We start from the raw sequence: 113688 nt of genomic DNA, 5'->3' as shown, positions 1-113688 counted from the left end.
GGCCGGCTCAACCCCATGACCAGCGCCCCACCTGCGCCGAGCATAGCCGTGATGAAACCACGGCGAGAAAGCTTAAAACGTTCGGTCATCTCGCCCTCTTCACGCTTTCATCAACTCGGCCGCCTTGTGAATGGCGGCGCGAACGCGGGGATAGGTCCCGCAGCGGCAGATGTTATCGACATAAAGATCGATGTCGGCGTCGGTCGGCTCTGGAATGTCGTTCAGAAGCGACGCTACCGCCATCAGCATGCCGGACTGGCAGTAGCCGCATTGCGGCACATTCATTTCAGTCCAGACCTTCTGCAGCACATGCTGCCCGTCCTGGTCGAGCCCCTCGACCGTCGTGATCTGGCTGCCGACGGCTGCTTCAACCGGAAACTGGCACGAGCGCATCGCCACTCCGTCGACATGGACGGTACAGGCCCCGCACTGCGCTATGCCGCAGCCGAACTTGGTGCCAGTCAGCCCGAGATGATCACGGAGGGCCCAGAGCAGCGGCGTCTCTGGTGCCGCCTCCACCTCCATATCCGTGCCGTTGATATTCAAGGTGAATGCCATAGCAACCTCTCAGGAAATCCGCGCCCCCGCGCGTCAGCGATCGCGCAGAGCCTCCCTCCGCGATCGGCACGCATATTGATCTTTTGGCAATTGGCTGGCAAGTAGAAACGGACGTGGTGGTCCACTTATGTGGATATGGAAGCCACGCGTTTGGTCCAGCGGCCTGATCAGTTTGGTCGGAGGGAGTGCCTTAAGTGCAGCCCAAATCTCTGCATTTCCAGTTCCTGACGATGCTTGCATTTGCCTTCTTCGGCCAGGCGGGCCAAGTGCAGGCGCAAGATGCTGGTGCACAGTTGGCCATGGCCTGTGGCTCATGCCATGGGCTGAACGGGGGCGGTGGCGAAACCATTCCCCCGCTTGCAGGTCGCGACAAGAGTGAATTGCTGGAGCAGATGCGAGCGTTGAAGGAGCCCCATGAAGGGGTCACGATCATGCCCAGAATCCTGCGTGCTTACGACGACGACGAATTGAAAGCTCTTGCCGGTCATTTCGCGAGGATGGAGCCTTGACGATCGCCCGGCGAAGCTTCGTCAGCGGCCTGCTGGCCGCGCCGTTTGCGCCCTCGCTGCTGCATGCCCGCACTGCTCCGCGCGTCGTCATTCTTGGTGGCGGTTTTGGCGGCGGAACGCTGGCGCGAGCCTTGAAGCGTGCGGCGCCGACTTTGTCGGTGACGCTGATCGAGCGGGAGTCCGTTGTCTACACCTGTCCGTTCTCCAACGGCGTGCTGGGCGGCATGTGGGCGCTCGACCGGGTGGGTTTCTCCACCGATGGCTTGCGCGCCGACGGGATCGAATTGATACGGTCCGATGCCGCGGCGATAGAGCCGGAGCGCAAGACCGTCGTGCTTGCCGACGGGTCGCGGATATCCGGCGATGTGTTGGTGCTCGCTCCCGGCATCGACTTCAAATGGTCGGCGATCGAGGGAATGTCGCCCGAAGCGGCCGAACTTTTGCCCCACGCTTGGAAAGCCGGTCGGCAAACGCAAATTCTTCGGGACCAGCTGACCGCCATGGACGATGGCGGGTTGGTGGTGGTGAGCATCCCGGCGCCGCCGTTCCGCTGTCCACCCGGTCCCTACGAGCGCATCAGCCTGATCGCGCACTATCTGATGCATCACAAGCCGGCCTCGAAAATCCTTGTCCTTGACGCGCAGGACAGTTTTTCGAAACAGCCGCTGTTCGAGGAAGCCTGGGAGGCGCTCTATCCCGGCATGATCGAGCGGGTTCCAGGCAGTGCCTCGGGCGCGGTTGTTGCGGTCGATGCCGCGACGCGCCGAATCTCGACCGGATTTGACGATGTCACCGCCGACGTTGCCAACGTGATCCCGCCGCAGACCGCTGCCCGTATCCTGATCGACGCTGGTCTGGATGAAGGTCTTGGCTGGTGCCCGGTGGAGCCGCTCGGCTTCGAGTCCAGATTGGTCAAGGACGTCTACATACTCGGCGATGCTGCCCTTCAGGGCGACATGCCCAAGTCCGGTTTCTCCGCCAATGTGCAGGCCAAGGCGTGTGCCGCTTCGATCCTTGCTCGACTGGAGGGGAGGGCGGTCAACCCCACCAAGCTGATCAACGTCTGCTATAGCCTTGCCGCGCCGGATTATGGTTTCTCGGTCGCCGATGTCTTTATCCAGGGACCGGAGAAGGTGACGTTGTTGCAGGCCGAAGGACGGATTACAGCTCTCGCGGCAGGCGCTCAAGCTCATGCTGCGGAAGCCGCCCACGCAAAGTCATGGTACGATACCATCACCTCGGAAATCTTTGGCTGACCCTGGCGACGATTGGCAGCCTTGGCTTTGCCGATCCGGCGGCAGCGCAAGACGCCGGACGCGGACTGGAACTGATGCGCGCGTCGGAGAAGGGAAACTGTTCGATATGCCATCTCGTCCCCGGAATAGGACTGCCGGATGAGGCGCAGGGCAATATCGGACCTTCGCTGGAAGGGGTCGGGGCAAGGCTCACTCCAGCCGAATTGCGGGCGCAGATCGTGGATGCACGGGCCATGAATCCCGAGACGATCATGCCGCCCTATGGATCGATCAAGGGCTTGGCCGATGTGGACAAGCGCTACCGAGGACGCCCGATCCTGACTGCCGGTGAAGTCGCCGACATCGTCGCCTATCTGTCGAGCCTGAGGTGAGAAGGAAGAGCACTGCATGATTGCGTTATCGCGCAGGGAGACATTGCTCGGTCTCGCAGCAACGTTCCTGCCGCTTCCGGTTTCCGCCACGCCGTCCGAGGTTGCCGAGAGCATCGTCTCGGTGTTCGGCGATCGCCCCATCGCCGAAGGACCGATCAAGCTGGAGTTGCCGGCGCTTGCCGAAACGGGAAACTCGGTGCCGTTGACGGTCTCCTGCGAGACCCAGGCATTTGGCCGCGTCAGGCGACTGGCGGTCTTCGCCGAAATGAACCCCCGACCCATGGTCTGCGTCGCCAGCTTCGGTCCGATGGCGGCGGATGCGAGGATTACCACCAACATCCGGCTGGCCTCGACGCAGGACGTCGTTTGCGTGGCCGAACTGGAGGACGGCAAACTGATCACCTCCAGGCAGAGCGTCCGCGTGGTCGTGGGCGCCTGCACGACCTTGCCCGGAAGATACTGAGCGATGCGAAACACGCGAATCCGGGTGCCCGAGACGGCAGCGGCGGGAGACATCGTCGAAATCCGTGCGATGATCATGCATCCGATGGACAATGGCTTCACCTATACGACGCAAGGGACGCTCATCCCGGTCGATATCGTGACCGACTTCACGTGCACGTATCTCGACGAAGAGGTCGTGCATGTGCGCCTCGAGCCCGGCATCTCCGCCAACCCGTACTTTTCCTTCCGCCTCCGCGCTCTCAGGACCGGAAAGGTGGAGTTTGCCTGGGTCGATCAGCATGGCGAGAAAACCGTTGCCGAAGCGCTGTTGACGGTGAAATGAAACGCCTCGCGCTGGCCGTCGCTGCCTCGCTCGCCGCCATCGCCGGTAGCGCACCTGCCCAGGAGACCCCGCCGGTCTCGGGCTACCAGTTCCTGCTTCCCGAGACGCAGGCCTTGCAGGATGACGACTTCGCAAACCCCGGCATGCTTTGGGTCGAACTTGGGGGAAAGCTCTGGGACGAGCCTGCTGGCAACGGGACGAGTTGCCAGAACTGTCACGGAGCTCCCGAGGCCATGCGCGGAGTAGGCACCCGCTACCCGCAATGGTCGCAGACGGAAGGCCGTGTCATCAGCCTTGAGCAACAGGTCAACCAGTGTCGCGCTGAACGGCAACAAGCCGATCCGTTCGGGTACAGTTCTCAGGAGCTCGTTTCCTTGTCGGCATTGGTCATGCACCAATCCCGCGGCCTCCCGATGTCGGTCGCGACTGACGGTCCCGCAGCAAGCGCGTATCGACGCGGAAAGGCGTACTACGAAACGCGGCGTGGTCAGTTGAACCTCGCCTGTTCGAACTGCCACGTCGACCAGGTCGGAAGCCGCCTGCGGGGCGAGCCCATCAGCCAGGGCCAGGTGAACGGCTTCCCGATATACCGTCAGTTGTGGCAGGATATGGGGTCTGTCGGCCGAATGATCGCCTGGTGCAATGACGCTGTCCGGGCAGAGCCGCTCGCGGAGGGGTCGCAGATGGCCGTGGAATTGGAACTCTATCTGAGGTCCCTCGGCAATGGACTGGCGATTGAGACGCCAGCGGTGAGGCGCTGAGGCGCAGCGACAATTTTCCCGCAACTTGTCGATTGGCAACTGGATACAATAGCTATGAACGGGGCGGCATCAACGATCGAGTGAGGCGATAAGTTTGAGCGATCTTGAACAGATGACCGAGCGCACCCTGCGCGCCGATGCGGCCAGAAACCGGTCACAGGTTCTCGATGCGGCCTCGCGCCTGTTCGCCGAACGTGGCTTTGATGTCTCCATGGCAGAGATTGCTGCTGCGGCAGGGGTAGGGCGAACGACTGTCCTCCGCAATTTCTCCACCCGGATGGATCTGGCTGCTGCGCTCTTCGAGCAGAATCTACAGCATTTCCGTACCGTCGCCGCCAACCAGACGGGCCAACCCGGTGACTTCGTAGAACTCTTTGATCTGAAACTCGAATTGTATGTCCGCAATGGGGGACTAGCCGAGGCGGTACAGAAGGAGCGCCAAAGCAGCGACAATTTCCAGACCGATCGACGGGAAGTCGCGGAAATACTTTTCAGAGCTGCGCAAAGTGCCATCCGGGCGGGGGTAATGCGACCTGACGTACGGGTAGAGACGTTTGTGGTCATGCAGCAGGCGATGGGCGGCGCCATGCTGTCGGGCGGCACCACGCAGGAGCGCAGGGAAAGGGCAGGGATGCTACGCAGCCTATTGCTTGAGGGTCTGTTGATTCATCCGTCGGGCGTCAGGACCTATTGATCCAATCCACGACGGCCCAATCGCTCCTGCTGAGCGCTCAAGCCGCAGGTGTAGCATTGAACCGAGGAATCGGCGCTCCGAACTGACCAGGACAGCGGCAATTGCCTAAGCATCGGCGGCGTCTCGTGCGCCGGCGCTGGGCTTTGGTCACCGCGCGAGTGTTCAAGAAGGTGCTGCTATCGAAGCGGTGTCATCGTCCATCGGGCTCTGAACGTCTCAATTGCCTCGTCGCGCTTACCACCCCCAAGGGATCCTGCTGAGGCCATTCCCGGTCCTCTTGCGATTTTCTCATGCCAATGCTAAATAGCGCTCATATTCATAGCTACCTATCAATATGGCGACTACGCAAAATACATTGGCTGCGCTGCGGGCGGAACTCCTGGAAGAGTTGTCGGTCACTGGCCGCAAGTTGAGGACCCTCTTCGATGCCCGCGTTAGGGCGAAGGGACTGACGCTTGGTCGAGCCCGCACCCTGATGCACATCGCCCGAAGGGACGGCATGACCCAGACGGAACTCGCAGAGTTCCTCGAAGTCGAAGGCCCGACACTCGTCCGCCTGCTCGACGGGCTTGAATCCCAAGGGCTGATCGAGCGCAGGCCAGTGGAAGGAGATCGACGCGCCAAGCAGATCGTCCTGACGAAGGACGGTCACACCCTCGCTGCGGAGGTCACCCGGCTCGCCAATGAACTCCGCGAGGAGGTACTTGCCGACATTCCGGAAGCCGAACTGATCGCGGCCGCCGAGACCATTCGTGCAATTGCCCGGAAGATTTCGATCGCTTCCGATTGCCAGACGCATGCCGCATGACCGCCGCGCCTGCCACTCGCCAGTTCGACTCCGAGCCGCCTGAACTCGACGTCGCGGAGGTCGCGACCTCTGCGGAAGCATCGGAGCACCAGGAGCCACAGGCGCCACAGGCTCCGCCCCAACCCGCGGCGGCGCCTGTCCACGTGCCTCCGCTTCGGGCAGCCAGCTATATGCTAGCCTCGGTGCTCCTGGCTTTGACCCAGGGGCTCGGAATGAACCTCGTCTCGGCGAACCTGCCGCAGGTCCAGGGGGCGCTTGGCGCCACCACGAACGAGGCGATGTGGCTAGTTGCGGCCTACATGGCGCCCTATGCCAGCCTTTCGCTGCTCCTGATCAAGGTCCGGACCCAGTTCGGCCTGCGCAACTTTGCCGAGTTGGCCATCCTGGCCTTCCTGCTCGTTTCAGTGCTGCATCTGTTTGTCGACGACCTGCGATCGGCGATCATCGTGCGCTTCTTCAGCGGCGTCGTGGCCGCGCCGCTGTCGGCGCTCGCCTTCCTCTACATGCTGGAGCCTTTACCGCAGGCAAAGAAGCTCAATCTCGGGCTCAGCCTCGCTCTGACTAATCTGGCGCTCGCGCCGGCCGTTGCGAGGCTTATCTCCCCCACGCTCCTGGACATCGACCTGTGGCACGGGCTCCATGTCATGGAGATCGCCATCGCCATGATGGCCTTCGCCGCCGTTTACCTGCTTCCCTTGGCCCCGCAGCCGCGGGCCAAGGTCATCCAGCCCCTCGATGTCGTCAGCTATCTGTTCATCGCCATTGGCTTCGGACTGACGGCGATGGTGATGACCGTAGGCCGCTTCTACTGGTGGTTCGAGGCTCCGTGGCTCGGGCTCATGCTGTTCGGTGCTATTATTGCGGTCACCTGCGCCGCCGTCATCGAACTCAACCGCGCGAACCCGCTTCTGGACATCCGCTGGCTTGCCAGCAGGGAAGTCCTGCATTTCACCGCTGCCTTGCTGATCTTCCGCATCGTCCTGTCCGAGCAGACCAGCGGCGCCTTCGGCTTCTTTCAGATCCTCGGTCTCCAGAACGGCCAGATGGCGACGCTGTCCTGGATCATTCTGGCAACGACCATAGCGGGCGGGTTGGCGTGCGCGGCCGTGATGAAGCCAGGTCGTGAGCCTGCAATCCACATGGTGGCCCTCTCGCTATTGGCAGCAGGCGCCTACATGGACAGCCAGGCGACGAACCTGACCCGTCCGGCCGAGATGTATTTGAGCCAGGCGCTGATTGCATTCGCCGGGGCTCTGTTCCTGCCGCCCGCGCTGGCCTCAGGCCTGATGTCAGCCCTGAAGAAGGGGCCGAACTATATCCTGAGCTTCGTGATCGTCTTTCTCACCACCCAGAGCATTGGCGGTTCGCTCGGATCGGCCGTTGTCGGGACCTTCGTGACCTGGCGCTCGAAATTTCACTATCAGGCCTTGGCCGAGCACATCATGCCGACCGACCCGGTCGTTGCCCAGCGTATCGCGCAACTCTCCGTCGCTTATGGGCGCCTGCTCACGGACGGCACCTTGATGAAGACGCAAGGGCTGATCCTGCTCAACCAGCAGGTGACGCGGGAGGCCAACGTCCTCGCCTACAACGATGCCTTTCTGGCCATTGCCTTGCTCGCGGCCTTCGCGCTCTCCGCTTTGGTCGTTCACGTGGCAGTCGTCGCCATAGGCAATCGACTTGCCGCAACTTTTCAACCTTCCGCAGCTTAACAACTCTCTCGAATTGCCCACATGCTGAAGTTTCTTAGATCCGGCGCCACCCTTGTTGCCGTTTTGATCGGCATTTCCGGTGCCATGCTCGTTCTCTACGCATGGCGCCTGCCTCCGTTCACCAACTCGGTTCAGACCACCGACAATGCCTATGTGCGCGGACAGGTGACCATCATCAGCCCGCAGCTCAACGGCTATGTCGACGAGGTTGCCGTTCAGGACTATCAGAAGATCAAGGCCGGTCAGTTGCTGGTGAGCATCGACAATCGCATTTACGAGCAGAAGCTTCAGCAGGCGAAGGCAACACTGGCGGCCCAGAAGGCGGCCCTGGCCAACTCCGAGCAGAAGCACCGCTCGGATGAGGCCCGGATAAGATCGAGCCAAGCCCAGGTCGACGGCGCGCGGGCCGCGTTACGGGCGGCGCAGGCCAATTGGCAGCGGATCGGGCCTCTCCTGGCGCGCGGTGTCACGACACAGAAGGATGCCGACCAAGCCCGTGCAGGCCTCGACCAAGCCAAGGCCGCGCTGAGCCAAGCCCAGGCGGCTCTCGATGTGGCCCGGCAGGATCTCGCCTCGACCCTGGTGAACCGCCAGGCATTGCAAGCCGCGGTCCAGGGTGCCGAGGCTGCCATGCACCTGGCCGAGATCGATCTGCAGAACACCAGGATCGTGGCGCCGCAAGACGGACGCCTCGGCGAGGTCGGAGCGCGGATTGGCCAATACGTCTCCGCAGGGACGCAGTTGCTGGCGGTGGTGCCGGAGAAGATCTGGGTCGTCGCCAACTTCAATGAGACCCAACTCGCCGGTATGAAGGTGGGACAGCCAGTCATCTTCACGGTCGACGCGTTGGAGCATGCCGGCCTTTCCGGCCACATCGAGCGGTTCTCGCCGGCGGCAGGATCAGAGTTTAGTGTGCTCAAGGCGGACAACGCCACCGGCAACTTCACGAAGGTGGCTCAACGTGTGCCGGTGCGGATTGCCATCGATCCCGACCAGGACCTGACGGAGCGCCTAGCCCCGGGCATGTCTGTTGTTGTCAGCGTGAACACAGAAGCCCCGGTTGCTGGGAGCGAAGTTGCTGCCACAGGTGCTGTGGCGCTCCACTAGGATGTTACCGAAGGAGAGTCATGAAGATCGGGTGCATCCCAAACGCGTCCCGGGATCTCTGCGTCGCCCCAGAACCGCGCCAGCGGCGGTCATTGGCGAGCCCGCAAAAATTTGGCGTGGTTTCGGCGATTCAACGACTTGATTGTGTTTTGTTATGATGGAAGGTTACTTTCTGCGTAACGCGGCGTGACTTCTGGGGGGACTGCTGAATGTCAGCAGGGCAGGTTTTGCAGGCCGATACAATCCTGCACAATGGCTCAATCTGGTGCGGCTACGAGGAGGGAGTGGTCGAGGCGCTGGCGATCTGGCAAGGCAAGGTTCTTGCCAGCGGATCGAAGGATGAAATCCTCAAGCTCAAGGGCAGGGGCACCCGCCTCATAGATCTCGATGGTCGGTTCGCCACGCCGGGCCTCAACGATGCGCATCTGCATCTGATCTCGGTCGGCCTGACGCTCGGCTGGTTGGACGCTACTCCGCAGAAGGCGCCGACCCTTGAGAGCCTTCTGCAGCAAATCAAGGAGCAGGCCGCCGCCGTTCCGCCCGGCACCTGGATCCGTGCGCGCGGATACGACCAGACCAAGCTCGACATTGGCCGCCACCCGCACAAATCGGAACTCGACGCGGCTGCGCCGGACCATCCGGTCATGCTGGTGCGCGCCTGCGGCCACGTCTCGATCTTCAATTCGCGGGCTTTCGAGCGCGCCGGGGTGGATGAGAGCACGCCGGTGCCCGAGGGCGGGCTGATCGAACGAAAGAACGGGGGGCTGACCGGCATGGTTGCCGAAAACGCGCAAGGGTTGATCCGCGAGGCGATCCCGCAGGCCACCACCGAGGAAATGATCGACGCCATCGAGGCGGCCGGCAACATGTTGCTCTCCTACGGCATAACCAGCGTTATGGATGCGGCGGTGGGGCATGTCGGCGGCTTCGACGAGATCAGGGCCTACAATCTCGCCAAGCTGAACGGCCGGCTGCCGGTACGCACCTGGCTGGTGCTGCTGGGTGACCCGGGCACCTCGATCGTGCCGCAGTGCTACGAAGCGGGACTGGTGTCGGGTGTCGGCGACGACATGCTCAAGGTCGGCGCCGTGAAGATCTTCCTCGACGGTTCGGCCGGGGGCCGCACCGCCTGGATGAGCAGGCCCTATCTCGGCGACGACGACAATACCGGCGTGCAAATCCTCACCGACGAGCATCTGGAAGAGCTTGTCATGGATGCGCATGCCAAGGGCTACCAGCTTGCCTGCCACGCCATCGGCGACGCGGCCATCGGCCAGCTCATCACGGCCTTTGAGAAGGCGCTGGCCTCGATGCCCGATCCGGATCGCCGCCATCGCATCGAGCATTGCGGCTTCTCCACCGAGGAGCAGCATCGGCGCATGCAGAAGGCGGGCATCTATCCCTGCCCGCAACAGGTATTCATCTACGATTTCGGCGATGCCTATGTCTCGGTGCTGGGCGAAGAGCGGGCGCTGTCGAGCTATCCGCTCAAGACCTGGAAAGATCTCGGCTTCAAGCCGGCCACGGGCAGCGACGCCCCTGTCTGCCATCCCAACCCGTTCCCCAACATCTACAGCATGGTGACCCGCGAAACCTGGAAGGGCACTGTGATGGATGCGCGCGAGCGCGTCTCCATCGAGGAAGCACTGCAGGTCTATACCGAGTACGGCGCCTTCTCGCAGAAGCTGGAGCATGTGAAGGGTAGGCTTGTGCCCGGTCAGTTGGCCGACATCGCCGTGTTTTCGCGCAACATGCTGACTGCGAAGCCGAAGGAAATATTGAACGAAATGCAGTGCGTGATGACGCTGCGGGGCGGCGAGGTGGTTTTCGAAAGACAATAGCTACAGGGCCGAACGGGCCGCTGGGATGCCGGCGTATCGATGGGAGAACGATGCGCCGCATGAAAGGGAGGATCGCGTCGGCAGAGGCCGCCGCGTGAAGAAATCAAGGGAGGAAACATGCTCAAGAAACTTGCAATTATCTCGACGCTCTCGGCATCCTTGCTCGCCGGAGCCGCATCGTTTGCGACGGCCGAGGAACCGCGTTCGGGCGGCGTCATCAACTTCGTCGCGCCCTATGGCTCCAGTTTCTCGTCGCTGGACATCCATGCGTCTGCGCAGGTTCAGGACGAATTCTGGGCCAAGGCCATCCACCGCTCGCTTTACGACTGGGACGCAAATGAGAGCAAGCCTGTGCTAGAGCTCGCGACCGACGTCTCGGTTTCCGACGACAGGCTTACCTACACCTACAAGCTGCGTCAGGACGCCTATTTCCACGACGGCAAGCAGATGACTGCCGACGACATCATCTACACTTACACGCGCATCATGGACCCTGCGAAGGCCTATCCGGCGGCGCAGTACATCAGCAACATCAAGGGCGCCACCGAATACAACGAAGGCAAGGCCAAGGAAATTTCCGGGCTCAAGAAGATCGATGATTTCACGCTGGAAATCACGCTGTCGGATCCGATCGACCCGGGCTACCAGTTCATGCCGAACTACACCGCGATCTATCCGGTGGGCGCCGCCGAGAAGGAAGGTTTCTTCACCAATCCGGTCGGTCTCGGGCCCTACAAGTTCGCCGAATATGTGCCGGGCTCGCGCCTCAGCGTCGTGAAGAACGACAAGTATTACGACACGGGCAAGCCCTACGCCGACAAGGTCAACATCATGATCATGGGCGACGCCTCTGCCCGCGACGTGGCTTTCCGCAACAAGGAGGTCGACGTTTCGGTTCTCGGGCCGGCGCAGTATGTCGCCTACAAGTCTGATCCGGAACTGGCGAACAACATCATGGAGGTGGCGGAAGTCTATACCCGCCATGTCGGCTTCAGCCCCGATTTCAAGCCGTTCCAGGACAAGCGGGTGCGGCAGGCGATCAACTACGCCATCGATTCCGACCTGATCATCAAACGGCTGGCCAAGGACAAGGCCTATCGGGCTTCCGGCTGGTTGCCGGTATCATCGCCGGCCTATGACAAGGACGCCAAGCCCTATCCGTACGATCCGGAAAAGGCCAAGGCGCTGCTGGCCGAAGCCGGCTATCCGGACGGTTTCGAGTTCGAACTGACGGCCACGCAGAACGAAAGCTGGGGCCTCACCATCGTGGAAGCCATCATTCCGATGCTCGACAAGGTCGGCATCAAGGTGAAGGCCAAGCCGGTGGAAAGCTCGGTTCTGTCCGAAGCCGTGCCGGGCGGCGACTTCCAGGCTTACATGTGGTCGCAGGAAAGCGGACCGGATTCGCTCACGGCGCTGCGCTGCTTCCATTCCAAAACGCCGCAGGCTTCCTGCAACTACACGAAGTTCAACAATCCAGATTACGACAAGCTGATCGAAGCAGCGCGTCAGGCTGCGACGGACGACGAAAAGAACGACCTGCTGCGCAAGGCCAACAACCTTCTGCAGGAAGAGGCGCCGGTGTGGTTCTTCAACTACAACAAGGCGGTCATGGCCTATCAGCCCTGGCTGCACGGCGTGCAGCCCAACTCGCAGGAAATGGCGATCCAGTCCTATGAAAAGCTCTGGGTCGATGACACTGTGCCGGCCCGGTAAGCACGGTTGAATTGGCGGAGCCGGTAAGATTTTTGCCGGCTTTCGCCGCCTCGCACCCGCCCAGCGCGGCGGGTCCGAGCACCGCCCTACGGTGCTCAAGAACCCCGATGCGACGACACGGCTCTCACCAGAATTCGAGCCCGCATCGCAGGTGGAGGAGAACTACCGGTGCTACGTTTTGCCTTGCGCCGCCTGCTGCAGATGATCCCGACGGTCATCGCGGTGTCGCTGCTGATATTCGTCATTTTCAGCATTGTGCCGGGAAGCATTGCTTCCAGCATGATCGCAGACGGGCGCGGGACCAACGACCCGAAGCTGGTCGAACGGATCAAGCAGGAATTCGGCCTCGACCAGCCTGTCCATGTGCGGTTCGGCAACTACGCGTGGAGCCTCGCCCAGTTCGATCTCGGCACCTCCTTCCGCACGCGCCAGCCGGTATCGTCCATGATCGGCGAGCGGTTGTGGCCGACGCTCAAGCTTGCCTTCGCAGCCATGTGCGTGGCGATCGTCATCGGCCTGCCGCTCGGCTTCATCGCCGCGCTCAAGCCCGGCTCGCTCCTCGACAGCCTCACCATGATAGGGGCCATCTCGGGCCTGTCGCTGCCGCAGTTCTGGCTGGGTCTTCTGGTCATGTATCTGTTTGCGCTCACGCTCGGCTGGCTGCCCAGCTTCGGCTATGGCGATGGCGGTTTGCGCAATCTCATCCTGCCCGCCCTCACGCTCGGCGTGGCGCCGCTGGCGCTGCTGGCGCGCACTACCCGGGCGGCCGTGCTGGAGGTGATGAACGCCGACTTCATCCGCACCGCGCGCTCCAAGGGCATGAACAGCTTCCGGCTGGTGAAATGGCATGTGGTGCGCAATGCGCTGGTGCTGGTCATCACCACGCTGGGCCTGCAGTTCGGCTCGATGATGGGCCAGGCCGTGGTGGTGGAGAAGCTGTTTTCGTGGCCTGGTCTTGGCTCTCTGCTGATCGACAGTGTGGGCCTGCGCGACATACCGGTGGTGCAGGGCAGCATCCTCGTGCTGGTGCTCTGCTTCCTTCTCGTCAATACGCTGGTCGACGTCCTCTACGCGGTCATCGATCCGCGCATCAGCCACGGGTGAGCGCGATGGGCCTGAGATTCAATCTCGTCATCGGCGGCGTGCTTTGCACCCTCATAATCGGCGCGGCGGTGCTGGCCCCGTGGCTGGCAAACTACAATCCGATCATGGACGCGGACCTGATGAATGCGGAATTGCCACCCGATGCGCAGTTCTGGTTCGGCACCGATGCGCAAGGGCGCGACGTCTTCACCCGGATTCTCTACGGCGCGCAGGTTTCGCTCACCGTGGGCATCGGCTCGCAGCTCATCAACACCACGATCGGACTGATTTTCGGTATTTCGGCCGGTTATTTTGGCGGCTGGTGGGACGATCTCGTCAACGGGCTGACCAATCTGATGCTGTCGATCCCCTCGTTGATCTTCGCTCTGGCGATCATGGCAATCCTCGGCCCCGGTCTCGTCAGCCTGCTGATCGCGCTCGGCCTCACCAACTGGTCGTGGACCTGCCGCATCGCCAGGAGTTCGACGCTGTCGCTCAAAAGCCAGGGCTATGTGCAGGCGGCCAAGACACTTGGCTATGGCGACGGCCGCATCATGGCGACCCAGATCCTGCCCAACTTGATCGGACCGGTGCTGGTCATCGCGACGCTCGGCATGGGCGATGCGATCCTTGCCGAGGCGGCGCTTTCCTATCTCGGCCTCGGCATCCGTCCGCCGCAACCGAGCTGGGGCAACATGCTGACCGATGCGCGCGAACTGATCGTGATCGCGCCATGGGCGGCCATCTTTCCTGGCATCGCCATCTTCCTCACCGTGCTTGGGCTGAATCTTCTAGGCGACGGCCTGCGCGACTGGCTGGACCCGCAGATGAGGACACGGCGGGCATGAACGGGGCACTGCTGGAAGTAGAGGACCTCCGGATCGACATCGGGTCGGGCGAAAGCCGGCACAATGCGGTGGAGAATATTTCATTCTCGATCGACCGGGGCGAAACCTTCGGGCTGGTGGGCGAATCCGGCTGCGGCAAGAGCATCACCGCGCTTGCCACTATCGGCCTGCTGCGGCGGCCGCTTGCCATCTCCGGTGGCTCGATTCGGTTCAAGGGTCAGGATCTGCGTAGTCTTTCGGCGCGCGAGATGCGCAAACTGCGGGGCAACCGCATCGCCATGATCTTTCAGGAACCGATGACGGCGCTGAATCCGCTCTCTCCGGTTGGTCGGCAGATAGCGGAAATGTTCGTGCTGCATCAGGGTGCGAGCTGGCATGAGGCCGAGAGGAAGGCCGTCGAGGCGCTAGCGAGCGTGCAGGTACCGGCACCCGACCAGCGGGTGAAGAACTATCCGCACCAGATGTCGGGCGGCATGCGCCAACGCGTGATGATCGCCATTGCGCTCGCCTGCAATCCCGATCTGCTGATCGCCGACGAACCGACCACCGCACTCGACGTGACGGTGCAGGCCGAAATATTGAAACTGATGCAGGAGCTTTGTGATGCGCGCGGCACCGCCGTGCTGATGATCAGCCACGATCTCGGTGTCATTGCGAAGATGTGCAGGCGCGTGGGCGTCATGTATGCCGGCCACATGGCCGAGGAGCGGGCGGTGGCTGATCTGTTTCGCACGCCGGCGCATCCCTATACGAGGGGCCTGCTCGGCTCATTGCCGCGGCTCGGCTCGCGCGGCGCGCATGGCCGCAAGCGCCTGCAGGAGATCGAGGGTGTCGTGCCATCGATCGCCGCTTTCCCGGCAGGCTGCCGCTTCGAGCCGCGTTGCGAACGAGCCACCGCGATCTGCGCGAGTACCCAGCCGGGCCAGACCGATCTCGGGAACAATGGTTTCGTCAGGTGTTTCCACCATGGATAGCGCGCCGGAACCGTTGCTGCGAGTCGAGGACCTCAGCGTCCATTTTCCGGTGCAGGGCGGGGTATTCAACCGCCGGCGCAAGATGCTGCGGGCGGTCAACAATGTCAGCCTGACACTGAACAAGGGCGAGTGCTTGTCGATCGTCGGCGAATCCGGCTGCGGTAAGTCCACGCTGGCGCTTTCCATCGTCGGCCTGCAGGCGCCGACCTCGGGAAGCATCCATTTCGAGGGTAGACCGATCACCGGCAAAGCGCAGCCCTCCCGCATCGAGCGCGCTCGCATGGCACAGATCGTGTTCCAGGATCCCTATGCCTCGCTCAATCCGCGCCAGACGGTTTTCACCTCGCTTGCCGCGCCGCTCAGGCTGCACGGCATCGGCAACGGCGAAGTCGAGAGCCGTGTCGAGGAGATGATGCGGCTGGTCGGGCTGAAACCCGATCAGGCCAAGCGCTTTCCGCACGAATTTTCCGGCGGCCAGCGCCAGCGCATCGGAATTGCCAGGGCGCTCATCCTCAATCCCAAGGTCGTCGTTCTCGACGAGCCTGTTTCGGCGCTCGACGTGTCGATCCGGGCGCAGATCATCAACCTGCTGCTGGAACTGAAGGAGCGGCTAAGACTTTCCTACATCATGATCAGCCACGATCTAAGCGTGGTCGAGCACATGAGCGACCGTGTGGCGGTGATGTATTTCGGCCAGATCGTCGAGACTGGGCGCTGGGAGAGCATCTTCGCCAACCCGATGCATCCCTATACGCGGCGTTTGCTCGGGGCCATTCCCGACCCCTTCGCCGAGCTCTCCGGCAAGAAGCTAATCGATGAGGCGCAGGCGCCCCGGCCACCTTCGGGCTACGACTATCATCCGCAGCAATTCGACAGGCAGGATGTCTACAGCGCGCCGCAGCCGTCGCAACTCGTGGCGATAGCTGGCGACCATTGCGTGCGGCTGGCGCCCGTGGCCTGAAGGGTCTTGCCCGACTGATTTGTACGCCCGTGCCAAACTATCCATCACAAGACCCTCATTTTGATCCAGGCATCCATGACCGATCTCGACCATCCGGCACCCGATTTTCCGCTTGAGCAAGCCGGCCGGCTGGCCAGCAAGCACTTTGGCCTGACGGGCCAGTTGAGCCGTCTGGACAGCGAGCGCGACCAGAACTTCCGGCTCGTCTCGGACGCGGGGGAGTGGACGCTCAAGATCGTCAACGCCAGCGAGCCCGCCGTCGAGAGCGAGTTTCAGGCCGCATTGCTCGAACATCTCGGGGCGGTCGCGCCGCAGCTTACGCTGCCGCGCCTGCGCAAGGCCGCTTCCGGTGCTGCGCTTGCCACCGTCAGCACGGCGTCAGGTGCCCGCCACGCGCTGCGCATGGTTTCCTGGCTTCCCGGCCGGCCCCTGGCCGAAAGCGAGCGCACGTCCGAGGTGCTTCATTCGCTTGGCCGCATGCTCGGCAGCATGGACCGCGCGCTGCAGGGTTTTATTCATCCCGGCGCCCTGCGGATGCTCGACTGGGACGTGCGCCGCGCCGGCCAATCCCGCGCGCGGCTGCATCATGTCGCGGATGCCGCCGATCGGGCGCTGCTCGCGCGCTTCCTAGACCGTTTCGATGCCACGGTGGCGCCGCGCTTGCCAGCGCTGCGCGCGCAGGTGATCCACAACGACGCCAACGATTGGAACGTGCTGGTCGATCCGGAGCGGCCGGGCGAGGTCGCAGGCGTGATCGATTTCGGCGACGCGCTGCACACGGTCCTCATCGCTGAGGTCGCCGTTGCCTGCGCCTATGCGATGCTCGACCAGGACGACCCGATCGGCGCTGCGGCGAGCATCGCCGCGGGCTTCCATGCCGAATATCCGTTGCACGAGGAAGAACTCGACCTGCTGTTCGATCTCATCGTCGCGCGGCTGGTGATCAGCGTCACACTGTCGGCGCAGCGCAGGGACCGGACTGCCGACAACCCCTACCTGGCGATCAGCGAGGCGCCGGCCTGGCGGCTGCTCAGGCGGCTGGAAGCAATGAACCCGCGCTTCGCCACGGCGATTCTGCGTCAGGCCTGCGGCTTCGACGCAGCGTCGCACGCTGGCGCGATCGTGGATTGGATCAACCGCAATGCCAGGAATTTCGCGCCGATCGTCCACCCGCACCCGGCAACGCTGGTCAAGGCACTGGTACCCTATGGCGAGGCGGATCATCCGATGACCGTCGCCTCGGCCGCGGCGGAGCCGCAAGTGGCCTCAGCCTGGTGGGAGGCCCATGCGGCCGAGCACGGAATCGCGCTCGGCGTCGGCCCCTGGGGTGAGGCGCGCACCGTCTATTCGGGCGACATGTTCCGTTCGCGCTTCGTGGAGGGCGAGCGCCGCATCCACCATCTCGGCCTCGACCTGTTCATGCCGGCCGGCACGAAGCTCCACACGCCGCTGGCCGCCATGGTCAAAAGCGTCGAGATCGAAGAGGACCCGCTTGGCTATGGCGGGCTGGTGGCGTTGCTGCACGAGCCTGAAGGCTGCCCGCCCTTCGTCACCCTGTGGGGGCATCTCGCCCATGAAGCCGCAGCAAGGTTGAAGCCCGGCGACAGGCTGGAGGCGGGCGTGCTGGTTGGCGAAATGGGTACCGATACCGAAAACGGTGGCTGGGCGCCGCACCTGCACCTGCAGATTTCGGTCGACCCGCAGCTTGCCGCGCGCGACATACTGGGCGTCGGCGAAGCGCGCTATCTCGACGTCTGGCGCAGCCTGTTCCCCGATGCCGCGGCGCTGGCCGGCCTGCCGCCAGAGGCATTCGCGCAGACGGGCCGCAGCCGCGACGAGATCGTGGCTGCGCGCAAGGCCAGCCTGCTGCCAAACCTCTCCATCTCCTATTCCGAACCGATCAAGTTCGTGCGCGGCGACGGCGCCTGGCTGATAGACGACCGCGGCCGCGCCTATCTCGACTGTTTCAACAATGTCTGCCACGTCGGCCATGCGCATCCGCATGTGGTCGAGGCGATCGCCACGCAGGCGGCCAGGCTCAACACCAACACACGCTATCTGCACGACAACATCGTCGCCTATGTCGAGAGGCTGACGGCGACCCTGCCGCCGGAATTGTGCATCGCTTCCTTCGCCTGCTCAGGCAGCGAGGCCAACAGCCTGATGCTGCGCATGGCGCGCAATCATACCGGCCGCGAAGAGGCGATCGTGCTCGACTGGGCCTATCACGGCACCACCGAGGAACTGATCGATCTCAGCCCCTACAAGTACAAGCGCAAGGGCGGCAGGGGCCGCAAGCCGCATGTCTTCGAGGCCGTCATTCCCGACAGTTACCGCGCACCCGCGGAGTGGCCGGTCGAGGAACACGCCAGGCGCTTTGCCGCAAGCGTGGCCGAGCAGATCGAGGCCATGCGCGGCCAAGGCCGCGCGCCGGCGCTGTTCCTTGCCGAATCCATCCCCAGCGTAGCCGGCCAGATCTTCCTGCCGCCGGGCTATCTGAAGGAAGTTTACGCCATGGTGCGCGCAGCCGGCGGCCTGTGCGTGGCCGATGAGGTTCAGGTCGGCTTCGGTCGCGTCGGCAGTCACTGGTGGGCGTTCGAGACGCAGGACGTGGTGCCCGACATCGTCACAATGGGCAAACCGATCGGCAATGGCCATCCGATGGCCGCGCTTGTGACGACGCGCGAGGTTGCGGCGTCGTTCAACAACGGCATGGAATATTTCAACACCTTCGGCGGCAATCCGGTGTCCTGCGCAGCCGGTCTTGCGGTGCTCGACGTGATCGAGCAGGGGGACTTGCGCCGCAACGCGGCGGAGATCGGCGCCTATCTGGTCGACCGCTTCCGCGACATGCAGGCACGCCACGAGGCCATCGGCGACGTGCGCGGCATGGGCCTGTTCCTTGGCATTGAGCTGGTCGAAGACCGCCGCAGCAAGGCTCCGGCGACCGCGCTGGCGAAGAAGATCTGCGATGGTCTGCGCCGGCGCGGGGTGCTCATCGGCACCGAAGGGCCGCATGACAACGTGCTGAAGATGCGCCCGCCGATGATCTTCACGCGCGCCAATGCCGACCATCTGGTCGCGATTTTGGACGAGACGTTCGGGGCGGTGTTGGCCGGCAGGCAATAGCAGCTAGTGGTACTACGCTTCGAACTGAGAAATTCCATGTGACCCGGGACGCGGCCTGTTCGGGCGCGTGTTTGCTGGATGGGAGTACCGATGGCGCCCCGGACGGGAGGCGGACTCTGAGAAGGACGGCCTGCTCAATCAACCGCTCACACCCGGGGCGGTGATCCTCAGCCGAGCACCTCGGCCACCGCTTCGAAGGTCTTCCCCACCACTTCGTCCGCTTCCGCTCGTGTCAGGCAGAGCGGCGGGGCGAAGCCTAGTATGTCGCCTTGCGGCATGGCGCGACCGATGACGCCGCGCCGGAGCAGGGCGGCCGCAATGGCCGGGCCGACCTTCCTGGCCGGATCGAAGAAGGTCCGCTTGCCGCGATCCTCGACGAACTCGACCGCGCAGAGCAGGCCCTCGCCGCGAACCTCGCCGACGTGTGCGTGGCGACCGATCGCATCCTTCATGGCTTCGTTGAAATAAGCGCCGATCTCTCCGGCGTTTTTCACCAGCCCGAGATCGTCGATCAGCTTCAGGTTGGCGACGCCCGCCGCCGCGCCGATCGGATGGGCTGAATATGTCCAGCCGTGACCGATCGGACCGTTCTCGTCCGTTCCCTTCTCCAGCACCTCCCAGACCCTGTCGCCGATGATCGAACCGGAGAGCGGCGCGTATGCCGAGGTCAGGCCTTTGGCGATGGTGATGATGTCGGGTTCGATGCCGTAGTGATCCGATCCGAACATGGTCCCAAGCCGGCCGAAGCCGGTCACCACCTCGTCGGCAATCAGCAGGATGTCGTGCTTCTTCAGCACCTTCTGGATCGCGGCCCAGTAGCCGGGAGGCGGCGGCACGATGCCGCCGGTTCCGAGGACCGGTTCGCCTATGAAGGCAGCGATCGTGTCTGCGCCTTCGCGGGCGATCAGCTTTTCCAACTCGTCTGCGCAGAAGGTGACAAAGTCGGCCTCGCTCATGGAAAGGTCGGGCCGACGGTACCAGTAGGGGGCCTCGGTATGGATCACCTGCGACAGCGGCAGGTCGAATTTGTTGTGGAAGGTGGCAAGCCCGGTCAGCGAGCCGGTGACGAGGCCGGAGCCATGATAGCCGCGCCAGCGCGAGATGATCTTCTTCTTTTGCGGCCGGCCGAGAATGTTGTTGTAGTACCAGACGAGCTTGACGTTGGTCTCGTTGGCGTCCGATCCGCCCAGGCCGAAATAGACCTTCGACATGTTCTTGGGCGCGCGTTCAAGCACCATCTTGGCCAGGGTGATGGAGGCTTCGGTGCCGTGGCCGACATAGGCATGGTAGTAGGCGAGTTCCTTCGCCTGCGCCGCGATCGCCTCGGCGATCTCGGGGCGGCCGTAGCCGACGTTGACGCAGTAGAGTCCGGCGAAGGCATCGAGCAGCCGGTTGCCGTCGCGGTCCTCGATGAAGACGCCCTTGCCCCCGGTGACGATGCGGCTGGGCGTTTCGCCGCGCGCATGCTGGGCAAGATGGGTCGAGGGGTGGAAGAAATTGTCCCGGTCCCAGCGATCGAGGACGTCATTGGTCAGCATCTTGATTCTCCGTGTGGTTTGCGGTCAGCCGATGTCGCAGCAGACATATTTGAGGTCCGTATAGGCTTCCATGCCGTGGCGCGACCCTTCGCGGCCGAGGCCGGCCTGCTTCATGCCGCCGAAGGGGATCGGCGCGCCGGTGATCTTGGTGCGGTTGACGGCGACCATACCGAATTCGAGCGCGCCGCTCATGCGCGCGATGCGGGCATTGTCGCTTGTATGAAGGTAGGCGACGAGTCCGGTCTCCGTGCGGTTGGCCTTCTCCAACACCTCGTCCTCGCGGTCGAAGGGGGCAAACGCCGCGACCGGCCCAAAGGTCTCCTCGCGGAGGATCGCCGCATCCTCCGGCACGTCCGTAAGGACGGTGGGCTGGAAGAACAGCGGACCGGCGGGATCGACATCGCCGCCGGCGACGAGTTGCGCGCCGCGCGCAAGAGCGTCGGCGACATGCTCTCTCTGCTTCGCGATGGCGCGCACGTTAATCAGCGGGCCGATCTCAGGATCGGTGACGCCGGGGCCAACGCGCATCGCCTCCACCCTTCTGGCAAAGGCGGCCACGAAGCGCTCGTAGATTGGCCGCTCGATGTAGAAGCGGTTGGCGGCGAGGCAGTCCTGCCCCGAGGTCGCGAACTTGGCCGCGATCGCCCGCTCGAGCGCCCGCTCGAAGTCGCAGTCGGCAAAGGCGATGAACGGCGCGTGGCCGCCGAGTTCCATGACCAGCCGCTTGATGGTCGGGGCGGACTGCGCATAGAGCAGACGGCCGATCTCAGTGGACCCGGTGAATGATAGAATGCGCACCTTGGGCGAGGCCGTGAAGGCGCCGACCACTTCCGGCGCGTCGCCGGTGACGACATTGAAGACGCCGGCGGGGAAGCCGGCGCGCTCGGCCAGTTCGGCGAGCGCCAGCGCGGAGTAGGGGGTCTCTGAGGACGGGTGGGCGACGACCGTGCAGCCGGCGGCGAGCGCGGCAGCGGCCTTGCGCGTCAGCATCGCGGAAGGGAAGTTCCACGGTGTCACGAGCGCCGCGACCCCGACCGGCTGGCGCAGCACGCGCATATCGGCGTCTGCCAGGTGCGAGGTGACGCTCTCGACGTTCAGCCGCTTCGCCTCCTCCGCGTAGAACTCGACGAAGGAGGCGGCGTAGTCGATCTCCCCCAGCGCCTCGGAAAGTGGCTTGCCCTGTTCCTGGACCATCAGGCGGGCGAGGTCCTCGCGTGCGGAGACGATTAGATCGTGCCAGCGACGGAGCGTCTGCGCGCGCCTGAGCGGCAACTCGCCGGACCAGCGGCAGAACGCCTGGTGCGCGGCCTCGATCGCTTGTGCCGCGTCATCCGCCGTCAGCGCCGGAACGGAGCCGATCCGCGACCCGTCGGCCGGGTCGGTGACGTCGATCGTGCGCCCGCGCGAGCCCGCGCTCCAGGCGCCGCCGACATAGGCGAACTCCCGGAACAGGCGTGGGTCTGCAAGCGACGAAAGGCTGGTCTTCTGCAGGTAGGCGATCGAGGTCATGGGGGGCCTTTTGTGAACGAATGCCCCGCATTGTGCCCTTGCAAGCGCCGACGATCGTTCGGAAGAGCCCGATGCCGGCCGAAGCTTCTTCGGAAGTGGATGCCAGATGCAGTCGTTCTTTCGCCGGTCATTCCTGGGCCGGCATACCAAGCAGCCGCACCAGGGGTGGCGCCGTAAGCTTCACCGACTTCGTCACGACGTAAGTGAAGTAGCGGGACAGGCCGACCTTCGCCTCGAGCAGGTGGTCCACCAGGCGCTGGTAGGCGTCTATGTCGCGCGTGACGATCTGCAGGATGTAGTCGAAGCCGCCGCCGACGGCCCAGCAGGCGACGACCTCGTCCAGCGGCGAAAGCGCGCGCTCGAAGAGCTGGAAATCCTGCGCGCGGTGGCTTTCGAGCTCGGCCGCCATGAAGACTGTCACGTGCGGTGCGAGCTTCTTCAGCGCGATCTCGGCGCGATAGCCGGCAATGAGGCCAGCCTCCTCCAGCCGCCTCAGCCGTTCCCATGCGGGCGCGGCCGACAGGTTCACCCGCTTCGCGAGCTCCGCCTTGGAGATGCGGCCCTCGCGACTGAGGATGGCCAGGATCTTCAGGTCGCGGTCGTCGAGCTTCAGCATTGGACGCGCCTCTTCGGCGTCATCCTCGGGCGTGTTCCGAGGATCCGCGGGGGCCGAAGAGCCTCGGCTATCCCACGGCCTACGTGAAAGCCGGAGTGGCTAGCGACCGGTAGTCGCGCGGTAGATTCTCGGGACACGCCCGAGGATGACGCCGAAGGACGGCGCAGGACCACCGAAGCTATCCCTAAGTAGAAATCATCGTTCCCACCCCGGCCTTTCGCGCCGTCTCGACGGCGAACGTGGCGATGGCGGTGTCCTGGGCGCCGGTGCCGGTGAGGTCGCAGATGGTGACCTGGTCGTCGGAGGTGCGGCCCTGCTTCAAGCCGGTGACGATCTCGCCGAGTTCCGGCGGCGTGCCGCGGCTCCAGAGGCCGGCGGCGATCGCGCAGCGCAGTTCACCGAGCAGTTCGCACTGGCTGACCCTGTCGCAGACATACAGGTCGGCCGCGGCGAGCGCGGCGGGCTCGATTTCGTTCTTGCCGGCCTGGTCGGAGCCCATGGCGGTGACGTGGAGGCCGCGGTGCAGCCATTCGGCCTTTAGCACCGGATGTTCGGCAGGCGTGGTCGTCACGACGAGTTGGCTCGCAGCGACGAGCCGCGCCGGATCAGGCTCGTAGCTCGCAACCACCGGCAGGGCGCCCGCAAGGTCGCGCGCGCAGGCCTCAGCCTTCTCGCGATCGCGTCCCCAGACCAGCACCCGGTCGAACGGGCGTACCAGATGCGCTGCCTGAAGCTGCAGCCGCGCCTGAACTCCGGTGCCGATCACTCCCGCGATCTTCACGGTCAATGGTGCGAGGTGGCGGGCGGCGACCGCGCCGGCCGCGGCGGTGCGCACGTCTGTGAGATAGCCGTTGTCGAGCAGCAGCGCCTCGACCAGCCCGGTCTTGGCCGAGAACAGGATCATCAGCCCGTTGAGGCTCGGCAGGCCGATCTTCGGATTGTCGAAGAAGCCCGGGCTGACCTTGATGGCGAAACCCTGGAAGCCGGGGATCCAAGCGGTCTTCACGTCGACCTCGCCGTTAGCCTCGGGGATCGCCATGGACAGGATCGGCGGCATCACCACCTTGCCCGAGGCGAGCGCCGCAAAGGCGCGCTCCACGACATTGACCGTCGGCAGGTCAAGGCTCACCAGCCGCCGCAGATCGGTTTCGGTCAGTATCGTGACCTCACGCGCCATAGGTTCGCCCCTCCACTTCCATGTCGCCGAGCCGCACGCTCCGTCCCGAGACGATGTCGGTGAAGCTGGCCATATCGACGTTGCGCCCGGTGACGATCGTCGCGACCGGGCCGCCGAACGGCGGCAGCCTGCCCGCCTTCATCGCGGCAATGCCGACGACGCTCGCGCCTTCCGCCACTATCCGGTCCTCGAAATAGAGGGTCTGCATGGCGTCGTAGATCTCCCCCTCCGTAACCAGAACGCAGTCGTCGAGCAGGTCGCGGCAGATCGGGAAGGAGAGGCGGTTGTCTAGGCCGATGCCGCCGCCGAGCGAATCGGCGAGGCTCGGCACCTCCTCCACCTCGACCGGACGGCCGGCGCGCACCGAGTCATGCATCGCCGCACCTCGGTCCATGCTGATGCCGATGACCCTGATCGACGGTTTGATGGCCTTGGCGGCCAGTGCCACGCCCGCCGCGAGCCCCCCTCCGGAGAGGGGAACAAGGATCCCCGCGAGGTCCGGCCGGTCCTCCAGCAACTCCAGCCCGATCGTGCCCTGGCCGGCGATCACCAGCGGATCGTCGAAAGGCGATATACCCGCCAGTCCCTCTTCCCGTGACAGCCTGCGGCTTTCGGCGAGCGCGTCGTCCTGGCTGCGCCCGACGATGCGCACCTCCGCGCCGAGCGCGACGATGCCGTCGACCTTCACTTGCGGCACCAGCGACGACATGCAGACGACCGCCCTCAGCCCGCGCGCCCGCGCCGCATAGGCGATGGCGCGACCATGATTGCCCGTCGAGCAGCAGACCACGCCGCCGACGTCCCCGGCGAGCGCGGACACTGTATTGACCGCGCCGCGCAGCTTGAATGCGCCGACCGGCTGGGTCGTCTCGAGTTTTAGGAGGAAGTCGTGGCCGGCAATCGCGCTCATATGCGGCGACGGGACGAGCGGCGTGCGCACCGCGACGCCGGCGATCGCCCGGCGAGCGGCAAGGATGTCTGCGAGCGAGAGGCTCAAATCGCCTCCTTCACCGCGCTCAGGAATTGCTGGGTGCGCTCGCGCCTGGGATTTCCGAACAGTTCCTCGGGCGCTCCCTGCTCCTCGATCCGGCCGCCGTAGAAGAAGCAGACGCGGTCCGAGATGTCCTTGGCGAAACCCATCTGGTGAGTGACCATCAGCATGGTCAAATGGTGCTCGGCGACGAGCTTGCGGATCACGTTGGTGACCTCGCCGATGACTTCCGGGTCGAGCGCCGAGGTCACCTCGTCAAAGAGCATGACCTTCGGCCGCATGGCCATGGCGCGGGCAATCGCGACGCGCTGCTGCTGGCCGCCCGAAAGACGGGACGGATGCTGGTTGCGCTTGTCGGCCATGCCGACCATCGCCAACAACTCCTCGGAGCGCTCGCGCGCCTCCTTCTTCGACAACCCAAGCACATGTACCGGGCCTTCCATGCAGTTCTCCAGCGCGGTCATGTGCGGAAACAGGTTGAAGTGCTGGAAGCACATGCCGATCTTCGAGCGCATCCGGCGCAGATAGCGGTCATTGGCGTGCACGAGGCCATTACCGTCTGGCATGTGCGTCAGCGGTTTGCCGTCGACATAGATGACGCCGCCATTGATGGTTTCCAGCGTCATCAGCATTCGCAATACGGTCGTCTTTCCAGATCCCGATGGACCGATGATCGTAACCATCTCGCCCTCAGCGATGTCGAGATCGAGCGAATCCATCACGACCAGATTTCCGTAGCTTTTGGTCACCTTCCTGAAGCTGACCATGGGCACCGTTTCGCCCTGCAGTTCGAGAGGGAAACCGGACATGTCCTGGCTGTTCATCAGATCATTCCGAGCTTGCGGCGCATCCACGCCTCGAAGAGGCGGATGCCGGTAGCGGTGGGCAGCGAGATGAGGAGGAAGATGATCCCGACCAGCGTATAGGGCTCGAGGAACCGATAGGTTTCCGAGCCTATCGCGTTCGCCGTGTGCATCAGTTCCGCAACGCCGATGACCGAGAGCATGGGAGTGTCCTTCAAGATGCCGACCAGATAGTTGCCCATGCCGGCGAGCGAAGGCGGCAGCGCCTGCGGAATGATCACGCGGAAGTAGGTGCGCGCCGTCGACAGGTTGAGCGAGGTCGCCGCCTCCCATTGGCCCTTCGGCACGCTCTCCAGACCGCCGCGATAGACCTCCGAAAGGTAGGCGGCGTAGTGCAGGCCGATGGCGATCATCCCGGCCGTCCAGGGCGAGAGCCTGAGGCCGAACTGCGGCCCGACATAGAAGACGAAGAAGATCTGTAGCACCAGCGGCGTCGAGCGGACGAACTCGACGGCCTCGCGCACGACCACGGTGACGGCGCGGTAAGGCGTGCGCTGGGCCAGCGCGAAGGCGAGACCGAGCACCACGGCGATCGCATAGCCTAGACCGGCCGCCAACAACGTGTTGCCGGTCGCGACGATCAGGCGGGGCAGGATGTCCCAGGTGAAGTCCCAGCGCCAGTCGAACATCGCTCAAGCCCTCCCCAGCCTGCGCTGCATGAAGCGCTCCAGCCAGCGCATGAACGGTGTCAACATGAAGCGGGCGAGGATGTAGTAGATGATCAGCGCCGTGCCGAAGGCCTCGGCCGACTGGAAGGTAGTGCCGTTGATCTGCTTGACCTGGAACATCAGGTCCGTCACGGCGATGAGCGCCACCAGCGCCGTACCCTTCAACATCTCGATGAGCAGATTGCCCCAAGATGGCAGCATGATCAGCACCGCCTGGGGCAGGATCACGCGCCACATGCGCTTGGCCGGCGACATGTTGAGCGCGAGCGCGGCCTCCCACTGTCCTCTCGGAACCGACAGGATCGCGCCGCGCACCAGTTCCGCCCCGTAGGCACCGAGGTTCATGCCGACGGCGACGAAGCCGGCCGTGAACTTTTCGAACGTGATGCCGAAGAGCGGCAGCACGAAAAAGATCCAGTAGAGTTGGACCAGCAGCGACGTGCCCCGGAAGATCTCGATGTAGACGGTGGCCACGCCGCGGACCAGCGCGTTGGGCGCCAACCGCATCAGGCCCGCTGCCAGCGCGATCGCGACCGCCAGCAGCGCGGCGAGCACGGTCAGCACGACGGTAACCACCGTACCGCTCAGGATACGGTCGCCGTACTGGCCGAGGAACTCGAGATAGGACATGCTGCTCGGATCTTCCCGTCAGGCCACGAAGGCGGAGACGGACACCGTTGGCACCGGTGCCCGAGTGAGCGGCGAGCCGGGTCGGCCGGCCCGCGCATCGTCATTTCAGCGGTTTGCGCAGACCCATTCGCTCGTCTTGTCGCCCGGCAGTGAACCCTTGCCATAGCCGTATTCGGCAACTGCCTCCAGCATGTCGTCAGAGCCGATGTACTCCTTCATGGCCGCGTTGAACTTGTCGAGGAAGTCCTGGTCAGCCTTGCGGAAGCCGATGCCGGCCCAGTTGAACGAGCTCTCCGGCATCGCGTTTGGGTCGGTTGCCTCGACCGCCCCGCTCGAGGCATCAGCAAGCTGCTTCATGGTGAAGTAGGTGCCCGCACCCGCGTCGGCGCGGCCGGACTTCACCGCCGCCAGGATTTCCGTCGGTCCGGGGACCTGCATGATGTTCGACTCGGCAACGCCCGCCGCCTTTGCCGCCTCGATGTTTGAATAGCCCGCGCCGGTCACCATGACGGCACCACCTTTGGCGACGCTCTCATAGTCGCCGATGCCTTTCGGGTTACCGGGCGCGACGATGAAGCCGTCACCAACAGTCGCAACGGGTTCGGAGAAGGCGATGTTCTCGCAGCGGCTCGCCAGGATGTTCATGCCGCCCGTGACGATATCGAACCGGTTGGCGTTGAGGCCCGGGATGAGCCCGCCCCATTCGGTCTGCACGGGCTCGATGTTTTCGTAGCCCATCTTCTTCAGCACCGCGATCGTGAAAACGTTGACGAAGCCCTTTGGGCTGCCGTCGTCGGCGGGATAGGCGAACGGTATCTCGTTTGCGAAGCCGATGCGGATCGGCTCGCCCTTGTCGGCCTTCTCCAGCAGGGACTCTGCGCTGGCGGAAGTCGCGATCGATCCAAGCGCCAGGGCCGCCATGCCGAGCACGGCCACACCCTTCAAGATAGCTGCTTTCATAGGGTTCCTCCTGTTCCACCTCTTGTTGTGCACAACATCACGCGGCGCTCGTATCGTGTCAATGGATTTTTCTAATCAATGCGCAGAATATCTCTTGTTCGCATGCGCCAACTCGCCTTAGATGTACACATTAATCGATCAACTGGTTGATGCGCATTAGGAGGAAGAATGCCGGCGGCGGAACTACCTTTTTCCCGCAACGAGTATGACCGGCGCCTCGCCAAGGTGCGCCGCGCCATGGCAGAGCGGGACATCGACGTCCTCTTCATCGAGGATCCGTCGAACATGGCGTGGATCACGGGCTACGACGGATGGTCGTTCTACGTTCACCAGGGGGTCGTGGTCTTCCACGACGCCGATCCCGTCTGGTGGGGGCGTTCGCAGGACGCAAACGGCGCGGTGCGGACGGTGTGGATGGCGGACGAGCACGTCGCCGGGTACGCCGACAATTACGTGCAGTCGTCCGTCCGCCATCCGATGCAGGATCTTGCCGCGCTGCTTCGCGACCGCGGCTATGCCGGCAAGCGGATCGGGCTCGAGTTCGACAACTACTACTTCTCGGCCAAGGCCTTCCTCGTCCTCAAGGCGGAACTGCCGCAGGCGGAACTGGTCGACGCGACGGCGCTCGTCAACTGGCAGCGAGGCGTGAAGTCCGACGAGGAGATCGCCTTCATGCGCAAGGCGGCTCGAATTGCCGAGAAGATGGTCGACGGCATCATCGAGCGCGTCGAGCCTGGCCGGCCGAAGAACGAGGTCGTGGCCGAGATCTTCGGCGACGCGATCCGCGGAGTCGGCGACGCCTGGGGCGACTATGCGGCCATCGTACCGCTGCTGCCCTCTGGCACCGATGCCGCCGCGCCGCACCTCACCTGGGACAATCGCCCCTTCGTGAAGGGCGAAGCCACGTTCTTCGAGATCGCCGGGTGTTACCGGCGGTACCATACGCCTTTCTGCCGCACCGTGTTCCTCGGCAAGCCGCCGCAGTACATTCTCGACGCGGAGAAGGCGCTGGTCGAAGGGCTGGAAGCTGGCCTGGAAGCGGCACGGCCCGGCAATCCGGCGGGCGCAGTCGCGCGCGCGCTGTTCGGCTCGCTCGAGCGCGCCGGCATCAAGAAGGACAGCCGTTGCGGCTATCCGATCGGCATCTCCTACCCCCCTGACTGGGGCGAGCGCACCATCTCCTTCCGCAAGGACGACGAAACGATCCTCGAGGCCGGCATGACGTTCCACTTCATGCCGGGCCTGTGGATGGACGACTGGGGGCTGGAGATCACGGAAAGCATCCTCATTCGCGAGTCTGGAGCGGCGGAGTGCTTCTGCGACCGGCCGCGCAAGCTGTTCGTGAAGGACTGAGAGACCCTGCATGAACATGCTCGCCCGCACGCGGGAAATTCTGGGCCAACTCGTCGCCTTCCCGACAGTGTCCTCGGACAGCAATCTCGAACTGATCGCCTATACTGCGGATCTCCTGTCGGATGCGGGCGCCACGCTTTCGCTCTCCCGCGACGACAGCGGCACGAAGGCCAATCTGTTCGCCACGTTGGGGCCGGCGGGTGACGGCGGCATCGTGCTCTCCGGACATACCGACGTCGTCCCCGCGGATCCGTCCGAGTGGACGAGCGACCCCTTTACCCTGACCGAACGCGGCGGCAGGCTGTACGGTCGCGGCACCTGCGACATGAAGGGCTTCATCGCCGCCGCTCTGGCGATGGCGCCCCGGTTCGCGGAAGCCGGCCTCGCCCGTCCGCTCCACTTCGCCTTGACCTATGACGAGGAGATCGGCTGCTTCGGTGCGCGGGCGCTGATGGGCGAGATCGCCAATGCCGGCATTCGCCCCTCCGTCGCCATCATCGGCGAGCCAACCGGCATGGGCGTCATCGAGGGTCACAAGGGCTGCTACGAGTACACGACCGAGTTCACCGGCCTCGAAGGCCACGGCTCCCAGCCGGGCAAGGGGGTGAATGCCATCGAGTATGCCACGCGCTACGTTTCGCGCCTGCTCGACCTCGGCGAAAGGCTGAAAGCCCGCGCCCCGGCCGGCAGCCGCTTCGACCCGCCATGGACGACGGTGCAGGTGGGCCGGATGGCCGGCGGCACGGCGCGTAACGTCATCGCCGGTGCCTGCGCCGTCGAATGGGAGATGCGTCCGGTGACGGCCGGCGACGCGGCCTTCGTCAAGAGGGACCTCAACGACTATGTCGACGCGGTCCTGCTGCCGGCCATGCGGGCTGTCTCGCCCGGCTGCGGGATCGTCACCCATGTGATCGGCGAGGTCGAGGGCCTGCAGGTTGTCGGTGAATCCGAGGCGCGGGAGATCGTCTGCGGGCTGACCGGCTGCGACCATGCCGACGTCGTCCCCTTCGGCACGGAGGCGGGCCTGTTCCAGTCTGCGGGCATTTCCTCGATCATCTGCGGTCCGGGCTCGATCGCCCAGGCTCACAAGCCGGACGAGTTCATCGCCATTGACCAACTGGCAGCCTGCCTGGAGATGCTTGACAAGCTGAGGCTGACGCTTGCGGAATAGAGGGGAGGCGCTCTTGATGCCGTTCACTACCGAGCGGACGTCGCCGGCAGACGAAGGCGCGAGAGGCCGGTTCGAGCGGATCTACCAGACTTTACGGATGCGCATCTGCCTGCTCGACTACGCGCCCGGCGAGCGGCTGCGCGAGGAGGATCTCGCCCAGGAATTCGGCGTATCGCGAACGCCGATCCGCCGCGTCCTCGTCAAGCTCGAGGCGGAAGGCCTGCTCCGCTCCGTCCACGGCGTCGGCACCATCGTGAGCGACATCGAGGTGGAAGAGCTGGCACAGGTCTACGAGCTACGCGTCGAACTGGCGGAACTGGTGGGCAAACTCTCACCCGTCGCGGTTGATGGCGGGCTAGTGGCGCGGTTCCGCGAGATCAAGGAACGCTGCGACCAGATGGTGCGCAAGGCCGATCCGCGCGAGTTCGCGCGCATCAACATGGAATTCTTCCACCTGTTCAACAGCCTGACGACCAACGTGCCGCTGCGCGAGATCAGCGAGCGGCTCTACTATCAGACCACGCGAATCTGGCTGAAAACGGCCTCCCGTCTCGGGGGCTACGAGCAGTTGCTCAACAACGAGTTCGTCATCTTCCAGCGTGAGGTCGCGGACATCGCTGAGGCTGTCGAAAACGGCGATCTGGCTGCCGCCAGCCATGTCAGGCGTGCCCACATCGCCATGAGCTTCAGCAGAATCCGGCGGGCGGCGGAATCCGCCGGGGGCACCCTCTTGCGGACGGCCGGGGCCGGCTCTGAGGCCGCTCGCGGGTAAGGGCAGCATTGGGTGTCATCACGTCAATGCTCCTCCTCGTTTTCCTGTGCCTGTTTCCTGTGGTTCCGCCGTTCCTTCTCCTTGACGATGCTGTCCTCGCGCTCAGGGTGTCGAACGTCATCGCGGTCGCCCTTCTGTTTCTCACCGGCTTCACGTTCGGCCAGCATGTAGGGCGGCCTTGGCGCACAGCACACCGAGGACCCGTTGCAAAGGGAACGGACGGAAAGGCGCATCACAATCGCGATCTCGGCGAAGCTGCTATGAGGGACGTCTCCATGATTCTCCGTGCTGCCGCCGATGACCGCCACCGCCCTCGAAATCCTCAAGACCGTTTATGGGTATGATGCGTTCCGGGGACCGCAGGCGCGCATCGTCGAGCATGTCATTGCCGGCAACAACGCCTTCGTGCTGATGCCGACAGGCGGCGGCAAGTCGCTCTGCTACCAGATTCCCGCGATCGTTCGTCCCGGCATGGGGCTCGTCGTGTCGCCGCTCCTGGCGCTGATGGCCGATCAGGTGACGGCGCTCAGGCAGGCAGGGGTGAGGGCGGCGGGCCTCAACTCCGATCTTTCGCCCGATGAGCGCCGCATCCTGTGGCGCGATATCCGCGCCGGCGCGCTCGACCTTCTCTATGTCGCACCCGAAACACTGCTGCGGCCGGACGTGCTGGAGCTGCTGGATGGTGTGAAGCTGTCGCTGATCGCCATCGACGAGGCGCACTGCCTGTCGCAATGGGGGCACGATTTCCGTCTGTCCTATCGCCAGCTCGACGCGGTCGTGGCGCGCTTTGCCGGCACGCCGCGCATGGCGCTGACGGCCACGGCCGACGAACCGACGCGTGCCGAAATCCTGTCGCATCTCGCCATCGACGACGCCGATGCCTTCATCGCCGGTTTCGACCGTCCCAACATCCGCTACGCCATCGAGGAAAAGGACAATCCGCGCGCGCAGCTCAGGGAATTCCTCAAGCGCTACGATGGCGAGAGCGGTATCGTCTACTGCCTGTCGAAACGCCGGACCGAGGAAACTGCCACCTGGCTCCAGGGCCTCGGCTATGACGCGCTCGCCTATCACGCCGGCATGGACAAGGCGGCGCGCGAGGCCAACCAGTTGCGCTTCCAGCATGGCGAGGCAGTCATCATGGTCGCCACTGTCGCCTTCGGCATGGGCATCGACAAGCCGGACGTGCGCTTCGTCGCCCATATCGACCTGCCGGGCAGCATCGAGGCCTATTACCAGGAGACCGGTCGCGCTGGGCGCGACGGCCTGCCATCCGATACCCTGATGCTCTACGGCTACGAGGATATCGCGCTGCGCAGCCGCTTCATCGAGGAGTCGGAGGCGCCCGAACAGCGCAAGCGCATGGAGCGGCAGAAACTCGAAGCGCTGCTGGGACTGGCTGAGACGGCGGGCTGCCGCCGACAGGTTCTGCTGTCCTATTTCGGCGACGATTGCGAACCGTGCGGCAATTGTGACACCTGCGCGGAGCCGCCAAAATTGTTCGACGGCGCCATTGCGGCGCAAAAGGCGCTGTCGTGCATCTACCGCACCGGCGAGCGTTTCGGGCAAGCCTATATTGTCGACGTGCTGCTGGGCGTGGAAAACGAGCGCATCGCCCAGTTCGGCCATGACCGCATCTCCACCTTCGGCATCGGGAGAGAGCACGACAACCGCACATGGCGGGCGATCCTGCGCCAGCTGATCGCGCTGCGCCTCGTCGACGTCGACTTCGCCGGCCATGGCGGCCTAGCGATCGCGCCCGCCGGCCGTGACTTCCTGCGCGACAAGCCGGCGCTGATGCTGCGCGTGCCGGCGCCAGCGCGCGCCCGGCGCGGCAAGGTAGCGCGCAGCACCGCGCAGCCTGCCGTCACCGAGGCGGACCATGATCTGTTCCAGGCATTGCGGCGGAAGCGCACGGAAATGGCGCGCGCGCAGAACGTGCCACCCTATGTGATTTTCCACGACAAGACCCTGATCGAACTGGCGGCGGTGCGACCCGCGTCGCGCGCCGAGATGGCGAACGTGCCCGGTGTCGGCGAAGCCAAGCTCGAACGCTACGGCCCCGCCTTCCTCGCGGTGATAGCCGAGCACGCATGACGAGGCGGCGGCGGGATGACGATGCGTTAGGCGGCCACGAACGGGTCGCTAGCCTTGTTCACGGTGAAGAGGCAACATCTCGCGCAACGCTGCTCCTCTATCGAACGATAGGTTTCACAAGACGCCAAACTACGGCGGATTGGCTAGGGTTGAAGTCATGTTAGGAGACCGGCTGCATTTGAGCGATGCAGGTATGGAAGCCTGAGCGGGACACATCCGGCGCTTCGCAAAGCCATGCCACCGGCCAGATGTCCCGGTGCTTCGCAATGAAGGCGAACCTGATATCGCTTCAAACCATGAGGCTTTGGCGTATCCCTCTGGCTACGCCTTCACCTTTTCGAAGTGGCATCCACCGGCATTCCGGAACCGCATGTACTGCAGGCCTGCGATTCCGCCCGTCAAGGCCAGCGCAATGGCGACGGGGATTAGCGTCGACGGCTGATCAGCCTTCTTCAGCACCCCGACCACCTTATAGCCGACGTCGAGACCGATGCGCTTGGCGTAGGAGCCGAAAGCAACGTTGGTGATTGTCAGTTCGTCGCCCTCCGGCATCAGCGTCAGACCGAGGTCGCGCAGCCGCTCCAGCGGCTCGCCCGGCGCGCGGAGCGGCATGTTGACCGTCTTCCGCACGTCGTCGCCCATCAGGTCTATGCCTTCGACGACGAAGTTGACGCGCGCCCCTTGCGGGGCTCCGGCGATCGTCGCCACGAACTCGGAAGCGGGCCGCTCCTCGTAGGGCGGCGCGACCTGATTCACCCACCAGTCGGGGCGGAACAAGGTGAAGCACACGAGCAGCAGGACCCCGCTTTCCCACAGCCGGCTCTTCGTCACGAACCAGTTCATGGTCGCGGCGGAGAACAGCAGGATGGCGGCAAGCGAGATCAAGGAGTTCCAGATCAGGTCTCCCCAACCCTCCACACCTATCAGCAGCATGGTCGGGTTGAAAATGAAGACGAAGGGCAGGATCGCCGTGCGCAGCGAATAGAGCGCGCCCTGGAAGCTCGTGGCGATCGGGTCCTCGCGCGAGATCGCCGCCGCCGCGAAGCCGGCCAAGCCCACGGGCGGGGTGATGTCGGCCATGATGCCGAAATAGAAGACGAAGAGGTGGACGGCGATCAACGGAATGGCGAGGCCGTTCTGCGCCGCCAACTCCACGACAACCGGCGCCATCAGCGACGCGACCAGAATGTAGTTGGCGGTCGTCGGGATGCCCAGTCCGAGCACCAGACTGATGGCGGCGACCATGAGCAGCATGACGATGACATTGCCGCCGGAAATGAACTCGACCAGTTCCGTCATCATCAGGCCGAGGCCGGTAAGCGTGATGGTTCCGACCACGATGCCGGCGGTCGCGGTCGCAACCGCGATGCCGATCATGTTGCGCGCGCCGAGGGCCAGCCCGTCGACGACGTCGTCAAAGGTGGCGCGCGAGGCGGCCATCATGTCCTGCCGGCGGAACAGCGCCATCAGTATCCGACGGGTCATGACGATGCCGAGGATCGAAACCGTGCCCCAGAATGCGGACAGCCCCGGCGACAACTGCTCGACCATCAGGCACCAGAGCAGCACCCCGATGGGGATCAGGAAGTCCAGTCCGGTGCGCGTCACGTCCCAAGCGCGGGGCAGATGTAGTATCGGCGCGTTCGGATCGTCCATCTCCAGATCCGGATAGCGCGAGGAGTACCAGACCGCGGCGACATAGAGAGCGGCGCCGAGGATGACCAGGAGCGTCGGCGCAGCACTACCGAAGGCGGCCTGCACGGCGAATATGCCGTAGTAGAGCGCGCCCATCACGACGACGCTGCCGGAGAGGCCCAGACCCCAGCGCATCAGCCGTTCCTGCGCGGGTCGAGGCTGGGCGGGGATGCCCTTGGCACCGATCTTCACCGCCTCAAGGTGGACGATATAGAGCAGCGCGAAATAGGAAAACAGCGCCGGCAGGAGCGCGTGCTTGACGATCTCGGAATAGGGTATGCCGACATATTCGACCATCAGGAAGGCGGCGGCGCCCATGACCGGCGGCATGATCTGCCCGTTGATCGAAGCCGAGGCCTCGATGGCGCCGGCCTTTACGCCGGAAAGGCCAGTACGCTTCATCAGCGGGATGGTGAAGATGCCGCCGGTGACGACGTTCGACACCGACGAGCCGGAGACGACGCCATTGAGCGCGGAGGAAACGACCGCCACCTTGGCCGGTCCGCCGCGCATGTGGCCCAGCAGCGCGATCGAAAGCTGCATCATCCAGTTGCCGGCGCCGGCCTTCTCCAGCAGCGTGCCAAACAGCACGAACAGGAAGACGAAGCTTGTCGAGACGCCGAGTGCAATGCCGAAAACGCCCTCGGTGGTCAGCCACTGGTGATTGAGGAACTTGTTGAGTGACGCGCCGCGATGCTGGATCACTTCCGGCATGTATTGGCCGGCGAAAGTGTAGAAGATGAACACCGTGGCGACGATGACCATCGGAATGCCGAGGGATCGGCGCGTGGCCTCCAGCAGCAGGATGATGCCGATGGTGCCGGTGACCAGATCCAGCGTCGTGGGCTGGCCGGGCCGCAAGGCGAGTTGGTCGTAGAAAAGGAAGAGATATGAGCCGGCAAACGCACCGGCCAGCGCGAAGACCCAGTCCAGAACCGGCACTCTTTTGCGCGATGAAGTCTTGAACGCCGGATAGGCGACGAAAGCCAGGAATATGCCGAACCCGAGGTGAATGGCGCGCGCCTCGGTGTCGTTAAGGACGCCGAAGCCGACAATGAAGGGCAGCGGCGAGGCGTACCAGAGCTGGAACAGCGACCAGGAGACCGCCACCCACAGCAGAACCTGCCCTGTCAGGCCGGCGGCGCGCCGCCCGCCTGTGTCGGCCTCGGCGACCAGTTGCTCGAGGTCGACCTCTGACGTGGCTTGCTTGACTTCGCTCATGGCGCCCCCCTTCGGCATTCAGCTTCTTTTTTGTCTTCGCGACCGCGCAGTTCCCTCCACCGCCGGCCCGCCTTTCCAGGCACAAAGAAAGGGCGACGATGCAGCGTGCAACGTCGCCCTCGAGTGCGAGCCGGTTACTTCAGCCAGCCCTTTTCCTTGTAGTACTTTTCGGCGCCCGGATGCAGCGGGGCCGAATTGCCGTCGGTCACCATCTTCTCAGGCTCGAGATTGGCGAAGGCCGGGTGGAGCGACTTGAACTCGTCGAAATTGTCGAACACCGCCTTGACCAACTGGTAAACGCTCTCCTCCGGCACATTGGCCGAGGCGACCAGCGTGGCCAGCACGCCGAAGGTCTCGGTGTCGTCCGGGTTCGCGTTATAGAGGCCGCCTGGGATAGCCACCTTCGCATAGTACGGGTTGTCGGCGACCAACTTGTCGACGACCTCGCCGGTCAGCGGGACGAGCTTGGCGCCGCAGGTCGTGGTCGGATCCTGGATGTTGGCCGACGGATGGCCGACACCGTAGAAGAAGCCGTCGATCTTGCCATCGCAGACCGCCGGGCCGTGCTCGTCGGCCTTCAGTTCGGATGCCAGCGAGAAGTCGGCGAGCGTCCAGTCCATCGCCGACAGCAGACGCTCCATCGAGGCGCGAGTGCCGGAACCGGGATTGCCGACGTTGAAGCGCTTGCCCTTGAAGTCCTCGAACTTGGTCACGCCTGCGTTGGGATGGGCAACTACGGTGAACGGCTCGGGATGGACGGAAAAGACAGCGCGCAGATCGGAATGGGCGCCGCCATCCTTGAACTGTTCCGCTCCCTTATAGGCGTTGTACTGGACGTCGGACTGCGCCATGCCGAAGTCAAGTTCGCCCTCCTTGATGGTGTTGACGTTGTAGGCAGAGCCGCCGGTCGATTCAACCGAGCAGCGGATGCCGTGCGTCTTGCGGTCCTTATTGAGCAGCCGGCAGATGGCGCCGCCCGCGGCGTAGTAGACGCCGGTGACGCCGCCGGTGCCGATGGTGACGAACTGCTGCTGCGCCGAGGCGACGCCTGTCGATAGCGCGGCGCCGAACGCCGCTGCGATGCCAAGGCCGATGATGCGTTTCATATGCTAACTCCCATTTGCACGGTCCCTTGCGGGTTGGTTGACGATAGGCCGGGCCTTCCGTGCTGAAAACCCGTCCAGGCGAACTTACGCGGCAAACGCCGCGTCGACCGCTTCCCCCAGCCGCGACACGATCTCGTCGATGTCGCGCTCCTCGACGATAAACGGGGGCGCCAGCAGAATATGGTCGCCGCGCACGCCGTCGATGGTTCCGCCCATCGGGTAGACCATAAGCCCGCGGGCCATCGCCTCGCGCTTGATGCGGGCGTTGAGCTTCAGCTTCGGGTCGAAAGGCTCCTTGGTGGCGCGGTCGGCGACCAGTTCGACGCCGCGGAACAGGCCGCGGCCGCGGATGTCGCCGACATGGTGGTGGTTGCCGAAGCGCTGGCGCAGCCGCTCGTCCAGGCGGTCGCCCATGGCGCGAATATTGGCCAGCAGGTCGTCGCGGCGGATCACCTCCTGCACGGCGAGTGCCGCCGCCGCGGCCATCGGGTGGCCCATATAGGTGTGGCCGTGCTGGAAGAAGCCGGAGCCGCCGGCGAACGCCTCGAAAATCTTCGCCGCAAGAAGCACCGCGCCGATCGGCTGGTAGCCGCCGCCGAGCCCCTTGGCGATGACTACGAGGTCGGGCGCGACGCTGTCCTGCTCGCAGGCATAGAGCGTGCCGGTGCGGCCCATGCCGCACATCACCTCGTCGAGGATCAACAGCACGCCGTAGCGGTCGCAGATCTCACGAATGCGGCGGAAGTAGCCGGGCGCGGGCGGCACCGCGCCGGCGGTCGCGCCGACCACCGGCTCGGCGACAAAGGCGATGACCTCGTCTGGCCCCAGTTCCAGAAGCTTTTCTTCTAGAAGGTTGGCGGCGCGCAGGCCGTATTCCTCCTCGGATTCGCCATGCCGCTGGTAGCGGTAGGCGTAGCAGGGGTCGATGTGGTGCGTCTCGATCAGCAGCGGCGCGAACTGCGCGCGGCGCCATTCGTTGCCGCCGGCGGCGAGCGCGCCCAGCGTATTACCGTGATAGCTCTGCCTGCGCGCAATGATATGGCGGCGCTTCGGCTCGCCCTTCTCGACGAAATACTGCCGCGCCATCTTCAGCGCCGCCTCGATCGCTTCCGAGCCTCCGCTGACGAGATAGACGTGATCGAGGCCTTCCGGAGCGTCCTGGACGAGGCGGTCGGCCAGCTTCTCGGCCACCTCCGTCGTGAAGAAGCCGGTATGGGCATAGGCGACCCTGTCGAGTTGCTCGTGCAGCGCGGCGATCACGTCTGGATGGCCGTGGCCGAGGCAGGACACCGCCGCGCCACCGGAGGCATCAATATAGGCCTTGCCGTCGGCATCGAAGAGCTCAATGCCGCGCCCGGCGACCGCGACCGGCAGCTTGGCATGGATGGAGCGGTGGAGGATGCGGGTCATTGCGGGGGACTTTCGGAGGATTCAGGGTCTGGGAGCACGGGATTTCAGGTGCACGCCGAAGGCGGCGAGTTGGTCGTCGAAGCGCTGCAGCGCGTCCAGCGCGGCGTCGCCTTCCCGTCCGGCGACCAGCGCGCCGAGGATCTCGGCGACCATGAAGGCGGGCGCCATGGCGTGGAAGAAGGACGGGCTGTCGGTCGGGACAACGAGGGCGAGGCCGGCCACCTGCGCCAGCGGCGCGACAGGGCTGTCGGTGATGGCGACGACCGCTACGCCGCGCCCCGCGGCGTAGCGGGCCAGCTCGACCGTCTGGCGCGTATAGGGCCGCACGCTCGCGGCGACCAGTAGGTCCTGCGAGCCGGCGCGGCCGATGCGGTCGCCGCCGGTGCCGCCGACACTATCGAGCAGCACCGACTTATCGCCGATCATCGAAAGGATGTAATGGAGATGCCAGGCGACCGCGTGGCTGGAGCGCAGGCCGAGGCAGTAGACGCGGCGCGCCGCGGCGATCCGCTTCGCCGCCTCTGCCAGCGCCTCGAGCGAGGCCGGTTCGGCGAGATTCGCCGCCTGGGCTCCGAGCGTCGCCAGCATGTCGGAGGCGAGCGCCCGGTCGCCGTTGAGCTTCTGGCGCGCCACCTGCGCGCCCGCCTTGCCGGCGAAGCCGGCCGACTCGCCGCGCATAGCTTCGGCGTAGAGCGCGCGGATCTCGTCGTAGCCTTCGCGGCCGAGGCGTTTGGCGAGCCGAGTCATCGTTGCCGGCTGCACGCCGGCCTGCCTTGCCTGCTCGCGCATCGACAGCAGCGCCACATCGTGCGGATGATCAAGCAGATAGCGGGCCGCGGCCTGGAGCTGGTCCGGCAGACTGTCGAAGGCACCGACGATTTCCTCGACGAGCGGCGGATGATCCATGCACGCAGTGTTAGCGCCGGATGCAGCCGCTTGCAACATTCGTTTCAGTAAGTCATGAGGCGATCCATCCGTATCATAGGAGCCGCCGGCATGCCCGACTTCCCGCACCCCGTCGCTATCGCGGTCGCGCCGAACGGCGGGCGGCGGGTCAAGACCGATCATCCGGCGATTCCACTAACGGCCGCGGAGCTAGCGGAAACCGCGGCTGAGTGCCTCGAAGCCGGCGCGGCGATGATCCATGTGCATGCGCGCGACGCGGCGGGCAGGCACCTGCTCGACGCAGCCGCCTATCGCGAAACACTCGCCGCCATAAAGGCGGCGGTCGGCGACAAGCTGTTGGTGCAGATCACTACCGAGGCAGTCGGCATCTACGAGAGGGCAGCGCAGATGGAGGTGGTGCGGGAGGTGCGGCCTGAGGCGGCATCCCTGGCGCTGCGCGAGCTTGCGCCGGACGCGGCGTCGGAGGCGGATTTCTCACGCTTTCTCGCGTGGATGAGGAGCGAACGGGTCGCGCCTCAGATCATCCTTTACACACCGGATGAAGCGATGCGTCTGGACGCGATGCGGCGGCGCGGGCTGATTCCGTTCGACGACATTCCGGTGCTCTACGTCCTCGGCCGCTACACCGCCGGGCAGACCTCGCAGCCGGCCGACCTACTGCCGTTCCTTGCGCCCGAAATGCCACGCTTTGCGCACTGGAGCGTCTGCGCGTTCGGGCGCTACGAGGCGGCATGCGTGGCCGCCGGCGCGCTGTTCGGCGGGCATGTACGCGTCGGCTTCGAGAACAATCTCAGTATGCCGGACGGCGGGCTAGCGCCGTCCAATGCGGCGCTGGTCGAAGCGGCAGCCGGAGCGATCGCGTCCAGCGGGATGCGAGCCGCCACCGCTGACGAGCTGCGCGCCGCATGGATCTGGCCCTGATCGGGGCGCGGAACTCGCCAGTTGTGAGCTTTCGATAGGTTGTCCATCCGAGCTAGATCGGGAAAGCGCGAGATGAAACCTAGAGTATCCGGCCTCGCTCGGGGAACCGGGCCGCGTGAACCGTTCGGCCAGTTGAAAAAGGAGATCGCCCGCCATCGGTAGCTCAGATTGCCGAGTATCCGAGCGTGGGCCAACTTCGTATCGAAGGTGTAGAATTCTGGCTGGTTGCCGCGACCCGGTCGACCTTGCCGCCAACTGTCAATATCGACGAGGCTATAACATCCCAACCCGAACTGTTCTGGCGAGGTGACAGGAAGAAGGGCTCATCATAAGCCATTTCGGCCGTGGAAAGCCCTCTCAGGCGCGCGATCGTTGGGCCTACTGAATTGCCCACCTGCACCAATGCAACCTTGCAAATTTCACGAAGCAGCTAACTCTGCGTGGCAGGTTTCGGTTGGCGTGCATACGACCCCGGCTTCGTGGTTGGTCGCTATAGAGAAGTGAAGGCTCCATGAAATGAACGCTAGCGACCGCGTAAGATTGTGCCCGGGGTACCCGCGAGTCACGCTGTGACGAGCGGAAATTCAGGCGAGTGGATCATTTCCGATGAGATGGATGGCGGCGAGCACAATTCCGATTCCGGCCGCGTTGGCCAGATCTTGGAGAAACTTGCCGCAGAACTAGTACTCTTGCCCGCCCAGTTGCGGGCGGCCGCTCGCTTCGTTCTTACAAATCCTAAGGATGTCGCGCTCAAGACCATGCGTGAGCAGGCCTATCTGGCGGGTGTGTCGCATTCAACTATGGTGCGCTTGGCGGAATGGCTGGGATTTGACGGCTATACAGAGCTAAAGGTGGTATTTGCTGACTGGCTGCGCCAGAACGCTGACTATGGATCTGAGCAGATCAGCTACTCATCCGAATTACTATCCGCTGATGTCGATAATGCAGCCGATTGGCTTCGACGGGAGGTCGCTCGTGTAGGCGCGCAGCCAAATATCGAGCGCAAACTCCTCGCCGCGGAACTGCTAGCCGGGGCGCGACGGGTTATCTCTGTCGGAATTGGACCACAACTGCCTGTCGCCAGCCATTTTGCGGAAGTCCTTCGTTCCTTGGGGCACGCTGCATTTGTGTTTGACGCAGCACAGCCGTCAGTTACCCCCGGGTTGAAAGATATCGGCCCCAGGGACGCCATCTTGGCAATCAGCTGTGAGCCGTCTGCCAAGCAGACGCTGGCAGTCGTTCGCTATGCGAAGCGCCGAGGCGCCCAGATCGTCGCCGTTGTGGACCGGCGGCAATCGCCGATCGAGCAATATGCGCAAGTGGTTATCGTCACGGCGCAACCGGATAGCCGGTTTCAAAGCATGGCACCGGTGATCGCATCAGTGGAAATTCTTGCCGCTTTGGTTGAGCAGACGATCACCTCATCGGAATCGAAATAGCAGGGGTACTGCCCGGCCGGCCTGACTTTTCTTTCCCTGTCCGAAGGGCGTCGGCATTCGGCAGAGGGAACCAGCAAATCCGAGCGAGACCATCAGTGCAGGCGGGGACTCGATTCCGACATTGGTGGACGAATACCCGCCTCATGCTGCATCGGCTCGCTCGGCCAATTTGCAAAAAACCTCTTAGGTTCAGTCTGAAGCAATATCTGACTGCCCAGTCAGATATTGCCTCAGAGCCGAGCGGCAATCATTTCCACGGCAGCGATGGCTGGCACCATGCTTGGAAAGGTCGATGGAATGGGAGCTTCGACCAGCACAGTCTCGTCCGCGATCCGCGCCAGGGCAGATTTCTCGTAGTTGGTCACAGCAATCACCTTCGCGCCACTCCTGGATGCCAGCGTCGCCAACCGTACCGTCGGGCAGTCTCCGGAATGCAAACCCACCGCAAGGAGTGCTAAGCCTGTTCGGTTCTCCCGCAGTTGACTCACCGCCGACTCGTCGCCTGCATCGAACGACTGGGCGCTCAACTCCCGCTCCGCCAAAGTCTGGGCCAGGCAGTCGGCCACGACTTTCTCCAGGCAGGAGCCCACGCACCAGATCTCCCTTGCGTCCTGCAACAGAGCGGCAGCCGCTGATTGCTGCTCCGCGCTTCTTTGATTGTCCAACTGCGACAGGCTCGCCGCCACGTGGTTGGCCATCAGTCGCGCACGGTATGCTGGTGGCTGGATAGGCGAAACGTCCCCTTCCGTCTCCGGGAGATATCTCAGATTGTTGGCATAGATCACTCGCAGCGCTTCGTAGCCCTCGAGGCCGAGCCATTCGGCCAGTCGCATCATTGTGGAGTGAGAAACGCCTGCACTGCGCGCCTGACTGCGCATAGACAGCAACGCCACGTCGCGAGGATGCTCCAGCACATAGGAGGCTGCGAATTTCAGTTGGGGGGGCAACTTGTTAAAATGTGAAAGAAGAAGATCAGAAATGGCGATCATGTCCATGAACTGGCATACCTTTCCATCGCCCCCTCCCGACCGTATGAATTGGCGCGCAGGACTTCAACTACAGATCGCAAGCCCAATATGTGGAAACTGACAGCAGGGATCGTTTCCAAGATGCCGTATTTAGTCGACTAAACAGTAAGCCATTGTGATTCGCGAGTTTCTGCGGAAAGTGACAATTTTATTCTTTTTACCCGGCTTCGCTTTGCGTGTTTTCACATTTCGTAACGCCGAGGAATATATGTCAGCCTGAACAGATCATCCATCCGGCACGCCATCGTGCTACCGAGGCAGGTAGACCCGGTCTCCCGCAAACAGCAGACTCGGATTGGCGATATGTTCCAAATTCAGCGCTACCGTCTCCGAGATGCTCTTTTCGTGGTGAATCGCTAGGCCGATGATGCTGTCCCTGTTCTGGACTATGACGGCGCTATAGCCCTGCTTCTCAAGCTCGGGGTTGAAACGCCCTGACTTGTCCTGAGCGCCTTCGGGATGCGCAGCGAGATAATCGGCGCGCACCCAGCCATGCAGTTCCTTTCCCTCAATGTCGAATACTCGCACCGGGGCCCATACGGTCCCGCCGCTATCCGTCTCGCGAGGGCCGGTTTCGCGTACCAGCGCATCCGGCTGCAGGACACCGAGGCGATCAGCATGCGCGTTCGGCGCCTCGCGCAGGCTGAGGCCGATTTCCGAAGTGATCGCAAATTGTGGCTCGTCCGGCTTTTTCGGCTCGCCCGTCGGAGGCGGCGTGTCGTCTGGTGTCGTCATATCGTCATCCGGGCTGGGCGTCTTGTCCGGCGCATCTGGATTGTTCCCGTCGGTGCTGGCGACTTTCCATGGCTGGCCGTCCAACGTGTCCCACGCGAAGAGGAACATGCCGACTCCGAAGGTTGCCCCCAACGCGAGGCGGTCTGCGATCGCCCAGCGCTTGTCGGACTTTGCTGCCGCGGCAATATCGGCCTCGGTACGTGGCAAAGATTGCCGGTTCAGCTTGTCCGCTCTGATGGCCGAGGCCCAGAATTCAGCACTGCCCAGGGTGAACAGTCCGCCGGAAATCCATCCGAGCGGCGAATGCAAATTCTGCGCGGCATAGGCGATCGAACCGCTGAGATAGGCGGCGTTGCCGACATGGTCGCCAAGCAGGCGCATCGCTGTGCGACCCGTGAAGGCCTGCATTGTCGACTTGGTGCCGTAGATCATATTGCCCAGCGTGAAGGTGCCGTTCACGAGCGGGTTTGATCCGCCCTGGATCAGCGGCACCGCAGATCCGGGCGAGGAGAGAATGAACGAAAGTCCGCTGGAGAGATTTAGCGCACGGCCAAGCTTCGTGTGCGATGCCGTTGCATTGGGTAAGATCGATTGTGCGCTGAAGACTACGCCGCGTAGCGCAAATGCCACGCCACTTGCTGTCGCAGTCCAATGCGGAGGCAGCGAACTCCACAGCACGTAGGACGAAGTCGCCATGGTGCCGAAGGTTTCAAGCGCCGCCTGGTGTTCTTTGACGCGCGAATAGACCAACGCGCCATCCACTAGATTCCGCTGATCCGGCGTCATCGTTCTCCCGTAGGCAGCCTTGAAAGCCGTCAACTGGTGCACCGAGAGCGCGTTGATCTGGTCCGTGTTCATCCATTCGAACTGGTCGATCGTGAACCTACGGAACTGACCGGGGCTCAACTCTTCAAACTGCTTCGGCGTCATGGCCTCGATCTGCGGTCGGGTCAGCGCTTCGATATGATTAACCGTGAACGCGCCCAACTGGTCGCGCGTCAACGCCGCGACCTGCTTGTCGGCCAACCACGACACCTGCTCCGGGCTGAGTTTAGCGACATCGATCGCGGCAATCCTCGTATCGGGAATGGCCCGCAACTGCTGTCTTGAGAACAGAGGCAGAGCACCATTCTCGCTCAGGATGCCAAACTGCGTCTTATCCAGCTTGGCGAATTGCCGCCCTTGCATCTGCGAAAGATGCGGTCCGAGGGTCTCCAACCGGCGTTGGTCAAGCCTTGCCAATTGATCGGGCGTGATCTTCAGACGCTGAGCGGGGGTGAGTTGCTGCAGTTGAACCGGCGAGAACGCGGCCACTTGGTCCGCATTCATGTTGGCGATCCGCCCGGGCGGGATGGCGGCGACGCGGCTCGGCCTGATCGCGTTGAACTGATCGGCGCCCAATGCCCGCAATTGGCTCGGCCGCAAGGCCGCAATCTGGTCGTAGGTCAGCAAAGCCATCTGGCCCGGCGTCAGGCCGCTTAACTGTTCGGGCTTGAGCTGTCCGATGTGCCGCGGTTCGATGGAGATAAGCTCGGCGCGAGACAGCTTGGCGATATCATCGGCCGACAAGGAGCGCACCTGCTTTGCGGCAGGCGCCTTGACCTCTGGCGGAAGAAGGGAGCCAAGCCGGATGGGCTGATGATCGCCTAGTGGAAAGAGGCTAATATTGCCGCTGCGTTCCGCATATCCGGCCAGGAATGTGTGCACGGCTGCCGCATCGTTGCGCCGCAGGAACGTGCCATCGACGATCTTGGAACCGGAGCCGCTCCAGAAGCTCTCGATCATCTCCTGCTGATCCGGACGCGCATTCTCGCCCAGATCGTCAAGGAAACGCTTCAGCGACGCCTTGGCGCCTTTCGGGATCATAAATGCCGAACCATCCCGGGAAGCCGCTGCACGCCCGAGCCATTCCGGCGCATGGAAGCTGTAAACCTCACCGTCTCCGCCACGGATTTCCATGGTCGTGTAGCGGTCCTTGGCGATCGAACGCGGTTCGCTTCGCGCAGGGCTCTTGTATTGTCCTCTTCCCTCGATGCTGACCGCAATAGGTCCGAGCGGCAGCATCCCTGTCGACAGCGAGACGGTTCGGCGCGTTGCTGGCGTCCCATACTGGCCATAGAGGTTTTCGTAGATGTTGCCGTCCGTCTGCATCGAGCGTGATTGTGGCGGCCGCCCGGAGTGCAAGCTGTCGGGAAGATGCGAGTTGCGCCACTCGTTCGCCTTACCCTTGATCTTGTAGCTCTTCGACGTCACGAACTTGTCAGGGTTGAAGGCGAGAAAGCCCGGCAGCCTGTTGCTGTCGTTGAATATGACGTCCACGAGCATGGCTTCGCGACTGTGAACGCGCCTGGTTTCGCCTGTCGGCAGCTTGATATGTTCGAAGGGCGCCTTGCCGGGTACGGCCGAGAGACGCATACCGCTCTTGATCGGACCTTCAGCGTACGAGATCGCCGTCGACGGGTCGATCTGCCCGGTTTCGACAAGCTCGTGGATGGTTGTGACGCCGTCTCCCCGGTTAAGTGCCTCGACGAGTTGTGCGGCTGCCTGCGGGTCCTTAACCGCGAACTGGACTTTCAGATTTGTGGAGCCCAGCGCCGCCTGTATCTGGTCGTAGGCCTCGCGAGAGACGACATCACCTGCTTTTAGCGTGTCCTTCGCTGGCGATTCCGGGCGCTTCTCGTAACCCATACGCGGAAGCTGATCGATGGCGTCGACATGGTTCGCCAGTACGGGCAGACGCAGACCGGCCTTGAACTCGCTCATCACCCGGTCGAACGGCAGCGTGTCCTCGATCCTGACATGGCCAGCCTCGTTGTCAGCCGGCACTCCGAAGAAATCGCGCTCACCGTCGTTGAGCGTGACGTTCTCGCCCTTGAGCGATGGCGAATACTCCATCTCGATCACGGTTGCGGCGTCGGACTCGCCGGGAGTTTTTCCTACAATGGCGGCGGCGCGCGGTTCGATTTCATATCCGGAACGGTTCGTGAAAATCGCGTTCTGCACGACCTTGAACAAGTCACCGGCGCGCACGGGAAACGCTGTCTGATTGGAGACCGGCCAAAGGCCTGCCTGAAGGCTGGTGATATTAAGGTATTCTCTTGCCCGCATGGACACGACGCCTTGCGTGCCAAGCGCGTCCTTCAACGGGATCAGACTCCCTTGGCTGATACTGTCGAGTATCGACCACCCAATCACGCCGAAGTCTGTCTTTGTGCCCACGCCAAAACCGACCGAACCGATCGTGGGCGATCCGGTACCCAGATATTCGCCGGTATTCATACGGACCCGGAACGTGAGGGAGAGCCGGAAGTCGGGCAGCTTCTCTCGCAGGGACTTTTGCGGCAACTGGGGCCCGTTTGGTCCGTAGCGTTCGGCCATCTCCCGGGCCGAATAGTATTCTGACTCGCGCTCGTAACGAGCCTGCATCTGTTCCGGCGAAAGCGGTTTACCGTCAGGAGATGCTTCCAGATAGGTCGCTGGAAACGGTGTCCGATCTTTGCCGCTTGTATACTGCAGCTTGCTCTGGTCCATACTGCCGCCATAAGGCAACTCAGACTGAGGAGCCCACGATCCGTCGGAGAATGGTTTGATCTCGCCGGCAGTCGGATTGAGGTCGACCGGGGAACTCGAGCCTTCGGGCAACCGCGGCACACTCCCATGCTTGGGTACGAAGATGGCGTCTGCGCTCGCCGGCTGGTCGCCGAAGATCACGGCACCGACCATCTGGCCGTCTTCGGCGCGAACCCGAACAATATCGGGATTGCTACGTCCGGCGATCGGTGTGAGGTCTGGCGTCGACCGTGTTGAACTTGACGGTCCGCTATTTTCGCCAGGAATGATGATGGCATCCGGTTCGAGCACTGGCACTTGCTGAGCGGGTGCCTCAGGTGGATTTGCGGTTCCGCGGCCGGGCCGGTAGCTCGCGATGGTCCTCACCCCCGCACCGGTACCCATCACGCCGGTTCCCAGACCGAGCACGCTGTTCGCCAGCTCAAGTCCGGACATGTCGCCGCCATGCATCGCAAGGTCGACACCTGATTGCACGACAAGTGGCGCGCCGATCGTCATGGCGGTGGCGTCCAGCCCGTGGGCGGCCATGTTCAGCCCGCCTGCCGTGCGGGTATAGTTGGCGACTTGCGTGGCATAGGGCGACACGTTGTAGGCGAATTCTCGTCCGGCAAGCGTGACAGTGCCGGATTTCGTCGGCAGCGCGCCGATACTGCCTGGTAACGCGCGGCTGGCCGGAATGCCGGCGCGCACCATCCCGATGCTGCGCAGGGCACTGCCGCCGAGGGGCAGCGCCGTGGCCGCGATCATCCCCATATTCATCAGCGACTCGCGATCGCCCCATTCGCCGCCATGGTTCAGATAATCGGCCTGCTTGAAGGCCGTCCGACCGGCGAGATACATGCCGCTGCCGATCGCGATCGGGGCAGCGACCGGCGCCAGCGGCGTAAAGGACAGGACCGTCGCAACACCACCGACAATGCCGACAACGGGATCGACCACCTTGTCCCAGTTCGAGACGTTGCGTGCGTGGACGACTTCCAGCGAGATCCTGCCGTCAGCGCCGGGATTCATCTCCAGATCCTTCGGCACGATCAGTTTGCCATGCTCGGAGAACTGGCGGTTGTTGTCCTGGAAGTCGCCGAGGTCGTCGAATTTCTGGCCTGCAGCGTCGATGTATTTCGTGCCGTCGTCGGTCTTCACCGCATAAAGTGCGGTTTGATGCGCAGCCCTGCCTTCCTCGGAATAGAAGATAGGCACGACCCGGACCTCTGCATTCTCGCCGCCCGTTTCGTAAATCTCGTCGATGATCTTCTGCCGCGCCTCGCGACCATCCTCGGTGCTCGGATCGATGCCGGCGGTCCGTTCGATGGTCTGAGCCAGGTCGGTGTCGCTCAGCGCCTGGAAATCGTTGTTGAATCCCGAATCCAGCAGGTTTTGGTATCGCGACTGGTAGATCCCATCGAGCGCGCCCTGCTGGTCGCGTTCGAGATATTCCGCTTCTGTCGTGCCTGTCGTCAGGAGATCCGGATTTCTCAGTCGCATTTCATTGTAAGCGATGCTGTTGTCGAGCATGCTTTTGGTTTGTGTTAGCTGGCTCCTTTGCATCTCGGCATCCGCCAACCTTACGCCTGCCAGAGCCAATTGAGGGTTCACCCAGCCACGCAACTGGGATGTAGTTCCATCAGGGGACGGGATCTCGATATCTGCGTAGACCGCCTTGTTGCTTCCCGTCAGGGCAGCAGCGCCTTGCGACTTGAATTTCTCCGCAACATCCGGTGCGACCCGAATGGTCTGCCCGCCGACCGTGATCGACACGGGCGTCTCGCCCTGCGCCAGCGTGCCTTCCGGCGCCGCGGTCGTTCCGGTTCCATGTGTCTGCACCAGCTTGTCGAAATCGGTCCGAAGGCTGGGCAACTGCTTGTCGATCGCTACGATATTTTCCGTGATGCCACTGTTGATCAGTTGGTTCACCTTGAGCGACGCAATTTCGACGTCGGCCTTTGCGGCCGACAGAGGTGAAGCGACGCATGCGTTAGCCTCGCTAGCCGGACCAGCCAGATCGGCCCACTCCCGATTGACGGGCCGGTTGCGCATCTCCTGGGTGTAGTTCCCGTCATTCGGGTTCACCGCCAGAGCCACCTCGAGGACGTGGCCGTCCTCGCCGGTGAAAACATCGTTTTCATAGTGGTTGCGCAGAATCAGCCGACCGTCCTTGATGACAACCTCGCTGTCGATCAGTTTGCCCGTGTGCTCCCCGGCCGCGTTTCGATAGCCGTCCGGGTCGAAATGATGGGGCATTGTCTGACGGTAATCGGCGATGGCCCGAGACTTGATGTCCTCAATCTTCAACCCCAGGGCGGCGTCGGTATGAACCGCGTCGAAATAGGTGTTGTAGGCCTCGCTCATCCGCAATTGCTGCGCGGCGCTTATGGACTGGAGCGCAGTCTCGGGAGCGACCCAACGCCATTCCCTGCCTTCCGTCCCGTCCGGTCGCGTGACATCAACCTGAACGCGAATCGGTTTGCCGCCATTCGACAGCGCCGTGATGTCCCCCGAACTGTCATAGGCTCGAGCCATTTCGGGGGCGACCTGCAGCTTTTGCCCACCAATCTCGATCTCGACCGGCTGGGCATTCTGCGGCAGTGTGCCGGGCGGCGCCTCGATTGCTCCGGTGATGCTGACGTTGAAGTCGATTGTCGCCTTGTCGCCAGCCTTGGTTTTCAGGTCGACATCGGAGAATAGCTTGTTGACCTCCGCTCTCGCCTGTTTCCCTTTGGCGACTTCGGCTTCGTAATTGTAGTTGGATCCGGCTGCGGTGATGACTGGCGTCCTCCCATCCGGATAGAATGGCATTGCCGCCTGTTTGTTGATCGCTTGGTCGAGCGAGGTCACGGCCTGCTCGTAGTGTTGGCGTGCGTCGGCGGCCTGGCCGTGCGCATTGTGTGCCAAGGTCTGAGTACGCTGCGTGTCGGCGAGCGTGCCCCGTGTCGTTGCCGGATTCCATTGCAGACCATGAGGCGCCAAAGCCTCGTTGACCTGCGTCCGCAGTTCCTTCATCGTGCCGTCGAAGGCAGGCGTCTTGACGTAGACTTGGAGATCGGCCTCGTTGGCAGTGATCAGCGAGTTTGTCTCGACGAGCCTGGAGTTCGCGGCCGATTCGGCCAAAGTCGCCTTGGCGACTTCCGGATGCACCCAGGTCCAGGCGCCGTTGACGTTGATCGGCACCCATTTGACGGACCGGTCGCCGTTCAGTTGCCCGGACGATCCTTGCGGCGGCGCGCCAATCGGGTCGATGACCTTGCCATCCGGATTGAGCGTAGGTTGCGTGGGCCTGCCGGTGCCGTATTTGCGTTCAGCTTCTATTCTGCTCTGCGTTGCTGCCGTTGCCTGGCGCTCGATTTCAGGCAGGCGGTCCTGGGCGAGTTGGCTTTCCGCGAATGCCTTCGTCGCAAGTCCTTGCCTGGCAATCGCGGGATCCTTGCTGTTGGGTGTCGCCTCCATCAGCATCGTCGCGAAGGCATCCTGTAAGGAGCCTGGCTTGATCGCCTGCTGGTCGCCATTGCTGGAGTTGGTCAGCGTCTTCTTACCATCCGGCGCTGTCGTCAGCCGATAGCCGTTGAAGGTGACGGTCGTCGTTTTCTCTTCCTTGCCGTTCGCGGCCCTGACGGTGACGATCTCGGTCTTGCGGCCATCCTCGTCAATTCGGGTGTCGGTTGTCGAATTCGACTTGGGATCGACCTCTCGCGTTGTCAGCGCGCCGGTCTCGGCGTTTCTTTCGGTATGCGTTGTCACGCCGTTACCGTCGACGGAATCGCTGGTGCTGTTGCCGTTCGGCTTGGTGAAAGTCACGCCGGTCGAGTCATGGTCGTAGTCGCGGGTATAGGTAGTCGTCTGCCCGCTCTGCGGCTCAGTCACCTCGACGACATGCCCCACGCTGGTTTGCGTCTCCTTGACCGTCATGCCGGCCGCCTGCATGCCCGCCACGACCTGATCGCGGCTGATGCCACGCGTCTCGGCAATGTCGTCAAGGCTGCGCCCTTCGGCCAATTCTTTCTCGATGGATGGAATGCTCTGGTCGCCGCCGACCGGACGCATGTTCTCTGCAGCCACCGGCCCGATGAAGTTCTGCAGATGAGGCGGACGCACGAGATGCGAAGTCTGGTCCGGCCTGCCGGGAGCAGATTGCCAGGGCGCGAGTTCCACCTTCCTGCCATCCGGGCCAGTCACAACGACGTTGGATGTTTCATCCCGAAAGACTGTGGCTTTGACCTCGGCTCCATTACCATGGCTCGTCTCGACGACCGTATTGCCCGTATCGAGATCGTCGATCCGCGTCCTTGTGTTCGTTCCCGTCTGAGCGTTGTGCGTTTGCTCCACCTTCCAGCCCAATTCGTCGCGAACCGGATTGGCCACCGGCGCCGAATGCGGGTTGTTCTGGACTGTCGTGTAATAGGTTCCCTGCTGAAAGTCGTAGTGCTCCGTGACGGTTCGGCCCTGCGCGTCGTTGATGACGGTGGTGCGCACATCGCCATTGTCGCTGGTCGGAGGGGTCACGACCGGCGCATTGCCCCCGGCCAGTGCCGCGATCACTGCTTCGCGGGTCATGCCGCGCTCTTGGGCGACCTGCTCGGTGCTCTTGCCGGCGGCCAGATCGTTGAATATCCCTTCCGAAAGGCCCGCGGGTTGCAGTAGCGGCGTAAACTTTGGCTGCACGAGGGCCGGCTGGGCGAGCGGCTCGTTTCGAGGGAGGAACGGCGTGACCTTTGGCGGCTCTGCCGGCCTGGGTTGCGGCGGAGGCGGGGGAGGGGCCGAATTCGGTATTCCGAGCTTCGCCAGATCTTCCGGCGATCCGTAAAACCTTCCGGCTCGATACGTCACCCGGCCAGCGGCATCGACGATCTGCGCCATTCCTAGCCTCCGAGTTCCATTCCGCCGGCAGCCGACACGAGACGCCGACAAACCGCTGGCTCAGTTCGGGCTACGGCCGTCGCGGCGGGGACCGCATTTGCAATCGCCTGGGGGAATCGGAACGACACAATCGCCATGGTCCTCTCCCGTTGGATGGGGTCGAGGCTCTGCGAACCAGCAAGACCCATACCGCGAACGGCTACTTCCTTGCGGACATCCTACGGATGCGTCTTCCGACCGCAAAATCCAGTTGGTTCATGAATGCGGAAAGGAACCGGGTTCCTCACAACAGATCGAGCAGGCGCAGATGCCGTACGACAACCGGAAAGGTATCGGGCTTGATATACTCGCCGGCTCTCGAGCCCTTGAAGAGCGCGTCAAGCAACTCGCGATCCTCGATGACCGGTATGCCGTGACGCCTGGCCTCGGCCGCGATCGTCAGCCCGGCCTTTCCTGACCCCTTGGCGGTAACAACAGGAATGGGCGTTTCGCCCTTGACATAGCGCAGTCCTACGGCCCGGTCGGCCAGAACCGCGACAAAGGACGACTCGTTGCCCCCAAACTTCTTCGGCGCTGATAGCGTTTCGCGACGCAAGCGCTGGAATTCGCGCTGTATCAACGGGTCGCCTTCGACGTCCTTGTGCTCGCGCCTGTGCTCCGTCGTGGACATGCGCATGTCGCGCATGAACAACAGACGCTGGATGGGAAGATCGGCAAGACCGATGACGATGAAGGCTATGGCGGCGGCAAATCCAAGCGGCGTGACGATACCGAGGATGATGGGAACGAGGCAGGTGTCGCCGCAGCCTGGAGCCTCGACTATCGGTCTTAGCCAGGCCAGCAGGATGATGACGAAGAGAACGGACAGCAGCAGCAGTTTCACCAATCCCTTGGCGAGCTCGACGACGTTGCGCATCGAGACGATCCGCTGCAAGCCCTTTACCGGATTGATGTTATCGAATTTCGGCTTGATCGGTTCGCCGGAGAACACCGGTCCACCCATGACGATGACCGCAGAAAGGACGGTCACGACGACAACAACAATCGCCAACGGCAGCAGCGTCAGCAGGACAGCCCAACCGAATTCCTTGCTGACGCGTCCTATCCCCGCCTCGAATGGCTGCGTCGTCGCTTCGATGACAACGTCAAGCAGCCTGTCCACACGCGCAGCTATGTCGGGCCACGCGATATTGAGATAGGCAAGCGCGGAAAGCAGCGCGATCGCCGAAACGAGATCGTGACTGTGCCAGGCCTGACCCTTCTGGCGGGCATCCCGCAGCTTCTTTTCGGATGCTGGAAGGCGTTTTTCCTCGGCTTCTTCGGACAACGTCGCTTCTCGCCAGCTTCAACCCGAAGACGTTCAGCCCTAATTGCCGGTTTCGGACTGGCCTTGATTATTGGCGCCGCCCATCGCGTCTTCCTCCTCGCCGTAAAGGTAGCGCTTGGCAGCACGCACTCCGGGTGCACCGCGTGCCGGTCCCATCCGCCGACCCTCGACAAGGTCACGTTGGCTTTCGGCCATGCGCTGGAGATTGTAGGCGTTCGCGCAGCCCGGCGGCAGATGCGGTCCGAGCGGCGGCGAGATCGTTTGCGACGTGCTGGCAAGCGAGGGGTCGGTATCGGCAGGTTCGCCAAGGCAGGAATCGGGCGCGAGTATCGACCCATTGGCGCTTTTTGCGGAATCGCCGCCGGTCGAAACATAGCTGTAGCCTGGCGAGTAATCGGGCTGCGGCTCGGTCTGGCAGCCGGCGACGCCAAGACTAAGCAGGACGATCAGGGGCAAGGAATGGCGCGGCATGATCATCTTCACTTACTTCACGATCAGCCCGGTGTTGCGCAACTTCGGCCCGGCCTTGCGCTTCTTGGCCGGTCGGTCGATCGGCGTTGCCAGATCATGGCGTACCGGCTCCACGAGATAGGGTGTGATCAGCACCACCAGTTCTGTCTCCTCCTTGCGAAAACGCTCGGACCGGAAAAGTGCGCCCAGCACCGGAATGTCCCCAGCCACTGGCACCTTATCCAGGTCGCGTGAGAAGGTCTGCTGAAATAGCCCAGCGATTGCAAAGGTTTGCCCGCTTGCAACCTCGACGGTCGTGTCGACCCTGCGCACGACGAAGCTCGGTAAGTTGAAGCCACCGACCGTGAGCGACGTGCCGCTAACCGAGGGTGTGCTGACCTCCGGCTTGACATGCAGGCCGATACGATTGTTCCCGATGATCGTGGGGGTAAAATTCAGCGACACACCGAAGGGCTTGTACTCGGCGGTGACCGTATCCTGGCTTTGCGGGATCGGAATAGGTATCTCGCCACCGGCGAGGAAGCTCGCTGTCTGCCCGGTCGCGGCGGTCAGGTTAGGCTCGGCGAGGATCTTGAGGACGCCGTTCTTCTTCAGCGCATCGATCACCACCTCGAAATTGAAGCCGGTGTCGTGAGCAAGGCCGGCCTTGAAATTGCCTCCGGCGCTGTCCGGGAAGGCATTGTTCTGAAGCATGCCGAATTCGAAGCCGCTCGACTGGTAACCGATCGTCCAGTCGATACCATAGGATTGCAGTTCGCTGCGCGAGACCTCGGCGAAGCGAACCCGGATATTGACCTGCTGCGAGCCTTGGATTGTCGTGTCATTCAGCGGTTCCTGATCCGGTGGCGAGAAGGTGCGGGCGACGCTGTCAACGTCGACAGCCTCGTCCATGTTGGCTGCGTGGCCCATGGCAACGATGCGGGTACCGAAAATCGCCAGCTCCGTTGTTCCGGTGGAATTAAGCTCTCGGTTCGCTTCGTTGGCCGGAGCCGCATCCATGGTCACGCGGAGCAGCGCTGTCGCCTCGACCTTCTTGTCGCCGGTGAGCGCGATGAGATTTGTGACGCCTGGCTTCAGGCCGTAAACGTAGACAATGTCGCCGGTGACCACCTGCAGGTCGGCGATCGTCGTGTCCGCGATCAGCACTGCCTCGACCGGTATATTGAAACGAAGCAGGTGCCCCTGACCGACCGCGACATTGACCACAGAGTTGGCTGGGAGACCTTCTGTGCTCCCCTCGGCCGAGGCGCTGGACGCGACAAAGCATGCCATCAGGATGACCAGCATCATGGAAAGCCAATGCGTGCGGCAATCTGTTGCCGGGCATACGGCTGTCGTGTTTGGAAGGTCGATCATCAAGTCCCTCGGCAGATTGCATTTCAGCCGCGCCCCGTTTCCCGGATTGCGGCATGTTCACGTCCCCTGGCCGGCATTCGCCATTGCCGGCAGCGACCGCGGTCCTGGAAAATTCCCGGCGGCCTCCTGCGTCCCTCCAATCATCGCGAGCGGCTGCACGTTGAATTCCGGGGCGAGTTCCTGATAGGCCAGAACGGGAAGGAGAATGCCGTTATGCGCCAGCAGGCTGCGGACGTGGCGGCGAACGTCACCGGATGCGAGCACTACGGGGAGGGCGCCGGCTTCGGTCTTGGCCTGCGCCTTCTGAAGCTGCGCCACTAGCATCTGGATCTGCCCCCCCGTCGGATTGAAATGCGTGCCGGAAGGCGACGGCTGAATCGAATTTCTGATGGCGTCTTCCGCCGGCCTCTGCAGAACAAAGGCCGGGATCACATTGTCCTGGTTCGCGACCCGAAAGCTGATCTGGCGCCTGAGTGCTGCTCGCACCTGCTCGGTAAGCAGCACGACATCCTGCTCGCGTTGCCCTGAATCGACGATCGCCTCCAGAATGAGACGGATATTGCGCACCGGGACATTCTCGGACACCAGCCGGCGCAGTAGGTCGGCGATCTTCTGCAGCGGCAATGTTTCCTGTGCCTGACGGACCAGATCGCTATATTCAGCCTCTGCCTCGGTCAGCAGCTTGCGGGTTTCCTGGATGCCCACGAAATGGCTGGCATATTGGCGTAGCGAATAGGCGAGCCAGCGGCCGATAATGTCGAGTGGCGGCAGCACTTCGATATCGGCACGCGTGAGGCTTGCTGCGTCCGCTACATCGACCCATAGGGACTTTCTGGTTCCGGCAACGCCCGGCCCTTCATCTACGCTGACGTCCGCGAGGTCGACGTGTTCGGGAGCTTCATCGACAAGGAGCTTTCCGGCAGGGATTTCCGCTTCCAGGATCGGCGCCCCCTCCAGGTCGATGCGAAGGCGGCGCGCAGGCAAGACATCGTCCACGATGCGTTCGGCTGCGGGAATCTCGATGCCCAGATCGCTGAATATCTCGCGTCTGACATTGCTGACGCGCCTTTCGAGCTCGGCATCGGGCACGTCGCTCGCCAGGCCCAGGCCTAGTCGTATCGCCAGCGGTGAAGTCGACAGCAAGGCGATCGCAGCTTCCTGCGGCTTTGCCTCAGATCGCTGCAGCGTCACGGACTTGCTGCCCGCTTCTCCAATCCGCTGTTCGAGCGATGCTTCGGGCAACTGACTGCGGCTGCGGGCGAAGTAGGCTGCGGCGGCGCAGGAAAGGGCAAGCCCTGCAAAGATGATGGTGGGGAACCCGGGCACGAAGCCGAGTGCCAACATGATGACGGCAGCTAGGCCAAGGGCCCGCGCATTGCCCGTCAGTTGCGACATGACCTGGCTGCCGAGACCCCCTTCGCCCTCGTCGCCGGAAACCCGTGTCACCATCACGCCTGCCGAGACTGCGACAAGCAGAGCCGGAATCTGCGCCACCAGCCCGTCGCCAACCGAAAGCAACGTATAGGTGGTGGCAGCCTCACTCGCGCTCATTCCGTGCTGCGTCATGCCGACGGTGAAGCCGCCGACGAGATTGACGAGGATGATGATGATGCCGGCCATGACGTCGCCCTTGACGAACTTCATGGCGCCGTCCATCGCGCCATAGAGCTGGCTCTCGCGCTCGAGTTGCTGGCGCAGGTGGTGCGCCTGGGCCCGGTCTATGTCGCCGTTGCGCAATTCGGCATCGATACTCATCTGCTTGCCCGGCAACGCGTCCAGGGTGAAGCGCGCCGCCACCTCGGCTACACGCTCGGAGCCTTTGGCGATAACGACGAACTGGGCGATGGTGATGATCAGGAACACGATCAGACCAACTGCGATCGACCCCCCGACAACGAATTCGCCGAATGTCGTGACGATCTCGCCCGCATCGGCCTGCAGCAGGATGAGTCGGGTGGTGGTGATGGTGATCGCCAATCTGAAAAGCGTGGCAACCAGGATCACCGAAGGCATCGCCGAGAACTGCAACGGACTCTCGGCGTAGAGCGCTACGATCAGGATCAACATGCTGAAGGCGATGTTGGTGGTGATCAGGATGTCGACCAGGAAGGTCGGCAGCGGGATCAGCATCATCGCGACGGCGACGAGCATCAATACGGCGATTGCCAGGTCGCCGCGCCCGGACACCTTCACGAGAAAAGGCAGCAAACGCTCAAGCATGGCTGTCCAGCATCTAGTTATTGTCGAGGAACCGGCGGAAGGATTGCCGCGCCTCGCCGGGACGTCCGGCCGCCAGCAATGCGCGACTTTTCAGCAGCATGAGCCCCGGATGATCCGCGCCGTCGATCGTCTCAAGCTTTCCGATCGCGGCGAGAGCCTTCTCCGTCTCGCCGTCAAGAATGAGCAGATGCGCGAGCGTGCGCAGCACGCCAGCGTCGTCCGGCGCCAGTTGCGCGGCAATAAGGAGATATGCGGCGCCACGCTTGGCCTGACCGTGGCGGCCATAAAGATATCCCAGCATATGCATCAATTGCACGGTGTCGCGCACGCCGTTCAGATGTCGGTCCTTCCATGCAACTTCTCGAGTATCTCGAGATGCCGGTCGATCTCGTCGCGCATGAGCGTCTCTGCCATCGAACGCAACTGTTCGCCGCCCCCAAGGCGCGGGAGTAACTCGCTGATGCAATCCTCCAGGATGGAGGTCGCGCGTCGCAGTATGGCCGGATCGGGGACACGCGGGCGCACATACTGCACCAACACATCGTTAATCGAAGTGCCGGAAGGACCGGGTTCGAACAAGAGAGCGCCGCTCTCGATGCCCCAGGCTTCCCTCGACCCGCCTGCATGGTTCGTCTTTTGCTCCACCGCGTCGAACCGTCGGCGCTCGACCTGTTGGCCACGAGGGGCTCCCGTTCGCGCATGCGGCGAAACCGCATCCACGCTGGAGACGTCAAGTCGTGAGCCTTCGATGCGGCGGCTCATGGGTACCTCAGGGAAATGGTCGCGCCATTCTTGACGAGAATCAGCGCGTCTCCCCCGATCTGCTTGACCGACCACCCGTTTTCGATGAACGCGCCTTCGTGATAACGGGCACCGTCGGCCGTGATGATGTAGGGCCGGTTGCCATACCAGATTGCCTGAAGGGCCAGCCGCGGCGCGGTTTCGGCGCCGGCGACCACCACATCCGACGAGAGCATGAACTTGGCGCCATGCGTCTGGTCGAACCAGGCCTGCACGTTCGTCCATGCCTGGCTCCGATCTTTTGGCACCGTTCCGGACACGCTGATACGGCCGTCGTCGACGTGTATATCCAGCGGTCCGATGCCAGCTTCTTCGATCTTCCGCGCCAGATCTCGCGTTGCCGCGGCGACTGAAGCTCCGTATCCGATGGCAGCCGAAGCTTCAGTGACGGTTGCCGGATGGGGTGCCGCCAAGGTTTCCGGAACATGCCTGGCACCCGCTATGGATAGCTGGTTAGCGGCTACAGAAAGGATGAAAACGCCGACGAGGCCAACGAGAGTCAACGCCAAGGTGCGCGAAAGAAATGGGCGCTCCTCCGCGCCTTGCTGCTGATGCCCTATCCGCACCGTGGCGCCTCCGATGCGCGCATTGAGCGGCAGCCGGCATTTCTGGCCGTGTCCCTGTGGCACCACGCCCCTTTCAAGCAGCACATCGCCGCCATAGGCTTCAATCTCGATTGATGAGCCACTGAGGCGCAGCCGCGCATGGCTGGGCGCCACGCCTTCGTCTCTCAGCACTATGTCGGACTCGACACTCGAGCCGATCGAATGGGACTCGCCGTGGAGCGCAAGCTGCGCGCCTGTGTGAAGTCCGTCGGTTACCTCCATCAGGATGCCGGAGGTCGCGACCGGCGCAAATGCTGCCCGCGCCATGCTCAGCGCATTGCGCGTTCCGAGGCCCGGTTCATCGCCCATCTTCGCCCCCTTAGCAGATGCACAAGTCGCTTCGAGAGGATGCGCGACCAGCTATCGCGCACCCAGATCGTCTGCGCCGCTCGAAATTTGCGCGACGCCGACTTGTCAAAATGGCCGTTAGGACTTCTGGGCGGCGCTGCCCATATCCTTGGACGTGCCCATCTGGAACTCATGCTCCATCTTGTGGGTGTCCTTTTTCACCTCAAGCGCGAACATGCGTTCCTGCTGCGCAATCATCTTGTCGAGCATCGCTTCGGGGTTGCTGCTTCCTACGGAAGGGACCGTCGCCATGGTTGGACTCCTCGTTGGGATTAGGTCGGATCAATGCAGATCGCCGACGCTCCGTTCGACGCCTACGCACAAACCTTACGGAAGAGTTTTGGGGAGACGAAATCCATTTGGTTTGCGACATCACGCCAGACATTGGAAATGCTTAGTCAGCGATTTCGCACGGCTTGGCAGTTCGGACACGAAAGGCTCTCAAGCAGCCCGCCCGCGTCGCGCAGAAACGACATTTCCTGGCCCATATAGTTGATGAGGAAAGCCGCATAGACGACGAGCAGCAGGCTGAAGACGAGCGTCTTGACCACTAACGACATGGCGAAAACGTTCAGGTGGGGCGCGGCTTTCGCCACGAAGCCGAGCAGCACGTCCGACAGCAAAAGACCAACGACGATCGGAAAACTCAGGACCAGTGCCATGGTGAGGACACGCGTTACTAGGTCGAGGAAGATACCCACCGATTCGGCACTGAAGACCGGCAAAAGGCTCTCGATAGGCCACAGCCTGTAGCTGTCGAATACCGTCGTCAGCATAAATTGAAGTCCGCCGGCGGCGAGGAACAGCGCGATCAAAGTAATGGTGAAGAGCGTGCCGGTAGCGCTTGTCTCATGCGTCATCATCGGGTCGATCAGGGACCCCATGGTCGAGCCGCGCTGGAGATCGACAATGTCGCCGGCGGCTTCGGCCGCCCAGAACGGCACGCCGAGCACGAGGCCCAGCACCGCGCCGACAAGCATCTCCTTCACGCCAAGGATGATGAACGTGGCCACAGTGAAATCGACGCCGCGCAGTGCCTCTGTCAACGCCGGATAGAGTGGGATCGCGAAAGCGATGGCGACCCCGTTTCGCAACAGGCCGGTCAACCGCAAGCGGGAGAACAGCGGCAGGACGAGGATGAAGCCCAGCATGCGCGCGACAGCGAATCCCGCCGCAAGGATGTAGAACTCGGCCTCCTGCAACCAGCCCAGATACGATCCCATTCCACTAGCGCGTCGTGACCGGAAACTCGTCGAAAACCGCGGTCGCCTGTTCCACGATCTGATGAGCCATGAAGGGCCCAGTGATCAGGATGACCACCAACACGACGACGAGCTTGATCGTCTGCGGCAGCGATTGATCCTGGATCTGGGTCAGGGCCTGGATCAGGCCAATCAACAGGCCGGTCACCAGCGAAACGATGATCGCCGGCGCTGACATGAGCAGCACGATCATAAACGCCTCTTGGACCTTTGCGAGTATGACGTCGCTGTTCATTCTTCTGATCTTCCCGACGCCGATAGGTCAGGCATAGCTGAGGATCAGCCCGTGCATCAGGCGTGACCATCCGTCGATGGCGACAAACAGGAGCAGCTTCAGCGGTATCGAGATCAGCACCGGCGAGACCATGATCATGCCGAGTGTCATCAGCACATTGGCGACAACGATGTCGACGATCAGGAAGGGCAGATACAGCAGGAAACCGATCTCGAAGGCGCGGGTCAGTTCCGATGCAACGAAGGCCGGGATGAGGATGGAAAGATCGTCGTCGCGCACATTTCTGCGCACTTCCTCCGGCCAAAGCTTGCCTGTCCCATCGAGAAAGAATTTCCGCTCATCCGGCTGGGTAAAGCGTATAAGATGCCCCTTCAGCGGTTCCTTGATCAACTCAGCGGCAGCTCTGACGTCCTCGACAGTCTCGAATTTCGTCTGACTCTGCAGCCGAGTGGACATTTCGCTCAGGAGCGGTGTCGTGATGTAGCTAGTCAGCACCAGCGCGATGCCGTAGAGGACTAGGTTCGGCGGCATCTGCTGGACGCCGAGCGCGTTCCTGATGAGGAAGAGCACGACCGAGATTTTCAGGAATCCCGTCATCGTCACCACGGCAAGCGGCACCAGACCAACGGTGCCGATGGCGATCAACAGGACCAGAAGGCTGGGTGCCCCTTCAACCATTTGTAAAAACGCGCCTGACGCGAACGCCCAGACTTTCGCCAATCTCGACGAGTTCGCCTTGCCCGATGCGCTTGCCGCCCGAAATGATGTTGATGCTGTCCGCGGCAGCATCGGGCAGCGGGAGAATGGCGCCGGGCGCGAGTTTCCTCACCTGTTCGACGGACAGTGTCGCTCGGCCTGCTTCGAAGACGAGCGTCACCGGCAGGTCGCTCACGTCAAGGTCTTCAGGCTGCTCGCCGAAAGATTGCATCTGGCCTGAACTCATCATCCACTCCCATCTTGAACCCTGAAGCCTCCGCAAGCGATCACGCAACCGCACGCCAGATCCCGCAAATTCGACCGGCGCGGCCAGCAGGCCACTCAGTTCGATCATTGCCGACACCGACTGTTCGGGCGTGTCGTCGATCACCACGACATCGCCCGGCACGAGGTTATCCAGTTCCGCCAGCGTGATCCGAACCGCGCCGCGGCAAATCCGGAGAGACAAGAGCGGATCGACTGCTTCCGGGGCTAAACCCTGCGCGAAGGCATCCAGCAGGCGGGCCAGAGCAAGCGCGATGTCTTCACTCTCGAAACGCAGGAGGCCCATCGGGGTGCCATCAGCGTGATGCAGCACAAGCTGAAAACGCGCCGCATCCGCCGCCGAGCTCGGTTCGAAAGCGACAGCTTTCAGCTCAACGGGACGGCCGAGGCGATCTTCGAAATCAGTCAGTTCTTGTGCGACGAGCGCTTCGATGAGCAGGGCGGCATGCGCGGGATTGAGCTGGTCAAGATCGGCCACGAGGTTCTGGCGCGCAAGCATGCTCACCAGGAGACTTCGATTCACATGCAACGAGGCTTCGGCGTCGCCGAACGCAACGATGACTGCCGTATCCCAAGCCAGCGCCTCGTCGAGGCGCCATTTGGCGGTGGCCGTTACCGCGATTCCGCCCAGTTCAAACCGGATCGCCGGCCGGCACCCGTAGTATGCATTCGGAGCTTCCAGATCCTGCAGGGAAACCCTTTCGAGTTCCAGCGGCTCCCATTCGAATGCGGTCCGCGACAACCTCGTCCGCTGGTGCTGCGTGGACTTCGGGCCGCGCAGTTGTACGTCGGTCAGGGAAGGCGGCGCGGGTTTCAGCATGATGTTGCCTGGGGTTCCGCGGGCTTGCGGTCCTCCTCGGCCATGAGTTCGGCCAGCGCGGCTTCGCGGATTGCGCCGCGCTCCGCCACCTTGACGGCGAGAGCGTCGATCTTTTCGAGGGCCAGCCGGGCACGACGCAGTTTGTCATTCGCTTCCGCAAGCTCGATCCAACGGGCATGAGCACGCTGCTCCGCAGCGTCTTTGGCCTCGGCTAGTCTGGCCGCCTCGAATTGCGCTGCAAGATATCTGTTTTCGAGATCCTGCATGCTGGCGGCGCTCAATCTCTGCCCGATCATCGCATCCATCGCCATTCGATCGGCAGCGGCTGCGCGTTCCAGATGGCTATCGATCGCTCTAGCAGCGTCCGCCACGCGGCGTACGGTCTCCTTGTGTGCCGCGTGGCTTCGGGCGGCCGCCTCCTCAGCGCGACGCAACCGAGCTTCCCGTATCGAGCGGGTGCCTGCGATGAGCTTGGCGTCTTTCACGACAGGGCAATCTCGCGCATGAGCCGCTGCGTCTCGTGAAGCGCTTCGCTCGATTTCGGATCCTGCCGCAGGAATGCGTTGATCCGGTCGATCTTGGCGATCGCCTCATCCGTCGCGGTGTCGCTGCCGCGCTGGTATTCGCCGACGCGCAGCAGCAGTTCGACCTCGGCATGGCGCGACATCATTTCACGGATGCGACCCGAGTGTTCCCGGTGCTCCTGCGACACCACCATGTCCATCAGGCGGCTTCTACTGCGCAGCACATCAATCGCCGGAAAGTGGTTGCGTTGTGCCATCTCGGCGGACAGAAAGACGTGGCCGTCCAGCAGCGACTGCATCTCCTCCGCCACCGGATCCATCGTTCCGTCGCCCTCCATCAAGACGCTGTAGAGGCCTGTAATCGAGCCGATACGTCCTGGTCCGGCCCGCTCCAGCAGGCGGGGCAGCGCGGCAAAGAGCGAGGACGGATAGCCGCGCCGTGTCGGCGGCTCGCCGGAAGCAAGGCCAATCTCGCGCTGGGCACGGGCGAAACGCGTGATGTTGTCCATGGCGAGCAGCACGTGCTTTCCCTGGTCGCGGAAATATTCTGCGATTGCGGTCGCCGCATGGGCCGCCTTGACGCGCTCGATGGCGGGCCGGTCCGATGTGGCGGCGACGATCACCGACCGCTTAAGCCCTTCCGAGCCCATCTGACGTTCGACGAATTCACGCACTTCCCGTCCACGTTCTCCGACCAGTGCGATCACGGTGATATCCGCATCGGTGCCGCGCACAATGTCGGCAAGCAACATCGACTTGCCAACGCCGGGCGCCCCGAATAGGCCGATACGCTGGCCGCGCGCGCAGGTCAGAAGCCCATCGAGCGCACGAATGCCGAGCGTCATCGGCTCCGAGATCAGACTGCGTTGCATCGAGGGCGGGGGGGCGGCAATGACGGGATAGCTGCCGGCGATGTTGGCCTCGTCGAGCGGCGCGCCATCAAGAGGATCACCGAGCGCGCTGATGACCCGGCCGAGCAGGGCCGGGCCTATGCGGATCTGCTGGCTCTTGAAAGTCGGAATAACCTCGGTGAGGCTCGAAAGGCCGGTAATGTCGCCTAGCGGCAGCAAGATCGCCACCTCGTCGAGCAGCCCGATCACTTCGGCTTTGAGCCGCCTCTTGGTCTTTGGATCGACCAGGTCGCAGATCTCGCCGATCCGGGCCTCTTCAAGGGCGGCATGGATTATGGCGCCGGTGACCCGGCGCACTCTGCCCGTGCGCCGCCGCGCCGCGTCGTGACGCAGGCCGCTGCGAAGGTTGGGAACGATGTCGGCGAGACGGCTATCAATCCCAATCATTCCGGCATCTCCCGGCGGTCGCAGACAGCCTCGGCGATTGCGGCGATCTGGACCCCGATGGTCGCATCGACCACGGCGATATCGGTTGCCACGACGCAGCCGTCGCGCGGGAGATCGGCATCGGCGATCACCTCGAAAGTCCCCTGGAAGGTCGATTCGGCGCGGATAGCTGCAAGTTCGTCTCGCACCGCGTCGAGGGCTTGCGGATGCACCGACACCTTGATGAAACGGCTGCGCCTCATTTCGGAGATGGCCTGCCCGGCTGCCTTTGCCACCAATTCGTTAGCGTCGAACTCGCCGAGCACGCGAGCGATGACGTCGGTCGCCAGGCCGATGACATCCTTCTCGATTGAACCGAAATAGCGGTCTACCTTGGCTATAACCTCGGCCAAGAGGCGAGCGGCTTCGGCGGCGCCCTCGGTCTTGCCGTCCCTGTAGCCTTCGGCAAAGCTGTCGCCATAGGCGCTGCGGGCCGTATCATGCAACTCGGCAGCTCTGCGCTTTGCTGCGTCGAGGAAGGCAAACCCATCTTGCCAGGCCTGCGCTTCGGCCGCCTTTAGAATTCGCTTGCCAGGCCGCGTCGGCAGTCCGATGCCGGCGCTCATCGGGCGGCTTCGCTGGCACGGCGGACAATTCCTGCGCCACCTGTCATCGATCCGACATCGAGGTCGGTGCCGACGGGAAACTTGAGTTTCATCCGTGCGGATACCGGCCCCGGCACGGCATCGCACCAGGCGGCTATGCAGCGCCAGCCATCGTCATGGATGCGCGCCGCAATCGTCTCCAGCGGCTCCAAAGGGCGGGGCAGGGCGGCAAGATCCCTGTTTGCCAGGGCGAAGACGTACAGTTCCTCGCCGATCTGATGATGGATGGCACTCACCAGTTCCTTGCCGATGGCGCTGGACAGCGACCCGGACCAGCAGATCGCGCCTGCGCGCATTGCCAAGGTCTCGATCTCCCGCATTGACGCCAAGGCGATGCGGCGGTCCTCGTTTGCCAAGTCGTCGCCAAGCGGCGCAAGCTCGAAATGCGATGAAAGCAGGGCCGAGAGGCGCTGGGCTAGCCGCGGCGACTCCAGCATAAGTTGGCAGCAGTGCACCGTGATCGCACCGCCGAAGCATGCAGCAAGCTGGCTTGCATCGGCATAGGCCGCGGGATGCTCGACGAAAGCGTCCCACTCCGGGTCCAAGGCCGCAGGCGCCATTGCCTTCACGCCGCCGAATGCTTGGCCGGAAGCGTCGTCTGGCTCAGCGCGTAGATCTTGCGCCTGCTCCGATTCAGCACCTGGTTGGCGAGCAGGCCACCAAGAACGAGAACGCCAGCGCCGAGACCGTAGACGATCCACATGGCCGCCGTCAGGCTGTCGGGATGGAGTTGCAATCCAAAGAACGACGCGAACGACGGCTTGTTCACCGCCCGTTCCGGAGGGGCGGCGACGGGAAACAGCACCACCGAGACATTGTCGTAAGCGAGGCCGGCGACACCGTTGGCCACCAGCATCTTCACTTGCGGAATAAGGTTCTCCATTGGCGTCGTCGCCTGATGGCGGATGAAGACCGAGGCGGACGACGGTACAAGCTTCTGGCGCAACGGATCGTTTTCCGGCAGGACCAGATGGACCCTTGCCGTCAAGACCCCGTCGATGTCGGAAATCGTGCGCGACAATTCCTGGCTCAGACCGTAGATCATCGCGGCCCGTTCCTCGACCGGCGAGGACACCAGGCCATCGCGCTTGAATACGTCGCCGAGTGTGGCGAACTCCTGTTTGGGAAGGCCGTGGTCGTTGAGGAGCGCCATCGCCTCGGCAAAGTGACCCTCGCGCACCGTCACGGTCATCTTGCCATCCTTCTCCGGATTGCGCTCGGCGGAAATGCCGTTGCGCACCAGAGTGGCGACAATCTCGTTCGCCTGCTGCTGACTCAACCCGGTGTAGAGTTCGACCGAACACGCCTGCAGAAACAGCAAGGTGCTCAGCATGGCAGCAGCGATCGCAAGGCGACGTGGACGGTTCGACAAGTGCTACCCCGGTACTAGCCTATTGTTGCTTGATCAGTGTGTTGACAGATGACGCAGCGGCCGAGACGCTGTTCGTTGCGAGTGAGGCTCCAAAAAGGGCCCAGGAGGCCGAAACATACTGGTCAAGCAAGCGCTGCATGTCCGCTTCGCCCATCTTCGTCGATAGCTGACCGGTGTCACCCGCGTCGTTCGCCGTCGGCGCCTGAGTTGCCCCAGGCTGCCGCGATCCCATGGCGCCCTGTGCGGATTCCACCATGCCGCCGAGCGATCTGATCGTCGAATCGAACAGGGCGGAAGGATCGGCGCCAGCGGCGCCGCGCTTGCCGGCTTCGTCCATATACTCGTACAGGTGGAATTCCTTTACGGCTTCGACGGGAGCCGGCGGATTGCCGGCAACGCCATTGTTGCCGGTGCGCATGTCCTGGATGTTCTGGACGAGTTGGGCAGGTTCCGACCCGGCTGTGGTGGGCGTGGTCTTCTGTCCAGCTATCTTGTTCGTGGTGACCGACAGCCACTCGTTGACCGCCGGTTTGAGAGATCCTGTGCCCGCCGCGGCGGCGACGTTGATGTCCAGCCCGGCAGCCGTTGCGTTGGGAAGCAATTCCGCTGCTGCCAAGGGCATCGTCGGGGCGATCTCCATTTCTCCTGCCCCCTACTGCGTTGCGACGGATGGCGCTGCCGACGTCACGGGCTGAACGTCCACGGTCCGACCGCGGAAAACCCGCACATTGACCTCCTTGCTGGCCGTCCCGGAATCATCCAGCCCGACGCTCTGCTTGACCAGCGCAGTGTAGGACGGGGGTCCAGAAATTGTGACGGCTCTGTCTTCTTCGGAGATCTTCAGGGGAAAGCGGCTGTCGGACACGCCGATCCTGTCGAGCCGCTCTGCAAGATCGGAGATTGTTTCCCGGTCGACCCGAACGATTTCGGTCCGCAAATCCGCCTCTGTCACGATATTGAGCGTGGATCCGTCATAGTGCCAGACCAGCCCGTAGCGGTCGCATACCCAATCCAGAAACTCTCGCGCCGATGCGTGCGGCTCCCCCGAATTTAACCGTCCCTTGATGCCCTTGCCGAGCTTTATCGAAATGCCGAGGTTTCGGCCGAATTCCATCAGGGCAGCGTCCACGGCCTGATCGACCGCGATATATTTGTACGGACCATCCGGCCAAGTGGGCTCGATCGCGTTCGCTGGGGCGATGACGGCACAGATAAGCGCCAACGCCCCAGAGACGATCCAAATGCACACAGAGATAACCTTTCTGCCTGCCATCTCGGTAACGAGCCCATCAGTCGAATTAGTGGTATCGCCGACGCCGGCGCGCCGAAGACAGCTTGGGCAAAGCTAGTCCTCTCTCGCGAGATCGAAAAATCCAATTGGATCGCGCAGGGGACTCGTTTCGACCAGAACGGTCGATTAACGTCCGCGCCGGGAAGGGGCAGTCAGTACGGAATTCGAAAGATGGCGCATCGGACATCGTTCAATGCCTCCGGCCGGGTGTGTGTCTGGCTGGCCGGCGTGCTCTTGTTCTGTGCGATGACGTTTCTCGCTCAGGCGGATGCGGTCGCCAAGAACAGTGGCTACGATCCACGGACATGGTCCTATGACGAAACGCGCAACATAATGCTGTCGCCGTCGGATCTCGAGGACGACGCGGTTGCAGAGCAGCCGGCAGACTGGAGCCCCATACCCCGGACTGTCGTGGCGTATGATGGCCAGGAAAGGGCGGGAACGATCCTGATCAGCACATCGGCCCGACGCCTTCGCCTGATCCTCGGCAGGGGCAGGGCCCTTCAATACGCAGTCGGCGTGGGACGTGAGGGATTCAACTGGAGCGGCCGCGACCGCATCTCTGACAAGAGAGAATGGCCCGACTGGCGTCCGCCGGCCGAAATGATGAAGCGCGAGGCGAGCAAGGGCAGGATTCTTCCCGCGAAGGTCGAGGGGGGACCAGAAAATCCCCTAGGCGCACGCGCACTCTATATCGGGTCCACACTCTATCGCATTCACGGCACCAACCAGCCTTGGACGATCGGCGAGGCGAATTCGTCAGGTTGCATCAGGCTTACCAACGATGATGTCATCGACCTTTACCAACGGGTTGCGGTCGGGGCTCAAGTCGTCGTGCAGCGTTGAGCCGCAGCTTGTCGCGTTTCGAACCGAACCGCCATTGTGGATGTCACGTGGGGTAGTGATCAAATGAAGCGACCAATGCGGCTAGCCCTCTTCACAGTCCTATGCGCTGTTGCGCTCACCGGCTGTCAGACTACGGGCTCGATAAGCAAGAAAACGGCCGACGCTGAACTGTCTCAATCCGATCGGTTAGTGAAACTCGCTGGCGACATCGAATCGCGGGGCGAGCACGATACCGCCATGGCGCTTTACGCCCGCGCGGCGGCAATGCCTGAATCGAGCGCTGCAGCAAACGTCAAAGCCGGCGACGCTTATCTTCGTTTCGGTTATGTAGACGAGGCGATGACCCAATATAAGGGAGCGCTCGTCAAGTCACCCAACAACGGTCAGGCGATGCTTGGCCTTGGCTCTGCGCTGATCGAATCGGGAGATCTGAGTGCCGGCATCCGCGCGCTCAGCGAAGCGGCTCCCATCGTCAATACCAGCCGCGCCTACAACTGGCTCGGCGTGGCGCAGACCATGGCAGGACTGACAGGGGAAGCGCAGAGCACCTTTACCACGGCACTCAAGCTGGAACCCGGCGATCTGGACCTTCAGACCAATTTGGCGCTTGCGGCCGCACTTGAGGGCAATGCCTCGGTCGCATTGCCGATCGCAGAGCGCGTGGTGGCGTCCGGCAGGGTGCAGCTTCGGCACAAGAATAACATTGTCATCGTGTACGGCCTGCTTGGCCAGGACGATCTGGTGAAATCCGCCCCGCCGACCGGCCTGTCGTCCAAGGAAATCGCCTCCCTCCTGGCAAGATGTAGAGAGATTCGAGCGATGGGCAGTGTCAAGGCAAAAGCGGCCGCGCTAGGATCAATGACCGCCTGACCAGGTGGCATTGGCGGCCATCCGACACGCCTGAGCGCCAAGCAACCATCTCGCCTTTCGTCGGGCGACCACGTTTGCGTTTCGCTCATTACTGGCACATGCGTCGCCGTCCTGCCCGGGTGCCGCTATGGGATGGTGAGGGGCAGACAATATTTTCTGACGATCGCGTCACAATGCCGAACTCTGGATCGTCAACACGCGAATGAAGCCATCCCCCGAAGGAGAAGGAGCGAAGTCGATGACGCTCAAGAATCGATCGGTGCTCACGGCAAATCCGGCGTCGAGCGTCGAGGCGTCGCACATCCGCCTTTTCGAGGAAGCCCGCCCGCGGCTGCTCGGCCTCGCATACAGGATTCTCGGTTCCCGCGCGGAGGCGGAAGACGCCGTCCAGGACACGTTTCTTCGCTGGCAGACGGTCGATGTCGACAGCCTCGCGTCGCCAGGCGCCTGGCTGACGATGGTCTGCACGCGGCGCGCCATCGACATGCTGCGTGCTTCATATCGCAGCCGGGTGGACTATGTGGGCAACTGGCTGCCCGAGCCGGTCCATACGGTCATTCACAGCGACGCGGAGGCGCAAATGGAGCTCTCATCGTCCCTCTCCACGGCCTTTCTGCTAATGCTGGAGCGGCTGACCCCGAAGGAACGGGCTGCATACCTGCTCTATGAAATCTTCGAGCTGTCCTATGCCGACGTTGCCTCGTCGCTGGATATGAACGAGCCGGCGTGCCGAAAGCTGGTCTCGCGGGCCAAGGCGCGGGTCGGTGACGACCAGGTGAGATACCGACCGTCCGCGGAACGGCAAGAGGAACTTCTTGCCGCCTTCGAGGATGCAATCCGTACCGGACAGCCCGGTCCTCTCGCCGCGATGCTTGCCAGCGACGTGCGCCTGACCGCTGACGGCGGCGGCAAGGCGGCGACGGTCATCGAGATTCTGGAAGGCAATGCGGTGATGGCTTTCCTGACGGAACGGCTCAACGAATGGTGGGCGGCCTATGAGTGGAGCTTCACCGACCTCAACGGATCGCGTGGGCTTGTCCTGCGGGAAAGAGAGAAGATCGTCGCGACGGTCTCCTTCGCCTACGACAGCGCAGATCGCATCGCGGATATCTTCATCGTGCGCAATCCGGACAAGTTGGAAGGGCTCGGCGAGGCGAGGATTCACTGAAGTCCAAGGGCCTCTGGGCCGAAGGCTGCGACCTGGCGCGTATTCGTCCCGGCGATGGCACGTCCATAGCCGGGACTTTTCGTTTCGATTTACTGAACCGCATGCGGTGACCCAGGAGCGTAGAAACTACAGGGCACGTCACAAACACGTCTCCTCGAACGTCACCGGGGCATGGGCATGGAGCCCAGCCATCGGCGGCGAACGCCGCAAAGCTCGAGGAGATAATCATGAGCAAGAAAGCACTCTACATCAGGCACAGGGCGCAGCCGGGCAAGCGCGAGGAGGTGAAGCGCATCTGGGAGAAGTATGCGCGCGCCTATATCGAAGGCGCCAACGGCCACGTCGCCTATGTCTACGGCTTCGACGACAACGATCCCGATGCGATCGTGGCCTACCAACTCTACACCGACGAGGCCGGGACGGACGATTTCGTCAAGCAGCCCTGGTACCCGGACTATGAGCGGGAAACGGCCGCGCTGCTCGCCGGACCGTCAGAGTTCCGCACGATCACGCCGCAATGGACCAAGGGCGACGCCGCCTGAGATGCCACTCAAGCCCGGCGGCTTGCGGCCCTCCGCTCGCCGGGCTTCCCCGCATTGTCCCGACCCGTCACCCCCAAGCGCAATTGCAAGCCGCAGCGAGGCTGCGGGAGTTTTCCCATTAGCACCAACACTGTTTAGCACCAACACTGTTTCGGCGGGCGCAGCCCGCCCGGGCTGGGCCGCCCTTCTGACAGGCCGAAGCGCCGTCTTCTCCATCGTCCTCGCAGGAGGTGTGATGCTGCACGCGCTCAATATCTATATCGTCACCACGATTCTGCCGTCGGTCGTCGAGGACATCGGCGGGCTCGAGCTCTGCCTGGAGCATGACGCTGTTCGTGGTCGCGTCGATCCTCGGCGCAGCCCTCACATCGCGGCTTCTCGATCGTGGCGGGTCCGGGACATGCCGCCTCCGACATCTGGTTGTGCCCAGCGGGTAGCGGCTCACGACGAAGTCCGATGCGTTTCGACGCATCGGGCTGGATATACGCTCATGCCAGGGGTTCAAAACGACCTCGCGGTGCATGGCGAGCATGCGCTCCCTGGACGGGCTGCTCGAGCGCATGCCCAGGGAGCCTCGTCTCAGTGCTGCTGTTTCAGCCAACTGACCAGGCGGTGTAGAGCGTCTTTCCGGGGATGGCTGGGCAGGAAAACCGCCCAGTAGGTAAGACCGGGCAGTGAAATGGTGGAGATCTGCGTCAGTACGCCTTTGCTCAGGAGGTCTTCGACCAGACGCTCGGAGGCGAGCACGGCGCCCTGGCCTGCTGCGGCCGCGTCGATGGCGTGAATCTCCTCAGAAAAGGACTGGACGGCAGGTCTCCGCGCACCGTCCGCGCCGGCATGCGCCAGCCAGCGCTCCCAGCTTGGAGCGCTTCTGGACGCGGATTTCCATCGATAGTGAATCAGTGGCAGTTTCAGGATCTGCTCCACCGAAAGCCGGGATCCGTCCGGTAACAGTCCGGGATTGCAGACGGGAATGATCCGCTCTGAAAACAGACGGTGCCACTCCGCTTCCACGCCTGGGTGCTCCGCATAGCGAATGGCGATATCGATGCCCGACGCATGGAGGTCCGTGACGCGATCTTCCGCCTCGACCGTGACGTTCAGTTGGGCCTGTTCGCACAAGAGCGGCAGTCGGGCCATGAGCCATCGGCTCGCGAACGCCATTGTCACCGAAATTCTCAGTGGTTCTTCCTCCTGATCGGCGGAAAGCTGTTCGATCGCGCCTGCGATCCGGTCAAGGGAGTCGCGTATGACCGGAAAGAGCCGCTCACCCGCCGGCGAGAGACTCACCGGGCGTGGATGACGACGAAACAGCTCGACGCCGAGAAACTCCTCGAGTTGCCGGACCTGATGGCTGATCGCGGTCGGCGTCAGTCCCAACTCGTCGGCGGCGTTCGCAAAGTGAAGGTGCCGCGCGGCAGCTTCGAAAGCGCGCAATGCATGGAGAGGAGGCAATCGGCGCAAGGACACCTCCAGGGCGGGAACGCGAGATCAAGATGAATCTCATTCATCTTATGTCTGAGATATTCGCTTTGGCCAAGAGATTAGCCCGCTGATAGCCACTGCCCGAACAGGTTCTTTCATTGCGGTGCAAGAGGAGAGAAATATGGCGACTTTGCTGCGCATCGATGCCAGCGCTCAGTTGGACGACCGGTCCCTAACGCGGAAGCTTACCGGCTTGTTTATGGACGAGTTTTTGAAGGCGGCCCCGGGCACCGAAACAATCGTCCGCGACATCGGACACTCCCCTGTCCCGCCAATCGATCATCGCTTCATCCATGCTGCCTTCACGCCTCCGGAAGTTCGGGAAGACTGGATGCATGAGCGTCTGATCCTGTCGGACCAGCTAGTCGATGAAGTTGAAACGGCTGACATCCTCGTTCTCGGCGTGCCGATGTACAATTATGGCATGCCCGCAGCGCTGAAGGGGTGGGTAGATCACATCGCCCGAATCGGACGGACCTTTTCCTTCGATCTGTCCCGCGGCGACTTCCCTATCGAACCGATCCTTTCTGGCAAGAAGCTGGTGGTGCTTTCATCGCGCGGGGAGTTCGGCTTTCAGGCCGGGGGCGTACGCTCGCATATGAATGCCCTGGACCCGGCCATCGCAGCCTGTGCCCACTACTTCGGGGTGGCGGCAAGCGACATCCAGACAGTGACCATCGAGTATCAAGAGTTCAAAGATGCCCGGCACCAAGAGTCTGCGGCGATCGCTGAGATCAAGACTCGTGAAATCGCTCTGCAATTGGCGTCTTCACAGCCGGAAGGAGTGGCGTTTGGTTCTCTTCCGGCGGTCGCATGAACTCGACGCTAGCAATGTTCCCGCATGGCGCGCCCGAACCACTTCCTGGTCTCTGACGAGAGTCGGTCGGCTCCGTGCCGCGGCGACAAAGAAGGCCCCGCAGTCATGCTACGGAGCCTTCTAGTTTTCGTTCAGCCTCATCTCGGGGCGAGGCCATCGAGCAGGAAGTCGAGGCCTTTCCGGAAAGCACCATCCCAGTCGTTATCCAATAGCAGACGAGAGCGTTCGATTGTCGGGTAGCGTTCGCCGAGACGTGTGAGGCGCTGCTGCGCGGCGGCCCTGTCGTCGTCCGAGATGTCGAAGCTCGCCCGGGTGACGGTGGCGCCCATCACATAGTTCCAGAGCGACCATATCGCGACGTTCAGGTCTGGGTCCGCTACACCGGCCTTGGACAAGGTCTTGCTCAGCAGTTCCAAGCGACAGAGGATGTTCGGGCCGAGCGCCCGGCGCGGCAACAGCGATGCCGACCAAGGATGGCGCAGCATGCTGGCGCGCCAGTCTTCGAGCATATGAACGACTTCGCCGCGCCAGTCCGGGGACTCAACTATTTGCGGCGGTCCCCGATATTCGAGCACCGAGTCGAGCGCCAGATCAAAGACCGCCTCCTTGTTGTCGACATGCCAATAAAGACTCATCGCGCCCGAGCCGACACGATCTGCCAGCTTACGCATCGTCAATCCGTCGACTCCTTCGGCGTCCAGCAGTTCTACCGCGGTCGCCACGATACGTTGCAGAGAAAGAGGCAGTTCACTGCGCGGCTCCTGCACGGACTGTGGCGACACACTTATCCCTTGAGACCGTTTGCTCCGGGCGCCGCTACGTTTGGCTGCCATCCGTCTTCCTCGCTGGTCAGAAAGTCGATTTTGGTCGGCAACGCGACGAATGTCGATCCATACCATGACTAGTACACCGTACGAGTCATGGTATGGATCGGCTAAAGTTCAATCCTGCGGGCCGCGAGGGTACGTTGCCCGCAGTGCTCAGAACTAAGAGAAAAACTTGTCACGCGCACTCAAGCATCTGCCTATCGGAGCACTAATCATCATGACACTGGGAGTTCCCACTGCGACGGCAGCGAATGAGAATGATCTCAAGCTGACCATCGTCAATCCACCAAACCTCTTCGACCCGACGCCGAATGGCTACAGCACGGCGGTGATCGTGCCCGGCGGAGCCAAGGTTGCCTACATTTCAGGACAGGGCGGCCAGGACAGCACGGGTGGCCTGTCGCCCGACTTCGCCGTCCAGGTCAAGCAGGCCTACGCAAACCTGCGCGCAGCCCTCAATGGGCTCGGTGCAAAGCCGGATCAGGTCGCCAAGCTCACGGTCTTCGTGGTCGATCACGACATGTCCAAGCTTGGGGTTTTGACCGAGAGCGTAAAGGAAATGTTCGGCGAGGCGCTGCCGGCGCAGACTTTGGTCCCCGTGCCCAAACTGGCGGTCGACGGCATGCTGTTTGAAGTGGAGGCCGTGACCGTACTCGACTAGCGGGGCGGCCCACCCGGCCATTCCGATTCGAACCGGAGCTAGAAGCTCCCGCTCGCGAAGACCAAGTCGAAGGCGTTGGATTCGACCCGCTCCAGAAGGGGCTCGATGCGGATGAGGTGATCGGCGAAGAGTTGGCTCTCGGCCCATCGCTTCCGTGCCGCCTCGGATGCAAAGGCCGTGACGATGACGGCCGTCCGGCCGTCCCGGGCGCGGTGGATGCGGTTCCCCAGCCAGCCCATCGCGCGGGTGGCATCGCCCAGGTGCCCAGCCTCGGCGATCTGCGTTTCGAGAAACTCGTCCAGCTTTCCCGATGGCAACATCGGCGCCGTCCGCCGCCAACCGCTTCGCGATGGATGCGAGGGCAGGGGGTGGCGGGTCTCGAACGGCGCTTGCGGCGCGGCGTCGCCGAGCACGAGGTTTCGCCGGATGCCGATGTTGCCGCCATTGCGAGGTACTACGTCACGGTTCAACAAGGCATGTCGATTCAGGCGCGTGACGGCGCCACGCGCAAGGACCTCGAAGCGATCGCCCGCGCTGCACTGGCAGCCTGGTCAGTGCTGATCGACAAGACGAAGTGACGTCGTCGATCGCGTAAGAACGTCCGCTAAAGTTGGGCCAGGGCGGAAGCGCCTGGCGTCCATCCGGGGAGCCATCGTTGTCCGGGCTTGACGCCCATACCGCTGAACTACACCACCTGAAGGGACGCGACCAGCGCCGACCTTCGCGGCCGGGTGATTGCTGCCATTGAAGATGGGGTTCCGAGAGGGAAGGCTGGCTGCCCTTCTATCCTCAGCCGTATTCGAGTTGTATAGCGTGCCGTCTTTCCGTTCGCGCTTTTTTTGCGCCGATATCGAGCCCATTGGATTGCTACAAGCCTCAATGTGATTGCTACATTTGTAGCGGGCGGAAACGGCAAGAGACGTGCGGAAACGGGCAGCTTGAAAATAGCGGAAAACTGAGGGATGCAGCCGAAACCCTTGATCTACAAGACCCCTATTTTAGCCGTCGCGCCGATGATGGACTGGACGGACCGGCATTGCCGGTTTTTCCACCGCCAGTTGACCCAGCGGGCGCTGCTTTACACCGAGATGATCGTGGCCGATGCTGCGATGCACGGCGATCGCGACCGGCTTCTCGGTTTCGATCCGGTCGAGCATCCGGTCGCCTTGCAACTCGGCGGCTCGGATCCGGCCAAACTCGCCGAAGCCGCGCGGATCGGCGAGGCGTTCGGCTATGACGAGATCAATCTCAACTGCGGCTGTCCCTCCGACCGCGTGCAGTCGGGTACGTTCGGTGCCTGCCTGATGCTTGCGCCGGGCCTCGTCGCCGAGTGCGTAAAGGCCATGAAGGGTGCGGTGAAGGTGCCGGTCACGGTGAAGTGCCGCATCGGCGTCGACGATCAGGATCCCGAACCGGCTCTCGATGCGCTCGCCGACGCGGTTTTCGCCGAGGGCGCAGACGCGCTCTGGGTGCATGCGCGAAAGGCCTGGCTGCAGGGCCTCAGCCCGCGCGAGAACCGGGAGATTCCGCCGCTCGATTATGGGCGCGTCTACCGGCTGAAGCAGCGGCTGCCTGAAAAATACATCGGCATCAATGGCGGGATCCAGTCGCTCGCCGAGGCCGAGGAACACCTCCGCCATGTCGACGGCGCCATGCTCGGCCGCGCCGCCTATCATACGCCGGCAGTGCTGCTTGGAGCGGACGGGCTGCTCGGCTCGACCGACGAGCCGATCCGGCCGGCCGAGCTTCTGGAAATGATGTGCGCCTATGCCGACCGCCATATCGCGCGGGGAGGGCGCCTGTCCCACATCGCGAGGCACATGGTCGGGCTGTTCCACGGCGAAGCGGGTGCTCGCCGGTTCCGGCAGATCCTTTCCACCGAGGCCAGCCGGCCTGGCGCCGGGTCGGAGGTTCTCCGAGAGGCGTTCGCCGCCGTCGACGCGGAACTGTCGCGAAAAGCCGCCTGATCAGTCCCGCAGGATCAGGCGATCTCCGCGCATGTCGAAACCCGACAGGCTTGAGATGAAGTTCATCCCGAGCAGGCTCTGCCCCAGACTGCCATCGGCGGCCACAAGCACGGTCTGATTGCGGCGGACGATATCGCCAATGATGATTTCCTTGGCCCGCGCGCTGGCCGCAAGCGCCGTGCCGTTGGCCGTGGATACGGGTATGGTGAAGGATAGTCCGTTGACGTCGAAGCCGGCCCGGTGCGCGTCGTCCTCGGTCAGCACCGTCCGCGTCGCACCGGTATCGACCACGAAATGGACAGGCACCCCGTCGACCGCGCCGCGGATCTCGAAATGGCCGCTTGGCCGCTTCTCCATCATCACGGTCGCGCGGCCTTCCTCATCGAACCGGGCAAGCGGGCTCGGGGGCACCAGTCCGGCGGACATGCGGGACAGCACGTCCTGCATCTCATATCGGTACTGATAGCCCGCAACAAGAGCGGCAAGGATCGCCAGCCATATGGCCAGCGCGCGCAGCGACCCGGTGAGGCTGCGTCGGGTAAGCAGCAGTCCCGAACCCAGCACGGCGAGCCACGCTGTCAAATAAACGAGGTCCGCGAAGTCGTCATTGCGCAGGCCAAAGGAACTACCGCCCGAGTGGTTGTAGAACAGGATCGCGAGCCCGCCGCCGATGATGAGCAGTACCAAGGCCAGTCGACCCATGCCGGTCTACTCCGATTGATCGCGCTCACGCGCCATACGCGCGCGGCGCGTCTCGCGGCGCGGGCGGCGTTCGACAGTCTCCAGCCTACCAGGAAGATCCGCCATCACGTCGCGCCGCTGTTCCGGCGTCATGGTGAGCCACGCGCCGATCTCGACGCTCGTGCGGCCGCAGCCGAAGCAATAGCCGGTCTTCTGGTCGATCGAGCAGACGAGGATGCAGGGAGATTCGATCACGGCAGGCCGATATCCTTTGTTCCCTGCACATGGGACAGGCGGAGGGCCGATGCAAGGGCGCGATATTGTGCCATGCCGGCTCAACGGCTAATCCGGGGACAATGATTTGCCCGAGTATATGCCATGGTTTCAGGACTTCCCTTTGACGACATACGCGGCCTGCTCCGGGCCTTGCCGGCCGGCGACGAGGTCGCGGCCGGGAACGTGGCCGCCATCTTTTCGGCGGCCAAGCGCCAGTCCGGGAGCCTCGGCCGTCTGGAGGAGATCGCAGTGTGGCTCGCACGATGGAGTGGGCGCGCTCCTGCCGTGCGCCGGCCACTCGCCGCGATCTTCGCCGGCAATCATGGAGTGGCCACGCACGGAGTTTCCCCAAGAGCGGTCGAGGAGACGGCGCGAGCGGTCGAGTTGTGCGCGGCGGGCGGCGCGCCGATCAACGGCGTGTGCCTCGCCTACGACATCGGCCTGAAGGTCTTCGATCTGGCGCTGCACCTGCCGACGGCCGACATTACCACCGACGCTGCCTTGGATGAGCGCGGCTGCGCCGCCACGATCGCCTTCGGCATGGAGGCGGTGGCAGGCGGGACGGATCTTCTCTGCATCGGCCATTTCGGCGTCGGCAGTTCGACGGTCGCGGCCGCCATGTTCGCTGCGCTCTTCGGCGGGACGGGGAAGGACTGGGTCGGACCCGGTTCGGGAACTGACGTCGCAATGATTGCGCGCAAGGCCGAGATCGTCGACCGGGCGCTGAGCACGCATCGTGGTCAGCTTGGCGATCCGCTGGAGGTGCTGCGCCGGCTGGGCGGGCGCGAATTCGCGGCGATTGCGGGCGCCATCATCGCGGCGCGCACAGAGCACATTCCGGTGATCCTCGACGGAGCAGCAGCAATCGCCGCCGCGGCTGTCCTGCGGGGTGTAAACCCCGACGCGGTCAGCCATTGCATGGTGGCGCAGCGGCCGGTGGATCCCGGCACTGCGGATGCTGTTTCGAGATTGGGTCTGTCGCCGCTGCTCGGCGTGGCAATCGCGTCAGGAGACGGTACGGCGGCGGCACTCGCGGCCGGGATCGTCAAGGCGGCGGCTTCGGTCGCGACAACGCTAGCGGAATGGCGACCGGTCACGACTTAGCTACTGACTAAGCGCTCGTCTGGCAGAGCGACTGAGAAGTAGCGGATGCTTGGCCATGGCGGGCAATAGGTACGTCCGCCTATGCCCGTCTCTTACTCTTTAGATCAGTTATCTCTGAGCGAGGACGTGCCACTGATACAGCCAGATGTGGCTGACCGAGGTCAGCGATTCTATATCCGCAGTTGCGGGCATGGTTCTGAATTTCGTTCAATGCGAGTTGGTCAAACCACCAAGTTCGAGCAGGCTTGTTTACGACGAAGCGAGAGCCGACATAGTCGCGAAGCCATTCGGCAGCAATCATCCCTTCAGCGTTGTAGTTCAGCCAAGTGTTCCCGGCCGACGGCCCCCACCACGGGAACCAATAACCATTCTCCTGAAACCGAAAGCCCGCATCGTGGTCCCGGAGTTCTTCGAATATGTCTGAGGCCGAGGCTCGAAACTTGTTGTCAATGTCGGTGATATACAGCGGCACATTCAGGTGATTCATGATCTCAAGGGCACGAAAGAACCTTGCAGCCGCGAAATAGGTGTAGTCCCGGACATATCGATATATCTCATGGGAAATCGAAAGGCGACGGTCGTTGCCGGGCAAAACTCTCAGGCAGTCGTCCGACCAATTGATGATGTGAAAGTGAATTTGGCTAGATCGGTCCAAACTCCGCAAATTTTCGTATAGGAGCCTTCCGAATTTCTGGAAATACGCGTCATCAGCAGCAACAAGGACACATATTTTTCCCTTCTCGAGTGGCTTACAAAGCCATGAGATCTGCTTTTGACATCCTATTGGCTTTTTTGGCCCCCCTTCCGTCCAGTCACGCACATCGGTGCTGCGTACAGAATATGCACCTACGTACATTCGTGAAAGTCCGCTCTCTCCCGCCTCGTTTGCCGCTTGCATATAGAACGCAAAAGCATCGGCACGCTGACCGGAAAGCATGGCCTCTGCTCCGCGGTAGAGAAGAACCGCAGGCAGTTCGCCAAATCGGTTTGCTAGCCAATCACGCTCGGCTGCTACTGCTTCTCGGCGCCGAGGGTCATTGCGTGCGCCTCTCCAGGTCGTGTCAAGAAGTTGCAGCGCTAGGCGCTGACCCGCGGGCGTTAAAGAACCCCTTTGTCCACCAAGATGCTGCTTAATGAGGTTCACGGTTCCAGCGCAGTCGTTTCGCGACGCCCAATGTAGCTCATAGCTCAATAGGGCGAGTGTGCGCTGGTCTAGATGGCTCTCGCGAATTAGTTGATCAAGCTGGTCGAGCAATGCTCTAAGCCTCCCCCTTCTGGCGTATCACTATGGATATAAGCCAAAAGTGGACGTGAAACTATGTCAACTAGAAAAGAGGTATGCGGCGATCTGTGGGTTGGGGAATCGGATCAACTATCGTCATAGTACTGAACTTGAACTCGGCCTACCGTCTCCGCCCGGTCGCCACCACTTCCGACGTCGGCAGAGCCGGCAACTGCTCCAAGACGCGCGAGGCGGGGAAGGTCACGATCACTTCAGTTCCCTCGCGCAGCTTGGATCTTATGTCGAAGCTTCCGCCATGAAGCGAGATCAAGCCCTGGACGATGGGCAGGCCCAGTCCGGTTCCCTGTTCGGCGCTCTTGATGGCGATGGAGCCCTGACCGAAGGCGGAAAGAATTACCGGAATCTCGTCCTCGGCGATTCCCGGACCGTTGTCCTTGATCGACAGGTACTGTCCTCCGCCAACGGTCCAGCCGACCCGTACGCGGACCTCTCCGGCCTGCGAGGTGAACTTGACTGCGTTGGACAGGAGATTGAGGGCGATCTGCCGCACCGCCCGCTCGTCGGCGAGCAGCCGCGGCATGCCCTGTTCGAACTCCTCGATGATGCTGAGATCCTTGCTGCGGGCCCGCAGCGTCATCATGTGGCAGCAATCCTCGACCACGTGCACCAGCGACAGCGGCTCGACGTTGAGTTGGTAGCGGCCGGCTTCGATGCGCGACAGGTCGAGGATCTCATTGATCAGTTGAAGCAGATGTTGGCCCGAGGAATGGATGTCGTGCGCGTAGTCGCGATAGGTCGTGTTGCTCATCGGTCCGAGCACTTCATTGCCCATCACCTCCGAGAAGCCGAGGATGGCGTTAAGCGGCGTGCGCAGTTCGTGGCTCATCGAGGCGAGGAAGCGCGACTTGGCAAGGTTCGCCTCCTCGGCCCGGCGGCGGGCCTCGTCCGACATCGACTTCGCCGTCTCAAGTTCGGCAATCAGCGCGTCCTTCTCGGTGCGGAAGGACAGAAGCATCAACGACGAGCGGTGGATGTGGCTGGAAATGTAATAGAAGAAGGGCAGGGCGATCACGAGCAGCGCCGCCATCGTAGCTTCGACGGGCTGCAGCAGGTTGGCCCCGAACGCGGCATAGACTGCTATCGGGAGTGCGAAGGTGGCCACCAGCGCCCCGCGCAACGATGCCGCGATGAGCGCGCTGGCCGCCATCGCCAGCAGGAGCAGCACCGCCTTGAGAACCGGGAACTGCTCGACACTGCACTCGTCGCATCGCAGCGCGGCAAGATATGCCCAGCCCAGGCCCGCGGCGAAATGGCCTATCAGGAAGGCATGGGTCGTGCGGGAGACGTCCAGTTTGTCGACCGGTGTCTTTTCTGCGCGTTTGGCGACGAGCACGAGGCCGGCATAGCAGGTGACCGTCAGGGCGGCCCATAGCGCGATCGTCACGCTCATCCCGGCGAGCACCCCGCCAAGGGCGATCAGACAGACGAGAAGCGGGATTGCGGTCGCCGCCGAAATGATCGAGGTGGCGTGGAGCTTCAGCAGTTCCCGGTCGTAGCCGATGCTGCCAGGTTGCTGGGCGAGCCGGTCGCGCGCACGCCGGACCGTCTGCGCTACCTCCGTGTTGCGATGAGGTTTGCGCCGATCCACAATGTTCTTGTCTGCCAATTGGCTGAATGTGGCCGGCATTCCGATGTCAATCTGCGGCTGGGTTCAACTAGAACGCTAGTCGGCAATGATTAATGGACTCTTGGTCAAGCGGGGTTTTGGGCGCATTCCGTTCACCTACTTGGCGGAATTCCTTGAGGCAGGTCTCTCTGCCCACGCTTGGTAGGACAGAGCTGAACTGGCTATATGAAGGCGGGACGGCAGCACAGGAGGTTCCGATGAAACTCTATGACGGTGGCCGGGCGCCCAATCCGCGCCGGGTGCGCGTCTTTCTCGCCGAAAAGGGCATCGAGGTGCCTCTCGTGCCGGTCGACATGGGTGCGCTCGGCCACAAGAGCGAAGAGATCACCGCGCGCAACCCCTTGCAGCGCCTTCCCGTGCTCGAACTGGACGACGGTACCGTCCTCACCGAGTCCGTAGCGGTCTGCCGCTATTTCGAGGAACTGCAGCCGGAGCCGGCCCTTTTCGGAACGGGCGCTCTCGGCAAGGCGAAGGTCGAGATGTGGCAAAGGCGGATCGAGCTCAACCTTTTCCTGCCCGTCTCCTTCGCCTTCCGGCATACCCACCCAGCCATGAAGGGCTGGGAGGTGCCGCAACTTCCCGAGTGGGGCGAGATCAACCGGCCGAAGGCGGTCGAGTTCATGCGAGTCCTGGACGAGCATCTCGCCTCGAGCAAATTCGCTGCGGGCGACGACTTCAGCATCGCGGATATCACTGGCATGATCGCGCTCGATTTCTGCAAGCCGGCGCGGATCGCCATTCCCGACGAACTGCTCAATCTCGGACGCTGGCACGCGGCCCTGAAGGCGCGGCCGAGCGCCTCGGCGTGAGCGACGAACTCGAACGCCTGGCAGCCCGGATCCGGGCCTGCCGCATCTGTGCGGACACTCCGGTCGGACGCGCGCTGCCGCACGAGCCGCGCCCCGTGGTGGCACCCTCGCGCACGGCGCGCATCCTTATTGCCGGACAGGCGCCGGGCACTAAGGTTCATGCTAGCGGGATTTCTTTCGACGACGCCTCCGGCGACCGTCTTCGCGACTGGCTGGGCGTGAGCCGGTACCAGTTCTATGATCCGCGAAATTTCGCGATTGCGGCGATGGGCTTCTGCTTCCCCGGACAGGACGCGCGCGGTGCCGATCTACCGCCGAGGCGGGAGTGCGCCCCCGCGTGGCGCAAAACCCTGGTCGATTTGATGCCGCAGGTGGACCTCGTGCTGGCGATCGGGCAGCACGCCCAGGCCTGGCATCTCGGAAGCCGGCGAGCGGGGTCGCTCACCGAGACGGTGATGCGCTGGCGCGAGATCCTCGAAGCAGGCGAGGGCGTCAAGATTGTCCCGCTCCCGCATCCGTCTTGGCGCAATACCGGCTGGTTGAAGCGCAATCCCTGGTTCGAGGCGGATTTGCTCCCGCGTCTGAAAGCCGAAATCGCGCTTCGGCTTTGTTGATCCATTAAGGAATGCGATTCTGCGCAACTGCGCCGCGGCGCAAAGTTTCTAGCTTGTAGTAGGTTCCCTGAATGATAGGTTCTCCGGAATATTTTTCTCCGGAGTATCTTATGGACCGCCTCGATCGGAAAATCCTTCGCCTGCTGCAGGAAGATTCAACGCTTGCGGTGGCAGATGTCGCGAAGAAGGTCGGGCTCTCGACCACTCCTTGCTGGCGGCGCATCCAGAAGCTGGAGGAGGAGGGCGTGATCCGCAAGCGCGTCGCAATCCTCGACCCGGTCAAGATCAATACGCGGGTCACTGTCTTCGTGTCGATCCGCACTAATTCGCACAGCCACGAATGGCTTCGGCGGTTCTCGGAGGTGATCCAGGAATTCCCCGAGGTGATCGAGTTCTATCGAATGAGCGGCGACGTGGATTACCTGCTGCGCGTGGTGGTGCCCGACATCGCTGCCTATGATGCCTTCTACAAGCGGCTGATCGCCAAGATCGAAATCCGCGACGTGTCCTCGGCCTTCGCGATGGAGCAGATCAAGTACACGACGGAGCTGCCGCTCGACTACATGGTGCTCGATAAGGAAAGTGCGGCGACTGCTTAGAGTCCGTTTGACAATGACGCTCAGTTGAGTTCTTGGGCGAGTCCGATGAGAAGCCCTCAGGCCCGCGGATGTAGCAGAGCCGATACGCGTCTTTATACTGGACTACTTCGCCTACGAGCTGCGAGCCGCGCGTGCGGAGCCTTTCAAGCGTCTCATCGATGTCATCCACAGCGAACATGACGCGGAGGTAGCCTAAGGCGTTGACCGGGGCGTTCCGGTGATCTGCGACGACAGGCGGCGCGAGGAAGCGGGAGAGCTCGAGCCGGCTGTGGCCGTCCGGTGTGCGCATCATGGCAATCTCGACACGCTGATCGCCCAGTCCAGTGACACGTCTGGCCCATTCTCCTTCGATCGTGGCCCGCCCTTCGAGCTCGAGGCCGAGTTCGCTAAAGAAATCAATCGCGCCTCCAAGGTCTTCGACGACGATTCCTACGTTATCCATTCGCTTGAGCGCCATTTCTCCAATCTCCAAGGGTGTTTCGCATAGTCTAACAATTGACGCTTGAGGTGCCTCGAACACCGGCGGCATTCGGAACCGATCCGCTGCTGTATCGTTTTTGCCGCATGATCTTATCCGAAATGCTGCAACTTCTCGGGATCATGCTCTGATCAGCGCCGCCGGGCCTCTAGGCGTTCGAGTGTTCTGGGGGCCGATAGTTCGCGGACCGCGTCGGTTCCTATCCAACGCGCGATCCGGTCGGGCGATGTAGCGAGCTTTTGCGCAAGCCCAAATGCAGGCGCGTGCAGGACGACGGACCGTTTCCCCGTCTGACGGAGCGCCCAGTTGACAGCCTTCTTGACGAAATTCCTGCCGTCTGTCGCATGTGCCTCGATCAGGCCGAGCCAGCCGAGGAAAGTGGGGTCGGGCTCCTTCTTCAGATGCAAGCACGCGGTGGCAATCATAGAGAAGGCAGTGCGGCGCACGAATTCGCGCTCGTCCGCGGCAAAGGCAGGGATGATCTGATGCGCCAGCCCCGCCGCACAGAAGAGGTGGGCTGCGTGGTCGACGACCTCCCAACTGTCAAAGCCGGCCGCCATTGCATCAGCCTGCGCCCGCATCACCTGTTTGGGCTTGTCCGTGAAAATGGCGAGCAGGCGCGCTTCGCGAATGCCCGTCGCCCACAGCGCCAACGCCCGGTCGTGGTCCTGGCCGAGCAGCTTGCCGATCGGGCGGAGAGCAGCATTTGAGATGCCGAGCGCCCGTTCGGTGCTGATGCGGCACCGCGCCATGCAGGCGCGGTTTTCCACCGATCCGAGCGAACGCAAATGGTCAACGATCTCGTCCGGGGTCGATGCCGGCGAGAGCGGCATCAAACGTTACTTCTCCAACCTCGCGAGAAGTGATGAGGTGTCCCAGCGCCGGCCGCCCATCTGCTGCACGTCCTTGTAGAACTGGTCGACCAGTGCCGTGACCGGGAGTTTCGCGCCGTTGCGGTCGGCCTCTTCGAGGCAGATGCCGAGGTCCTTGCGCATCCAGTCGACGGCGAAGCCGAAGTCGTACTTGCCGGCGTTCATGGTCTTGTGCCGGTTCTCCATCTGCCAGGAGCCTGCAGCGCCCTTCGAGATCACCTCAATCACCTTTTCGATGTCGAGCCCGGCCTTCTTGCCGAAGTGAATGCCTTCCGCCAGGCCCTGCACGAGGCCCGCGATGCAGATCTGGTTGATCATCTTGGTGAGTTGCCCGGAGCCGGCCGGCCCCATCAGGCCCACCATCCGCGCAAAAGCGTCGATGACAGGCTTCGCGCGGTCGAAATGTTCCTGCGAGCCACCGATCATCACAGTCAGCACGCCATTCTCGGCACCAGCCTGGCCGCCGGAGACCGGGGCGTCGAGGAAGCCGAAGCCGGCTTCATCCGCCCTTTCGGCGAGTTCGCGTGCCACCTCGGCGGAGGCGGTAGTGTTGTCGATAAAGATCGCGCCTTTCTTCATGGCGTGGAACGCACCGTCCGGACCGATCGTCACTTGCCTGAGATCGTCGTCATTGCCGACGCAGGAGAACACGAAGTCTTTTCCCTCCGCGGCTCCCTTAGGGGTCTTCGCCCAAGAGCCGCCGAACTCTGCGGCCCACTTCTCGGCCTTGGCCGTGGTCCGGTTGTAGACGGTGACGTCGTGGCCGCCCTTCTTCTTCAGGTGCCCCGCCATTGGGTAGCCCATGACGCCAAGACCAATGAATGCAACGGAAGCCACTACCCTATCTCCTTCCCTTTCCGACTCTGGTGCAGAGAACGCCAGATCAGCGTATCAGATGGCGCGTGATGCGGCGCTCGATCCACTCGACGCCATGCCGCAACGATTCCACCAGCGCAAGATAGATCAGCGCGGCCCAGATATAGGTCTGGTAGTCGAAGCTCCGCGAGAAGGCGAGCCGCGTCTGGCCCATCAGGTCGAGGACGGTCACCAGCGCAACGATGGCGGAGGCTTTGATCATCAGGATGATTTCGTTGCCGTAAGGCCTGAGCGCCACGATCAGCGCCTGCGGCAGGATGATCTTGCGGAGGATCTGCAGCCTATGCAGGCCGAGGGCGGCTCCGGCCTCCCACTGGCCGCGCGGCACGCTCTGGATGGCCCCGCGCAGGATCTCCGCTTGGTAGGCTGCCGTGTTCAGCGAGAAGGCGAGGACCGCGCAATTGAATCCTTCGCGAAAAAAATCCCAGAGCCCAACTGCCTGCAACTGTGGCCGGAACGATCCCAGCCCATAGTAGATCAGGAAGGTCTGCGCCAGCAGCGGCGTTCCGCGGAAGAAATAGACGTATCCGTAGGCTAGCGCGGACAGAAAGCGGTTTCGCGACATGCGCGCGTAGGCGACCGGCAAGGAAAGCAGCGCGCCCACTACGCTCGAAATGAGGACGAGTTTGAGCGTCACCCCCAGGCCGGACAGATAGGCCGGCGCCCACCGCTCGAACAACGGCGGGTTCCACCCCGAAATGAGAAAATAGACCAGTCCGAGCCCGGCCAACGCCCAGAGGCCCACGAGTGCGTGTCCGACAATCCGCTGCCGGGTCCAGCGGCGAACCGGAGGAGGCGGCGCTTCGGCGACTGCCGATTGAGCCATGGTCATCAGCGTGCCTCGCTTTGGCTGACAGCGCGCTCTACTGCCCGGATGCCGACCGACGAGATGATCGCGAGCACGAGATAGAGCAGGCTGGCCACGCCGAAGAAGAGGAAGGCTTCCCTGGTAACCCGCGCCGCGATGCCGCTTTGCCTCAAGATGTCGGAAAGGCCTATGGCCGATACCAGCGCCGTATCCTTCAGCAGGATAAGCCAGAGATTGGCGAGACCGGGCAGCGCGACACGGATAAGCTGGGGCATGATCACCAGCCGCATGGTCTGACCGCGGCTCAGCCCGATCGAATAGCCGCCCTCATATTGGCCGCGCGGGATCGCGCGGAAGGCGGAGAGGAAGACCTCGCTGGCGTAGGAGGAGAAGACCACGCCTAGCGCAACCATGCCCGAGACAAAGCTGTTGACCTCGACACTCGCCTCGGGCCGGAACAGGCGGATGACGTTCTGCAGCCCGATCTGAGCGCCGTAATAGACGAGGAAGAGCGTCAGAAGCTCCGGCAAGCCACGGAAGATGGTGGTGTAGATATCACCTGCAAGCTTCAGCGAAGGCTCTTCCGACTTCTTGGCCAAAGCCACGAAGAAGCCGATCGCAAGGCCGAGTGGAAGTGTGGCGGCGGCCAGCGAAACGGTGATGAACACGCCCTGGAAGATGTCGTCGAGCCACCCCTCCGGTCCCCAACTCAGCAGCGTCCACTTGCTCGGCATAAGTCGAGTCTGCTCCTATTCGAGACCGGCTGTAGTGGGATTATGCCAGGGCGTCATCTGTGGCAACATGGTATCGCGGCCGCCTGTCCCGGCGGCCCGCGCCACGTTGAGACCCATGCAATCAGGCGGACGCCTGGATCGGCGCCCGCCTTCGTGGCTGCTCAGGACTCGCCGCCGTAGACGTCGTACGTGAAGTACTTGTCGTTGATCTGCTTGTACTTCCCGTTCTTCCGGATCGCATCGATCGCTGCGTTGAACTTGTCGGCGAGTTCGGTCTCGCCCTTCCTGATCGCAATGCCTGCGCCCGGACCATGGATCTCCGGCACGGGTTTCACGGCGCCGACGATCTTGCAGCACTGACCATCCGGCGTCTTCAGCCATTCCTCGATGACCGAGATGTCGTCATTGGCCGCATCGAGACGTCCGTTCGCCAAATCGAGCAGGAACTCCTGGCTCGAAGGATATCCCTTGATCTCGCTGTCGGTGTAGGTCTTCTCGGAGTAGTTGTAGTGCGTAGTCGAGGTGGCGACGCCGAGCGTCTTGCCCGCCAGGTCCTCCTTGGTCACGCCCTTGATGTCCGTGTCCTTGGGCGCCACGATCGCAGGCGGGGTGTTGTAGTACTTGTTGGTGAAGTCGACCTTCTTCTTGCGCTCGTCGGTGATCGACATCGAGGCGATGATCGCGTCGAATTTGCCAGCCTGCAGCGCCGGGATCATGCCGTCCCAGTCCTGCGTGACGAATTCGCACTTGACCTTCATCTCCTCGCAAAGCGCGTTGGCGATGTCGATGTCGAAGCCCTCGAGCTTTCCGTCAGCCGTCAGGTTGTTGAAGGGCGGGTAGGCTCCTTCGGTGCCGATCCTAACTACCTGTTCCTGTGCGCCGGCCGCGCCGATGCTCGCGGCAAAGGCGATGGCCGATATCGCAAGGGCGATCCGCTTGGTGATACGCATGTGTTCCTCTCTGTTCTGGACCGGCTCCTTCCCCCGATGGGAAGCCGGTGCGGCGCTGCGGCGCGCGCTAGCAAAATAATCCCATTGTTTCTGCCAAAAGCAATCGGAAAACCGCCCGTCAGGCGCGGCAATGCACCTTTGGAGACATCATTTCGGCTCGAGCCCGACCGTCGCCTCGATAAAATCGGCAATGGCCGGGATATCGTCGAGGTCGAACCGGGGGAGGCCAGCATTCTCGATCGGGTGATCGGCCGCTATGGCAACGATGTTGGGATCGGAGGCGGCGAGGGGCTCACGACTTTTCGCCTCGATCCTCCGTGCCTCGATCTTCCTGTGGCCCTCGCGCTTGTAGCCTTCCACCAGAACGAGGTCGCAGGGCGAAAGCTTCTTCAGAACCGCGTCCAGCGTGGGTTCGGCTTCGTCCCGAAGTTCGTGCATCAACGCCCAGCGGCGTCCGGAAACGATCGCGACTTCCGTCGCGCCGGCCGCGCGATGGCGGAAACTGTCGGTCCCCGGAACATCAATGTCGAACTCATGGTGCGCGTGCTTGACGGTGGACACCTTCCAGCCGCGGCGAGTGAGTTCGGAGACCAGACCTTCGGTGAGCGTCGTCTTCCCCGAATTCTTCCATCCGGTGATGCCGAATATCCTCTGTGTCACGCTTCCAGGGCCCCTACGAAACGCCGCGCCGAGGCGAGATCCTCGGGCGCATGGGTGTTGAAGAACGGATCGACTTGCGGGCTGCCGCTCCCGAGGAGCGGAAACTTCACTGAGCGGCCGCGGCAGAGGATCAAACCGGCTATATTTCCTTGAGCGCTCATCTCTTCGAGGTTTTAGCCCTTGCGCGCGTCCCGCGGCCGGCGCAGTTCACAGCCCGTCTGGCACCATCGCCGGCGAGGTGCCGGCCGCCGCAGTGCGCTTGCCGACTACGCGCTCGCGATACAGCATATAAAGCCCCGAAGCCACGATGATCGAGGCTCCCGTGATCATCGCCAGGTCAGGGACGTCGCCGAAGACCAGAAATCCCAGCAGGATCGCCCACAGAAGGGAGGTGTAGCGGAATGGCGCTATGAATGAGATCTGACCGGTGCGCATGGCGTGGATGATGAATTGATATCCGACCAGCAGCAGGCAGGCTGCCGCAGCGAGCGCGCCGGTGCTGCCTGCCGTCATCGGGGTCCAGCCTCCCATCGGCGCGACCAGGACGGCGCCTGCGACCGTGACCATCAGGGACGTCATCATCGACACGAGCAAGGTCGGGACCTTCTGAGGGAGCGACCGCGTGGCCAGATCGCGGATCATCGCGCATACAACGCTGCCAAGCGCCGCGACCGAATAGACACTGAAGCCGTCGAGGCCGGGTTTGACGACCACCATAACGCCGATGAAGCCGACGACGATTGCCAACCAGCGGCGCCAGCCCACGGGCTCTGACAAGACCAGCGCCGCACCCATGGTTACGGCGAGCGGCAGGGCCTGCAACACGGCTGACACGTTGGCTATCGGAAGGTGTGCCAGCGCGACGAGAAAGAAGATCGTCGCGCCCAACTCTCCGGAAGCCCGCAGCAGGACCATGGGATGGAAAATATGCGGCAGTGCATGCAAAGTTGCCTGCCGCCAGGCCAGCACGCCGATCAGGAGGGTGCCGAACGCGCCGCGCACCAGCATGACCTGGGCCATGTTCATCTCCGCGGAAATGTACTTCACGATCGCGTCGTTGACCGTGAAGCCCGCCATGGAGATGCACATGAAGAGAGCGCCGGCGAGATTTGGGGAGAGCGCCAAGATAAGCCCGTAGTTCATGAAGATACGGGGCCGCCTTAGCCACTCAAGGACATGACTGCAATGGCAATGCGATGGGCCAATCGCCGAGTGTCGTATCCGTTTGATGCGATGGTTGCGTAAATGCTCTCTCCACTTCGGGGAGAGAAGCTATTGGGGTGTCAGCACTTCCGTGCCGTTGCCATCCTTTCCGGCGATGGTCCACAGCCCGTGCAGCGAGCCATCGGGCATGACTTTGTACACAACCAGGCCGAAGTCGTCTTGCAGTACGTAGGCAGCCGCGAAAGCGTTGTCGTTGCGCGAGCAAATGCCGTCCGAAGTGGTTTCTCCGGTCTTCCATTCGATGGAACAGGTGGTGTCGCTGAGCAACGTGATCTCGGCCTCGCCGGAGTAGGTCGAGCCATCCAGGTTGGTGCCTGCCACGGAGTAGCTGCCGCCGATCGACTGCGCTGCAGCAGGCGCAATGAAAAGTCCGCCGGCCAGAGCCGACGCCAAAAGTGTTTTGAACATTGATTATCCCCCAATGCGTGCCGAATCGGCACGCCGCGACCGTAGCGGAAGCCGGCCTGCCGATAAATCGAACGTGCGTGAAATGGAGGGCCGGCTTTTCTCCTTCTCCTGTCCGCGCGAATTCAGGGGCAGGGGAGGGTTTATCCGCGGGTCGTGCGGGAGCGCGTCAGCCGCCGGTGACGCTCATGTGGCGAGCGACCGAGGGCCGCTTGGTGCGCCGGTCGATGACGAAGTCATGGCCCTTCGGCTTGCGCCCGATCGCCTCATCAATGGCTGCCGAAAGACGCTCATTGCCTTCCGAGGCGCGCAGCGGTGTCCTGAGATCGGCTGCGTCCTCCTGGCCGAGGCACATGTAGAGCGTGCCGGTGCAGGTGATCCTGACCCGATTGCAGCTCTCGCAGAAATTGTGGGTCATTGGCGTGATGAAGCCGAGCTTGCCGCCGGTCTCCTTCACCTCGACATAGCGGGCCGGTCCCCCGGTCTTGAAGGGGATATCTGTCAAAGTGAACTGGCGCTCCAGGTCGGCGCGCAGCAGCGACAGCGGCAGATACTGGTCCGTGCGGTCGGCATCGATCTCGCCCATGGGCATGGTCTCGATTACGGTCAGGTCCATGCCGCGTCCATGGGCAACGCGCAGCAGTTCGGGTATTTCCTTATCGTTGAAATCCTTCAGCGCGACCGCATTGAGCTTGACGTGCAGCCCGGCTGCCTGGGCCGCATCGATGCCGGCCATGACGCGGTCGAGATTACCCCAGCGAGTGATCGCCCGGAATTTTTCGGCATCGAGCGTATCTAGGGAGACATTGATGCGCTTGACGCCGCAATCGGCGAGTTCCGCCGCGTAGCGCGCCAGTTGCGAGCCGTTCGTGGTCAGCGTCAGTTCGTCCAGCGCACCGGAGGCGAGGTGGCGCGAGATCTGCCGCACCAGGTGCATGATGTTCTTGCGTACCAGAGGTTCGCCACCGGTCAAACGCAGTTTTCGAACGCCCTTCTCGATGAAGACCGTTGTTAGCCGGTCGAGTTCCTCGAGCGACAGCAGGTCCTTCTTGGGCAGGAAGGTCATGTCTTCCGCCATGCAATAGGTGCAGCGGAAATCGCAGCGGTCCGTCACCGAGACGCGCAGATAGGTGATGGCGCGCCCGAACGGGTCAATCATTTCCGGAGTGCGGAGGGCGATTTCATCCAAGATGCGTTCCGATCGCTGGTGCCGCGGATCTGAGGACATGTCGTAAAGGTGACCGGTCCGTTCAAGATGTAGCACCGAGGCAGAGCCTGGTGCAACGGCGCGGCGCTTCCTCTCTCGTCCAAATCAGCGTAACGCAGGGCCAATCTGGAGGATTTGCCATGACCGCGCCGACCGAACTCCGGGTCTCCAAGGACCGCAAGCTGCTGACCGTGACATTTCCTGGCCACGAAAGGTTCGAATTGACGGCGGAATTGCTGCGGGTGCTGTCGCCTTCGGCCGAGGTGCAGGGGCACTCGCCTGAGCAGCGGGTCACCGTACCGGGCAAGCGCAACGTAGCGATCCTGAAGGTCGAGCCGATCGGCAACTATGCCGTTCGCATCAGCTTCGATGACCTCCACGACACCGGCATCTTCACGTGGCAATATCTGCACACGCTCGGGCACGAGAAGGAGGAGAGGTGGGCCGACTACCTGGCCGAGTTGGAAGAAAGGGGGCTTTCGCGGGGCTAGAGAGCACTGTCGAGGCGCAAACCCGGTCTTGCAGTCCGGGCGCGACGATCGGAAAGCCATGCCGGTTTCGCCTATCCGGATCTGAGATGCGGCGACAGAGTCGCTTGCGATGGCGGTCACGGTAGAGCAGTAAGGTCGGTCAGTGCAGACAGGAAGGGAAGCGAATTGACCTACTGTGTCGGCCTCAAGATCGATCGCGGCCTGGTGTTCATGTCGGACACGCGCACCAATGCCGGAATGGATTCCATCTCGAGCTTCCGCAAGATGCACGTGTGGGAGCGCCCGGGCGAGCGCGTCATTGTGCTGATGGCGGCGGGCAATCTGGCCACGACCCAGAACGTCGTCAGCTTGCTGAACGGCCGCGACAAGGTGATGGAGGAACACAAGCCTGCGGTCTTGGAAACGCCCTCCATGTACCAAACCGCGCGGCTCGTCGGGGACACGCTCAAGAAGGTCATTCATATGTCCGCCCCGGGCGGAGAGCGTGCGGATTCCTTCTTCAACGCCTCCTTCATCCTGGGCGGCCAGATCCGCGGCTCGGTACCGCGGCTGTTCATGATCTATCCGGAAGGCAATTTCATTGAGTCCACCGAGGACACGCCATTCTTTCAGATTGGCGAGACGAAGTACGGCAAGCCGATCATCGTCAGGACCTACGACCGCGCGATGAGCTTTTCGGAGGCCGTCAAGCTGCTGATGGTGTCATTCGACTCTACGCTGAAGTCCAATCTTTCGGTTGGGCTGCCGCTCGATCTTCTCTTTTATGAGCGGGACAGCTTCAAGGTCCGGCTAGAGAAGCGGATCGAATATGAGGACCCCTATTACAGGGCAATATCAGATAGTTGGTCGGATGCCCTGAGGAACGCCTTCAAGAGTCTGCCGGATTTTCCTGAGGAATAGGGCATGAAGCAGGGCGCCTGCTCCACGCCCTCAGAAAGCGTCGTCAGTCCGGCACGCTGGTCTGCAGGGCAAGCGCGTGCAACACGCCGCCCATGTTGCCCTTGAGGGCGTTGTAGACCATTTGGTGCTGCTGCACCCGGCTTTTGCCGCGAAAACTCTCCGCCACGACTTCGGCGGCGTAATGGTCGCCGTCGCCGGCGAGATCGCGGATCGTCACCTTGGCATCCGGAATGCCTTCCTTGATCATGCGCTCGATATCGCGCGCGTCCATAGCCATGTACCGCCTCTTACTCGCCCATGAAGTTCGGAAACCAAGCCTCGTGGGCCTGCTTCAATTCTGAAACCGGTATCGCACGAGCCCCCGCCAGTTTCAATTCGAAGCCGCCCGTGCGACCAACGGTGGCAGCCGCGACGCCGTGCTGCGCGGCTTTTTCGAGGATAGCCCGGACTGCTCCGTGGGCAGCGGTGACGAGATAGCGACCCTGGTCCTCGCCGAACCAGACAGCAATCGGATCGGCGGAGGAGGGGAGTTCGCATTCGGCACCGATGCCGGACGCCATCGCCATCTCCGCGAGGGCCACGGCGAGCCCACCATCGGAAAGGTCGTGGACGGCGGTCGCCTGGCCTTTCGTGATCAGTGCCCGGACAAAGTCGCCGACCGCTTTCTCGTGCGCCAGATCGACCGGCGGAGGAGGACCGTCGCTGCGGCCGTGGATGTCGCGCAGATAGATCGACTGCCCGAGGTGCGATCCCCAGCCAGCCGGGGCGCCGATCAGCAGGATGACCTCCCCCGCGGCGGCGAAGCGGATGCGGGCCATCTTCGACCAGTCGCGGATGAGCCCCACGCCGCCGATCGTCGGCGTCGGCAGGATACCTCGGCCGTTGGTCTCGTTGTAGAGCGAGACATTGCCGGAGACGATCGGGAAGGCGAGCGCGCGGCAGGCCTCGCCGATCCCCTGGATCGCCTTGACCAACTGGCCCATGATCTCGGGTCGTTCGGGGTTGCCGAAGTTGAGATTGTCGGTTGCGGCCAGCGGTTCGGCTCCGACCGCCGTCAGGTTGCGCCAGCATTCAGCCACGGCCTGCTTGCCGCCTTCGAAAGGATTTGCCTCACAATAGCGCGGTGTCACGTCGGAAGTGAAGGCGAGCGCCTTGGTTGGGTGGCCATCGACGCGGACGACGCCAGCGTCGCCGCCGGGGATCTGCAGGCTATTGGCCCCGATCAGCGTATCGTACTGCTCCCACACCCAGCGCCGGCTGGAGAGATCCGGCCCGCCGAGCATTTTGAGCAGCGCGTCGGCAATGTCGGCTTGCGGGATATCGCCAGACGCGAGCGGCGCCGGCTTCGATGGCTCTATCCAGGGGCGGTCGTATTCCGGCGCCTCGTCACCAAGCTCCTTGATCGGCAGGTTGGCGACTTCCTCGCCCTCGTGCAGCACGCGGAATCGCAGGTCATCGGTGGTGCGGCCGACGATGGCGAAGTCGAGCCCCCATTTGCGGAAGATCGCTTCGGCTTCTTCCTCCTTCTCGGGCCTGAGCACCATGAGCATGCGCTCCTGGCTCTCCGACAGCATCATCTCGTAGGCGCTCATGCGCTCCTCGCGCACCGGCACCGTGTCGAGATCGAGTTCGATGCCGAGATCGCCCTTGGCGCCCATCTCGACCGCCGAGCAGGTGAGGCCGGCCGCGCCCATGTCTTGGATCGCGATCACAGCGCCGGTTTTCATTAGTTCGAGGCAGGCCTCGAGCAGGCACTTTTCGGTGAAGGGATCCCCGACCTGGACGGTGGGCCGCTTCTCCTCAATTTCATCGTCGAACTCGGCCGAGGCCATCGTCGCACCGCCGACGCCATCGCGACCAGTCTTGGCGCCGAGATAGACCACGGGCAGGCCGACGCCCGAGGCCTTCGAGTAGAAGATGCCATCGCTTTCGGCCAGTCCGGCCGCGAATGCGTTGACGAGGCAGTTGCCGTTGTAGCGCGCGTCGAAATTGACCTCGCCGCCGACGGTCGGCACGCCGAACGCGTTGCCGTAGCCGCCTATCCCGGAAACGACGCCGGCCACGAGATGCCTGGTCTTCGGGTGATCGGGCTCGCCGAAGCGCAGCGCGTTCATCGCCGCAATCGGCCGTGCGCCCATGGTGAAGACGTCGCGCAGAATGCCGCCCACGCCCGTCGCCGCACCCTGGTAGGGTTCGATGTAGGAGGGGTGGTTGTGGCTCTCCATTTTGAAGACGACGCACTGGCCGTCGCCGATGTCGACCACACCGGCGTTTTCGCCCGGCCCCTGGATCACCTGCGAGCCAGTCGTCGGCAGCGTGCGCAGCCATTTCTTCGAAGACTTGTACGAGCAGTGCTCGTTCCACATCGCCGAGAAGATGCCGAGTTCCGTATAGGTCGGCTCGCGGCCGATCAGATCAAGGATGCGCTGATACTCGTCGGGCTTGAGGCCATGGGCCGCAATGAGGTCCGGCGTGATCGGAACGGAATTGCTGATTGTCATCGGGATCGGTGGCGCTGTGATGGAGGGATCGGCGGTGTCTTATCGCAAGCCCCTCTCATTTGGCACCCCGAGGGGAACAATAAAAGGGGATGGGCGGGCGACAGCCCCGACCGTTAGCGGCCCGCGGGTTCCCTTCGGGAGTTCCAAATGGCCAGAATACGCCAAACTCAGATTTCGAGCAGCGCGTAAGGCCGGCCGGTCGGTTTCTCGATGTGTGCGGCGACGTTGTAGACCGGTGCGCCGCCCGGCGTGCGCCCCTCATAAGCGCCGCGATGCGCATGACCATGCACGACGGCACTCACCCGAAAACGGTCTATCGTCTCGGCGAGCCGGGACGAGCCCAGGAAGGGGAAGATCTCCGGCGGCTCTCCGGCGACAGTGTCGACGATCGGCGCGTAGTGCAGCACCACAAGGGTGCGTTCCGTGCGCACGCGACGCATCGCGTTCTCCAGGCGGATGGCCTCGTTCACAGTTTCTCCTACTAGCGCCTTGATCGTGGGCTCGCCGAACGAGCCGAGCATGCGCCGCCCGAAGCCGCCAATAAAACCTTTCACGCCGACGAACCCGACGCCGTCGATCTCTGTCGACTGGCCCTCGAGCAGGGTCATGCCGGCCTGGCGGAGGATGTTTCCGACTTCCTCCGCGCAGTCGCTTTCGTAGTCATGGTTGCCGAGGACGCCTACGACCGGGATGGCGCAGGCGCGCAGGTCCTCGGCCAGGAGTTCGGCTTCGCGAACCTTGCCGAGATCCGTCAGATCCCCAGTGATGACCAATACGTCAGCTGCCTTGGAAATCTCGGTAAAGAGATCGTGCAGCGTCGCCTCGCGATTCTCCTTCACATGGATATCGCCGATCGCGGCGATCTTGAGTGTCTTCTGGTCAGCCATCATTAAGCCCGCGCACCTCAGTCGTTCCGCCATTCGCCTTCGCCGCCGACGTCGGCAAACCCCCATTCCTTGACGTCGGGTTCGTAGTCGATCCGCGAATACATACGTCCGCGGCAAACCTTCATGTTCGAGGGCGGGAGCTTCCGCTGTTGAGCCAGCCGTTCGAGCAACTCGTCCATCAACCATTCGGGGATGCGCGAGCGCTCGCTGGGATAGATCCAGCGGAAGTTGAGCAGGTGGACGAGGAGCACTTCCCAGTGGACCTCCATGCAGTCCAGCAATCTCTGCCAATCGATCTGGTCGTAGGCTTTCAAGAGGACGTGGGCGATGTCCGGGCCATCATAGCGGTGCCTGACCTGGATGAAGGCTTTCGACCAGATGAGTTCAGTCGGCCCGATGATGCGGACCCTTTGGCCGAGAAGCTCGATCTCGCGGGCATGCTCGAACCAGGCATCTCCGACCGGCATGGTACCGTTGGAGGAGGCGAAGATGACGTCAAAGAACGCCTTGCCCTTGAAAACCTTGCCCAGCCACCGGTCGTCCTCGATCTCAACGGAGTAGCCCAGTTCCTGGAAGTGGGCGAGGATGCGGGGATAGTCCCCGGCCTTGCAGAAGATGTCGAGGTCCTTGGTTTCGCGAGTGAGGCCGGTATAGGCGCTCACGGCATAGGTGCCGGCCAGGAGAAACGGGATCCCGCTCGCTACGAGTTCCTTGATCGCTTCCGTGTAGAACGCCTCGGCGTCGGGGTTGCCGAGCGTCGGGACGGCTTTTGCCTCGATCAACACCTCGTTCGGCTGCTCGGAAAGAACGCTCAAGAGATGCCGTCTCCCATCGTTGGCGGGTACTCTTGAACAGGTCGGGCTTGGTTCCGGTTCCATTGGTGGCGTTCTTCCTCGACCCCCGCCCGCAGCCGCACGCCCGCTTCACCGCAACAATCGTCTGGGGTCCGAGTTAGGCCGGCAAGGAGGAGCGTGCGATGGACAAGATCGAGTGGATCAAGAAGCGTGCTCAGGAACTCTGGGAGAGCAAAGGACGGCCGCCCGAACGCGAGCAGGAATGCTGGGATCAGGCAGTCCAGGAGTTCGAGGCCGGAACATCCGAGGACGAGCGCGGACCTGTAATGCCGGATCCGGAAGTCGACGTAACGGCGAGCGGCCACCGCTCCAAAGAGGTGTGACACCTGCCTTATAAGGCTAGTCAGCGAGCCAGCAGTCAGTTTCGGCGCGACCAAACCCGCCGAACGAGATCGTTGAAACGGGAAACCGTCTTCGACAATGTCGCCCAGCCGGGCCTCGTCTTCACAAGGATCCCCGAGGCCAGCAGGAGCGCGGCGAGGGCTCCCCACGCCCAGTATCCGAGGTCCTGCCTGATGAACTGCCCGAATTGGACGAGCAGGAAAAGCAGGACCGCAATGTAAGCCGCTGCGGTCACCAGGCTGGCCAGAACGAAGCGTCGCACCGGGACGCGGAACCAGCCGCAGGCGATGAAGGTTGCCCATAGTAGGCCTGGCACGACATGGCAGACGAACACGGCCGGAAACAGGTGCTCCGAAAGCCAGTCACGCGCATTCTGTACCCGCTCGGTGATGAGGAGGCCTCTGAGACGGGGGATCCGGCTAGCGGCCCGGCCCAGACCGTAAACTGCAAGGTCGCTGGCTACAAACCCGCTGAGTAGGCCGGCGAATGCGACCGGCCAGGGAAGCCCTGCCTCGCTGATGTAGGCCGCCCCCGCTAGAACGGCCAGATCCTCTTGCAAGAAGCTGCCTAGAAACAGGGCCGATGCTGCACCCAGCCAGGAGGAATTCGACAGAAGCTGCATCGCTTCATTCCTAGTCCGCGGGAGTAGGAGAACCGCCATCCCTCCGAACGGAGGTGCCTCCACATTGTTCGCAGCGGTCCGAGCGATGCACCAGCCGCCGCCCTAACAAACCACGCCGCATTCATCGCCTTGGTTGGTCCGGCAGAGCACCTCTTCCGCCAGGTGCCGACCAGGGGCGTTGTGCGAAGTGCTTGGCCCCGATATTCTGGCCTTGTCGGGGTGAAGCAGCAAGACATGCTCTTGACCAGATCTCGCCTGCCCACTTCGCTCAGTCGCCGGGCCTTCCTGTCGGGCGTGATTGCCCTCCCGATGTTGCGCACGGGCGCTGGTTCCGCTGCTCCCGACCCTGATCCGACTGACCTGGATGTAACCTTCATCTTCGCCAGCGACATGCACGCCTGCCGCGTCGGCATTGAGCTCAGCCCGCATTGCGGCGAACAGGGAAAGACCGACGAGAACCTGAGGCGTCATGTGCAGGCGCTCAACCGGCTGCCGCACATGCGCTGGCCCGAAATGGTCGGCGGCGCGCAGAGCGGGCTGGTTTCGGCGGGCTCGCGGATTGGAAGGCCGCTTGGGCTGGTGATCGGCGGCGACATCACCGACGATGGCGGAGGACAAGTCGCTCGTCCGGAAGAAGGTAGGCAACTGCTGCAGTTCAGCGAGCACTATCGGCAGGGGCACGGGCCTGATCGCGTCCATTTCCCCGTCTTTGTCGGACTCGGCAACCATGATCTGGACCAGGACGGTCCGCGCTCGGATATCGACTGGTACCGGCGCGAGATGCGGGACTATGTCGAATTGCAGCATCGGCCCAGCGTGGTATTCAAGCCGCGCGTGCCAGCCGGCAACTATGATTTTGCCTCCGACGACTACTCCTGGGACTGGGGGCGCCTCCACCTCGTCCAGGCCCATCGTTTCGCTGGGGACCGGAACAAGGGCGCGGCGAGCGGGCTGCCTTGGCTGAAGGCGGATCTCGCGCAGAACGCCTCAGATGGTCGGCCGGTCATCCTGTTCCAGCACTACGGGTGGGATTCTTTTTCGGTGGAGCGCTGGGACCCGCAGGCGGGACGGTTCACCGCTTCGGGCAGCGGGGTGCCGCATTGGTGGAGCGAGGCCGAACGCGAGGCGCTGCTCGAGGTGCTCGCCGGCTACAACGTCATCGGCATCTTCCATGGCCATGAGCACGATACGCCGATGATCTACAAGGTACGCAGGTTCGACGTGTTCAAGCCGGTGGCAAGTTTCAAGGGCGGCCTCGCGCTGGTGCGGATCACCTCGCGGCGCATGGACGTTGCGCTTGGGCAGGCGCGGTTGCTGCACGGCGGGATCGAGTTCACTCACGCGTTTTCCAAGCCGCTCGCGCCAGGCTTGGCGAAGCCGCGACCATCACTATTCGAGCAGCCGGCCAGTCTTCCACCTGGCTCGTCGGGAAGCGACTCTCTGGAGGAGCGGGATCGTCATTGATAGTTGGAGGTCCGCTGGGGGCGGGAAGATCAATTCCTTTAAGAAATTCAATGGATAAAGCTGTGCGGTTCGCAGGATTGCGTGAATGACGCAGGCCGCAGACTGAGGGCAGTCTGCGGCCTGCGTCCTGAGCTTTTACATCGCAGGGGCAACCGCGCTCGCCTCGTGGCGTCCGCCCTTGTTCTGATAGTTGATCTTCACCTTCTCTCCGACCTTCAACTGCGAGAGGTTGGTCTTGCTGGGGAAGGTGTAGGTCTGGCCGTTGTCCAGCATGATATGATGGTTCTTAGCGTCGATCGACTTGATCGAGCCGGTGGCCTCCGCTGCGAATGCCGCTCCGGCGCCGAAAAGCGCCGTTGCCGCGATCGTCGAAATGATAATGCGTTTCATGATCAGTTCTCCTTTGCTGGATGGCCGGGGAGGCGACATGCCAGCCCGGAAAGAGTCCCAGTTTGCAGGTGCGCTCACCTTGACCGTGATCAAAACGTACGGCGCCCTGGCCTCAGGGACTTCGGTGCGACGGGTGCCAGTTTCGGCGCCGACCGCACTATTGTGTTCGCCGCTCCCTCAGGCCCGTGTGACCTTGGTGGCCCAGCGATGGCCACCAGACCAGTGATAGGTCACATGGGCGCGCTCGCCGCGCTGCATCGTAGTCGTGCGGAAAGTGTGCGGCGTCATGCGATAGACGTGATTGTCCACGACGATCCTGCGCTGGTGAGGATAGACGTGATCGATTCTGCCCGTAATCGTCGCCGCATCGGCGGCGCTGGCTCCAAACCCGACCATCAGGGCGAGAATGGCGGGCGTCACAAAGCTTCTCATCGTCTTTGCTCCTTCAAGGGTAACGTGGGTGGGGCGCCGCAGAGACAGCGCCGCGGCGAGCCGTGCCTGCCGGCATAGTTGCGGCAAGGACACTCGCGAGCGCACGCTTGATGATCATGGATGTCTCCCTTTCTCTCCGATGAGTGTCGACGCCCCTATCGCGCGCATCATCGCTGTCAGCACATTGCCGCGCCTTGGCCCCGCAGTTACGGATTCGTAAGATTGAATTTCGGCTCATCCCGAGCCGGATCGGTTCATGGGGGAGTGGGGGTTAGACTCCGCCCGCAAGGTTCAATGAGCGACGGTGGGCGGTCGAGGAAAGTCGACCTGCACCAGAAGGCCGGGGTGGTTGTCGTCCAGCGTCAAGCGGGCGCCGTGCAGTTCCGCTATGGCCGCGACCAGACTGAGGCCAAGTCCGCTTCCGGGCGTGGAGCGTGACTTTTCCAGCCGGTAGAGTCGGTGAAGCACCTTCTCGCGCTCTTCGAGGGGGATTCCCGGGCCACTGTCGGCGACCACCACCCGCGGCCCATTGAGGCCAACATGCAGAGCCACGCGGATTGTGGTTCCAGCCGGGCAATGACGGATGGCGTTCTCGATGAGGTTCACGAACAACTGGACCAGCAGTTCGCCGTCGCCGTTCACGATTGCGCTGTTGAACCCCTGAAGCTGCACGACGAGCACGTCACCTGCATCGTCCACCACCGGCCGGTAGATTTCCGTCACCTCTGTCAGCAGGTTGCGCAGGTCGAGCAGGCGGAACCGTTCACGCCGCGCTCCTGCCTCGATCTGGGCAATGCGCAGCAAGGCTTCGAACGTCTCCACGATGATATCGAGTTCCTCGAGTGAGGCTATGATCTCCGTTCTGAAGGCCGGTACATCGGTTGCGGTCCGCAGCGCGACGTCGAGCTTCTGTCTTAGCCTGCCCATCGGCCGCTTGAGATCGTGCGCAATGTCGGTGGACGACTGGTCGACGCGCTTTATGACGCGCTGCAATTGGTCGAGTGTGTGATTGATCTGCTCGGCGACGCGATCGAGGTCGTCCCCAGTGTGGCGGCGCGCAACGCGTCGCGCTAGCTTGCCGTTGGCCACCGCGGCGAGCGCGCGGGAGATTGCATCGATCTGAACCTGTGCACGCCGTGCGACAAGCGTTCCGGAGGCTACGGCCAAAATGACGAGTGCGGCGAGTTCCCAGAGGAGTCCGCCAAGAAGCGTGGACTGGACGACTTGCAGGTCGCGGTCGCTGCCACCGACGAGCAGCATGCCCTTTGAGACCGGAGACCACATGGTAAAGTAGGAGTCGTCCGGATTGGTCAGGCCGCTCACCCGATCCAGACCGTTCTCTCCGATCAGCCGCCAACCGTCGAAGGTGGCGATCCCGGCAACATTGCCGGCCACGAACTTGCCGCTGCCATCGGTCAGCAGCAGGATAGTGCCCGTCGGCCTCTGCGACGATGCCTCGCGGTTGATGACCTCGGTCATCTCGCCGAAGCCATCGCTGGCGTCGATCGCTGCCAGGGCGTCGCGGTTTTCGGTGACTCGCTCTTTGATCCCCTCCTCGATACCGGCGCTAAGCTGCCAATAGATGATCGACACGCCTGCCAACACGGTGGACCCGATCAGCAGCGCGAAGATGATCGAGAGCCGGACAGCCGTGCGGCTGAACAGATCAGATGCGGTCGTCAACGCTGTAGCCCGCACCCCGGGCAGTGTGGATCAACTCTGTCTGGAATGGCTTGTCGATCTTGGCGCGCAGGCGAGAGATGTGGGTTTCAACGACGCTGGTCTTCGGGTCGAAGTGGAAATCCCAGACCTTTTCCAGCAGCATGGTCCGGGTCACCACCTTGCCCCTGTTGCGCAGCAGCACTTCAAGAAGACGGAATTCGCGCGGCTGCAGGTCGATGACATCGCCGCCGCGGCGGACCACCCGCCGTATGAGGTCCATCTCCAGATCGGCTACCCGAAGTATCGTATCTTCGCCCTTCATCGGCGAGCGTCGGCCAAGCGCATTCACCCGCGCCAGCAGTTCCGCGAACGAGAAAGGTTTTGAGACGTAATCGTCGCCGCCCGCTTCCAGCCCCTGCACGCGGTCGTTCACGCCGCCAAGCGACGTCAGGTAAAGAACGGGGGTCGGCTTCCCTGCACCCCGAAGCGTCCGGACCAGGGCCAGGCCGTCCAGCCCGGGCAGCATCCGGTCGACGATCAGGACGTCGTAATCTTCCGTCGTTGCCTGCACGAGGCCATCGCGGCCGTCACCCACCACATCCACGCAGTGGCCTTCTTCAGCGAGGCCGTTCTTGATGTAGGACGCCGTCTCCGCGTCGTCCTCGATCACCAGCACTCTCATCTTGCCGCTCGCCTTCCCATCTCCGGCAGACCGTCGACTGCTCGGGGGAGAGTAGCAAATGCAAGGACGCCAGCCCACGGGCACGCGTTTAATTTTTGGTAAACTGAACCCGCCGGGACGGCATAAAGAGGCAGGCGTAGACCTCTACTGTCGAGGTATTCTCGGCACTCGTCCTGACCAGCGGCGGACCTCGATCTCCCGACCAAGCCCCATTGAGCTTGCAAGCTTGGCGAAGATGATCCCAAAGACAAACCCGCCGATATGCGCCCACCAGGCGACGCCACCTCCCATTGGCTGACCGAACAGTGCCTCGGTTCCCTGGAGGACCTGTAGGAGGAACCAGAAGCCCGCGAAGAACAGCGCCGGCAAGGGAATGAGCAGCGGCAGGAACAGAATTGGCACGAGAAGGATCACCTTGGCGGTCGGATAGGTGACGGCGTAGGCGGCGATAACCGCCGCGATCGCACCCGAGGCGCCGAGCGTTGGCTCGGCGGACGTCCAGTTGGCAAGCAGATGCGTGGTGCTGGCAGCCACACCGCCTGCCAGATACAGGACGAGAAATCCCGGCCGCCCGCATCGCGCCTCCATCGCCGGCCCGAAAATCCAGAGCGTCCACATATTCAGGAGGATGTGAAGCCAGCCGCCGTGGAGGAACGTGCTGGTGAGCAGTGGCCAGTAATCATGCGGATCGAGTCCTGCAGCAATCGCAGCCTCGGGGTCCGAATACCGAGCCGGTATGAGAGCAAAGTGCCCCAGCACCCAGTTCAGATCCGCTTCGGGCAGGTCGATCGTGGACAGGAATATGATCGCATTCACGACGATCAGTCCAAGGACCATCACCGGATAGCGGGCCCTCGGAGCAGTGTCGTAGATCGGTATCATGGGAGAGCTCCCACCTGCCGTTCGCGGCACATGCATCGACGCTGCCGACGATAGTGGCTCCGGGTCGATGACTACTGGAACATATGATGGGGAGCGGCCGCGGAAAATGCCTCCTATCGATGCTGGTGGGGGCAGGGCGGCGAGATCAAGAACGGGCGGCAACGCTGTCGGGACGACCTTCCTTAGGCTCCGATGGTAGTTCAATGAAGGCAGGATGTTTGCCGCGCACTAGCGGCGCACTGGCCCCTTGGGAGAATGCTCCGCCCGTACCGGGGGCGGAGCACCCGTGGCCGTGCTTCGTCAAGCGGGCAGGCGACGGTCGTAGTCTGACTTGAGGCGGCTCCAGCCGTCCCAGAAGGGGGCAGGCTCGACGCCCCGGGCGCGGGCAACCAGGACGTCGAGGTGCATGTGCCATCCGGCTGCCACGCTCAGCAAGACGGAGCGGTCGGGGATGCGGCGATGAATGACCGTGAGCAGGACCTCAGCGCCTTCCTTCTCCAACTCGAATGAAACCTCGCCGCTGGCGCCCCAGGTGAAGGTGAGCTTACGGGGTGGATCGACCTCGGTGATCCGGCTCTCCATGCGCTGCTCCTCGGAGAAGCCCGGCGGACGCTGGCCCGGAGGGTTGGTGAGTTCGTCGTTGCGCCAGACGAACTCGAACGGCGCGCCGGGGCGCAGTTCCATCTGGCCTGCGGCCAGCCACTGACGGCGCAGTCCGCTGTCGGTCAGATAAGCCCATACGCGTTCGATTGGGCCGGGCAGGAGGCGCTGGATCTTCAGCGTGGCTGGCTCGATCAGCACGCCATGCATTTCCCTCACGGTAATGTCGTTCATCGGTCATCTCCTTTTGGTTTGGGTGTCTTGCCCACGTCCTCCTCGCGAAGGAGCCGTTCGAGATCATCCAGACGATCGGTCCAGAAGCGCTCATAGACGCTCAGCCATCGGTGGGCGCTGGCGAGCGGGCCGGGGTCGAGGCGGCAAAGATGGGTGCGGCCGCGGATCTCCCGACGGATCAATCCGGCGCCTTCCAGCGCCTTGATGTGCTTCGAGGCGGCCTGCAACGAAATCGAAAAGGGCTCGGCCAGTTGGCTCACCGTGCGCTCGCCATTGCTGAGTTCGCGGAGCATCTGCCGCCGCGTCGAGTCGCTGAGCGCGTGGAAGACACTGTCCAGTGCCGGGGCATGAAGATCAACCATGTGGTTGAATATATCTCAGACCTCCGAATTGTCAACCCGGTGGTTGAATGATCTTGACTCAAAGTCGCTAACCGGGGAGGGACGGGCCGCCTTGATGGGTATGGTGAGATGTCGGGAGTGGTGCGTAGCGCCACGAAGACTGTTGAGTTAGCAACGTCATCGGTTATGAGAATGCGCCGCCGCGCACTTCGTGGCCCCGATTACGCGCTCTCGAGGATCCGAATGACCAGTCCAAATCCGATCGTTACCGTCGGCAACGTCTCTTTCGACAACGCCGCGCCTTTCGCGCTCATCGCGGGGCCCTGCCAGATGGAGTCGCGGCAGCACGCCATGGATACAGCGGGCCGGCTGAAGGAGATCTGCGCCGGTCTCGGCATCGGGCTGGTTTACAAGACCAGCTTCGACAAGGCGAACCGCACCTCACTGTCGGGCAAGCGCGGCGCCGGCCTGGATGCAGCGCTGCCGGTCTTCGACGAAATCCGCGCGACCTTCGGGCTGCCTGTGCTCACCGACGTGCACACCGAGGAGCAGTGCGGCGTGCTTGCCGAGCACGTGGACGTGCTGCAGATCCCCGCCTTCCTGTCGCGGCAGACCGATCTCCTTATCGCCGCCGCGAAGACGGGGAGGGTGGTCAACGTCAAGAAGGGACAATTCCTGGCCCCGTGGGACATGAAGAACGTCGTGGCGAAGGTCACGCAGTCGGGAAACAGCGACGTGCTGGTCACCGAACGAGGCGCTTCCTTTGGCTACAATACGCTCGTCTCGGACATGCGAGCGCTGCCGATCATGGCCGAGATCGGAGCGCCGGTGATCTTCGACGCCACGCATTCGGTGCAGCAGCCGGGCGGGCAGGGCGGCTCCTCGGGGGGCGATCGCCGCTTCGTGGAGACGCTCGCCCGCGCCGCGGTCGCTATCGGCGTTGCGGGCCTGTTCATCGAAACGCATGAGAACCCGGACGCCGCCCCCTCGGACGGGCCGAACATGATCCCGCTCGCTCAAATGCCGGCGCTGCTCGAGCGGCTGCTCGCATTCGACCGCGTCGCCAAGGGATTGTGAACGAGGGCGGCCAGGCCGACTAGGAACCCAGGCACGCGCATCGTCATTCCCCTTTCATACTCAGCGTAAAGGGAGCAGACGATGACCACCGCATCAGGCCATACCGACGCCATACCCGCATCCCGCGTGATCGGCACCGCCGTATACAATACCTCCGGTGAGAGGATCGGCACGGTCGAGGACGTCATGCTGGAGAAGACCTCGAACAGCATCATGTTCGCGGTCGTCGGTTTTGGCGGCTTCCTGGGGATTGGCGAGAAGTACCATGCCGTGCCTTGGGCCGTGCTCGACTACGAGACGGAGAGGGGCGGCTATGTGGTGCCCTTCACCAGGGAGCAGTTGGAGAAGGCCCCGGCGAGTTCGATCGACGCTCTTACGGGTCAGGACGGCGCCAAGGCGAGGCAAGCAGCCTTCGCGTACTACGAGGTAGAGCCGTACTGGCAGGGGTCGTAGCCTCCAGCGAGGGAGGCGCTCTCTCGCTCAGGACGACTCTGGCCCGAATCAGGCTTGCGAATCGGAGAAAAATCCCGCGCGCCACAATTGCGCCCCGTTCACGACACAATCGCTTAACGTAGTGATAACAACTCCCCGCCTATCAGGGAGAGGGGTTTATTTGATTCGATCTGTATCGAATTTGCAACGGTTGGATGCGGGTCACTGACCCGGTAAGTGTTTGTGAGTGGGGACATTTCCGTATGGCTTTTTCGACGCGCGCGCGTCCCAGGCGGGCATTGTCTGTTCTTCTCGTCGCGATTTCCGCTGGTCTCCTTGCTTCCTGCACGGGAACCCAGACCAACAACATGGTGGCGCCGAAGCGGACGTCGAAGGAGTATTTTCCGGAATCGGTCTGGGGCGTGAAGGCGAGCCCCCGCGTCAGCAATCTGGAATCCAACCTTCCCCGCGGCGGCGGCCGTGACCAGCTCGGACAGCCCTACAAGGTCCGCGGCAAGATGTACTATCCCAAGGAAGACAAGAACTACAAAAAGGTAGGCTACGCCTCCTGGTATGGCGATGCCTTCCATGGTCGCCTTACCGCCAATGGCGAGATCTACGACAAGACTCATCTCACGGCCGCTCATCCGACCATGCCGCTGCCCAGCTATGCGCGGGTAACCAATCTCGAGACCGGCAGTTCGGTCATCGTGCGGGTCAACGATCGTGGACCCTATTCGAACGGACGGCTGATCGATCTTTCCCAGCGCGCCGCCGACATGCTCGCCTATCGCCAGACCGGCACGGCCAAGGTGAAGGTGGAATATGTCGGCCGCGCGCCGCTCCACGGGCAGGATGACAGCTTCCTGATGGCATCCTACCGACCCGGAAACAGGGCGCCCGATCCGAGCGATGGCCTGCCCAGCGGTGTGATGATCGCCATGAACGGGCCGACGCCGAGCGCCGCCGCGGGACAGAACCCTGTCGCTTTCCCAGGCACTCTCACCGATGTCGTGCCCGCAGCCGCGCCCAGACCTGAGCCTTTCATGACTGCCAGCGCATCCGGGCTCGCCGAAATCGATCTTCCCGCCTTCGGTCCGATCGCACCCGAACGCCCAGCTATCGAGGATATCATCCGGTCAGAGATGAAGCTCGCAATGTCCTACGCGCCTCAGCAGGTCGAGCCAGCCACCCGGGCTTTCGACGTCCTCGAAAGCGGCGGACAGGTGGATGCTGCGGCGTCAGGGCTTTCGACTGCTCCGGCTCCTTTCATAGCGGCAGGCACCTTCTACGACCAGGCGGAGGCGATGCGGGTCGGCGCTTCGCTGTCCGATTTCGGGGAAACCGACGTTGAGCCCTCGACCGTCGATGGGCAGCAGGTCTATTCCGTCATGCTCCGCGAAGACGGACGCAATGGCCTGAACGAGTTGCTGATCGCGGCTTGGAAAAACGGTGCGCCGGAGGCGATTGCGGTCCGAGACTGACGTGGCGTGATCCTGATCGCGCTACTCGCGCGATTGTCCCACGCCGGATGGCCTCCTATATCTTCGAAGATCGACCACCAGGGCGGGGCGAAGGCATGCGTGTGGCTCTCGCAGCAGCGGCTGCAATTGCAACGCTTCTGTTGTCGGTCTTTGTGGTGAATGCCCAGCCTTTCGAGACCAAGGCCAGGCAGGCGCTGATGATCGACGCCGAGACCGGCACGATCCTTTACTCCAAGAATCCCGACGATCCATTTCCGCCGGCTTCGCTGGCGAAGCTGATGACGATGGAGGTGGTGTTCCGCGCCGTCAAGGAGGGCCGCCTAAAGCTTGAGCAGACCTTTCCGGTGAGTGAGAACGCCTGGCGGACCGGCGGAGCCCCGTCCGGCACTTCCACCATGTTCGCGGCGCTGAAGTCCAGCATCCAACTGAGCGACCTTATCCAGGGCGTCATCGTTCAGGCCGCGAACGACGGCTGCATCATCATTGCCGAAGGTATGGCCGGCAGCGAGGAGAAATTCGCTGAATTGATGACCCAGCGTGCCCGGGAGATGGGCCTGCAAGTCTCCACTTTCAGGAACTCGAGCGGATTGCCCGCCGATGGCCAAAAGGTGACGGCGCGCGAGTTGGTCTGGCTGGCGACTCACATCTGGCGCGAATACCCGGATTTCTACCGCATCTACTCCCAGCCTGACTTCACCTGGAACAAGATCACGCAGCGCAACCGCAACCCGCTGCTCAAAATGAATATCGGCGCGGACGGCATGGGAACCGGCTACACCGAAGAGTCGGGCTACGCCATCGTCGCCTCGGTCGAGCGTGATGGCAGGCGGGTGTTCGCCGCGATGAGCGGGCTGACCAGCGACCGCGAGCGAGCCGAGGAGGTTCGCAAGATGCTCGACTGGGGCATCGATGGCTTCCGCAAGTCGCAGCTCTTTGCGGTTGGCGAAACCGTCGGCCAAGCCAAGATCTATGGCGGGCAGAAGGCGCTCGTCCCGCTCGCGGCCGATGAACCGGTTTCCATCTTCATGCCGACCGACAGCCCGGACGAGGTGGTCGCCAAGATCGTCTATGACGGTCCGGTGGTCGCTCCGATCGAGCAGGGGCAGGCGATCGGCGCGCTCAAGGTATGGGTCGGCAAGACCTTGAGCCAGGAAATCCCTCTGCGCGCAACGGAAGCGGTGCCGGTCGGCCCCATCCACTGGCGCGCCTATGACGCGGTCGCCGAGTTGCTCACGGGGTGGATTCGCAGGGCGCGTTCGTCATAGACCTCGGCTGACTGTCACCTTATGAGAAGACGGCAACCGGGTATTGGGGCCGGCCGAATTGGCGCGTGGACTGTTCATAACCTTTGAAGGCGGGGAGGGCGCTGGCAAGTCCACGCAGATCCAGCGTCTGGCGGTGCGGCTGCGCCGCAAGGGCTACGATGTCGTGGTGACCCGCGAGCCAGGAGGATCGCCCGGTGCGGAGGCGCTGCGCCATATCATTCTCTCCGGGGCGGCGGAGCCGTTCGGGCCACGGATGGAGGCGATCCTGTTCGCGGCCGCACGTTCCGACCACGTCGAACAGGTGATCCGGCCGGCGGTGAAAAGTGGTGCGATCGTGCTTTGCGACCGGTTCCTCGATTCGTCTCGTGTATATCAGGGCGCCGGGAGCGAAACCGAACTCGCATTCGTGAATGCGCTCGGACGCATCGCACTGAATGGCATGGAACCGGATCTCACCCTGATCTTCGACCTCGACTCTGAAGTGGGGCTGAAACGGGCAACGCAGCGCCGCGGCGAGGAGGCGGCCGACCGGTTCGAGAAGGAGACGCTGGAGATCCATCAGGCCCGCCGCGCCGCCTTTCTTGCCATTGCGGAACAAGAGCCGGATCGCTGTGTGGTCATCGACGCTTCGGCTACTGAGGAGGAGGTCGAGGACAAGGTGACCGAGGCGGTTTTCGCAATGATCGAGAAGCATGGGCCACGAGGCAAACGTGCGCGAAAGGTGCGTTCGTCATGACCGAATTCGAGAGGCTGGCGCCTGAGCGCCACGACACGCTGGAAGGGGTTCCGGAGCCGGCGGAGAACCCGGTGCTTGTCGGCCACGAACAGGCCAAGTCTGCCGTCGCCGCAGCATATCGCGTCGGCAAGCTGCCGCACGGACTGCTGCTGGCCGGCCCGCATGGGATTGGAAAGGCGACGCTGGCCTTCCACATTGCATACCATCTTCTCAGCCATCCAACGGCCGAGACCACGCCCGAGACCATCCTGCCGCCTGATCCGGCTTCGTCGCTGTACCGCCAGATCGCGACCGGGGCGCATCCTTCGGTCCTGCACCTCACCCGGCCGTTCAACGACAAGACCAAGAAGTTCGCGACCCTGCTGACGGTGGACGAGATCCGCCGCGTCAGCCGTTTCCTGTCGATGACATCTCACGACAACAGCTACCGCGTGGTGATCGTCGATCCTGCGGATGACATGAACACCAGCGCCGCAAATGCCCTGCTGAAGAACCTCGAGGAGCCGCCCTCGCGCACGATCTTCCTGCTGATCACGCATTCGGCCGGGGCGCTTCTGCCCACCATTCGCTCCCGCTGCCACATGATCCGCCTGCAGCCGCTGTCGAGGAGCGAGGTAGAGCAGGCGCTACAGCGGCTCGGGGTCGCGCTGCCTCAGGATCAGGGCACGAGAGCGGCTCTATTGGAGCGGGCAGGGGGCAGTGTTCGCCAAGCCATCCTCTTCTCCGAATTCGGCGGCCTGGAGATCGCGGAGACCGTCGAGGTGCTCATCAAAGGCCAGACGATGGATTTCGCGAAGGCGCATAGGCTGGCCGACGCGGTCAGCGGCCGCGAGCAGGAAATCCGCTTCGACCTGATGAACCAGCACATGCTCGACCTTGTTTCAGCCGCGGCAGAAGGAGCGGCCACGGCCGGCCATGTCGAAAGGGCAGCCAGGCTCGCGCGCCAATGGCATGAATTGCGGATTGCGATCGGTGAGACGGACACCTACAATCTGGATCGCAAACAACACGCGCTGAGCATGATCCTGCGTCTGCACGACACCTTTCGAATGTGACGCTTGCCATTCCGGTATGGCGACCGCCATCCCGTTGCGCTATCTGACCCCCTCGCACTTCAAGCACGGCAGGCTCATGTCCCGCGAAAAGTTTTACATCACGACTGCGATTTCCTATCCGAACGGCCGGCCCCACATCGGGCACGCCTACGAGTTGCTCGCGACTGACGCGCTTGCGCGATTCCAGAGGCACGACGGCAAGGATGTGTTCTTCCTGACCGGCACCGACGAGCACGGCATCAAGATGCTGCAGACGGCGAAGAAGGAAGGGCTGACGGCCCGGGAACTCGCGGATCGGAACGCGTCAGAGTTCAAGCGCATGGCGGAGGTACTGGGCGCCTCCAACGACGACTTCATCCGCACTACGGAGAAGCGGCACCATGTCGCCTCCCAGGCGATCTGGAAGGCGATGGCCGCCAATGGCGACATCTACAAGGACAGCTACGCGGGCTGGTACTCGGTTCGCGACGAGGCCTATTACGGCGAGGAAGAGACCGAAGTCCGCGACGACAATGTGCGCTACGGTCCGCAAGGCACGCCGGTCGAATGGGTGGAGGAAGAGAGCTACTTCTTCCGGCTTTCCGCCTATCAGGACCGCCTGCTCGAGCTCTACGAATCGCGTCCCGACTTCATCGGACCTGCGGAGCGGCGCAACGAGGTCGTGAGCTTCGTGAAGGCCGGCCTTAAGGACCTGTCCATGTCGCGCACGACCTTCGACTGGGGCGTTCCGGTCCCCGGCGACGAGAAGCATGTCATGTACGTCTGGGTCGACGCGCTCACCAACTACATCACTGCCGCGGGATATCCGGACGAGTCGGCTGATCGCTGGCGCTTCTGGCCGGCCGACGTCCACGTCATCGGCAAGGACATCGTACGCTTCCACGCCATCTATTGGCCGGCCTTCCTGATGTCGGCCGGCATCGAACTACCCAAGCGGGTGTATGGCCACGGCTTCCTGTTCAACCGCGGTGAGAAGATGTCGAAGTCGGTCGGCAACGTCGTCGATCCCTTCACCATGGTGGAGCACTATGGGCTCGATCAGGTCCGCTACTTCTTCCTGCGGGAGGTCCCGTTCGGCCAGGACGGCAGCTACAGCCACGAGGCGATCGTCAATCGCACCAACGCCGATCTCGCCAACGATCTCGGCAATCTGGCGCAGCGCTCGCTGTCGATGATCGCCAAGAACTGCGAGGGCCAGGTTCCGAAGCGCGGCATCCCGACCGACGCCGATCAGGCGATCCTGGCACAAGCGGACGCCGCCCTTGCTGCCTCGCGTAAGGCCATGTCGGAGCAGGCCATCCACCAGGCGCTGGCCGCTACGTTCAGCGTGGTCGCCGAAGCCAATCGCTACTTCGCCGCCCAGGAACCCTGGGCGCTCAAGAAGACCGATCCGGCTAGGATGGAGACCGTACTGTGGACCACGGCCGAGACGATCCGCAGGATCGCGATCCTCTGCCAGCCCTTCATGCCGGGTTCGTCCGGGAAGCTGCTCGATCTGCTGGCAATAGCTGGAGACAAGCGTGACTTTGCGCATTTCGGCGAGGCCAATGCGCTCATTTCCGGAACGCCGCTGCCGGCGCCGCAGCCTGTTTTCCCGCGCTATGTCGAGCAGCCGGCAGCCTGACCAGATGCTCGTTGACAGCCATTGCCATCTGGATTTTGCGGACTTCGCCGAGGAGCGTGCCGATATCGTCCGGCGCGCCCAGAAGGCGGGCGTGGGACGGATGGTGACGATCTCGACCCGGGTCAAGAAATTCGCCGACATCCTTGCAATCGCAAAGGAATTCGATCCGGTCTACTGCTCGGTGGGCACGCATCCGCACAACGCCGCCGAAGAACTGGACGTCACCGCGGACGAGCTTGTGCGGCTATCCGAACACCCGAAGGTGGTGGCGATCGGCGAGGCAGGACTCGACTTCCACTACGACAAGTCGCCGCGCGACGCGCAGGCGGCAAGCTTCCGGACGCATATCGCTGCGGCGCGCCGAACTGGGCTGCCGCTCGTCATCCATGCGCGTAGCGCCGATGACGACATGGCGGCGATTCTTCGG

112 protein-coding genes and 1 pseudogene (2 of these 113 only partly in view) are annotated in these 113688 nt (G+C 62.9%); 47 read left to right on the top strand and 66 right to left on the bottom strand.

All coding sequences use genetic code 11. From position 1 onward, the window contains the following. Both HUI96_RS01100 and HUI96_RS01095 read right to left on the bottom strand, forming a co-directional pair. On the bottom strand, positions 1-89 hold the 5' portion of the coding sequence (locus HUI96_RS01100) for a xanthine dehydrogenase family protein molybdopterin-binding subunit (RefSeq protein ID WP_188252780.1). Its footprint begins 2173 nt before the window's first position; 89 of the gene's 2262 nt are visible here — the first part of the coding sequence; it begins with the start codon at positions 87-89; its stop codon lies off the left edge, out of view. A 10-nt stretch (positions 90-99) separates the two neighbouring features. Beyond that, positions 100-558, bottom strand: coding sequence for a (2Fe-2S)-binding protein (locus HUI96_RS01095; protein WP_188252779.1), 459 nt, complete (start codon positions 556-558; stop codon positions 100-102). Positions 559-752: 194 nt separating this feature from the next. On the opposite strand from HUI96_RS01095, the gene HUI96_RS01090 reads away from it, so the two are divergent. The 17 genes from HUI96_RS01090 to HUI96_RS01010 all read left to right on the top strand — a co-directional run bounded on the left by HUI96_RS01090 (position 753) and on the right by HUI96_RS01010 (position 19115). After that, positions 753-1067, top strand: a complete 315-nt coding sequence (locus HUI96_RS01090) for a c-type cytochrome (protein WP_188252778.1) — start codon at positions 753-755, stop codon at positions 1065-1067. Then, entirely contained in the window at positions 1064-2323 is a 1260-nt protein-coding gene (locus tag HUI96_RS01085; protein ID WP_210319986.1) for an FCSD flavin-binding domain-containing protein, read from the top strand. Before HUI96_RS01090 ends, HUI96_RS01085 begins: the two co-directional genes overlap by 4 nt. Further along, entirely contained in the window at positions 2287-2694 is a 408-nt protein-coding gene (gene soxX, locus HUI96_RS01080; RefSeq protein WP_188252777.1) for a sulfur oxidation c-type cytochrome SoxX, read from the top strand. Before HUI96_RS01085 ends, soxX begins: the two co-directional genes overlap by 37 nt. 16 nt (positions 2695-2710) lie before the next feature. Continuing rightward, positions 2711-3157: a thiosulfate oxidation carrier protein SoxY gene (locus HUI96_RS01075; protein ID WP_188252776.1), complete on the top strand. Its 447-nt coding sequence runs from the start codon at positions 2711-2713 to the stop codon at positions 3155-3157. Positions 3158-3160: 3 nt separating this feature from the next. Beyond that, positions 3161-3481, top strand: a complete 321-nt coding sequence (soxZ, locus tag HUI96_RS01070) for a thiosulfate oxidation carrier complex protein SoxZ (RefSeq protein ID WP_188252775.1) — start codon at positions 3161-3163, stop codon at positions 3479-3481. Then, positions 3478-4242, top strand: coding sequence for a sulfur oxidation c-type cytochrome SoxA (gene soxA / locus HUI96_RS01065; RefSeq protein WP_188252774.1), 765 nt, complete (start codon positions 3478-3480; stop codon positions 4240-4242). Before soxZ ends, soxA begins: the two co-directional genes overlap by 4 nt. Positions 4243-4336: 94 nt before the next feature. After that, complete coding sequence (locus tag HUI96_RS01060) at positions 4337-4936, top strand: TetR/AcrR family transcriptional regulator (protein WP_188252773.1); 600 nt, start codon at positions 4337-4339, stop codon at positions 4934-4936. 355 nt (positions 4937-5291) lie between these two features. Then, positions 5292-5744, top strand: a complete 453-nt coding sequence (locus HUI96_RS01055) for a MarR family winged helix-turn-helix transcriptional regulator (RefSeq protein ID WP_425299177.1) — start codon at positions 5292-5294, stop codon at positions 5742-5744. A 170-nt stretch (positions 5745-5914) separates the two neighbouring features. Continuing rightward, positions 5915-7456, top strand: coding sequence for an MFS transporter (locus HUI96_RS01050; RefSeq protein WP_188253168.1), 1542 nt, complete (start codon positions 5915-5917; stop codon positions 7454-7456). A gap of 21 nt (positions 7457-7477) precedes the next feature. Continuing rightward, positions 7478-8563, top strand: coding sequence for an HlyD family secretion protein (locus HUI96_RS01045; protein ID WP_188252771.1), 1086 nt, complete (start codon positions 7478-7480; stop codon positions 8561-8563). A gap of 209 nt (positions 8564-8772) precedes the next feature. After that, positions 8773-10404, top strand: coding sequence for an amidohydrolase (locus HUI96_RS01040; RefSeq protein ID WP_188252770.1), 1632 nt, complete (start codon positions 8773-8775; stop codon positions 10402-10404). Between the two features lie 117 nt (positions 10405-10521). After that, complete coding sequence (locus HUI96_RS01035) at positions 10522-12120, top strand: ABC transporter substrate-binding protein (protein WP_188252769.1); 1599 nt, start codon at positions 10522-10524, stop codon at positions 12118-12120. A gap of 168 nt (positions 12121-12288) precedes the next feature. Further along, positions 12289-13224 carry an ABC transporter permease subunit gene (locus HUI96_RS01030; protein WP_188252768.1) on the top strand — a complete coding sequence of 312 codons (936 nt, stop codon included), beginning with the start codon at positions 12289-12291 and terminating at the stop codon, positions 13222-13224. Positions 13225-13229: 5 nt separating this feature from the next. Next, complete coding sequence (locus HUI96_RS01025) at positions 13230-14051, top strand: ABC transporter permease (RefSeq protein WP_188252767.1); 822 nt, start codon at positions 13230-13232, stop codon at positions 14049-14051. Then, positions 14048-15025 carry an ABC transporter ATP-binding protein gene (locus tag HUI96_RS01020; protein ID WP_188252766.1) on the top strand — a complete coding sequence of 326 codons (978 nt, stop codon included), beginning with the start codon at positions 14048-14050 and terminating at the stop codon, positions 15023-15025. Before HUI96_RS01025 ends, HUI96_RS01020 begins: the two co-directional genes overlap by 4 nt. Next, the gene (locus HUI96_RS01015; protein ID WP_188252765.1) at positions 15018-15986 is read left to right on the top strand and encodes an ATP-binding cassette domain-containing protein; all 969 of its coding nucleotides are present in this window, start codon (positions 15018-15020) and stop codon (positions 15984-15986) included. The genes HUI96_RS01020 and HUI96_RS01015 overlap by 8 nt, the downstream gene beginning before the upstream one ends. A gap of 75 nt (positions 15987-16061) precedes the next feature. Then, positions 16062-19115: an aminotransferase class III-fold pyridoxal phosphate-dependent enzyme gene (locus HUI96_RS01010; protein ID WP_188252764.1), complete on the top strand. Its 3054-nt coding sequence runs from the start codon at positions 16062-16064 to the stop codon at positions 19113-19115. Between the two features lie 167 nt (positions 19116-19282). Here the strand turns inward: HUI96_RS01010 and HUI96_RS01005 are convergent, their stop codons facing one another. The 9 genes from HUI96_RS01005 to ehuB all read right to left on the bottom strand — a co-directional run bounded on the left by HUI96_RS01005 (position 19283) and on the right by ehuB (position 28067). Further along, entirely contained in the window at positions 19283-20653 is a 1371-nt protein-coding gene (locus HUI96_RS01005; RefSeq protein ID WP_188252763.1) for an aspartate aminotransferase family protein, read from the bottom strand. Positions 20654-20677: 24 nt separating this feature from the next. After that, positions 20678-22162, bottom strand: a complete 1485-nt coding sequence (locus tag HUI96_RS01000; protein WP_188252762.1) for an NAD-dependent succinate-semialdehyde dehydrogenase — start codon at positions 22160-22162, stop codon at positions 20678-20680. A 127-nt stretch (positions 22163-22289) separates the two neighbouring features. Continuing rightward, on the bottom strand, positions 22290-22778 hold the full coding sequence (locus tag HUI96_RS00995; protein WP_188252761.1) for an Lrp/AsnC family transcriptional regulator: 489 nt from the start codon (positions 22776-22778) through the stop codon (positions 22290-22292). A 184-nt stretch (positions 22779-22962) separates the two neighbouring features. Further along, a complete protein-coding gene (locus tag HUI96_RS00990) occupies positions 22963-23955 on the bottom strand; it encodes a cyclodeaminase (RefSeq protein ID WP_188252760.1) in 993 nt (330 codons plus the stop codon). Beyond that, positions 23945-24952, bottom strand: coding sequence for a hydroxyectoine utilization dehydratase EutB (gene eutB / locus HUI96_RS00985; RefSeq protein WP_188252759.1), 1008 nt, complete (start codon positions 24950-24952; stop codon positions 23945-23947). Before eutB ends, HUI96_RS00990 begins: the two co-directional genes overlap by 11 nt. After that, positions 24949-25770, bottom strand: coding sequence for an ectoine/hydroxyectoine ABC transporter ATP-binding protein EhuA (ehuA, locus tag HUI96_RS00980; RefSeq protein ID WP_273032223.1), 822 nt, complete (start codon positions 25768-25770; stop codon positions 24949-24951). Before ehuA ends, eutB begins: the two co-directional genes overlap by 4 nt. Continuing rightward, a complete protein-coding gene (gene ehuD, locus HUI96_RS00975) occupies positions 25770-26438 on the bottom strand; it encodes an ectoine/hydroxyectoine ABC transporter permease subunit EhuD (RefSeq protein ID WP_188252758.1) in 669 nt (222 codons plus the stop codon). The genes ehuA and ehuD overlap by 1 nt, the downstream gene beginning before the upstream one ends. A 3-nt stretch (positions 26439-26441) precedes the next feature. Beyond that, a complete protein-coding gene (ehuC, locus tag HUI96_RS00970; protein ID WP_188252757.1) occupies positions 26442-27107 on the bottom strand; it encodes an ectoine/hydroxyectoine ABC transporter permease subunit EhuC in 666 nt (221 codons plus the stop codon). Positions 27108-27212: 105 nt separating this feature from the next. After that, positions 27213-28067: an ectoine/hydroxyectoine ABC transporter substrate-binding protein EhuB gene (gene ehuB / locus HUI96_RS00965; RefSeq protein WP_188252756.1), complete on the bottom strand. Its 855-nt coding sequence runs from the start codon at positions 28065-28067 to the stop codon at positions 27213-27215. 168 nt (positions 28068-28235) lie between these two features. Between ehuB and doeA the strand changes: the two genes are divergently transcribed. From doeA to HUI96_RS00950, 3 genes are read left to right on the top strand one after another with little or no spacing between them, the layout of a single operon-like run. Further along, positions 28236-29420, top strand: a complete 1185-nt coding sequence (doeA, locus tag HUI96_RS00960) for an ectoine hydrolase DoeA (RefSeq protein WP_188252755.1) — start codon at positions 28236-28238, stop codon at positions 29418-29420. A gap of 10 nt (positions 29421-29430) precedes the next feature. After that, a complete protein-coding gene (gene argE / locus HUI96_RS00955; RefSeq protein WP_237683900.1) occupies positions 29431-30591 on the top strand; it encodes an acetylornithine deacetylase in 1161 nt (386 codons plus the stop codon). A 16-nt stretch (positions 30592-30607) separates the two neighbouring features. After that, on the top strand, positions 30608-31363 hold the full coding sequence (locus HUI96_RS00950; RefSeq protein WP_188252754.1) for a GntR family transcriptional regulator: 756 nt from the start codon (positions 30608-30610) through the stop codon (positions 31361-31363). A gap of 23 nt (positions 31364-31386) precedes the next feature. Here the strand turns inward: HUI96_RS00950 and HUI96_RS00945 are convergent, their stop codons facing one another. Further along, positions 31387-31671: a hypothetical protein gene (locus HUI96_RS00945; protein ID WP_188252753.1), complete on the bottom strand. Its 285-nt coding sequence runs from the start codon at positions 31669-31671 to the stop codon at positions 31387-31389. Between HUI96_RS00945 and recQ the strand changes: the two genes are divergently transcribed. Continuing rightward, positions 31661-33460 (top strand): DNA helicase RecQ, encoded by a 1800-nt coding sequence (gene recQ / locus HUI96_RS00940; RefSeq protein WP_188252752.1) that lies wholly within the window; start codon positions 31661-31663, stop codon positions 33458-33460. The two genes, HUI96_RS00945 and recQ, sit on opposite strands and share 11 nt — an antisense overlap. 321 nt (positions 33461-33781) lie before the next feature. On the opposite strand, the gene HUI96_RS00935 is transcribed toward recQ, so the two are convergent. The 4 genes from HUI96_RS00935 to HUI96_RS00920 form a co-directional block, all read right to left on the bottom strand. After that, positions 33782-36289, bottom strand: a complete 2508-nt coding sequence (locus HUI96_RS00935; RefSeq protein WP_188253165.1) for a TRAP transporter permease — start codon at positions 36287-36289, stop codon at positions 33782-33784. 221 nt (positions 36290-36510) lie between these two features. Further along, on the bottom strand, positions 36511-37482 hold the full coding sequence (locus tag HUI96_RS00930; protein WP_188252751.1) for a TAXI family TRAP transporter solute-binding subunit: 972 nt from the start codon (positions 37480-37482) through the stop codon (positions 36511-36513). An 84-nt stretch (positions 37483-37566) separates the two neighbouring features. After that, on the bottom strand, positions 37567-38892 hold the full coding sequence (locus tag HUI96_RS00925; protein ID WP_188252750.1) for an aspartate aminotransferase family protein: 1326 nt from the start codon (positions 38890-38892) through the stop codon (positions 37567-37569). Between the two features lie 21 nt (positions 38893-38913). Beyond that, positions 38914-39798 carry a MurR/RpiR family transcriptional regulator gene (locus HUI96_RS00920; RefSeq protein WP_188252749.1) on the bottom strand — a complete coding sequence of 295 codons (885 nt, stop codon included), beginning with the start codon at positions 39796-39798 and terminating at the stop codon, positions 38914-38916. 90 nt (positions 39799-39888) lie between these two features. On the opposite strand from HUI96_RS00920, the gene HUI96_RS00915 reads away from it, so the two are divergent. After that, positions 39889-40719 carry a 3-keto-5-aminohexanoate cleavage protein gene (locus tag HUI96_RS00915; protein WP_188252748.1) on the top strand — a complete coding sequence of 277 codons (831 nt, stop codon included), beginning with the start codon at positions 39889-39891 and terminating at the stop codon, positions 40717-40719. A gap of 569 nt (positions 40720-41288) precedes the next feature. After that, on the top strand, positions 41289-42158 hold the full coding sequence (locus HUI96_RS00910) for an SIS domain-containing protein (protein ID WP_188252747.1): 870 nt from the start codon (positions 41289-41291) through the stop codon (positions 42156-42158). Positions 42159-42388: 230 nt separating this feature from the next. On the opposite strand, the gene HUI96_RS00905 is transcribed toward HUI96_RS00910, so the two are convergent. From HUI96_RS00905 to HUI96_RS00805, 21 genes are all read right to left on the bottom strand, one after another. Further along, positions 42389-43153, bottom strand: a complete 765-nt coding sequence (locus tag HUI96_RS00905; protein WP_188252746.1) for a MurR/RpiR family transcriptional regulator — start codon at positions 43151-43153, stop codon at positions 42389-42391. A gap of 282 nt (positions 43154-43435) precedes the next feature. Continuing rightward, entirely contained in the window at positions 43436-52339 is an 8904-nt protein-coding gene (locus HUI96_RS00900; RefSeq protein ID WP_188252745.1) for a hypothetical protein, read from the bottom strand. A gap of 283 nt (positions 52340-52622) precedes the next feature. Further along, entirely contained in the window at positions 52623-53666 is a 1044-nt protein-coding gene (locus HUI96_RS00895) for an EscU/YscU/HrcU family type III secretion system export apparatus switch protein (RefSeq protein ID WP_188252744.1), read from the bottom strand. A gap of 39 nt (positions 53667-53705) precedes the next feature. After that, positions 53706-54137, bottom strand: a complete 432-nt coding sequence (locus tag HUI96_RS00890) for a hypothetical protein (RefSeq protein WP_237683899.1) — start codon at positions 54135-54137, stop codon at positions 53706-53708. A gap of 12 nt (positions 54138-54149) precedes the next feature. Beyond that, entirely contained in the window at positions 54150-55493 is a 1344-nt protein-coding gene (locus HUI96_RS00885) for a type II and III secretion system protein family protein (protein ID WP_188252743.1), read from the bottom strand. Positions 55494-55550: 57 nt separating this feature from the next. Next, positions 55551-57713, bottom strand: a complete 2163-nt coding sequence (gene sctV, locus HUI96_RS00880) for a type III secretion system export apparatus subunit SctV (protein WP_188252742.1) — start codon at positions 57711-57713, stop codon at positions 55551-55553. Between the two features lie 13 nt (positions 57714-57726). Next, a complete protein-coding gene (locus tag HUI96_RS00875) occupies positions 57727-58041 on the bottom strand; it encodes a hypothetical protein (protein ID WP_188252741.1) in 315 nt (104 codons plus the stop codon). Positions 58042-58046: 5 nt separating this feature from the next. Next, positions 58047-58475 carry a hypothetical protein gene (locus HUI96_RS00870; RefSeq protein WP_188252740.1) on the bottom strand — a complete coding sequence of 143 codons (429 nt, stop codon included), beginning with the start codon at positions 58473-58475 and terminating at the stop codon, positions 58047-58049. Then, positions 58472-59428, bottom strand: coding sequence for a SctD/MshK family protein (locus HUI96_RS00865; RefSeq protein WP_188252739.1), 957 nt, complete (start codon positions 59426-59428; stop codon positions 58472-58474). Before HUI96_RS00865 ends, HUI96_RS00870 begins: the two co-directional genes overlap by 4 nt. Before the next feature lie 117 nt (positions 59429-59545). Beyond that, positions 59546-59719, bottom strand: coding sequence for a hypothetical protein (locus HUI96_RS00860; protein WP_188252738.1), 174 nt, complete (start codon positions 59717-59719; stop codon positions 59546-59548). Between the two features lie 146 nt (positions 59720-59865). Beyond that, positions 59866-60690, bottom strand: coding sequence for a type III secretion system export apparatus subunit SctT (gene sctT / locus HUI96_RS00855; protein WP_188252737.1), 825 nt, complete (start codon positions 60688-60690; stop codon positions 59866-59868). Between the two features lie 4 nt (positions 60691-60694). After that, complete coding sequence (locus HUI96_RS00850; RefSeq protein ID WP_188252736.1) at positions 60695-60964, bottom strand: EscS/YscS/HrcS family type III secretion system export apparatus protein; 270 nt, start codon at positions 60962-60964, stop codon at positions 60695-60697. A 27-nt stretch (positions 60965-60991) separates the two neighbouring features. Continuing rightward, a complete protein-coding gene (gene sctR, locus HUI96_RS00845) occupies positions 60992-61642 on the bottom strand; it encodes a type III secretion system export apparatus subunit SctR (RefSeq protein WP_188252735.1) in 651 nt (216 codons plus the stop codon). Further along, positions 61635-62765, bottom strand: a complete 1131-nt coding sequence (gene sctQ / locus HUI96_RS00840; RefSeq protein WP_188252734.1) for a type III secretion system cytoplasmic ring protein SctQ — start codon at positions 62763-62765, stop codon at positions 61635-61637. The genes sctR and sctQ overlap by 8 nt, the downstream gene beginning before the upstream one ends. Then, complete coding sequence (locus HUI96_RS00835) at positions 62759-63136, bottom strand: hypothetical protein (RefSeq protein ID WP_210319985.1); 378 nt, start codon at positions 63134-63136, stop codon at positions 62759-62761. Before HUI96_RS00835 ends, sctQ begins: the two co-directional genes overlap by 7 nt. Positions 63137-63246: 110 nt before the next feature. Continuing rightward, positions 63247-64587, bottom strand: a complete 1341-nt coding sequence (locus HUI96_RS00830) for a FliI/YscN family ATPase (RefSeq protein WP_188252732.1) — start codon at positions 64585-64587, stop codon at positions 63247-63249. Beyond that, a complete protein-coding gene (sctL, locus tag HUI96_RS00825) occupies positions 64584-65192 on the bottom strand; it encodes a type III secretion system stator protein SctL (RefSeq protein WP_188252731.1) in 609 nt (202 codons plus the stop codon). The genes HUI96_RS00830 and sctL overlap by 4 nt, the downstream gene beginning before the upstream one ends. After that, the gene (locus tag HUI96_RS00820; protein ID WP_188252730.1) at positions 65189-65791 is read right to left on the bottom strand and encodes a SctK family type III secretion system sorting platform protein; all 603 of its coding nucleotides are present in this window, start codon (positions 65789-65791) and stop codon (positions 65189-65191) included. The genes sctL and HUI96_RS00820 overlap by 4 nt, the downstream gene beginning before the upstream one ends. 5 nt (positions 65792-65796) lie before the next feature. Further along, entirely contained in the window at positions 65797-66564 is a 768-nt protein-coding gene (gene sctJ, locus HUI96_RS00815; RefSeq protein ID WP_188252729.1) for a type III secretion system inner membrane ring lipoprotein SctJ, read from the bottom strand. A gap of 58 nt (positions 66565-66622) precedes the next feature. Then, complete coding sequence (locus tag HUI96_RS00810) at positions 66623-67243, bottom strand: hypothetical protein (RefSeq protein ID WP_188252728.1); 621 nt, start codon at positions 67241-67243, stop codon at positions 66623-66625. A gap of 12 nt (positions 67244-67255) precedes the next feature. Further along, positions 67256-67852: a type III secretion protein gene (locus HUI96_RS00805; RefSeq protein ID WP_188252727.1), complete on the bottom strand. Its 597-nt coding sequence runs from the start codon at positions 67850-67852 to the stop codon at positions 67256-67258. 213 nt (positions 67853-68065) lie between these two features. Here HUI96_RS00805 and HUI96_RS00800 point away from each other — a divergent pair, with 213 nt between their 5' ends. The 4 genes from HUI96_RS00800 to HUI96_RS00785 all read left to right on the top strand — a co-directional run bounded on the left by HUI96_RS00800 (position 68066) and on the right by HUI96_RS00785 (position 71320). After that, entirely contained in the window at positions 68066-68740 is a 675-nt protein-coding gene (locus HUI96_RS00800; RefSeq protein WP_188252726.1) for a L,D-transpeptidase, read from the top strand. Between the two features lie 63 nt (positions 68741-68803). Next, complete coding sequence (locus HUI96_RS00795; protein WP_337917795.1) at positions 68804-69610, top strand: tetratricopeptide repeat protein; 807 nt, start codon at positions 68804-68806, stop codon at positions 69608-69610. A 238-nt stretch (positions 69611-69848) separates the two neighbouring features. Continuing rightward, a complete protein-coding gene (sigJ, locus tag HUI96_RS00790) occupies positions 69849-70778 on the top strand; it encodes an RNA polymerase sigma factor SigJ (RefSeq protein WP_188252724.1) in 930 nt (309 codons plus the stop codon). 227 nt (positions 70779-71005) lie between these two features. Beyond that, complete coding sequence (locus tag HUI96_RS00785) at positions 71006-71320, top strand: putative quinol monooxygenase (RefSeq protein ID WP_188252723.1); 315 nt, start codon at positions 71006-71008, stop codon at positions 71318-71320. 579 nt (positions 71321-71899) lie between these two features. On the opposite strand, the gene HUI96_RS29245 is transcribed toward HUI96_RS00785, so the two are convergent. Then, positions 71900-72757, bottom strand: a complete 858-nt coding sequence (locus HUI96_RS29245) for a LysR substrate-binding domain-containing protein (RefSeq protein WP_273032213.1) — start codon at positions 72755-72757, stop codon at positions 71900-71902. A gap of 169 nt (positions 72758-72926) precedes the next feature. On the opposite strand from HUI96_RS29245, the gene HUI96_RS00775 reads away from it, so the two are divergent. Continuing rightward, a complete protein-coding gene (locus tag HUI96_RS00775; protein ID WP_188252721.1) occupies positions 72927-73622 on the top strand; it encodes an FMN-dependent NADH-azoreductase in 696 nt (231 codons plus the stop codon). A gap of 137 nt (positions 73623-73759) precedes the next feature. Here the strand turns inward: HUI96_RS00775 and HUI96_RS00770 are convergent, their stop codons facing one another. Further along, positions 73760-74455: a TetR/AcrR family transcriptional regulator gene (locus HUI96_RS00770; protein ID WP_188252720.1), complete on the bottom strand. Its 696-nt coding sequence runs from the start codon at positions 74453-74455 to the stop codon at positions 73760-73762. 166 nt (positions 74456-74621) lie between these two features. On the opposite strand from HUI96_RS00770, the gene HUI96_RS00765 reads away from it, so the two are divergent. Further along, a complete protein-coding gene (locus HUI96_RS00765; protein WP_188252719.1) occupies positions 74622-75110 on the top strand; it encodes a RidA family protein in 489 nt (162 codons plus the stop codon). Between the two features lie 38 nt (positions 75111-75148). Here HUI96_RS00765 and HUI96_RS00760 read toward each other — a convergent pair whose 3' ends face one another. After that, the gene (locus tag HUI96_RS00760) at positions 75149-75430 is read right to left on the bottom strand and encodes a hypothetical protein (RefSeq protein WP_188252718.1); all 282 of its coding nucleotides are present in this window, start codon (positions 75428-75430) and stop codon (positions 75149-75151) included. A gap of 48 nt (positions 75431-75478) precedes the next feature. On the opposite strand from HUI96_RS00760, the gene HUI96_RS00755 reads away from it, so the two are divergent. Beyond that, on the top strand, positions 75479-75688 hold the full coding sequence (locus tag HUI96_RS00755; RefSeq protein ID WP_210319983.1) for a hypothetical protein: 210 nt from the start codon (positions 75479-75481) through the stop codon (positions 75686-75688). 384 nt (positions 75689-76072) lie between these two features. Next, on the top strand, positions 76073-77077 hold the full coding sequence (dusA, locus tag HUI96_RS00750; protein WP_188252717.1) for a tRNA dihydrouridine(20/20a) synthase DusA: 1005 nt from the start codon (positions 76073-76075) through the stop codon (positions 77075-77077). Here the strand turns inward: dusA and HUI96_RS00745 are convergent, their stop codons facing one another. Continuing rightward, positions 77078-77779, bottom strand: coding sequence for a TIGR02281 family clan AA aspartic protease (locus HUI96_RS00745; RefSeq protein ID WP_188252716.1), 702 nt, complete (start codon positions 77777-77779; stop codon positions 77078-77080). Between the two features lie 6 nt (positions 77780-77785). Then, the gene (locus HUI96_RS00740; RefSeq protein WP_188253163.1) at positions 77786-78010 is read right to left on the bottom strand and encodes a DUF1289 domain-containing protein; all 225 of its coding nucleotides are present in this window, start codon (positions 78008-78010) and stop codon (positions 77786-77788) included. A gap of 126 nt (positions 78011-78136) precedes the next feature. Between HUI96_RS00740 and HUI96_RS00735 the strand changes: the two genes are divergently transcribed. Further along, the gene (locus HUI96_RS00735; protein WP_188252715.1) at positions 78137-79138 is read left to right on the top strand and encodes a nicotinate-nucleotide--dimethylbenzimidazole phosphoribosyltransferase; all 1002 of its coding nucleotides are present in this window, start codon (positions 78137-78139) and stop codon (positions 79136-79138) included. Positions 79139-79217: 79 nt separating this feature from the next. On the opposite strand, the gene HUI96_RS00730 is transcribed toward HUI96_RS00735, so the two are convergent. Continuing rightward, the gene (locus tag HUI96_RS00730) at positions 79218-80393 is read right to left on the bottom strand and encodes a hypothetical protein (RefSeq protein ID WP_188252714.1); all 1176 of its coding nucleotides are present in this window, start codon (positions 80391-80393) and stop codon (positions 79218-79220) included. 148 nt (positions 80394-80541) lie between these two features. Next, entirely contained in the window at positions 80542-82068 is a 1527-nt protein-coding gene (locus tag HUI96_RS00725; RefSeq protein WP_188252713.1) for a sensor histidine kinase, read from the bottom strand. Positions 82069-82265: 197 nt separating this feature from the next. Here HUI96_RS00725 and HUI96_RS00720 point away from each other — a divergent pair, with 197 nt between their 5' ends. The 3 genes from HUI96_RS00720 to HUI96_RS00710 all read left to right on the top strand — a co-directional run bounded on the left by HUI96_RS00720 (position 82266) and on the right by HUI96_RS00710 (position 84090). Beyond that, positions 82266-82877: a glutathione S-transferase gene (locus HUI96_RS00720; RefSeq protein WP_188252712.1), complete on the top strand. Its 612-nt coding sequence runs from the start codon at positions 82266-82268 to the stop codon at positions 82875-82877. Continuing rightward, the gene (locus tag HUI96_RS00715; protein WP_188252711.1) at positions 82874-83491 is read left to right on the top strand and encodes a uracil-DNA glycosylase family protein; all 618 of its coding nucleotides are present in this window, start codon (positions 82874-82876) and stop codon (positions 83489-83491) included. Before HUI96_RS00720 ends, HUI96_RS00715 begins: the two co-directional genes overlap by 4 nt. 110 nt (positions 83492-83601) lie before the next feature. Continuing rightward, positions 83602-84090, top strand: a complete 489-nt coding sequence (locus HUI96_RS00710; protein WP_188252710.1) for an Lrp/AsnC family transcriptional regulator — start codon at positions 83602-83604, stop codon at positions 84088-84090. A gap of 20 nt (positions 84091-84110) precedes the next feature. On the opposite strand, the pseudogene HUI96_RS00705 reads toward HUI96_RS00710, so the two are convergent. The 10 genes and pseudogenes from HUI96_RS00705 to moaA all read right to left on the bottom strand — a co-directional run bounded on the left by HUI96_RS00705 (position 84111) and on the right by moaA (position 92256). After that, positions 84111-84547: pseudogene (locus tag HUI96_RS00705) on the bottom strand (VOC family protein). A 152-nt stretch (positions 84548-84699) separates the two neighbouring features. Next, positions 84700-85401, bottom strand: coding sequence for a DNA alkylation repair protein (locus HUI96_RS00700; RefSeq protein ID WP_188252709.1), 702 nt, complete (start codon positions 85399-85401; stop codon positions 84700-84702). Positions 85402-85407: 6 nt separating this feature from the next. Continuing rightward, on the bottom strand, positions 85408-86277 hold the full coding sequence (locus tag HUI96_RS00695) for an NAD(P)-binding domain-containing protein (protein WP_188252708.1): 870 nt from the start codon (positions 86275-86277) through the stop codon (positions 85408-85410). Between the two features lie 46 nt (positions 86278-86323). Beyond that, positions 86324-87148: an ABC transporter permease gene (locus HUI96_RS00690; protein WP_188252707.1), complete on the bottom strand. Its 825-nt coding sequence runs from the start codon at positions 87146-87148 to the stop codon at positions 86324-86326. Next, complete coding sequence (locus tag HUI96_RS00685) at positions 87148-87858, bottom strand: ABC transporter permease (RefSeq protein WP_188252706.1); 711 nt, start codon at positions 87856-87858, stop codon at positions 87148-87150. Before HUI96_RS00685 ends, HUI96_RS00690 begins: the two co-directional genes overlap by 1 nt. Positions 87859-88019: 161 nt before the next feature. Further along, a complete protein-coding gene (locus HUI96_RS00680) occupies positions 88020-88808 on the bottom strand; it encodes an ABC transporter substrate-binding protein (RefSeq protein WP_188252705.1) in 789 nt (262 codons plus the stop codon). 147 nt (positions 88809-88955) lie between these two features. Then, positions 88956-89468, bottom strand: coding sequence for a molybdopterin-guanine dinucleotide biosynthesis protein B (gene mobB / locus HUI96_RS00675; RefSeq protein WP_188252704.1), 513 nt, complete (start codon positions 89466-89468; stop codon positions 88956-88958). Positions 89469-89675: 207 nt separating this feature from the next. Further along, positions 89676-90593, bottom strand: a complete 918-nt coding sequence (locus tag HUI96_RS00670) for a DMT family transporter (protein ID WP_188253162.1) — start codon at positions 90591-90593, stop codon at positions 89676-89678. A 147-nt stretch (positions 90594-90740) separates the two neighbouring features. Then, positions 90741-91100, bottom strand: coding sequence for a hypothetical protein (locus HUI96_RS00665; RefSeq protein ID WP_188252703.1), 360 nt, complete (start codon positions 91098-91100; stop codon positions 90741-90743). A gap of 166 nt (positions 91101-91266) precedes the next feature. Continuing rightward, positions 91267-92256 (bottom strand): GTP 3',8-cyclase MoaA, encoded by a 990-nt coding sequence (gene moaA, locus HUI96_RS00660; protein ID WP_237683920.1) that lies wholly within the window; start codon positions 92254-92256, stop codon positions 91267-91269. Positions 92257-92444: 188 nt separating this feature from the next. Between moaA and HUI96_RS00655 the strand changes: the two genes are divergently transcribed. Next, entirely contained in the window at positions 92445-92795 is a 351-nt protein-coding gene (locus HUI96_RS00655; protein WP_188252701.1) for a gamma-butyrobetaine hydroxylase-like domain-containing protein, read from the top strand. 165 nt (positions 92796-92960) lie between these two features. After that, on the top strand, positions 92961-93695 hold the full coding sequence (locus tag HUI96_RS00650; RefSeq protein ID WP_188252700.1) for a proteasome-type protease: 735 nt from the start codon (positions 92961-92963) through the stop codon (positions 93693-93695). A 43-nt stretch (positions 93696-93738) separates the two neighbouring features. Here the strand turns inward: HUI96_RS00650 and HUI96_RS00645 are convergent, their stop codons facing one another. From HUI96_RS00645 to HUI96_RS00630, 4 genes are all read right to left on the bottom strand, one after another. Beyond that, on the bottom strand, positions 93739-93972 hold the full coding sequence (locus HUI96_RS00645) for a BolA/IbaG family iron-sulfur metabolism protein (protein ID WP_188252699.1): 234 nt from the start codon (positions 93970-93972) through the stop codon (positions 93739-93741). Between the two features lie 10 nt (positions 93973-93982). Beyond that, entirely contained in the window at positions 93983-96196 is a 2214-nt protein-coding gene (purL, locus tag HUI96_RS00640) for a phosphoribosylformylglycinamidine synthase subunit PurL (protein WP_188252698.1), read from the bottom strand. Positions 96197-96363: 167 nt separating this feature from the next. Beyond that, entirely contained in the window at positions 96364-97083 is a 720-nt protein-coding gene (locus HUI96_RS00635) for a metallophosphoesterase family protein (protein WP_188253161.1), read from the bottom strand. A 17-nt stretch (positions 97084-97100) separates the two neighbouring features. Beyond that, positions 97101-97898: a nucleotidyltransferase family protein gene (locus HUI96_RS00630; RefSeq protein WP_237683897.1), complete on the bottom strand. Its 798-nt coding sequence runs from the start codon at positions 97896-97898 to the stop codon at positions 97101-97103. Between the two features lie 161 nt (positions 97899-98059). On the opposite strand from HUI96_RS00630, the gene HUI96_RS00625 reads away from it, so the two are divergent. Beyond that, positions 98060-98260, top strand: coding sequence for a DUF2934 domain-containing protein (locus HUI96_RS00625; RefSeq protein ID WP_188252696.1), 201 nt, complete (start codon positions 98060-98062; stop codon positions 98258-98260). Positions 98261-98295: 35 nt separating this feature from the next. Here the strand turns inward: HUI96_RS00625 and HUI96_RS00620 are convergent, their stop codons facing one another. Continuing rightward, a complete protein-coding gene (locus HUI96_RS00620) occupies positions 98296-98901 on the bottom strand; it encodes a DedA family protein (RefSeq protein ID WP_188252695.1) in 606 nt (201 codons plus the stop codon). 234 nt (positions 98902-99135) lie between these two features. On the opposite strand from HUI96_RS00620, the gene HUI96_RS00615 reads away from it, so the two are divergent. After that, positions 99136-100365, top strand: a complete 1230-nt coding sequence (locus HUI96_RS00615; protein WP_188252694.1) for a metallophosphoesterase — start codon at positions 99136-99138, stop codon at positions 100363-100365. Between the two features lie 135 nt (positions 100366-100500). On the opposite strand, the gene HUI96_RS00610 is transcribed toward HUI96_RS00615, so the two are convergent. From HUI96_RS00610 to HUI96_RS00580, 7 genes are all read right to left on the bottom strand, one after another. Continuing rightward, the gene (locus tag HUI96_RS00610) at positions 100501-100755 is read right to left on the bottom strand and encodes a DUF1344 domain-containing protein (protein ID WP_188252693.1); all 255 of its coding nucleotides are present in this window, start codon (positions 100753-100755) and stop codon (positions 100501-100503) included. Positions 100756-100932: 177 nt separating this feature from the next. Then, a complete protein-coding gene (locus HUI96_RS00605) occupies positions 100933-101187 on the bottom strand; it encodes a hypothetical protein (RefSeq protein WP_188252692.1) in 255 nt (84 codons plus the stop codon). Between the two features lie 291 nt (positions 101188-101478). Next, positions 101479-102870 (bottom strand): sensor histidine kinase, encoded by a 1392-nt coding sequence (locus tag HUI96_RS00600; protein ID WP_188252691.1) that lies wholly within the window; start codon positions 102868-102870, stop codon positions 101479-101481. Further along, a complete protein-coding gene (locus tag HUI96_RS00595; protein ID WP_188252690.1) occupies positions 102854-103531 on the bottom strand; it encodes a winged helix-turn-helix domain-containing protein in 678 nt (225 codons plus the stop codon). Before HUI96_RS00595 ends, HUI96_RS00600 begins: the two co-directional genes overlap by 17 nt. A gap of 144 nt (positions 103532-103675) precedes the next feature. Next, positions 103676-104413, bottom strand: coding sequence for a rhomboid family intramembrane serine protease (locus HUI96_RS00590; RefSeq protein ID WP_188252689.1), 738 nt, complete (start codon positions 104411-104413; stop codon positions 103676-103678). A gap of 300 nt (positions 104414-104713) precedes the next feature. Further along, complete coding sequence (locus HUI96_RS00585; RefSeq protein WP_188252688.1) at positions 104714-105247, bottom strand: SRPBCC family protein; 534 nt, start codon at positions 105245-105247, stop codon at positions 104714-104716. Further along, positions 105244-105609 carry an ArsR/SmtB family transcription factor gene (locus tag HUI96_RS00580; protein ID WP_188252687.1) on the bottom strand — a complete coding sequence of 122 codons (366 nt, stop codon included), beginning with the start codon at positions 105607-105609 and terminating at the stop codon, positions 105244-105246. The genes HUI96_RS00585 and HUI96_RS00580 overlap by 4 nt, the downstream gene beginning before the upstream one ends. Before the next feature lie 222 nt (positions 105610-105831). Between HUI96_RS00580 and kdsA the strand changes: the two genes are divergently transcribed. The 8 genes from kdsA to HUI96_RS00540 form a co-directional block, all read left to right on the top strand. Next, a complete protein-coding gene (gene kdsA, locus HUI96_RS00575; protein WP_188252686.1) occupies positions 105832-106665 on the top strand; it encodes a 3-deoxy-8-phosphooctulonate synthase in 834 nt (277 codons plus the stop codon). Positions 106666-106746: 81 nt separating this feature from the next. Next, positions 106747-107118: a PRC-barrel domain-containing protein gene (locus HUI96_RS00570; protein ID WP_188252685.1), complete on the top strand. Its 372-nt coding sequence runs from the start codon at positions 106747-106749 to the stop codon at positions 107116-107118. Between the two features lie 242 nt (positions 107119-107360). Further along, positions 107361-108581, top strand: coding sequence for a septal ring lytic transglycosylase RlpA family protein (locus HUI96_RS00565; RefSeq protein ID WP_188252684.1), 1221 nt, complete (start codon positions 107361-107363; stop codon positions 108579-108581). 95 nt (positions 108582-108676) lie between these two features. Further along, on the top strand, positions 108677-109846 hold the full coding sequence (locus tag HUI96_RS00560) for a D-alanyl-D-alanine carboxypeptidase family protein (protein ID WP_237683896.1): 1170 nt from the start codon (positions 108677-108679) through the stop codon (positions 109844-109846). A gap of 58 nt (positions 109847-109904) precedes the next feature. Next, on the top strand, positions 109905-110582 hold the full coding sequence (tmk, locus tag HUI96_RS00555; RefSeq protein WP_188252682.1) for a dTMP kinase: 678 nt from the start codon (positions 109905-109907) through the stop codon (positions 110580-110582). Beyond that, a complete protein-coding gene (locus HUI96_RS00550) occupies positions 110579-111637 on the top strand; it encodes a DNA polymerase III subunit delta' (RefSeq protein WP_188252681.1) in 1059 nt (352 codons plus the stop codon). The genes tmk and HUI96_RS00550 overlap by 4 nt, the downstream gene beginning before the upstream one ends. Positions 111638-111713: 76 nt before the next feature. Then, positions 111714-113261, top strand: coding sequence for a methionine--tRNA ligase (metG, locus tag HUI96_RS00545; protein ID WP_188252680.1), 1548 nt, complete (start codon positions 111714-111716; stop codon positions 113259-113261). Between the two features lie 4 nt (positions 113262-113265). Next, a protein-coding gene (locus HUI96_RS00540; protein ID WP_188252679.1) for a TatD family hydrolase crosses the window boundary here: on the top strand, positions 113266-113688 show its 5' portion. The gene runs 372 nt beyond the window's last position; only the first 423 of its 795 coding nucleotides appear in the window; it begins with the start codon at positions 113266-113268; its stop codon lies beyond the right edge, outside the window.

Origin of the sequence: Pseudaminobacter soli (ex Zhang et al. 2022) (genome assembly GCF_014595955.1) — a bacterium.
GTDB lineage: Bacteria > Pseudomonadota > Alphaproteobacteria > Rhizobiales > Rhizobiaceae > Kumtagia > Kumtagia pseudosoli.
The sequence above is the reverse complement of the archived record's forward strand: the minus strand, read 5'-3'. Positions and strand labels throughout refer to the sequence as shown.

What these genes read in the sequence shown, in the direction of transcription:
- HUI96_RS01095 (WP_188252779.1), bottom strand. Translation starts at nt 558, where the DNA reads ATGGCATTCACCTTGAATATCAACGGCACGGATATGGAGGTGGAGGCG.
- soxX (WP_188252777.1), top strand. Translation starts at nt 2,287, where the DNA reads ATGGTACGATACCATCACCTCGGAAATCTTTGGCTGACCCTGGCGACG.
- HUI96_RS01075 (WP_188252776.1), top strand. Translation starts at nt 2,711, where the DNA reads ATGATTGCGTTATCGCGCAGGGAGACATTGCTCGGTCTCGCAGCAACG.
- soxZ (WP_188252775.1), top strand. Translation starts at nt 3,161, where the DNA reads ATGCGAAACACGCGAATCCGGGTGCCCGAGACGGCAGCGGCGGGAGAC.
- soxA (WP_188252774.1), top strand. Translation starts at nt 3,478, where the DNA reads ATGAAACGCCTCGCGCTGGCCGTCGCTGCCTCGCTCGCCGCCATCGCC.
- HUI96_RS01050 (WP_188253168.1), top strand. Translation starts at nt 5,915, where the DNA reads ATGCTAGCCTCGGTGCTCCTGGCTTTGACCCAGGGGCTCGGAATGAAC.
- HUI96_RS01045 (WP_188252771.1), top strand. Translation starts at nt 7,478, where the DNA reads ATGCTGAAGTTTCTTAGATCCGGCGCCACCCTTGTTGCCGTTTTGATC.
- HUI96_RS01040 (WP_188252770.1), top strand. Translation starts at nt 8,773, where the DNA reads ATGTCAGCAGGGCAGGTTTTGCAGGCCGATACAATCCTGCACAATGGC.
- HUI96_RS01035 (WP_188252769.1), top strand. Translation starts at nt 10,522, where the DNA reads ATGCTCAAGAAACTTGCAATTATCTCGACGCTCTCGGCATCCTTGCTC.
- HUI96_RS01025 (WP_188252767.1), top strand. Translation starts at nt 13,230, where the DNA reads ATGGGCCTGAGATTCAATCTCGTCATCGGCGGCGTGCTTTGCACCCTC.
- HUI96_RS01020 (WP_188252766.1), top strand. Translation starts at nt 14,048, where the DNA reads ATGAACGGGGCACTGCTGGAAGTAGAGGACCTCCGGATCGACATCGGG.
- HUI96_RS01015 (WP_188252765.1), top strand. Translation starts at nt 15,018, where the DNA reads ATGGATAGCGCGCCGGAACCGTTGCTGCGAGTCGAGGACCTCAGCGTC.
- HUI96_RS01010 (WP_188252764.1), top strand. Translation starts at nt 16,062, where the DNA reads ATGACCGATCTCGACCATCCGGCACCCGATTTTCCGCTTGAGCAAGCC.
- HUI96_RS01005 (WP_188252763.1), bottom strand. Translation starts at nt 20,653, where the DNA reads ATGCTGACCAATGACGTCCTCGATCGCTGGGACCGGGACAATTTCTTC.
- HUI96_RS01000 (WP_188252762.1), bottom strand. Translation starts at nt 22,162, where the DNA reads ATGACCTCGATCGCCTACCTGCAGAAGACCAGCCTTTCGTCGCTTGCA.
- HUI96_RS00995 (WP_188252761.1), bottom strand. Translation starts at nt 22,778, where the DNA reads ATGCTGAAGCTCGACGACCGCGACCTGAAGATCCTGGCCATCCTCAGT.
- HUI96_RS00990 (WP_188252760.1), bottom strand. Translation starts at nt 23,955, where the DNA reads ATGGCGCGTGAGGTCACGATACTGACCGAAACCGATCTGCGGCGGCTG.
- ehuA (WP_273032223.1), bottom strand. Translation starts at nt 25,770, where the DNA reads ATGAACAGCCAGGACATGTCCGGTTTCCCTCTCGAACTGCAGGGCGAA.
- ehuD (WP_188252758.1), bottom strand. Translation starts at nt 26,438, where the DNA reads ATGTTCGACTGGCGCTGGGACTTCACCTGGGACATCCTGCCCCGCCTG.
- ehuC (WP_188252757.1), bottom strand. Translation starts at nt 27,107, where the DNA reads ATGTCCTATCTCGAGTTCCTCGGCCAGTACGGCGACCGTATCCTGAGC.
- ehuB (WP_188252756.1), bottom strand. Translation starts at nt 28,067, where the DNA reads ATGAAAGCAGCTATCTTGAAGGGTGTGGCCGTGCTCGGCATGGCGGCC.
- doeA (WP_188252755.1), top strand. Translation starts at nt 28,236, where the DNA reads ATGCCGGCGGCGGAACTACCTTTTTCCCGCAACGAGTATGACCGGCGC.
- argE (WP_237683900.1), top strand. Translation starts at nt 29,431, where the DNA reads ATGAACATGCTCGCCCGCACGCGGGAAATTCTGGGCCAACTCGTCGCC.
- HUI96_RS00950 (WP_188252754.1), top strand. Translation starts at nt 30,608, where the DNA reads ATGCCGTTCACTACCGAGCGGACGTCGCCGGCAGACGAAGGCGCGAGA.
- recQ (WP_188252752.1), top strand. Translation starts at nt 31,661, where the DNA reads ATGACCGCCACCGCCCTCGAAATCCTCAAGACCGTTTATGGGTATGAT.
- HUI96_RS00930 (WP_188252751.1), bottom strand. Translation starts at nt 37,482, where the DNA reads ATGAAACGCATCATCGGCCTTGGCATCGCAGCGGCGTTCGGCGCCGCG.
- HUI96_RS00925 (WP_188252750.1), bottom strand. Translation starts at nt 38,892, where the DNA reads ATGACCCGCATCCTCCACCGCTCCATCCATGCCAAGCTGCCGGTCGCG.
- HUI96_RS00920 (WP_188252749.1), bottom strand. Translation starts at nt 39,798, where the DNA reads ATGGATCATCCGCCGCTCGTCGAGGAAATCGTCGGTGCCTTCGACAGT.
- HUI96_RS00915 (WP_188252748.1), top strand. Translation starts at nt 39,889, where the DNA reads ATGCCCGACTTCCCGCACCCCGTCGCTATCGCGGTCGCGCCGAACGGC.
- HUI96_RS00905 (WP_188252746.1), bottom strand. Translation starts at nt 43,153, where the DNA reads ATGGACATGATCGCCATTTCTGATCTTCTTCTTTCACATTTTAACAAG.
- HUI96_RS00900 (WP_188252745.1), bottom strand. Translation starts at nt 52,339, where the DNA reads ATGGCGCAGATCGTCGATGCCGCTGGCCGGGTGACGTATCGAGCCGGA.
- HUI96_RS00890 (WP_237683899.1), bottom strand. Translation starts at nt 54,137, where the DNA reads ATGCCGCGCCATTCCTTGCCCCTGATCGTCCTGCTTAGTCTTGGCGTC.
- HUI96_RS00885 (WP_188252743.1), bottom strand. Translation starts at nt 55,493, where the DNA reads ATGATCGACCTTCCAAACACGACAGCCGTATGCCCGGCAACAGATTGC.
- sctV (WP_188252742.1), bottom strand. Translation starts at nt 57,713, where the DNA reads ATGCTTGAGCGTTTGCTGCCTTTTCTCGTGAAGGTGTCCGGGCGCGGC.
- HUI96_RS00870 (WP_188252740.1), bottom strand. Translation starts at nt 58,475, where the DNA reads ATGAGCCGCCGCATCGAAGGCTCACGACTTGACGTCTCCAGCGTGGAT.
- HUI96_RS00865 (WP_188252739.1), bottom strand. Translation starts at nt 59,428, where the DNA reads ATGGGCGATGAACCGGGCCTCGGAACGCGCAATGCGCTGAGCATGGCG.
- HUI96_RS00860 (WP_188252738.1), bottom strand. Translation starts at nt 59,719, where the DNA reads ATGGCGACGGTCCCTTCCGTAGGAAGCAGCAACCCCGAAGCGATGCTC.
- sctT (WP_188252737.1), bottom strand. Translation starts at nt 60,690, where the DNA reads ATGGGATCGTATCTGGGCTGGTTGCAGGAGGCCGAGTTCTACATCCTT.
- HUI96_RS00850 (WP_188252736.1), bottom strand. Translation starts at nt 60,964, where the DNA reads ATGAACAGCGACGTCATACTCGCAAAGGTCCAAGAGGCGTTTATGATC.
- sctR (WP_188252735.1), bottom strand. Translation starts at nt 61,642, where the DNA reads ATGGTTGAAGGGGCACCCAGCCTTCTGGTCCTGTTGATCGCCATCGGC.
- sctQ (WP_188252734.1), bottom strand. Translation starts at nt 62,765, where the DNA reads ATGCTGAAACCCGCGCCGCCTTCCCTGACCGACGTACAACTGCGCGGC.
- HUI96_RS00830 (WP_188252732.1), bottom strand. Translation starts at nt 64,587, where the DNA reads ATGATTGGGATTGATAGCCGTCTCGCCGACATCGTTCCCAACCTTCGC.
- sctL (WP_188252731.1), bottom strand. Translation starts at nt 65,192, where the DNA reads ATGAGCGCCGGCATCGGACTGCCGACGCGGCCTGGCAAGCGAATTCTA.
- HUI96_RS00820 (WP_188252730.1), bottom strand. Translation starts at nt 65,791, where the DNA reads ATGGCGCCTGCGGCCTTGGACCCGGAGTGGGACGCTTTCGTCGAGCAT.
- sctJ (WP_188252729.1), bottom strand. Translation starts at nt 66,564, where the DNA reads ATGCTGAGCACCTTGCTGTTTCTGCAGGCGTGTTCGGTCGAACTCTAC.
- HUI96_RS00810 (WP_188252728.1), bottom strand. Translation starts at nt 67,243, where the DNA reads ATGGAGATCGCCCCGACGATGCCCTTGGCAGCAGCGGAATTGCTTCCC.
- HUI96_RS00800 (WP_188252726.1), top strand. Translation starts at nt 68,066, where the DNA reads ATGGCGCATCGGACATCGTTCAATGCCTCCGGCCGGGTGTGTGTCTGG.
- HUI96_RS00795 (WP_337917795.1), top strand. Translation starts at nt 68,804, where the DNA reads ATGAAGCGACCAATGCGGCTAGCCCTCTTCACAGTCCTATGCGCTGTT.
- sigJ (WP_188252724.1), top strand. Translation starts at nt 69,849, where the DNA reads ATGACGCTCAAGAATCGATCGGTGCTCACGGCAAATCCGGCGTCGAGC.
- HUI96_RS00785 (WP_188252723.1), top strand. Translation starts at nt 71,006, where the DNA reads ATGAGCAAGAAAGCACTCTACATCAGGCACAGGGCGCAGCCGGGCAAG.
- HUI96_RS00775 (WP_188252721.1), top strand. Translation starts at nt 72,927, where the DNA reads ATGGCGACTTTGCTGCGCATCGATGCCAGCGCTCAGTTGGACGACCGG.
- HUI96_RS00770 (WP_188252720.1), bottom strand. Translation starts at nt 74,455, where the DNA reads ATGGCAGCCAAACGTAGCGGCGCCCGGAGCAAACGGTCTCAAGGGATA.
- HUI96_RS00760 (WP_188252718.1), bottom strand. Translation starts at nt 75,430, where the DNA reads ATGTTGCCATCGGGAAAGCTGGACGAGTTTCTCGAAACGCAGATCGCC.
- dusA (WP_188252717.1), top strand. Translation starts at nt 76,073, where the DNA reads ATGCAGCCGAAACCCTTGATCTACAAGACCCCTATTTTAGCCGTCGCG.
- HUI96_RS00745 (WP_188252716.1), bottom strand. Translation starts at nt 77,779, where the DNA reads ATGGGTCGACTGGCCTTGGTACTGCTCATCATCGGCGGCGGGCTCGCG.
- HUI96_RS00735 (WP_188252715.1), top strand. Translation starts at nt 78,137, where the DNA reads ATGGTTTCAGGACTTCCCTTTGACGACATACGCGGCCTGCTCCGGGCC.
- HUI96_RS00725 (WP_188252713.1), bottom strand. Translation starts at nt 82,068, where the DNA reads ATGCCGGCCACATTCAGCCAATTGGCAGACAAGAACATTGTGGATCGG.
- HUI96_RS00720 (WP_188252712.1), top strand. Translation starts at nt 82,266, where the DNA reads ATGAAACTCTATGACGGTGGCCGGGCGCCCAATCCGCGCCGGGTGCGC.
- HUI96_RS00710 (WP_188252710.1), top strand. Translation starts at nt 83,602, where the DNA reads ATGGACCGCCTCGATCGGAAAATCCTTCGCCTGCTGCAGGAAGATTCA.
- HUI96_RS00700 (WP_188252709.1), bottom strand. Translation starts at nt 85,401, where the DNA reads ATGCCGCTCTCGCCGGCATCGACCCCGGACGAGATCGTTGACCATTTG.
- HUI96_RS00690 (WP_188252707.1), bottom strand. Translation starts at nt 87,148, where the DNA reads ATGACCATGGCTCAATCGGCAGTCGCCGAAGCGCCGCCTCCTCCGGTT.
- HUI96_RS00685 (WP_188252706.1), bottom strand. Translation starts at nt 87,858, where the DNA reads ATGCCGAGCAAGTGGACGCTGCTGAGTTGGGGACCGGAGGGGTGGCTC.
- HUI96_RS00680 (WP_188252705.1), bottom strand. Translation starts at nt 88,808, where the DNA reads ATGCGTATCACCAAGCGGATCGCCCTTGCGATATCGGCCATCGCCTTT.
- HUI96_RS00665 (WP_188252703.1), bottom strand. Translation starts at nt 91,100, where the DNA reads ATGTTCAAAACACTTTTGGCGTCGGCTCTGGCCGGCGGACTTTTCATT.
- moaA (WP_237683920.1), bottom strand. Translation starts at nt 92,256, where the DNA reads ATGATTGACCCGTTCGGGCGCGCCATCACCTATCTGCGCGTCTCGGTG.
- HUI96_RS00655 (WP_188252701.1), top strand. Translation starts at nt 92,445, where the DNA reads ATGACCGCGCCGACCGAACTCCGGGTCTCCAAGGACCGCAAGCTGCTG.
- HUI96_RS00645 (WP_188252699.1), bottom strand. Translation starts at nt 93,972, where the DNA reads ATGGCTATGGACGCGCGCGATATCGAGCGCATGATCAAGGAAGGCATT.
- purL (WP_188252698.1), bottom strand. Translation starts at nt 96,196, where the DNA reads ATGACAATCAGCAATTCCGTTCCGATCACGCCGGACCTCATTGCGGCC.
- HUI96_RS00635 (WP_188253161.1), bottom strand. Translation starts at nt 97,083, where the DNA reads ATGGCTGACCAGAAGACACTCAAGATCGCCGCGATCGGCGATATCCAT.
- HUI96_RS00625 (WP_188252696.1), top strand. Translation starts at nt 98,060, where the DNA reads ATGGACAAGATCGAGTGGATCAAGAAGCGTGCTCAGGAACTCTGGGAG.
- HUI96_RS00620 (WP_188252695.1), bottom strand. Translation starts at nt 98,901, where the DNA reads ATGCAGCTTCTGTCGAATTCCTCCTGGCTGGGTGCAGCATCGGCCCTG.
- HUI96_RS00615 (WP_188252694.1), top strand. Translation starts at nt 99,136, where the DNA reads ATGCTCTTGACCAGATCTCGCCTGCCCACTTCGCTCAGTCGCCGGGCC.
- HUI96_RS00610 (WP_188252693.1), bottom strand. Translation starts at nt 100,755, where the DNA reads ATGAAACGCATTATCATTTCGACGATCGCGGCAACGGCGCTTTTCGGC.
- HUI96_RS00605 (WP_188252692.1), bottom strand. Translation starts at nt 101,187, where the DNA reads ATGAGAAGCTTTGTGACGCCCGCCATTCTCGCCCTGATGGTCGGGTTT.
- HUI96_RS00595 (WP_188252690.1), bottom strand. Translation starts at nt 103,531, where the DNA reads ATGAGAGTGCTGGTGATCGAGGACGACGCGGAGACGGCGTCCTACATC.
- HUI96_RS00590 (WP_188252689.1), bottom strand. Translation starts at nt 104,413, where the DNA reads ATGATACCGATCTACGACACTGCTCCGAGGGCCCGCTATCCGGTGATG.
- HUI96_RS00585 (WP_188252688.1), bottom strand. Translation starts at nt 105,247, where the DNA reads ATGAACGACATTACCGTGAGGGAAATGCATGGCGTGCTGATCGAGCCA.
- HUI96_RS00580 (WP_188252687.1), bottom strand. Translation starts at nt 105,609, where the DNA reads ATGGTTGATCTTCATGCCCCGGCACTGGACAGTGTCTTCCACGCGCTC.
- kdsA (WP_188252686.1), top strand. Translation starts at nt 105,832, where the DNA reads ATGACCAGTCCAAATCCGATCGTTACCGTCGGCAACGTCTCTTTCGAC.
- HUI96_RS00570 (WP_188252685.1), top strand. Translation starts at nt 106,747, where the DNA reads ATGACCACCGCATCAGGCCATACCGACGCCATACCCGCATCCCGCGTG.
- HUI96_RS00565 (WP_188252684.1), top strand. Translation starts at nt 107,361, where the DNA reads ATGGCTTTTTCGACGCGCGCGCGTCCCAGGCGGGCATTGTCTGTTCTT.
- HUI96_RS00560 (WP_237683896.1), top strand. Translation starts at nt 108,677, where the DNA reads ATGCGTGTGGCTCTCGCAGCAGCGGCTGCAATTGCAACGCTTCTGTTG.
- HUI96_RS00550 (WP_188252681.1), top strand. Translation starts at nt 110,579, where the DNA reads ATGACCGAATTCGAGAGGCTGGCGCCTGAGCGCCACGACACGCTGGAA.
- metG (WP_188252680.1), top strand. Translation starts at nt 111,714, where the DNA reads ATGTCCCGCGAAAAGTTTTACATCACGACTGCGATTTCCTATCCGAAC.